The organism is Alteromonas sp. LMIT006 (assembly GCF_024300645.1).
Lineage (GTDB): Bacteria > Pseudomonadota > Gammaproteobacteria > Enterobacterales > Alteromonadaceae > Opacimonas > Opacimonas immobilis.
The window spans coordinates 115,343-230,685 of the sequence record NZ_CP101291.1; the positions used below are offsets into that span (position 1 = coordinate 115,343).

Genomic DNA, 115,343 nt, shown 5'->3' on the forward strand with positions numbered 1-115,343 from the left:
GCTGAACGCATGAAAAAAAGTCGTGAGCATTTTGTGCCTTTAACAGCACAGACAATCAGGTTATTAGAGCGTCTTAAACCCATAAGTGGCCATCGAGAATATGTTTTCCCTGCAGATCGTAACCCGAAAGAACACATGAACGCACAAACTGCAAATGCAGCATTAAAGCGAATGGGATTTCAGAAACGACTTGTAGCACATGGCATGAGAGCTTTAGCTAGCACCACATTAAATGAACAGGGATTTGATCCTGATGTCATCGAGGCAGCTTTAGCTCATGTTGATAAAAACCAGGTAAGACGAGCTTACAATCGAGCTGATTATTTAGAACGCAGAAGAGAAATGATGGAATGGTGGTCGGAACATATTTCAATTATGTCCCAAAAGTCAATGTCATAAACTTGAGGTAATAGCAATGCCAAACATAAGCGACAAAGTTTTAAATGATTTAAGAAATAATCCAGGAATGGTTTATTGTGATGAGGAATTTACCGAATACAAATTTGTAGATGGTAGTTTGATGATAAAACCCATAAATCATTTTAATACAAATACAAACTTGATAGAGTGGCAAAATAAGATAATAAACGACAAGCATAACTACGATGTTTTGAACTCTCTAGATGACTACTGGAGTGACTTAAGAATTGATCCGGAATATTTTAGTAGGCACAGCATAAAAAATAGCACCCCTCTAGAAGCATTAGATTCTGCAATAGATCATGGAGTCTACCCTCCACCAGAAGTCTTACTCGCATTAAATGAGTGCTTTCAAACCTACTATAGCTTCTGTGGTAAAGTTGAGCTTGAGGACATATTTTTTGGGAAAAGAAAAAAACGCGTAGGCAATAATTCAGGCCGCAAATACTCTAAAGAAATATACAAGCAATTTAGATTTTATGTAGTAATGGATCGAATAGAAAAATCCATGAAAAGATCACTCGAAGATATAGCCATAGATTATCTTATGGAACACAGTCCTGATACAGATTTAGACTCGTTTCTGAGGCAATATAGAAGATACAAAAAAAGCTTAAAATGAACCTCCGGACAAACAACACTTTAATTGTCCTTCCTCTACAAATTTTTATGTGAATAATTGGGTATCAGTTAGCCAATAAGGAACTGATATGCTTAATAACGACTTACAACTACTTCGCAGAAATGAAGTCATTCGACTCACTGCTCGTTCAAGATCCTCACTTTTAAACGATGAAAAAGCAGGCCTCTTTTGTCCTCCTGTATCTATTGGTGGGCGTTCTGTAGCTTATGTCAAACATGAGGTTGAGGCTCTTATTCAAGCCAGAATTCAGGGAAAAACAACGAAAGAGATAAGAGAGTTAGTATCAAATCTAATTAAAAACAGAGAAGATGGCATTTAGGGTTAACTATGTGTTTCTTTAATCCTTACCCTTCTAATTATAAATCTCATCCTTTAGAGATTAAGAGGTTATTACCTTTACTTGAGCTTATTTGGAATGGCGATAATTTTGATATTATTTATGGGATACCTTACATAAATGACCATGCAATAAAAATCAAAGAAACCAAACCAATCGTTGCAGCAATAGCACACCTATTGGAAGTTCCTATTACATTATTAGAAAGTACATCGCCTTCAATAAAAGGGGCAACTGGACGTTCATTTTCATCGCAAACCCTTCATCATACAGATTTAAACAAAAACGAACTGATCGGACAGACTTTTAATCTTAATCAGAAAACAAAATGCGGTAAGACTCCTAAGTATTTTGGGTGTCATTCAAAACGAAAAAATACTGCTCTTCAAAAGTTTTGGAGGAAATGTGGATTCCCAGAGCCTGACCGTTGGTCTAGACTCCCAGTTAGCATAATCGGAACAAAGTTTTTAACTGGTCATTTAACCACTTACAAAAATACAGGCAATCTAAAATATATCAACGACACAGTTGAAACAGTGTTTCTTACCAATGAACAGATTCTAGAAGCAGTACCTACCTCTATAAAAGTCGAAAAAGGAAACACAGACTTGAAACAAATCCTGTACAGGAATGACACAACCCCGTCACGTTTACTGCCAACTCACAACACATTTCACGTTAACAAGCAATCCCCTCAAAGAACTATTATAACTGGGCTAGAGCAAGATATAAGTGCATGCAGTAATAAGCACATATCACATTTCCAATCTCAAGGAGGAAATACTAAGTCATACTTCTATGACAAGTATGATGAATTGGACGGAAGCCCTTTTTAAATTAATTAAACTTGGAGACATTATGTCGAATTATATTGATTTCACTTTAAATATCAAATGCAGTACCAAAGAGTCATTAATGTGTATGACGTGTATTCTTTGTGGTAATCAACACATTGCACAAATCAGCGAAAATGAATTTGAACACATCCCTAAGAACCCGAATAATGATAATTCGTATAAATACCTTAACTGGGAAAACTTTGGTGTTTGTGAGATATTTAGTACAACTAGCTGTGACGACAAAATAATACTAAGCGCAGGATTCAGAAGTAATGCAAGTAGAGTTGAGAGTGAAACAATGGATGAATTTTTTAAATCAATACTAAGCGTTGATAAAAGTGCATCAATAGAACTAAATTGGTTTTATAGCTCTCAAACACCACACTATGGAAAGCAAGTTGCAAACAGGGACGATGATATTGTAGTTGTAAAAGAAATCACTATCAAGGATATCGAATATAAAGATTTTGATCACGCATATGATGATAGTTGGGTCTCTGCAAATAAGATTGAAGATATCCTTATTGAGAAAGGTATCCCAGAAGAAAAAATCAAATATGTTGATGGCAGCCTAAGTGTAAGAAAACTATTAATAAATTAATTCAAGAAGAAATATCAGATGGACTCATAAGATGAATATTGATTGGAGGAAGTTCAGTAACAGAGGTTTCCTCCTTCTTGTCCGTCCAACCTGCTTGAGTTCGTAGGTAAAACTTCAAGAGGTCTTTATCTCCGTTCAATATATGCTGATGGACAATTTCAGAATATTCTGCAATTCGTCTAGACTTACCTTGCTTATATCGTTCGAGTAGTTCAGGTTGTCTTTTGGCAACTTCGTAATAAGTAGTTTTGGATATACCGAAATACCCAGCTATCTGCTCGACGCTCATTGATGCTGATAATTGCTGTACAACATCTAAATCTTGACTTGAAAACACTACTTTATCCATCCGATTATTATAGCAAAATCAACAATATAAATCCACAACAACGCAAAGAAAGCCGATGAAGATTTATAAATATGATTGACTTTAACAACTGAATTTAATACGGTAACTTTTTAAATTTTATTGAAGTTTTATTTATGTGCCTTAATGTAAAATATACTTTCATAGTTATATGTTGCTTAACTGCGATGTTTTTTTCTACCTCTTCGTTCGCTAACAGTGATGATGAGATAACAAGATTGCTAATGAGCCTTAATAATCATATTGTAAATCTTGAGAAGCGTGTTTCTCAGCTAGAAAAACAGCTTAAAACCCCTTCACAAACAATCCCAGTAGGAAATACACAATGGCGCAAACTAAAAAGGGGGATGAGCATGGATTCTGTAAAAGCGTTACTAGGAGAACCTTTGAAAATTGATGGAGGATACAGAACTTACTATTATTACTCCAAAAATAGTATTTTGGGTCCTCACGTTTTATTTATTGATGACTCAGTATACGGTTGGGAAGAACCAGATTGAAAATATTACTTAAAAAAAAATCGACATCTGAAATTGCCTTAAGAAAAGCTTTGTATTGGCTCGATGATGATTGCATGTGGACCTTAACTGAATCAGATAATGAGTGGTTAATTGAGGTTTCCTGTGATGAAAATTTAAAAGAATTGTATATTTCAAAAATACATAAACTTGTTAATGATTACACTCTCAGGGAAAGGATAAGCAGCAAAACTGATTCATTGAAAAATGCAATTATTAAAAAAACACTTAAAGACCTAACAACTTAATAATGGCCACATACAAAATCCTTCCTACAAATTTTCGCGAACTTCAAAATGGAAAAGTTTTACTATCTAACTTAGCAAATCACTATCAAGTATTAAATAACAAAAAAGAACTCCAAGAGTGTTTCATTCATGAAAGTTCACAAGATATAGACTTACTTAACAAGCTTGAACAGAAATTATTTATTAGTAGTCCTAAAGATTTTGAAAGTAAAGTTTTACTAACTGCAAGTGCTCTTGCTAAAAATATCAACCGCGATCTTAAGTCACATAGATTAATTATGATAGTTCCAACTTTACGTTGTGACCACCATTGTAGCTACTGCCAAGTAAGTAGAGTCAATTCAGATTTGAAAGGATACGACTTAGAAATTGAATCTATTCCAAATATAATTCGCTGGATACTAAAAGTTGAGCGCGCGCCATATAAAATTGAATTTCAAGGAGGAGAACCATTACTTGCATTTGATTTTATTCGTGATTTTTATGAGAAGTTTTCTGAATCAGTTGGTATCGATAACTTTAGTATAGTAATCACTAGCAGCTTATCATTATTGAATAAAGACATAATAAACTGGTGCAAAAATAAGCCTGTAGAATTTTCTACTAGCATCGATGCAGGCATAAAAGCTCACAACAAGCACCGCAAGCTCATTACCAAAGATTCCTTTCAATTAGTTCAACGAAATATTCAGTCAATAACCCAAAACCTAGGCCCAAATAGAGTTGGTACTGTAAGTACGATAACTAGAGAAGGCTTGAATGGTTATGATGAGTTAGTTGATACTCATATTGCTCTTGGTTTAGGGGGTATGTTTGTTCGCCCTGTAAGTCCTTTCGGATTTGCAGAAGGAAAGCAAGTTAATGATATATCTGTACCTGACTTTATGAATTTTTATCGTAAGCTCATAAAACGTGTTTTATCAGAAAATGTTAATGGGTACAAACTAGTAGAGTATTTCTTATTAATTCATTACAAGAGGATTCTAAACAATCCTAACTCCGCTTATGTTGACTTGATGGCTCCAGCTGGCTACTTAAAAAATACATTACTATTTGATTACACTGGAAACATTTTCGGATCCGATGAAGCCAGAATGGTATACAGAAAATATGGAAATGATTCATTGATTCTCGGGCATGTAAATGACGAAAATCTAGATCTGACAAGCTCTATTCATTTACTCTCAGAATCATTTAATTTCGACGTCCCTGGCTGTAGTGATTGCGTATATCAAGGAAGTTGTGGCAGTGACCCCGTTTACCATTTGCAGCATTATGGAGAGCCTATTGGCCTTAAAGGTTCCTCGCGATTTTGTGAACTTCATAAGAGTATATTTGACTTTATATTTGAGCTTCTAGAATCAAAAGAGGTAAAAAAAATTCTTGATAGGTGGTTATGTGAATAACGTTGAAAGACCTGATTTATTTACTATTGATGCTTTAAAAGGGCTATCTGGTCCAGTTCAAATTTTAAAGAATAACTCAGGACATTCACTCATAAACGCACCAATTACACAAGTACTACTCTCAAATGATGAAAGTAGTCAAAGTGAACATTTTACGTTTTGGCATGCTGAACTTGATAAATGGACGACGCATGGAGACATTGGGTACATTGATCATAAAGGAAAAATTAGAATTGTATTAAGCAAATTGGCTAACGCAAATACACTATTAGTTACAGAGCGTTGCGATAATTTATGTTTATTCTGCTCGCAACCACCACGAGAAGTTGATGATACCATCCTCTATGCTTACGCAGCGTCATCTATAGTATCTTTTAATACCGAATCAGTAATAGGTATTTCTGGAGGAGAGCCATTATTAGATAGAAAAGCCATTTTCAACTTCTTTGATATCTTAAACAAATTCGAAAATAAAACACCATTGCATATTTTAACAAATGGGCGCGCCTTTAAAGACAAAACGTTCACTAAGTCAATACAGGAAAAAATTACTGGGCGGGAAGTGCAATTTGGGATCCCGTTGTACTCTACTAATAGCGTTATTCATGACCGATTAGTCAATGCAGATAACGCCTGGTCAGAAACAATTAAAGGACTTATAAACGCAGGTAATCATGGTATTCCAATAGAGCTGAGAATTATACCTACCCAACAAAACGTCCATGAGTTATCAGCTATAATTGAAATGGCTGCTACTTCCTTAAATCATATAAGTAGCATCTCAATAATGAATTTGGAACAAACTGGTTGGGCTAGAAAAAACTGGGAGCAATTGTATTTGCATCCATCCGAGTACACTGAACAATTAACTGCAGCATGCTCTCTGAAAGAACGATTTAAAATCAATATTAATCTCTTCAATTATCCTCTTTGTCACATACCTGAAGAGCTACATAAGCACTGTCATAAATCAATAAGTGACTGGAAAAACATTTACCCAAAAGAGTGTAATTATTGTATAGTTAAGAATAAATGTTGTGGATTCTTTTCATCTTGTAAAGATATGGTTACCACACCAATAGGAAGAATTTTATGAAAAATAAAAGACGCAACCTTGTTAGTTTATTCACCGGATTTACTGCATTAGCTTCACAAACAAGTGCAAGCGAGGACAATCCAATTGAAACTGTAAATGAATTTGATTTTTTAAACGAAGTTGAAACAGCTCCATTAAACGCAGGTGAAATGCCAGAATATTTGGCTGGACATCGCAGTCATTCATCACATGCGAGTCATGGGTCACACCGCTCTAGCTCAGGGGGAACACGCCCCACTCCTGTTCCATCTTACCCAGCTCCAGCTCCCTCAGAGCCACTTGCACAACCTTCAAGACCAAAGGCAAGCATTCCATCTGCTGAACAACGAAAATTTAACCAGATAATGTCCGATAAAGAAAAAAGAAAAAACATTATCTTACGAGTGCAACTCACCCTTCAAGCTATGAATATTTATAATGGTAATTTAGACGGTGTTATGGGACCTGATACTCGATTGGCAGTTAATACCTATAGACTTTCGAAAGGACTTCCAATTAAAGATACATTAGATCTTAAAGTTCTAAACTCATTAGGCATTGCTGTTCTGTAGATAAAATGAAAAATTTAAACAAGATTGCTACCGTCTGCTTGATAATTATTACTGGGACATATTTGTGGGAAACTTTTGGCTTATCAATATATACCTATCAACGCTTTAAAACTGAGTATATGGAACTGAACTTGAAATGTGCTCATGCTATGGACAGTAATTGGTATATTGAGCAAATGGATAACGAGAAAATCCAGATGTCGAGCGAAATACAATTACTAGACTGCCATGATTACGATAAACTAAGAAAAAAAATGCTTGCTCGTGGAGTAAGTGAGCATCAACTTTCATATTTAGGGCTGGTCGCCCTTGAAATTCATCAAAAACCAGCTAAAGATTTAGCTATACATCATAAGTTTAGAGAACGTTGATGAGATTTCTACTTTGCATTCTACTTTTCTTTATATCAAATAATTGCTTATCTTCTAGCATCGACTTTAAATTGGACAAAGTCATAGAGATATACAAATTAAACGGCTTTGATTGTAAAGCAACACAACCCCATAACAAAAAGTTAACAGCACTCGGTAAAGAACTTTTTGATAGTACACTTCTTAGTGGTGGAAATGATACATCTTGTTCCACTTGCCATTTAGCTCAACGACATAGAACAGATGGGTTATCACTTGCAATCGGCGTAGGAGGTAAAGGAGAAGGTACTGAGAGACTTTTGGAAGGTAACGGAATTATTGTACCAAGAAATGCTTTCACATTTTCAGGTAGAGGACACAAAGATTATGTTACTTATTTCTGGGACGGCAAAGTTGAAGTTCAGTCAAAAAAAATAGTAAATATCCTTGGAAACATGACGGATAAAGGTTTTGACTCACCTTTCGCTATGGCTACAATTTTACCAATTTTAGCTAGAGATGAGTTTTTAGGTCTTCTAGATTATTCCAAGAGTAATGAAATGGTTGCAATTGATGACTCATATTATGAGGCCAGATATGACCATGCATCACAATTTTTAAAAGATAAGATAAAAAACTCGAAAGGTAGTAAATGGGATGAGCTTAGAAACCTTTTTATAAAATCTAGTATTGACTTGGAAAAGCTTGAGCTATCTCACTTAGGTAACGCGATAAGTTCTTTTTTGATAGAAACTGAAAATTGTTTTGAATCAAAATGGTCTCATTATATCAAAGGGGATAAAACAGCGCTTAATGAACTACAAAAAAAAGGAGCTTATCTTTTTTATGGTAAAGGAAGATGTGCGTCTTGTCATAGCGGTGATTTATTGAGTGATTTTAAATTTCATTCTATTGCCGTTCCCCAGGGCAAATTTGGATTCAGCATCGATGGGCAGGATTTAGGAAGATCTGAAATTTCTCTTCGTTATGAAGATAGATTTAAATTTAAAACACCATCACTGCTTAATGTTATTAATACACCACCGTATGGTCATAATGGCATCTTTAACACTCTGGACGAAGTGATACTATTTCACCTCAACCCTGTTCCATTTTTTTCAATGTACGAATATTCTGAGGATGAAATTTATAACTACGGAAGAGTTCTATCTAGTCGCTCTCAGTTACTATCTCATATAGAGATTTTCACTGAAGAAGAGGTAAATCAATTAGTTGAGTTTGTTAAAACATTATAATCAACTTAACCAAAACCGATAAACTGAATACGTACTATTTTAATGAATAGTTAATTAAAATAATTGAATTTGGCTCCACTATTGACACTACACTTACTTTTTGCTTTATTTCTTATTCAAACAAGACTTCTTCAGCACATATTAAGCACTCAAACCAACCTCCTTAATTCATCATTTAATTTCGAGGCAAATCTCGCCATCTGATAGTCTTATTATATTTAAATTTGCCATCACCCATGTATGTGTATGATGCACCAGTAATTAACTTTGATAATTCATCAGTACAGTTTTGCTCCGAAAAACATTGCTGTTCGATTTCAATATTTTGTGATTTTTTTATCAATTCACCGTTACCATTGTACAAGTACATTTCACCAGGCGATAATTCTGTCCAATTCACATCACAATTTTCATTAATTATACAAACCTCTCCTGTAACAGCATTTAACCTTACTAACTTTTCATTTTTGTAGTTATGTAACGAAAACGTAGCCTGGCTAGAATCCTGTTCTGTTTTACAGCCCGCCAATAGTATAGCTATTATTATTAAAGATAACTTCATTACCACCCTTCCCCTACAATGCTCATAGTCTATATATCCACCCTAACATAAACATATTTCAATTATGGTATGTATTGCAATAGTTTACTTAAGTGTTCTTCCATTAAACAGCTTTTATAACCACCGTTAATTCTCTTGGCACAACCTAGTCCATTATTAAAACTCTGTGAGATTATCAATCTCAGCATTTCTAAAATAATTATATTAATTTTCGTTTATTATCTCTCATCTTAAAATCAAATAGCTTTAGTTATCCAAGTAATACTGTACATTGGTCACGACTCTCACGGTTTTAAACAATTTGCGAGTATCAGAGTAGGATTCGCCAACATCTAATATGGTGAAACGCCCTTGAGATGCATCACGTATTCCGCCAATACCCGCTCCTACATTATTTGCAAACTCTTGCGCAGCAATGCGAGCATTTTGTGTTGCCTCTTGGATCATTTCAGGTTTAATTTGATTGAGCTGTGTGAAGTGATATTCCGGCTCATGATTATCAAGCGCTATGCCTTTTGCGATAAGCTTGTTTAAGGAAGTGCGTGAGGATTTTACCAAATCAACATTTTGCGTAATGATATGAATGTCACCTTCTAATGTTCGCCTTGTTTCTACTAGATTATTATCCTCATCACGCAGTTCATAAAAAGAGATATTCGCAACATCGATTTCTATTTCATCCTCTGAAAAACCTTCTTCAATAAGCGCATCATAAATGGCTTGCGTATCCTCTTGATAACGCTCATATAAATAGGAGGTGGGTAATGAATCATCGGTGGTTTTTAAGCCTTTACTCACAGTCCAATAGGCAGTATCTGCTTTTACTTCACGCTCTGCCAAACCTTTCACTCTAATAGTATTTTGTGCAGTAGATGAATTAACCAGTGTTTGACTGATAAAAAAACCAGCTAGGGCAATGCCTGCGGCCATAAATAACATGTTGTATTGTCTTATCATCATGAATAATTCCTAAAAATGTGTTGAATAATGAAATTTGCTTCCATAAAAATGCAATCCTTTGCATTAGCTCCCTAATATTTTTCTTACTCTCTTGGAGGGATTAATTTTTTGCTACTTGCACATCCGAGATTGGACGAATATCAATTGCGACTCGGCGGTCAAACATCAGCTCTTCAACATTCACAACCTCAACACCATCTGAATGAGAACTTGTTTGGTTTGCCTCGCCTACGCCTTTCACGATGATATTTGGCTCAATCGCTTTATCGCCTAACTTGGCTAGTAAACCTTGAGTAATGTAATGCTCCACCATTTCTGCTCGTGAGCGTGATAAATCATAGTTAAATTCGTCATCTCCGCGCTTATCTGCATAACCAGTTAAGGTCACTAGCCAATTCTCGTGACTTGCTAGTAATTTGATGAGTAAGTCCAACTGAGGCTCGTAAATGGATGAAATATTACTCGCACCTGTGGCAAATTGAATGTGAGTTAGCAACTCAGGAATGACTTGTTGTGATGTGACCTGTGGTTGACTAAGACTCACTTGTTCAAATGATGAGGATGGTTTGTGTACTTGCTTTGCCAGCGCTTGTAATTCAGTTTGTTGCGAGGCAATCAATTGTTCATGCTGAGCATTCAAAGTCTCTAATGCCAACATTTGCTTATCTTTATTGATATCATCAACAATCATCCCGCCAAACGCGCTTCCTAAAATCAGTCCAATCGGCCCACCTACAAGCGTGCCAACTACTGCACCTGTGCCAACGCCATAATATGACGGCACTTGCTCAACAACTGGCGCTGTATTCTCCATGGTTTGCATATCTTTTGGCGAATCACCTAAAGACGAAGCATTAGTAGGAAGTGTGATAGTAGAGAGTGCTAATGTAGATAGTAATAATGTTGTTTTCATATCTTATGTCCTGTGAATGTACTAATTTTTAAATTAAAATATTCGCTGCGTGATGTGTTTCACTAAGTGCCATTAAACAGGACAAAAATGGCAATCCCACAGCGCAATCATGGCAATCTGATGGTCAATTGTGGCGAAAATATGGAAATGTGTGTTTGAAACTGATTTTCCTAATGAAAATCGTTATAGTGAGCATATAAATTCACTAAGCAGTTGATTTTAATATATATGGCTAAACACATTGCCTTAATTGAAGATGATCCAATCTTGCGCGAAAACTACTTAAGCGCACTTGAGAGTCAGGGATATCACGTAAGCCTATATGCCGATAGAAAAAGTGCAATAACTGCTTTTACGCAATCATTGCCAGATTTAGCCATCATTGATATTGGTTTAGGGCATGAGCATGATGGCGGTTTTATGGTGTGTCAGTATTTACGCCAATTATCACCCACTGTACCTATCATGTTTTTTACCGCACGTGATAATGATATCGATACCATTAGTGGGCTTCGCATGGGTGCTGACGATTATGTGACAAAAGATATTAGCTTAGCTCACCTGCTTGCACGAATAGCTGCCCTATTTCGCCGTACAGAGCTCGTTTCTGGAAGTAGCACTGAGGAAGATATTATTTTATTAGGTGACTTGCGGATGCATGTTCAGCGTATGCATATTACATGGCAAGGCAAAGAGCTTATTTTAACTGTGACCGAGTTTTGGTTGTTACACTCGATTGTTTCTAATCCAGGGCATGTTAAAAGTCGAGACCAGTTGATGGATGCAGCTAAAATGGTGGTAGATGACACGACAATCACTTCCCATATAAAACGCATTCGTAAAAAATTTATCGAAGTGGATAAAGATTTTTCCGCATTAGAAACTGTCTATGGCATGGGCTATCGCTGGCGGATAGGATAATTTAGTCATGTTTCGATTTGGTCTACGTGCAAAAATACTCGTATTCTCCTCCTTCTTATTTGCTATCCCTTACATGGGCTATCAATATGTCTGGGAGCTTGAGACATATTTACGGATCGGCCAAGAGCAGACACTTGTCGGCACTGCACGAGCGGTTGCAACTGCCTTACATGAACGTCCGAGTTTATTTTCTCAAGAATCGGCATTTTTAAATGAAATCGAGCCTGGCAAAGACTTATACGCCCATCAAATTTCACAACCTATTCGATTAGATGGTCAGCTACAAGATTGGTCAAGCTATCAGGCGCATATATTGCAGTATGATGAGCGCAATCTCATTTCACAAAATCAGCCATTTGTAACAGAAAGTCTTCAATTTAAGCACATCGTCGGCCAATACGGACGCTATCTATACGCCATGTTTGACGTACAAGATGATAATGTCATTAATCGAAATGAAAACATGCTTAGCATCCATAAGAATGACTTTATTCAAGTGGCATTACGGGATGAGTTTGGTCAATTTCAACGCTATTTAATTGCTCCCTATCAAAGTGGTTGGGTAAACGCCTATTTACTTTCACCATTAGAAGATGAAAATCCAAACATTGTATCCAATCTCAACTATCGCCCTGCCCAACTTGAACGACGTATACAAGGATATTGGCAAAATACGCCAACAGGTTATCAGGTAGAACTTCGTTTCCCGCTTTCGATGATGCAAGGTAATATTGCTTTTGCGATTGGCGATGTTGATGATGAAGATGAACGTAATATACGCTACACAATGGGGACAGCCGACCCTGAAAGCTTAAGTAGTTTAGGGACTGTGATAGTCCCCTCACCTGAAATCGAGCAAATCATCCAAGGCCTTGCCTATGCTGATGCCCGTGTATGGATAGTGGATAAACATCAGCGAGTTTTGGCTCGCTCTGGAGACATACAGAATAGTAGCGCATTTCAATATGAAGCTACACAACCTGAAAAAGCTTCTCAAAATTGGTATGAATCGGTTGTATCTCAAATTTACGAGTACGTGCTTAAACCTATTTACAACGAAATACTCACCACGCCCCCACAAACTTACTTAGATGAGCTTGCCAATGCCACAGCACTAGAGGGAGAAGCTGTTAATCAGGCAATACAAGGTAATGCTAATACACAGTGGCGCTTAAGTACGGACAGTAAGGCTGTCATATTATCTGCGGCGCACCCTATTTATGTGGCTGAAGATGTCATGGGTGCGGTGGTCGTAGAGCAAACAACCCATGGTATTCGTACACTTAGAAACCAGGCATTGGAACAACAGTTTAATTTTTTTATCACTGTGATAATTCTAGGTACGGTTGCCTTGTTTTTCCTTGCCTCACGTATCTCAAGTCGCATTCGCAACTTAAGAAATAACACCGATAACGCTATCGATACCCAAGGTAAAATTACAGGCTCAATTCCAGTACAATCAAGCCAAGATGAAATTGGGGATTTGTCTCGCAGTTTTGCATCAATGCTTTCAAGGCTTGGTCAGTATAATCAATATCTTGAAAAGATGGCTTCACGTTTATCCCATGAGCTAAGAACACCAGTAGCTGTGGTGAAATCATCCCTAGAAAATCTAGAGCTGATTGAAGATAAAAATAGTGTTGAAGCAGAGATTTTTGTGAAAAGAGCGCAATCTGGGCTTGCTCGATTAAGCCATATTTTAAATAGCATGAGTGAGGCTACGCGTTTAGAGCAGATGTTAGAGCAATCAGAGCATCAGCCGTTTGATGTGGTAGGATTCTTAAAAGAATATACAGAAAGTGTAGTCATCCCTGAATACTTAAAGATTACTTTTGAATCCGCACTTAATACAAGCCAAATCAAAGGCTCAACAGAACTATTTGGACAAATGCTCGATAAGATTATTTCCAATGCAATAGATTTTGCCACACCGCATACGTCAATTGATATCACACTGGATAAAGATAGCGCAATTCGCATTCAAAATACTGGCAACCCCATCCAAGAGGATATGCAAGATTCATTATTTGACTCTATGGTGTCTGTTCGAGCTGAACAAGAAGGTGATTCAGAACTGCACTTAGGCTTAGGGCTTTATATTGCAAAACTTATTGCGCAGTACCATGGGATGCAGATCTCAATTAAAAACGTCAACTTTAGTGAGCAAATGGCAACGGTTGAAGTGAGGCTTATTTACATTCAGCCGCAAAGTTAAAGCCATGTAGCATCAAGTTCCTCAATTACGCTTCTGATTTTCAATATCTCTCTTTGTTTTAAAGATAATTTTTCGAAAATCTTCTGATCAACACCGTTGAACATTGCACATTTTGAAGGTAATTCGTATGTCAAAAAGTCACCATGCATAGAAAGGAGTTTCGGAACTAATTTCCATAACGAATAACCTTTTGTTTTCGAAGATAAAAAAACCTAATCAGTTCAACTCGCTCTGACTAGTGCAATTTCAAAAACTCCTCGATGTTTTCAATTAATATTATTGACATAATGCAACCTTATTGCAGCTAACACTATCGTGAGGATTTAACACTTTAAAGCCATAAAAAATATTACAATTCAATTATGTAAATGCTAATCAAAAACTCGCTCTATAAGCTTCACTTAACTTTTTAAAACTAGTTGATGCTAGTTCCGCAGAACCACTACTAATTAACACATGCTCTCTGTCGAATAAAAACTCATAATCAATAGCTCGCCATCTATCATTAACATACATGCTAAATCTTAAATCACTCCCGCAAGAACAATATATTCTACAAACTATTTCTTTTTTATTATTTACAAAGAATGAACTATCAGACTTAATTATCACTTCATATTTTAAGCTAATTAAATCGTAAAGGCTAAAATCAAATGTAGGTAAATGTATTATTTTTCGGCCAAACTCTAAAGGAAAAGCCTGAATAGCATCATCTTTTTTATGTTGCTTACTGAAATGGCTAACAAGTACATTATGCGCATCAAAAAGTTCTGAAACAATACCTCTTACTTCACTTTTAGCAACACAGAAAAAATAAAAATTTGAAGAATATTTATTAAGTGAATTTTTAGATTCATAACCCAAGGCTTGAAGTTCGGAAGCTCCTGAAATACAGCCTAACTTATCTGTGCTAAAGAATTTATTATCTATACATGAAGATTCTAATAGCACTCCAATTTTCCAGAGTTTGGCTAATACATTAGGAAGTGATAGCCTTTCCTTTGCCTCTGTTATATTGATTCCGTTTTTTTCTTCTACAAACTCATCAAAATCTATAAAGTCACCCGCATTATACTGAGTTATATCATAAGGATATTGTCCATCAAACTGAAAAACTATGTTATCTAATTCTTCGTTAGTTGGTAGTTTTGAATCTGGGAAGTTACTTTCGATATTATCTTCAAATTGAAGAAGCATTTCATAATGTCTAATTTTCGATTGGCGAATATGAATAGCGCTAAGTAATTCAAATATACGCCTACAGCGAGAGGCTTGATACTCATAAATCGTCCGATTATAGAGATCCTCATTCCTTTGTTCATTCTGTTGAATAATTTTTTGTTTAAAACTGAGTTGTTTTACTAACCTAAAGATAAGACCGAGCAAAATAATGATTATACTTAGATAGATATACTCACCCAAAATACACCCCCTCCTGTTAGTGCCTAATAAATTAATCTAGTGGTTTATTTTACCAACCTCATGATTTAACACGTCATCCAAAATACCAACCTTATCATTTAGGGCTTGTGGATATAACCTGTAAAAAGTTTATTCTCTATAAGCTTCATTTCTTATCACATTGCCCATATAACATCGCAGAATAATGTAAGTCAGTGCCAGGCAAGCTAGAGACTCGATAATGTATTGCTTTACCATTTTCAAGTATTGTTGTCGTTGAAATTGCACCTGAATCATTTGCTTCAATATAAGTTTTTAATCGACCTTCGTTAATAGATACATTACTCATACCGTTGTTGCCAATCATTACTGCTTCGCCAGTATATACATCCTCAACAAATCGAATATCAGAATATGACTCTAATACTTCGCCTTTGTAATTAACGGTTTTATTAAAGCTGCATTGATATTCAATCGTGTTTGATAGCGCAGAAAAAGAAAGAGCTACACCTAAAGTGATAATTGTTATTTGCAATGATTTTTTAGAAAAAAAGTTTGGCACTAGTAGTTACCCCTCCATCATGTTAATTCAACATTATCAGTCGGTTACTAGTATCTCAAGGAATATTTATGCTTAGCTAAATCGCTGGCGATATCATAGGAAGTAAATACGAGTTCAGCAAAATAATTTGCTTAAACTTAAAATCTTATCCCACCATGCCTGTGTCCCAAAACGTATTTTCAGATACCCCTTCATCCAGAACAATGCTCTTACCATCCCATTGTCCAATGGCATTACCAAAACGAGTACGTAATGCCCAAAAGCCACCTGCAGCGACATCTTCAATAATGTCACCTATATACACTTTTTGACCTTGCTTAACTCCAATTGGCAATACATATGCACCCCAAGGATATTCAAATGGATGACGTCCTTGATAGTACTCATGTTGTGCGAGCAACTTATCATTTTTAAGGTATTCATCTAAAGACTTGAAGAGATTAAAACGTCGGTCTCGAATATCAATCCATTCATCTGTTTTTTTATGTTTACCAACAATAATGGATTCTACACGTCGTGTATCTTTATTCTGAAAGACCAAATGATACGTCATTAATGATTGGCATACCTCCCTTTGTACAATGCTAAATTCATGACCTGCATCGATATACTGGTTAAGAATCTTTGTATCTCTCACAGTGATTACATTTGGTAGTTTATCTTGGTAACGCTTATAGTGATCAAACGCAACGTGATTAATACTAAAATTCATATTTTCTCTACTCATAATAACGTCGTTCCTTTTTTGCGTTACTCATCATATCCATCAGTCAATATAACCCTAAATACTGGGTTTAAAGGATTGATATAGACACATGTATCATTTGAACTTGTAAGGATTGTTTCAATTTCATGCTCAGCAAGCATATCAGTATTGAGCACGGCTTTATCACAACTATCACAGTGGTATTGTCTGTATTCACTATCGCTCATTTCTAACTCAGAGTGTTTAATGCGCTTTGGGCACGAAATCGTTTTTAAATATGAGCCACTGCTTGAGTAGAGCTTATTTTTCTTCACCGTAATAGTCATAACTCTCTCTAATATTATATATTTTTAATACATTAAATCTAAATCCATACAAAACATTACTCTATGCAAAATAAAGACTGAAAACTAGATATATTTTCAGTAGTAAGATATTAACTTATAGAAAGTGTTTTTCTTCCATGATAGGTTGGCAATATAGATTTTTAAAAGTTTTATAGGTCGGAAATGTTAGGCGTCATTGCTGGAGATATCATTGGAAGTAAATACGAGTTCAGCAAAATCAAACGCTATGATTTTGAGCCGTTGTTTCATCCAAAGTCTAAGTATACTGACGATACGATTTGCACTACTGCGGTGATGAAGTCGATTCTCGACAATAGCTGTCCAATTAAGACCATGCACTCCCACTGCCGAAAATATTTCTCAACGGGCGGTTGGGGTCAGAGATTTATTCAATGGATGGCAAGTAAAGACCCACAACCTTATGAAAGTTGGGGAAATGGCAGTGCGATGCGCATTGCGCCAGTTGGTTGGGTGGTAAAAACACCTGAAGAAGTCATTGCCCTTTCAGATAAATACACACTGATTACCCATAACCACCCCGAAGCTGTTGATGCAGCAAGGGCAACTTCGCTTTCAGTGTTTTATGCCAGACAAGGTAAATCCCCTGACGAAATACGACACTTGCTCAGTGTGTATTATATTTTGGATTACTCTATTAACGACATTCGAGATGAATACCAGCGAACAGAGCGTGCCAAAGATTCGGTTCCTCAAGCCATTACTGCGGCATTAGAGGCGACGTCGTTTGAAGACGCAATCCGATTAGCTGTTTCACTTGGGGGTGATACGGATACACAAGCAGCTATTGCAGGTGGTGTAGCAGAGGCTAGGTTTGGTGTTCCTAAAGATATTAAAAACCAAGCACTATGTTATTTGGACGATGATTTAACCGACATCGTTATGGATTTTTACAAACAGTTTTAAGGACGCTTTCATGATTTTACATATCCCACACCACTCAACTTATATTCCAGATGAATATCGTGATTTATTTGTGGTTTCAGATGAAGCACTCTTAGAAGAAATCCAGCTAATGACCGATCATAATACCGACATAATGTTTGGACTTGAGCATCCTAAAATCACAAGAGTAACAGCGGAAGTATCAAGATTACTTGTAGATATGGAGCGTTTTCGTGATGACAATCAAGAAAGTATGGCAAAAAAAGGCATGGGAGCTGTCTATACGAAACGTCAGAATGGAACACCTTTAAAAGAATTCCCCCCCGAACAAAGAGAAGCATTACTTCAACGCTACTATGACCCACATCACAAGGGACTAGAGGAAGCGGTTCAAAAAGAACTAGATGAACATGGTGAGTGTTTAATTATTGATTGTCACAGTTTTCCAGATGAAGCTTTACCATATGAGGATAGGAGTGAATATTACCAACCTGTAGACTTTTGTATTGGATTTGACGCATTTCATGTACCAGAAGAGCTTGTATTAGATGTGTATCGCTTTTTCACTATGAATGATTACTCAGTGGCAATAAACGAACCTTTCTCAGGCTCTATTGTGCCAAATCAGTTTTATCAAAAAGATAACAGAGTTAAATCAATGATGATTGAGGTGAACCGCAACCTCAATGTTGATGAAGTTAAAAATTTAATGAATCGACTACTACCTTATTTATCGGGTGATAGAAACGCTCTTGGAAAAGATGATTTCGATGGTGACAGCTTGCATAAAATAGCTAAACTTGAAGATTGGACTTTTTCGGAAGGCGAAGATTACATTAATGAGAGGGATTATATATTTCCAGATGATGAGTCACTGCATAATGATGGCTGGCATAAAAGTATGGATGTTCATTTTTCTTCCCCAAGTTGCAAATGTGAAATAAGACTGTGGATGCAAGTGTTCTATTACTTCACAAAGGATAATAAATTACATACTGTTGACGTTGATATGGTCGGTCGGTTAAGAGAATTCCCTCATTCTGAAGACACTATTATCGAGGATAGAATTTACTGCCTCGATTCTAATGAGATTATTTGCATGGAAGGCGAAGATTATCTGTATGGGACTCAGGGAGATGAACTCCAAGAAAAATTGGTTGCTTTAGTTCGTGAAAGTTATCGAGAAGAACTCCATGACAAATCTTGGGTAAAACACTTAGAAGACCAGTTTAAGGATTAGCATTGATTTCTGTCGTACACAAAAACCTCTTTACCCTAGATGTAGATGCCATCGTCAATTCAGCCAACACTTCACTCTTGGCTGGTTCAGGCATCTGTGGTGTCATTCATAAAAATGCAGGTAAAGAGCTTGAGGCACATTGCAAAACATTAGGCACACAAGAATACGGAAGTGCAGTAATTACCCCTAGCTTCAAATTAAGCCCAGTATGTGAATATATCATTCATGCATGTGGACCTCGGTATCTAGACGGTAATCGTGGTGAAGCAGAACAACTCGCTCTTACTCATAAATCAATCATTGAAGTTGCCATAGAAAACAACCTTAAATCTATTGTGCTCCCACCTATTTCAACTGGAGTTTATCGTTTCCCTGTTAAGCAAGCAGCTGAAATAGCCATTGGAGCCGTTGCCAATGAATTAACCTCGAACAACTACGAAATGGATGTGTATTTTGCAATGAAAGAGGCAGATAAGTATGAAATTTATCAAGAGGCCTTGTTAAAACATCAGTTTTTTGAAAAATACAAGGGCACATTGCCTGAAGAGCTAGTTACGCCCTATTTTGAAACATCATTTATATGTGAAGAATATCCAGACAGTCCTTTACGATTTGAGCGCTTTTCAAAAGACTGGAGCGATATTTTTGATAATCAGGACATAAATAGCGTTGCTGTGATTACAGCCTATAATCCCTTTAGTCATCAAGACATTGAGGTAGATAATCTAAGTCGGCAAAAGCGACTGAATCAAATGCTGACTGATGAAGGATATACAGTGTTAAATGGTGTTGGTTTATCCAAAGACAAGCTATGGCAAGAACCAAGCTACTTTGTTATTAATATTACTGAAGCCCAATTACAAGAGTATCTAAATGAATTCGAGCAATCTGGAGGAGTATTCATGTGCAATGATGCAACCCCCATGCTAATAACAAACCCCATTCTAAAAAAAAGTGAGCTTTAAGTGATTAAAACAATTATATTTAATGAAAAAAGTTATGAGAAACTCATACTTAAAATTAATCTTTCCTCTAGAGCTGCTATCTACCAGCAAACAAATGATATTAAACATAGATATAAATCCAGAAAAAAAATTATTTGGAACCATCTGGCATGGTTCAATTATCATAAAGACAGATAGCATGAGTGAATTTGACGATGCTGTTTATGCTAACTATAAAAAAAAGGTCTTAAAGATCTAAAAATTCATGAAATAGGAAGTAAATATCGATAACGCTTACTAACAAAACTATTCCGAGATGAACTGTCGCTAATGTAGCACCATATGTAGTACAGTTTTTTTAATTTTATTATTAACTAAACAATATCAGTTACTTATAAATTTAATTCAAGTCCCGCCAACTCCACCACATACAAAAACCACGCTTTTGCGTGGTTTTTTTGTGTGGTCGAATGGGATTTTAAGCCGCGTAGCGGGTTCACAAAATGTATGGAACATTTTGTACCGCCGAAGGCGCCCGAAGGGTCAGCGCCATGGATGGCGCTGAGGACACCCCGCCAACTCCACCAAATTGTTATTTGGGCCGTCAATTTTACTTTACACCTTGTATGGTAAGGAAAAATTGGCGGTTCCAAATCCTCCCCTTGATGCATATTCAATCTGGCCTAAAAACATGAGGTTTTGGGGATATCCCAAAAATAATTAACCAAGCACAACATTATAAAATTTAGCTTGATAAAATAGAAAAATGAAATTATCAAGCAATGGTATTACATGGATTTAAAAGCTATGACTTGACCCTACAAATTTGGAGGCAAGGTTTGAAAGGTCTTACTACGCTTCTTATGTTTTCGGCACAAAGGCGACATATTTCGTCAGCTCATTGGTAGCCTAGTTGATGACGTGACCTCCCTGAGTGATAAGCTGGAGCTGATAGCAGATACACCTTTTAGCTTTCTTAGTACCTGCTCGACAAACCTGCTGTAGTCATCGAGGTCTTTCGCGACAACCTGCAACAAAAAATCAGCATCACCTGTCGTATTGTGACAAGACAGCACTTGTTCAGATTCTTTTATGACACGCTCAAAATGCTTAGTGGTATCAGTATTATGTTCCACATAGGTCAGTTGAACGAATGCGATAACGCCAAAGCCTAGTTTGCGGCGATCAAGATTGGCTTGATATCCCTGTATATAACCCTCTTGCTCCAAGCTTTTGATCCGTCTCCAGCAAGCCGCTTCGCTAATTGAAAGATCAGCTGCAATTTTCGAGTTCGACAAACGACCATCTGACTGTAGTCGCTTCATAATCGCTAAATCTGTTTTATCTAGATCTCTCATGTAAAGAATCCTTCAAATAATAGCCTTATTGAGAATGATAATTTCATTTCGGCTTGGAAATCAACAAAAAATAGAAAAGCAATTTCACGTCAAATCAGTAACCTTGGATGACTGAACAAAAGGTGCTTAGAGGTAGAAATCGATGAAAGCGGTAGTATTTGAAAGTTTCGGAAAATCACCAAAGATCATGACGGTTGACGATCCCAAGCCTAATTCCGAGGGTGTTGTCATTAAGGTTGAAGCTACAGGCGTTTGCCGCAGTGATTGGCATGGTTGGATGGGGCATGATCCAGACATCGTATTGCCGCACGTCCCTGGCCACGAATTTGCTGGCATCGTTGAAGCTGTTGGCAAAAATGTACGTAGCTTCAAGGTTGGAGATCGAGTCACTTCTCCGTTTATTAGTGCCTGCGGCAGCTGTAGCAACTGTGCATCTGGTAACCACCAGGTCTGTGCCAGTCAGACCCAGCCAGGTTTCACACACTGGGGTTCATTCGCTGAATTCGTTGCCATCGATCATGCCGATGTAAATCTGATCGCACTACCCGAGGAGATGGCTTATACAACGGCAGCAAGCCTAGGCTGTCGCTTCGCTACCTCATTCCGTGCGGTGGTTGACCAAGGGGCTGTTTCCGCTGGGCAGTGGGTTGCCGTTCACGGCTGTGGTGGTGTAGGTCTCTCGGCGATTATGATAGCCACTGCTTTAGGGGCGAACGTTGTTGCAGTTGATCTATCTGAAGAAGCGCTGAAGCTAGCGGCAAGTTTCGGAGCTGTAGCAACCATCAATGCAAACCAAGTCGAGGACGTAGTTGAGGCTATCCACGAAATTACAAAAGGTGGAGCACACGTTTCACTGGATGCGTTGGGTCACCCGATTACCGCCGTTAATTCGGTCAAATCACTTCGTCGTCTGGGTCGTCATATCCAAGTCGGACTGTTGCTGGCAGATCAATCTACTCCGCCTATTCCCATGGATAGAGTTGTTGCACATGAACTGATGATTTTGGGTAGCCATGGAATGCAGGCACATCGATACGGTGCGATGCTCAACATGATTCTCTCTGGAAAACTTGCTCCAGAAAAACTCTTGGGTCGGTGTATTTCTCTTGAGGAATCAGTCTCAGCTCTCACCTCGATGGATCAAGCAACTTCACCTGGTGTGACAGTGATCACTCAATTTTAAAGAGTGGAATCTGCCTGAACAAACCGCCATCGATGGCATATCGAAAGGCTGCTTTGGGTCGTTAGCCGAAATCGTCATAGCCAAGTCAATTCGAATCCTGTACTTCAATTCTGTAATATTAAATTTGAGCAATACAATGTAGAAGAATGAACTGTGTTCTAAACCCTTACTGTGGTTAATTCTTGATGTTTGAATCGGGATGTATCAATTTTCTTAAGAAAGATTCTTTTAAACACTCAAATTTATCTGAGCTGCAAGGGTTGCTAATGCTTTTTCCCAACAATGAAGTGATGTTATTAAGTGGTTCCAATTTTCACCCTCCAGGTCCACCAAACAAAATAATCCTACGCTCGAAGAGAGTATGATTGTTTTCAAGTCTTTAGCATTGATTCAAGTTCGCTCAGTTGACTCATTTCGTCAAACACATATACTTTCACATATATAACAGATGGAGGTTCTATGGGACAAGTCACTATTTACCTTGATGCAAAAACTGAGAAGAAAATGCTGGAATCCATTCAGGCGTCAGGGTTATCAAAAAGTAAGTGGATAGCACAGTTAATCGAAAAAAGTACTCGAACAGATTGGCCTTTAGAAGTCAGAGAAATGAGCGGTTCATGGAATGATTTTCCTATCGTTGAAGAATTCAGGGATAATCAAAGCGCTGATTTACCAAGGGAGGATTGGTAGTGTTTTCGCTTGATACCAATACATTGATTTATTTTTTCAAAGGTCAGGGAAATGTTAAACATCACTTATTAAATGTTCCTCCAAGTGAGATATACATACCGTCTGTTGTTGTTTACGAGCTTGAATATGGATTAAACCGAAGCACTTCCCCAAGCAAACGTCGAGAACAGTTAAACACATTTTTAAACCATGTTTGTGTTGGTTCATTTGACAATAACGCGGCTAGGATTGCAGGTAAGATCAAACATGAGTTGGCTATGCACGGAAATTTAATTGGACCTCATGATATTTTAATTGCTGCAGAAACACTGAGCCAAAACAAAACATTAGTTACTCGAAATATTTCGGAATTCTCTCGAGTAAACAGCTTATCACTGGTTAACTGGTATTAATTGTTCGAAACAAAATCCTTGCGCTAGCGCTTATTTTTGCTAGTATACGCGCTCGCAATCTGATGGGTTGCAACAAATTTCCGGAGAGATGGCTGAGTGGCTGAAGGCGCACGCCTGGAAAGTGTGTATACGTTAATAGCGTATCGAGGGTTCGAATCCCTCTCTCTCCGCCAGACATGAAACAACCGCCCTTGTGGCGGTTTTTTTATGTGTGAAGGAATTGAGAGAGGAGATGAGAACCTTGGTTCGACAAAAATGCAGGAAAGCATTTTTGAACAAGCACAGCTTGCCCACAGGGTGAGGTGCAAGGATGCACCGAATTAATCCCTCGATCGAAGCCAGACATGAAACAACCGCCCTTGTGGCGGTTTTTTTATTAGACGTATTGTCATCAAAATTTAACACACTTTCTGTATTTTGTGACCTTTAAATCCTAATCATATAATTTCCGATGCTCAAAGTTCTCTATATTTGCACACACAACCGCTGTCGCAGTATTTTATCCGAAGCGATTACCCAGCATTTGGCAGGTGACCTTATAGATGCGCGCAGTGCCGGAAGCCAGCCAGTCGGCGCCGTCCATCCACTGAGTATCTATTACCTCAAAGAAAAAGGCATTCAGACTAAACACCTTCGCAGTCAATCATGGGATGATTTTGCTGATTTTCACCCTGATCTGGTTATCACTGTCTGTGATTCCGCGGCTAAAGAAACCTGCCCCGTTTGGTTTGGGGACGCAGTTCAAGCACATTGGGGACTATCAGATCCGTCAAAACTGACAGGCACTGATGAAGCAAAAGCACAGGCCTTTAGGGAATGTATTGCCAACATTTCACTGCGCGTAGAAAAGCTTAAAAACATCGCTGCACATGCCCAAAGTCCAGCTGAAATCCGCACTATGCTGGAAGATTTCGGCGCAACCATCAAATCATAATCACTAAAATAACAACACGGAATCACTATGGGATTATTTGAACGCTATCTATCAATTTGGGTTGGCTTATGTATTCTAGCCGGGATTGGTCTAGGTAATCTTGCGCCATCCATTTTCACTGGCATTGCATCGCTTGAATTTGCACATGTTAATCTTGTCGTAGCAGCGCTGATTTGGCTTATGATTTATCCCATGATGGTACAGGTCGACTTTACGGCGATCAAACGCGTCGGTGAAAAACCGCAAGGCATTATCTTAACTCTAATCATCAACTGGCTTATCAAACCGTTTACGATGGCGTTTTTGGGTTGGCTGTTTTTTAAAGTGATCTTTGCTGATTTGGTCGATCCACAAACGGCCACAGAATACATTGCAGGCATGATTTTATTAGGCGTTGCGCCTTGTACCGCAATGGTGTTTGTCTGGAGCCAACTGACCAAAGGCGATGCCAACTACACCCTAGTGCAAGTCTCGATCAATGATGTGATCATGATCTTTGCCTTCGCGCCTATCGCGGGTTTATTGCTTGGTTTAACCGATATCACTGTGCCCTGGGATACATTACTACTTTCGGTGGTGCTTTATGTTGTCATTCCGCTTATCGCAGGAGCCTATACGCGCCAAAAACTCATTCAAAACAGTTCTTTAGATACGTTCTTAGCCAAAATCAAACCTTGGTCTATTATTGGCTTACTCAGCACTGTCGTCATTTTATTTGGCTTACAAGCGCCTACCATTATTGCCAATCCAACGGCGATCGTGTTGATTGCCATACCGCTTTTACTGCAAACTTATGGAATTTTTGCGGTTGCGTATTTTGCAGCCAAGAAAATGGACTTACCACATAATGTCGCAGCACCTGCTTGTATGATTGGCACATCAAATTTTTTTGAGCTAGCAGTCGCGGTCGCCATTTCGTTGTTCGGTTTGCAGTCAGGCGCAGCGCTGGCAACCGTAGTTGGTGTTTTAGTCGAAGTACCAGTTATGCTAACTTTGGTGTGGTTTGCCAATCGAACGCGCCACTGGTTTTCCAACCAATAATCGAGAAATCAATTGGGCTGGCGCAAAAACCAAGTCATTGCTTTTAGTTACCCTTGAGCACAGCTTATGGGGACTGGTAATTTTTACATTTGGGTTGGGGCGCATTTTGATACAGGAATGCTGTAAACAAAACTTCTGAACAGTTAATACAAAAATCTCTCCTTGCTATAGTTGACATATCAAACCCAGGAAACCAAAATGGAACCATGATATGTTAACCATACACAAAGACATGCCTACTTACACGCTAAAAAACCTATCACCAGAATTACATCAAGCCCTGCAAAATGCGGCAAAAACTAATAAACGCAGTATCAATAGCGAAATTCTTGAATGCCTTGAAACGACGTACATGTCTAACAAAAAAAGTAAAGTCCAAGCACTATTAGCTAGGTTAGAAAGTTTACACACAGAAAACGAGAGCACTATTTCAATTGAACAAATTGTCAATGACGTGAGAGAGGCTCGCGAGCGATGAGTGTGATTGATACAAACACACTCATTGCATTGACAATTGCAAAAGGCGCAAAACGATTGGATATAGGCCAATTTCAGGATGAAGAATGCATTGCTCCTACCCTTTGTAAAACTGAATTTGTGCATGTTTTACTTAAATATTTGAAAGCAAATTTAATCAGCTATCAACAAGCGGAAGTAGCAATTGAAACTATGCTGGCTATAATTAAATTTGATTGTTTTTCCCGACCAGAAGATATTCTTGCGCTAGCAAAGACATTTAAGATTACCGCTTACGATGCTGAATTTGTTTCGCTTGCCATCGAAAGGGATACTCAACTGGTTACCTTTGATAAAGCCTTACTAAATACCTTTCCTGATATCTGCAAAAAGCCCATTCAATAGTTAACATTAAGCAAAAAAAGCCCCCAAGCTTTCGCCTGAGGGCTAAAAGGTTCCGTTAGTTAGTAGGCCGTTGGAACCTTTCATGCTGGCAATTGCTACCAAAGCTCAGCACGGAGGGTTAAAACCTGTTTTCTTTAAAAGTTCTTAAGCAAGTAATCGAAGGCCGCCAAACTGGCTTTAGAGCCTTCGCCCATCGCAATGATGATTTGCTTATAAGGCACGGTCGTGACATCACCACAAGCAAAGATCCCCGGCGCGGAGGTTTCACCTTTTTCATTGATGACCACCTCACCGTATGGCGTCAACTCTACTACACCTTTTAACACTTGCGAGTTAGGCACCAAACCGATTTGGACAAAGATACCGTCTAACGCTTGTTGCTTAATCTCGCCAGTTTCACGCTCTTCATACTCAATTGCGCTGACCTTGCCATTAGTTGCCAATACTTGCTTGGTCGCGGCGTTCTTCACAACAGTAATGTTGTCGCGTTTGGCCATCTGGTCAACCAAAACCTGGTCAGCTTTTAGCTCAGGTAAGAACTCATAGACAGTCACTGATTTTACAATGCCGGACAAATCTAAAGCAGCTTCCACACCGCTATTACCGCCACCAATAACAGCCACATCTTTGCCTTTATAAAATGGACCATCACAATGTGGGCAATAAGCCACGCCATTACCAATGTTTTCTTTTTCGCCAGGAACATTGAGCTCTCTCCAGTTTGCGCCCGTTGCCACAATCAGGGTTTTGGTTTCAATGATTTCTCCGCTCGAAAGCGTGAGCTTTTTGATATCCCCTTGCTCAATCTGCGTCACACGTAAATGTTCTTTGAGCGTGATATCATAGTCATTCAAGTGATCCATCATCGCGCCGGTCAACTTGGGGCCTGTGGTGGATGACACTGAAATCAAGTTTTCTATGCCCATGGTTTCTTTGACCTGACCACCGAATTTCTCAGCAATCACAGTCACAGCAAGGCCTTTACGCGCGGCATAAATAGCTGCTGCCACACCCGCTGGGCCTCCACCTAGCACAGTCACATCTTGTAGGGGCAACTGCTCGGCTGGCTGAGCTTTACTTGCCAGTTCAGGTTCAAATTCCTGTAACTTACTGACTAATACCGCAGTGTCTACTTTGCCATTTGCAAATACCTGACCGTTAAGTAAAACGGTTGGCACGCCTTGAATATTGTTTTGCTCAATGAGTTCTGGATACAACCCACCGTCGATCATTTCACTGCTGATGTTTGGATTTAACAACGCAAACTGATTGAGCGCCTGTACCACATCTGGACAGTTGTGACAGCTTAAAGAGACATAGACTTCAAACTGTAATGGGCTCTCCACGGCCTTAATGATTTGTTGAATACCGCTGTCTAATTTCATGTCTGTGCCGGTTGCATGTAGCATCGCGAGCACTAGAGAGTTAAATTCATGTCCCGATGGAATGCCGGAGAAAATAATCCCAGTCGGTTCATCGTTGACGTACAACGCAAACGAAATCGGACTGCGCAGTTCTGCCACATCGCGCTCGACTAAACTTAATTTGTCATTCACAGAGGCAATGTCGCTTAAAAAAGTTTTGAGTTCATCACGCTTTTCGTGCTCGCCAACCTGTAACACAAATGATAGCGGCGCATTCATGTTTTGCGTGTATTGTGTCAATGCTTGTTTGATTTCTGGAGTAATCATTTGTTTTGGTCCTTAAATATGAGCCAGTAGGTTGAGAGATTGGGGAAGGCACATGCCCTCCCCGTTCTGTCGTAGGGTACTTGTGATTTATTTAGATTTTGCCAACTAAGTCTAAGCTTGGTGCAAGGGTTGCTTGACCTTCTTCCCATGCCGCTGGACATACTTCGCCGTCGTGGTTTGCTACATACTGAGCAGCTTTCACTTTACGCAATGTATCTTTTGCAGAACGACCAATGCCTAGGTCGTGGATTTCAGCAACCTTGATAACACCTTCAGGGTTAACTATGAAAGTACCGCGCAATGCTTGGCCAGCTTCTTCGATCATGATGTCAAAACCACGAGTGATCGCACCAGTAGTGTCACCTAACATTGGGTAAGTGACCTTGCTGATTGCTTCTGAGTTTTCATGCCACGCTTTGTGGACAAAGTGTGAGTCAGTTGATACTGCGTATACCTCAACACCCAATTCTTTTAATTCACCGTAAACATTTTGCATGTCTTCTAGTTCAGTTGGACATACAAAGGTGAAGTCTGCTGGGTAGAATAAGAATACAGACCATTTGCCTTTTACATCCGTTTCAGAATTGATGGTGACAAAATCTTTTTCGCCAGGCACAAATGCTTGCGTTTCAAATTGAGGGATAGTTTGGTTAATTTTAGCCATTTTAATAATCCTTAAAGTAAAAAAATAAAGTTTGTTATTACAAATCGTTCGTTGGAATTTTTTTAACCTCTCCGCTGAACTTGGATATAGTATGGCTCTCTTTTTTGAACATTTAAAATGAATGATTTAGATTACCAAAATCTAAAAAATTGATTAAAATAATAAGCAGGTACACCAAACCTGCTGAGCTATTTCTAGCATGATCAGGCTCTTAAACGATATGAAAGATTAGTGAAGTTCGTTCGAGTGGTCTTTAGTTTGGAAACGATGAAACACTATTAATTTAATGTGGAAAAAAAGTAGACCCCACGTTCTTCGTGTCTTGTTAATGCCCCTAAAGCCAAAAGATAATTAACATGCGCATAAGCTTCAGCGATCGCAAAAAACATCCCGTGCTCATTCAATTCCCGTGCAAACAAATGCGGCAAAATTTCCACAATGGTCTGTGGCGTTTGACATACCGTTCGCAGTGTATCCAAATGGGCATGATGATGTGCTTTTAACTCTTGAATACGCGTATGAATACCAACGAAGGGTTGCCTATGGGATGGCAACACTAAAGTCTCTGGATGACAATGTGAGAAGTTATCTAAACTGGTCAAATACCCTGCTAGAGGATTGCTATCTGGCTGGGTGGAATAACTGCCAATATTTGGCGTGATTTCAGGCAAAATCTGATCCCCGGCAATCAACACCCGACGCTCATCGCAATACAGACTGATATGCTCAGGAGAGTGCCCCTCGCCCAAGATACATTCCCAAGAAGCGCCGTTGATGTGTAAAACTTGTCCAGCCCGTAAACGCTGAAAACTCAATGGCAAAGGAGAAACGATTTGTTTGAATCCACCGTCGCCTGAGGTCAATTTTGTGACGGTGTCGGCATCCAGTCCTGCTCGTTGATAATACTGCACATCTTGCCAATTTCCCGCCCCCTGAGCGCCAGCAAATAAGGCTCTTGAGGCAAAATACTCAGTCTGCGACATATACATGGGCACACGTAGTGATTCGGTTAAAAACCCCGCACAGCCCACATGATCCGGATGCATATGAGTAACGACAATACGGGTAATGGGGCCATCGAGTTGCTCTTGTATTTGCGACCATAACGCTTTAGTTGTCCGAGAACAAATACCCGTATCAACAATCGCCCAGCCACCTGTGTCTCTAATCAAATATAAATTGATATGATCTAACGCGAAAGGCAGTGGCATACGCAACCAGTATAGGTCTTCTGCAATAAGTTGTAATTCACCTGGAGCTGGGGGAGAAACATGACTCGGAATAAGCTGCGACATAACAAATCCAACAATTGGTTTAATGTAAAGTGTACCTGAACCAATTATCACTGTGACTGATAATTTTATATATCAAACTATTCATCAAAATTATTTAAGACTGCGCTCAACCAAAATCATGTGCGGAACCGTCAATGCAAACAAACCAATAAACATCATCGCTAACACGCCTTGCTCTATGCTTTGTCCCCAAAACGCATAGAGGCCTGCTGCAAAAATCATCGTGAGTACGACCCAAGGAGTGGAAACATTCACTAACTGCACTGGAGTGAGCTGAAACTGTTCGCAATATTTGATGTAATACCACATGGAATGCAAGCTAATAAAATAGACTAAAAAATAAACCAATACACTTGTGGTCAGCAGTAGCGAAATGAGCGCAAAGATCTCTAAAAACAACATGAAGTTAGGTTTCAGTTTTTTGCGACACAAACCGATAAATAAAACCAAGCACACACATAAAAAGCCAAGTTGCATAGCCATAATGAGTACCTGTGCCCAAGACTCAGTTAGATAGAGCCATTGTAGATATTGCTGGGTTTCTACAAATGCAAATACGCCTGGCGCACATAAGATAAAAATCGCCAAACACAGAGAATAACCAGATTGGCAATACTCTTGCCAATCATTGCGAAAATGCCAAACACTAATGGCCACAAATACCAGAAAACACAGTGCAGGTAGCCACAACCAAAGCATAAACATCACTGAGGCAATAACTATATAACCTAATACAAACATTATCGCTTGACGCATATTGGGACGATTGTGACGGCGGTATAAATCAAAGTCCAAGGCACCATGTGGGATCCCCAAAAAGCAAAATGCCACCGTCAATATCCACCATCCCCAATAAGTAAAATCCAAATGAGTGTTTTGATAAAACACCAACATCGACATGAAGGATATAATAATCACGAGTCGGCTTAATGAATTGCGGGTTGGAAGTTGGCGCATACTTACCTCAGTACATTTTTGATAAAGGGGCGTTTCGGTACACTTCGTATCACTTCCCACCACAATTCTAAAGAAAGTCGATTATTCATAAAGGCGATGAAATCTCGCGGTTTCATTGTTGATACCATTTGCATGAAGATCGTCGGACATAAGCTAGGTTGCTCTTTGATGACACGTAAAAACACACCGTCCATGTAATGGGTCACCTTACCTAAATCTGATGATTTCGGACTCAAACCAAGCAATGAAAAAACTTGCCTTTGGATTTGCACAAACGCATAACCCGTTGCTGGACGCATCATCCCACTATGGGCTCCCGCTTTACCTGAAGTATCATGAACTTTGGTATCCATCGGCAAAAACGCATGCTCCATCGCAATAATCTCAAAACTTTCAAAATCCTGTTTTAAGCGATTCAATGTCCAGTGCTTTAATGTAGTCACGTTGGGTGGATTGGCACTAAAGGTGGTCACCTCAATAAGGAGTTCAGTCTCATTAAGCGGCAATATATAATCAAAAACGAAATGTTCACCCTTTGCATCTTTTACCACCCGCATGTCACCCATAATGGTTGCAGTGTTCAGAGGGTATACATGTTCAGGCACGCTAACCGTTAACCCAACAAATGCTTGGATCATGTTTTTTGTTTTGTCAGGCTGTTGCCAAGCGCCACGAGCGTCGAGTAATTTTTCAAGTGGGAACTCGTCTGGATCTGCCTGCCAACCTAAAACCAAATCAACAGAATCTGAATGGTCTATTTTTGTTAATGCATAATCATAAAATTTACTACTCGCTAAACGACAATAGGGCAATTCAAAATGGGTCAAAGTATGCTGTTGGTTACCATCGTCAAACGACGAGTATTGATAAGTTTGAGTAATTAAATCAGCGACATAATCAGGTACATCTTCATCAAACCAAAAGCACCAGTTTCTATCGTGGTAGTATTGCGTGCGCGACTCAATAATCAACACTCTTTGGGCTAAGTCATGCTCAATAATAGCTAAGGCATAACTCAAACCAAAAACACCTCCCCCGATAATGATTTTATCGTATTGAGTATATTGGGCGGGAGGGCTATTGAGTATCATTAGATTTTGGTCACTTTGCCCTCAATAGCTTGATGTAAAGAGTTATCATGCCGTGGTAGGCTCCATGCTAACTGCTCTCTAAATCGCCATGCGGCCCTTAGTGCAAGAGTACATTTCCGCCATAATGGGACATAAACACGGCCTTTTTGATAGTCGCATTGTCTTTCGTTTAGCACCATGCCGATTTCGCGATACACTAACATTGCAACACCTATCGCCCGCCGATTTCGGGCTGGGATTATCTTGATGCCATGAGACGCACTCTCATAGTAGGACTCAGCGAGCAACAAGAGACGCTCAATCGCTTTTTGAACCAATTCACGCTTCTCCCCTGTGGCACCAATAATATCATCCGGCCCCATAAAATCTATCCAATCTGCCGGTAAGTAACAACGGTGATTTTGTGCATCGGTCAGTACGTCTCGGGCAATATTGGTTAGCTGCATAGCAATGCCTAAATCGATGGCAAATGGCTCTGCTGCTTTGGGTGCTTTTAAGATGGGACGCATCAAACACCCTACCGTCCCCGCAACGCCATAACAATAATCAATCAGTTGATCCTGGCTTTGCACTCGCACGTCTGACAAATCACTGTAAATCGTATCGATCAGGTCATTGGTAACTTGAGTGGAAAGTTGATATTCATGTTTTAGGGCAAAATAATCCTGCAACCATGGCATATCTGAGTGTTGTGAAGCGATCCCCTGTTGGATCTTTGCATACGCCTCAAGCGCCTCATGCGTTTCACTCTCGTCGACCACGTCATCTAAAATTCGACAAAATTGATATAATCTAGCAGCATCACACGCGGTACGTTCATCCAAAAACCATTGTGCAAAACGAAAACTCTTACCATGATAGCTTAACGTAGCTTGAGCCTGCTCTGGAGTATTGCTGAGGGCATCAACCGACATTGGCTAACACCTCTGCCTCAGGGATCAATTTATCCAGTACTTTAGCTGAACATAAAACACCTGGCATTCCCGCTCCGGGATGCGTCCCGGCTCCGACAAGATACAAATTGTCAAAACCTTCTGCTTTGTTGTGATAGCGAAACCATGCCGACTGAGTTAATGTCGGAGCAATCGAGAAGCCGGTGCCAAGATGCGTATCATACTGCTCAACAAAATCCGCAGGGGTCATATGAAATTGTACTTTGAGATGTTGACTTAACTTTGGCATGATAGAGGCCTCTAAAGCCGCTATGATCTTATCCGCATATGCTTGTCCCTGGCGTTCCCAATCGATTTCTGCGGCCATATTGGGTACTGGAGACAATACATAAAAAGAATCACAGCCATCTGGGGCAAAAGAAGGATCCGTTGCGGTAGGTCGATGCAGATACAGCGAAAAATCATCCGCTAAAATTTGTTTGTTAAAAATATCATCCAGCAATGGCTTGTATCGCTTACCCAACCAAATTGTGTGATGCACCACATCCTCATACTGCTTATCAGTGCCAAAATACAATACAAATAAACCCATGGAATGTTTTGCCGTAGCTGTTTTGGCACGAGTCATAACATGTTGTTTCTGTTTAGGGATAACGTTACGGTACAAATGCGAAGGATCCATATTGGAAATCACTATATCCGCTGCATAATGCGCCCCATCTACAGTATCGACGCCGGTGACACGCTGACCTTGGTAAGTAAACCCAGTTACGTGTGCTTGGGTGACAATCTCAATCCCTTCTTCACGCATGAGTTTTTCTAATGAGTTAACGATGGCTCCGGTGCCCCCCATCGCAAAATGTATTCCCCATTCTCGCTCTAAAAAATGAATCAAGTTGTAAATACACGTCGTATCAAAAGGATTACCTCCGACCAATAACGGCTGAATCGAAAATGCTTGTCTAAGTTTTTCAGATTGTAGATATTTACATACAAGTTGCCATACGGTTTTATGAGAATTTAAGCGTAACAAATGGGGAATTTGTTTAACCATTTTAGACAACTTATTAAACGGCTCGTCCGCTAACTGGGTAAATCCAACATCGAATATCTCTTCAGAGGCCTTTAGCAATGACAAATACCCTTGCTCATCCTCCGGAGCAACTCGTCTTATTTCCGCTAATGTATCCTCCACTGTTCCGCCATAATCGAAATGGCTATGGTCTGGGTATACGAAGCGATACCAAGGCTCTAGTGGTACAAACTCCACATAATCTTCACGCTTTTTGCCGTATAACTCAAAGAGTTCATCAAATAAAAAAGGGGCGGTAACCACAGTGGGCCCTGCATCAAACGTAAAGCCGTCACGTTGAAAAACTTGTGCGCGACCGCCTAGTTGAGAGCCTTTATCGAGTAGAGTCACTTGATAGCCTTTTGCGCGCATTCGCAAGGCAGCTGCTATGCCACCAAAACCCGCGCCTACCACAATCGCTGATTGTTGCTGCATATTACCCTCTTATTATTATAAAATTTTATTTTATACGGGTAAATGTCAAGCGCGGTTTAACAATTTGCTAACAAACTGACAAATTATTGAAGGAAAAAATACATTGTCATGCCAATACTGAACACGAGTACAATTTTGCGCATCACCGTATCTGAACAGAATTTAGAGATACGTGCAGCCAAATAAGCTCCAGCCATATTACCAATGAGTAACACGCTACCAAGATACCACGCAATCATGTCTTGCCAGACAAATACAACCAAAGCAGACAACGACACAGTTACCGAAACAAGGAGTTTTAAGCCGTTCATTAAAGCCATATTTTGTAAGCCCATCAGGGCGCACACACTCAATAAAATAATACCAAGCCCGGCATTAAAAAAGCCACCGTAAACACTGCATAAAAGCATTAAAATTGAACCAACCACATAGGCTTTTAAGGCTGATGATGGTCGGGTTGCTCGGCGTTTTAGCCACTGTGAAAGATACGGACCGATAACAAATAGCACCGTAGCAAAAAGCAACAGCCAAGGGATCAAATCCGAAAAAGCGTCATTGGAAAACTGCAACAACAGTACTCCACCCATGGCTCCGCCCAAGATGCCCATTGCGGAATACAAGATCGTCAGGCGTTTGTTCGCCAGTAATTCCTCACGAAACGCATAGGCACCGCTCATATACCCTGCACATGAAGCAAAGGTGTTCGTTGCATTCGCAAACACCGGTGGGATCCCAACAAATACTAACGCCGGAAATGAGATAAAACTTCCACCACCTGCAATGGCATTAACAATGCCACTGAGTAATCCAGCCGCTAATAATATAAAAAACTCAGTCACGAGTAGTCCTAGACAACATAAGTGCAAAACGATATGTTACCTGTACAATAATAAAGGAATACGACAATGAAAAAACCTCTTTTTATGAGTTGTGCGCTACTGCTTGCAAGTACTGTTTTCGCTGAAACAACTTCAACATCCAATTATCTAGAATACAAAGATATCTTTAACCTAGAATATGCTGCTAAGCCAACAGTGTTAAGCGCTAACACGGTGATTTATGAACGTCATAGTATGGACATTATGGCCGATACTCGACGCACTAATCTTTGGATAGTTGATCTTGAGAATAACACACACTATCCCTTATTGTCCGACAGTAAAAATCATTTTTCACCTGTGCTTTCGTCGAATGGCAAGCATCTTGCGTACCTTTCATCAAAAGAAGACAAGGTTCAAATCTATGTGCGTCACCTCGATAACGGCGCCACCACAAAAGTCACAGATGTGGCAATGACACCGAGTCAAATGGCCTTTTCTCCAGATGATAAACACATCGCATTTGTCATGTTTACTCCAACCAAAACGAAACCTTTGTTCACTCTGGATGGTAAACCAGAAGGCGCCAAATGGGCAGCAAGCCCTCAATATATTGAACAGACGCTGTTTCAACGCGATGGTCGAGGCATGAACAAACCGGGCAATATGCAGGTGTTCATTGTACCTACTATCGGCGGTACACCTAGACAAATCTCATCTGGCAACTATGACTACAACAGTCAGATTAGCTGGTCCAAGGATGGCAAGACATTATATGTTTCTGCCAATATCCATGATGATCGTGACTTTGATGTCTTTAATTCCGATGTTTTAGCACTTGATATCACAACCGGTAAACAGAGCGTTTTGACTGATGATTCAGGTCCTGAAAACAACCCTCTACTGAGTCCTGATGGCAAACTTATTGCCTATACTGGGTTTGTTGATAATGGTCGTTCATTTCAAGTCCAACAACTTTATGTCATGAATAATGATGGCTCTAATAACCGTCTCCTCACGGCTGAGCTTGATCGTTCAGTCAGTGATTTACAATGGTCTCGCGATGGGAAAGGCTTATATTTTAGCTACGACGACCACGGCAAGAAGCACGTTGGCTTTGTCTCACTCAATGGAGAGTTAGATGTCCTGACAGATGTCTTAGGTGGACAAAGTATTGGCCGGCCCTATACTTCCGGAGACTTTACTGTGATGCCGGATGGGCAAGTCGTAGTGACTTCGTCGATTGGCACACAACCGGCTGATTTAGCTCTGGTTAAAAACGATGGCATCATTCCTTTGACTGATTTAAACAGCGATGTGTTTGCGCACAAAACACTCAATGCTCCAGAGCTTTTGACCGTCAAAAGCAGCGTGGACAACAGAGAACTACAAGCGTGGGTGGTTAAGCCTCCGGGCTTTGATCCCACAAAAAAATATCCCATGATCTTAGAGATCCACGGTGGTCCACATACCGCATACGGTCCTGAGTTTTCCGCTGAAGTGCAGCTGTTTGCTGCAGCCGGTTATGTAGTCATTTATGGCAACCCTCGTGGTTCAACCTCACAGGGGAGTGAATTTGCTAATACTATTGATAAAAACTACCCGTCTGAAGACTATAATGATTTGATGGATATGGTAGACGGTCTTATTGCCAAAGGCTACATCGATGAGAACAACCTATTTGTGACCGGAGGCTCAGGTGGCGGTGTACTCACTGCTTGGATCATCGGTAATACCGACCGCTTTGCCGGCGCCGTTGTAGCCAAACCTGTTATTAATTGGATCAGTATGATTGGTACTTCAGATATCTACACATTCATGGCACGTTACTGGTTTACCGATTTACCATGGAATGACATTGACCAGTATTGGTCTCGCTCGCCCCTGCGCCTGGTTGGCAATGTTACTACTCCGACTATGGTGCTCACCGGTGAATTAGATGTGCGAACGCCCATGGCAGAATCAGAGCAATACTATGGTGCATTGCGATTAGAGGGGGTAGATAGTGCACTTGTACGAATACAGGATGCCTACCATGGCATTGCCGCAAAACCCTCCAATCTTGCGAATAAAGTAGGATACATTTTGGCTTGGTTTGAACGGCATAGAACAAAGCCAACGACTTAAAACGTCTGGGCTAGCGTAACGCTAGCCCACTTAGCATATGATTTAAAACTGATAGGTCGCCGTCAAACCGAATGTTCGACCTGCTCCTGGTATTTTTTCACCCGCTTCTATTTCAGCTCCATTAACGCGATTTACACTTGCCAAATGATCTGCATAGTCAGTATCGAATAGATTCTGCATTGCTATGTCAACTTTCAGTTGAGGGCTCACATAATAGGTGATAGTTGTATCAGCCAGTACATAACTATTACTTTCAGTTTCATTGTGTAATGAAGCGACCTGATCTTGCGCAGCAACATATTGGGTTGTAAGACGCCATTGCCATAGGTCAGATTGATACTCTAGATTTACCCGGAGATTAAATGGTGCAATCCGGTACAAATCTTTGTCGCTTGAATCAAGTTGAATCCCACGAACGTATTCTGCCACCCCCATGAGTTGCCAGTGTTTGGATAGCTGATAGCGCCCATCTAGCTCTATGCCTTTGAGTACCGCTTGCGTATTTTGCCACTGTAACGGCAGTGCAACATTATTCATCAACGCAATGTTATTGGCGGCAGTGACTTCTGAAGGTTGTCCGGTGATGTAATCGCGGATCCGGTCGTAAAACAAATGGAACGAGAACGCACTATTTGAGTGTTGATATTCAATACCCATGTCGATCTTTTTAGCCGTTTCATGGGCTAATCCGAGATTACCGATGTAAATATTACCATCGGCTAATCCACCAGAAATACCTAGCGGGAACCAAGTGTAAAGTTCTGAATAAGTAGGTGCTCGCTGTTTTAACCCAGCAGCAAAAAGCAAAGACCATTCTTCTGTAATGGGCACTTGCCAATGGCCTGTGATATCCACCAGCGCAAAATCCCGATTGCGATCAGATTGATTAAACGCATCTTGTAAAGATACGACATGGGTATTCATCATGGCCATATTAGAACCAATTGACTCGGCATCTAATGAGACATTCGTTGCGCGCAGACCAAACTGAAGTTCACCCTCCCCAAATGCTTGCTGATGCTCAACAAACATCGATGCCCGAGTTCTCTTAACGCTATCAAAATTATTGATGTAGAATAGTGGGTTGTTGGGGTTAGATATAAACGAATCATGACTGCGCTGGCTCATATTTATACCCAATGTCGCATGGCCATCTAAGGTATTGATGCGCACTTTGCTCTCTAAACCGAGTGCTTTCGAGCCAGTTTGATTTAGACGCTGTCGAACAGGTGGTGGTGCTAAACGTAAGCTGAAGTTATCCATGTCATGCGTGTTTTGATTCCCAAACACGCGGGTCTGCCATTGCCAATCATCATCAGCGTTAAACTCATGAGACAACCGAAACCACGTTGCATCAATGAATAAAATGTCCATATTCAGTGCCGGCGTACCTGCAGCATTTGTGTCCCTATGAGAGACGAGTGCATCAAACCGATGTGTCCCCAAGTTCAGACCTGCACGCATTTGCCATGCTTGACGTTCATAAAACGTAGATGGCACTGTTCGACCATCTCCCGCCACCATATTGTCACCCGTCTGGCGATCTGCACTGATTCCAATATACGCGGATTCATTGCTTCCGTGAAACAGTCCTCCCATTGATTGCACGCCAAAGTTAGCAACATTGAGGGTCAACCCGCCTTGCATGTCCCACTGCGCCGTCGACGCAAAGTCAATGGCAAAATCATCGATTGAGACAGCGCCACCAATTACCTCAGCGCCCACTGACACGGGCGCAATCCCACGATATAAGGTCACTTGCTGATAAGGCACACCCATTATGTGTGAAATAGGCGGATCCATACCATTTGGTCCAGCACCTATCACTTCTGCACCGTTAATATTGACTCGAACGCGCTCCCCAAGCATGCCTCGATATTGCATAATCCCCGAAATCTGTCCGTTACTATTGACGTTGATCCCAGGTAATTTTGCGAGTTGTTCGCGCATATCAGGCGCAGTGGTTGCATCTACGGATAGGGTTTGTTCTATCACATGAGAAGCGTATTGACCCTTGACTTCAATGGTTTCAACTGTTGCATTTGCCTGACCAATAAGGGCACTGATTGTGCCCACTAAAAAAATGTGTTTCATAGGTTCTCCTGACACGCACATAGGCATCAATATGGGTTCAGCTTGAACACAGAGATTTATGCGTGACCCTAAAGTTGTTTTAATAAGTGAAAATTGATTTAACTTACAAAAAAGCCGGTGGGGCCCTTAGGATAGGAAGAAGGAAGCGCGACCGAACCACACTAAAAATAGGTGCTTTAATCGACTGTTGCTCGCTTGACACAGTAGAGATAAACCACTGCTGAGCCAATAAGAATAGGCTGGCTTGAATGTCTTGAGCTTGGCAGACAATGCAATTACTCGCATTTTGGTCTGTGTCATTGGGGCTATCCGTTGGATTCTGTATCTCTACAATGTTGCCCGAACCATAATATTCTATGGCATCAATATATTTTAGCTGGGTCCCCGTACAGATGACCAATACATCATCGCCAAGGGTCGCACTGATCGAATCAAGTTTTTGCGCAGCAAATAATCCACCTAGCCCAGCCTGCAAAGCCAGCGCTATGATGAGATAGATGTGAATGACTACGCGCATTTGGTCCACAATGGTCAGATTTATAATCTTTTAGAAGATATCATATATCTAGGCAAGAAAACCATTCTATTCTACAGTACGTTACTATATTGTTGATATTCATCAACAGGCTATCAGTCTTTGTTTAATTAGGCGTATTGTATGAGACGAAATTATCTAAACTTCACTATTATCTTTTTGACGGTTTTCTCCCATCAAGTAAGTGCGGGCATCGTTGGTCATTGGTTCAATCAGTGTCAGAGTCTCGGCGCCAAAAAAGTAAATATTCACACGATTCAGGGCTCTGACGATGTCTCACCGCTCGTGGGACAAGATGTCGAGGTGCAAGGCATCATTACTGCGGTTGCTCCCCAACTAAAGGGGTTTTTCATACAGGAAGAAGCTGAGGATATGGACGGTAATCCAAAGACATCAGAGGGTCTATTTGTCTTTAGCCAAATTCTGCCTGATATTGAGGTGGGTCATATCGTAAGCGTTCGCGGCGAAGTGCAGGAACATTTTGGCATGACACAGATTAAAGCGATAGGTGTGTCTAGACCCTGTGGAAAAGAAAATATCCAGTCAGTCACAATGACTTTACCATTAGCGGAGGACTTTGATTGGGAAACCATAGAAGGTATGCATGTCGAAATCAAGCAACCGACAGTCATCCTCAATACCTATAATTATACTCGATACAATGAACTCACCATTGGCAACCAATTACTGATGCAACCCACTGATGTTTTTGAACCGCGCACTCCAGAGGCATCAAAACTTAAAGCCCTAAATGCACGCAGCCAAGTGACCATTGATGACATGGCTAATGGAGCCCCATCACTAAACCAGTTGCTAATTCCCTTGAACGCAGATGACTCATTACGGAACGGTAGTACTCTTACATCGGTGCGAGGGGTAGTTGATTTTAGTTTTGAACGATATCGCATTCGCACTAGTGGAGCAATTACAGTGAGTCGTGCTTCGCGACCAGAGATACCTAAGTTACAAGGTGATTTGAGAATCGCGAGTTTCAATGTCCTTAACTTATTCAACGGAAATGGACAAAGAAATGGTTTTCCTACTCAACGAGGAGCAGATACGTTCGAAGAATATAATCTACAACTTAAAAAAATCGTCAATACCATCCTTATTATGGATGCGCATGTAGTTGGATTAAACGAACTAGAAAATGATGGTTATGATGCGAGCTCATCCATTGCACAGCTGGTTGATGCGCTCAATCAAGCTAACGGTAAACGCAAGTATGATTACATCGGTAGAAATGAATCAGCAATTGGTAATGATTCAATCTCAGTAGGCATTATTTACCAGCCTGAAGCCGTGAGTCCACAAGGTAATCTCTTAGTGCTCACTGGAGAGAACTCACCAAAAGATGAACAAGGTCCTCTTTTTGATACTCGTCGAAATCGTCCTTCTTTTACCCAAATATTCCAAGACAAAGTGTCAGGCCGATCTTTTGTCGTCAATGTTAATCACTTAAAATCCAAAGGTAGCAGCTGTGGTATAGATGATGATTCTATATTACAGGGCAATTGTAATGGTACCCGTACCCGTGCTGCTCAAGGCCTAACACGATGGTTATCTGATAATTTTTCTGATATGCCCATTTATATTGTCGGAGATCTAAATAGTTACGCCAAAGAAGACCCAATAAAAACTTTCGAATCTGCAGGTTTGGTCAATACGGTAAACGCATTTAATAACGGCAGTTATACCTATAGTTTTAGGGGTGAAGTAGGTTCACTCGACTATGTACTTGCCAATCAACAGGGCATGAGTTTTGTTGTAGATGCTAAAGTCTGGCACAGCAATGCCGCTGAGCCTATTGCGTTAGACTATAAACGTCACTTGGTTCGCAGTGACCGCAAAAAGCCTCAAAATTTTCGCAATGATAGTCCGTATAGGGCTTCAGATCACAATGCGGTGATTATCGGCGTATCGTTCGAGTAGCACATAATTAAACCCCAGAAACACAAAAGGCCCACCCTTTAGGGTGAGCCTTGTGTTTTATTAGGAGCTCCGTCCCGGTGAGGTCTACCGACGGTGGACGATATGCCACTCTCCAATGCCAGCACATCATATTGCTATGCTGCATAAACAAAAAAGCCCACACAAGGTGGGCTTTTTCGTTAATAGGAGCTTGGCGATGTGCTACATTACTCCGGGCATCCTGCCCTCCGCCCTTCGGGCCGACCTTTGGTCGTTCCAAATCGTTCCTGACGATTTGGTCACTGCGTTCGAGTAGCACTCATATACCAGACATAATAAAAAACCCCCAGCCGTAAGGCTGAGGGTTGTTTTATTGGGAGCTTGGCGATGTGCTACTCTCACATGGGGAAGCCCCACACTACCATCGCCGCTAATACGTTTCACTACTGAGTTCGGGATGGAGTCAGGTGGTTCCGTATTGCTATCGTCGCCAAGCATAAACTGGTTATGCTTTAACTATCTGGAAAAATCTGATATCGCTCTATTCTCTATTGATAAGTAACACTACTTTATCTTTGTTCTGTAATTGTGTGTATTTCTACACTTGGCTTGTCACACACCTTGCGCTTACCTTGTCGCAAGCAGCTTAGGCGTTGTATGATTAAGCCGCACGGGCAATTAGTACAGGTTAGCTTAACGCCTTGCAACGCTTCCACACCCTGCCTATCAACGTCGTCGTCTACAACAACCCTTTAGAGACCTTAAAGGTCTAGGGAAGATTCATCTTTGGGCCGGCTTCCCGCTTAGATGCTTTCAGCGGTTATCCGTTCCGAACGTAGCTACCGGGCAATGCCTTTGGCAAAACAACCCGAACACCAGCGGTTCGTCCACTCCGGTCCTCTCGTACTAGGAGCAGCTCCCATCAATCTTCCAACGCCCACACCAGATAGGGACCGAACTGTCTCACGACGTTCTAAACCCAGCTCGCGTACCACTTTAAATGGCGAACAGCCATACCCTTGGGACCGACTTCAGCCCCAGGATGTGATGAGCCGACATCGAGGTGCCAAACACCGCCGTCGATATGAACTCTTGGGCGGTATCAGCCTGTTATCCCCGGAGTACCTTTTATCCGTTGAGCGATGGCCCTTCCATTCAGAACCACCGGATCACTATGACCTACTTTCGTACCTGCTCGACGTGTCTGTCTCGCAGTTAAGCTAGCTTATGCCATTGCACTAACCTCACGATGTCCGACCGTGATTAGCTAACCTTCGTGCTCCTCCGTTACTATTTGGGAGGAGACCGCCCCAGTCAAACTACCCACCAGACACTGTCCACAACCCCGATAAGGGGCCTATGTTAGAACATCAAACATACAAGGGTGGTATTTCAAGGACGGCTCCACATCATCTAGCGACAATGATTCATAGCCTCCCACCTATCCTACACATGTAGGTTCAATGTTCAGTGCCAAGCTGTAGTAAAGGTTCACGGGGTCTTTCCGTCTAGGTGCGGGAACACTGCATCTTCACAGCAAGTTCAATTTCACTGAGTCTCGGGTGGAGACAGCGTGGCCATGGTTACACCATTCGTGCAGGTCGGAACTTACCCGACAAGGAATTTCGCTACCTTAGGACCGTTATAGTTACGGCCGCCGTTTACCGGGGCTTCGATCAAGAGCTTCGCTTACGCTAACCCCATCAATTAACCTTCCGGCACCGGGCAGGTGTCACACCGTATACGTCATCTTTCGATTTTGCACAGTGCTGTGTTTTTAATAAACAGTCCCAGCCACCTGGTCACTGCGACCCCCATCCGCTTAGGAAGCAAGTTCCATCACAGACAGGGGCGTACCTTCTCCCGAAGTTACGGTACTATTTTGCCGAGTTCCTTCACCCGAGTTCTCTCAAGCGCCTTAGTATTCTCTACCTGACCACCTGTGTCGGTTTGGGGTACGGTTCATATAATCATAAGTTTAGAAGATTTTCCTGGAAGCCGGGCATCAACCACTTCAGCTCCGTAGAGCCTCGTCTCGTGTCTCAGGCATATAGACTACCGGATTTTCCTAGTAATCAACCCTACGCACTTTCACGTGGACAACCAACGCCACGATGGCCTAGCCTTCTCCGTCCCTCCATCACTGATTATACAAGTACGGGAATATTAACCCGTTTCCCATCGACTACGCATTTCTGCCTCGCCTTAGGGGCCGACTTACCCTGCCCTGATTAGCATGGGACAGGAAACCTTGGTCTTCCGGCGTGGGGGTTTTTCACCCCCATTATCGTTACTCATGTCAGCATTCGCACTTGTGATACCTCCAGCAAGCTTCTCAACTCACCTTCAACAGCTTACACAACGCTCCCCTACCCAGCATACAAGTATGCTGCCGCAGCTTCGGTATATTGCTTAGCCCCGTTACATCTTCCGCGCAGGCCGACTCGACTAGTGAGCTATTACGCTTTCTTTAAAGGGTGGCTGCTTCTAAGCCAACCTCCTAGCTGTCTTAGCCTTCCCACATCGTTTCCCACTTAGCAATATTTTGGGACCTTAGCTGGCGGTCTGGGTTGTTTCCCTCTCCACGACGGACGTTAGCACCCGCCGTGTGTCTCCCGGATAGTTCTCATCGGTATTCGGAGTTTGCAAAGGGTTGGTAAGTCGGGATGACCCCCTAGCCTTAACAGTGCTCTACCCCCAATGGAATTCGTCCGAGGCTCTACCTAAATAGATTTCGGGGAGAACCAGCTATCTCCCGGTTTGATTGGCCTTTCACCCCCAGCCACAAGTCATCTCCTAATTTTTCAACATTAGTGAGTTCGGTCCTCCAGTTGATGTTACTCAACCTTCAACCTGCCCATGGCTAGATCACCGGGTTTCGGGTCTATACCTAGCAACTAGACGCGCAGTTAACACTCGCTTTCGCTACGGCTCCCCTAATCGGTTAACCTCGCTACTAAATATAAGTCGCTGACCCATTATACAAAAGGTACGCAGTCACACCACGAAGGTGCTCCCACTGCTTGTACGTATACGGTTTCAGGTTCTATTTCACTCCCCTCACAGGGGTTCTTTTCGCCTTTCCCTCACGGTACTGGTTCACTATCGGTCAGTTAGGAGTATTTAGCCTTGGAGGATGGTCCCCCCATCTTCAGTCAAGATAACACGTGTCCCGACCTACTTAATATGTGAACATTGCGTCTTCATGTACGGGGCTATCACCCTGTATCGCCAAGCTTTCCAACTTGTTCCACTAACACAATATCCATCGGCTGTTGCCCGTTCGCTCGCCGCTACTAAGGCAATCTCAATTGATTTCTCTTCCTACGGGTACTTAGATGTTTCAGTTCCCCGCGTTTGCCTCTTACACCTATGTATTCAGTGCAAGATACCAACAAGTGGTGGGTTTCCCCATTCGGAAATCTTTGGGTATAACGCGTTTTATCAGCTCCCCAAAGCTTATCGCAGATTAACACGTCCTTCATCGCCTCTAACTGCCAAGGCATCCACCGTATACGCTTAGTCACTTAATCATACAACCCTAAACCGCCTTTTGTATGCGCCAACACATGAGAGTTGGCATGTTTAAGCATTCGGTTTATCCATTCCACTTGCATATAAAACACAAGCTTCGTTGCATGGTGACAAGCTAATCACAGTTCGTCAGATAAAGTAGTTAAGACGTTGGATAATGTCGAAACACTATCAAACTCTCTCAGTTACTATATCGTTATAGAATATAATTAATATCAGCTTTTCCAAATTGTTAAAGAACATATAAGGTTTAAAAAACCTTAATGTTTATACATAACTTCATATATAAACACTAAGGCATTCTTCCTTCAGACAAACCACACTTGCGATAAATGGTGGAGCTAAGCAGGATCGAACTGCTGACCTCCTGAATGCAAATCAGGCGCTCTCCCAGCTGAGCTATAGCCCCAATGTATCGCTAGACTACCCCAAGTTGCTAACCACCACACCTTCCAAGCAAATCTTGGTACAGCGAAAATTTGGGTAGGCAAGGCGGACATGAGCGTCGTGTATTAATAATACACAAGCGATTGTCCAACGCAGCTTACGCAAATTTTGGTAGGCCTGGGCAGACTTGAACTGCCGACCTCACCCTTATCAGGGGTGCGCTCTAACCAGCTGAGCTACAGGCCTGCAATCTTAGGCGTCTTTGTCTTTCTTCATTAATAACAAAACAATCTGTGTGAACACTACATTAAGAAGTCTACGACTTTCTTAGTAAGGAGGTGATCCAACCCCAGGTTCCCCTAGGGTTACCTTGTTACGACTTCACCCCAGTCATGAAACACAAAGTGGTAATCGTCCTCCCGAAGGTTAGACTAACTACTTCTTTTGCATCCCACTCCCATGGTGTGACGGGCGGTGTGTACAAGGCCCGGGAACGTATTCACCGCAGTATGCTGACCTGCGATTACTAGCGATTCCGACTTCATGGAGTCGAGTTGCAGACTCCAATCCGGACTACGACGAGCTTTAAGGGGTCCGCTTACCCTCGCAGGTTCGCCTCCCTCTGTACTCGCCATTGTAGCACGTGTGTAGCCCTACACGTAAGGGCCATGATGACTTGACGTCGTCCCCACCTTCCTCCGGTTTGTCACCGGCAGTCTCCTTAGAGTGCCCAACTAAATGATGGCAACTAAGGACAAGGGTTGCGCTCGTTGCGGGACTTAACCCAACATCTCACGACACGAGCTGACGACAGCCATGCAGCACCTGTCCCAGCGTTCCCGAAGGCACCAAAGCATCTCTGCTAAGTTCGCTGAATGTCAAGTGTAGGTAAGGTTCTTCGCGTTGCATCGAATTAAACCACATGCTCCACCGCTTGTGCGGGCCCCCGTCAATTCATTTGAGTTTTAATCTTGCGACCGTACTCCCCAGGCGGTCTACTTAGCGCGTTAGCTTCGCTACACACGTATTAAATACACATACAGCTAGTAGACAGCGTTTACGGTGTGGACTACCAGGGTATCTAATCCTGTTCGCTACCCACACTTTCGCACATGAGCGTCAGTCTTTGGCCAGAGAGCTGCCTTCGCCATTGATGTTCCTTCTGATCTCTACGCATTTCACCGCTACACCAGAAATTCCACTCCCCTCTCCAAGACTCTAGTCTGCCAGTTCTAAATGACCATCCCACGTTAAGCGCGGGGCTTTCACATCTAGCTTAACAAACCGCCTGCGTGCGCTTTACGCCCAGTAATTCCGATTAACGCTCGCACCCTCCGTATTACCGCGGCTGCTGGCACGGAGTTAGCCGGTGCTTCTTCTGTGGTTAACGTCACGGCTAGCAGGTATTAACTACTAACTTTTCCTCACCACTGAAAGTGCTTTACAACCCGAAGGCCTTCTTCACACACGCGGCATGGCTGCATCAGGGTTCCCCCCATTGTGCAATATTCCCCACTGCTGCCTCCCGTAGGAGTCTGGGCCGTGTCTCAGTCCCAGTGTGGCTGATCTTCCTCTCAGAACAGCTAGAGATCGTCGCCTTGGTAAGCCTTTACCTTACCAACTAGCTAATCTCACTTGGGCCTCTCTTTGCGCGTGAGCCTAAGCCCACTTTGGTTCGAAAACATTATGCGGTATTAGCTATCGTTTCCAATAGTTATCCCCCTCGCAAAGGCAAGTTCCCAAGCATTACTCACCCGTCCGCCACTCGTCAGCAAAGTGCAAGCACTTCCTGTTACCGTTCGACTTGCATGTGTTAGGCCTGCCGCCAGCGTTCAATCTGAGCCATGATCAAACTCTTCAATTAAAATATATCGAAATATGAATTGTCGTTGTGACACTCTTAATGAGTGCCCACACAAATTGTCTTGTTATCTGATTGTTAAAGAACGTTGAAGCCGAAACTTCAGTGCTTGTTTTGGGTTACCCCCTCAAGCGAGATGCGCATTCTACAGACTTCATTTCGAACGTCAACACTTTTTATCAAAAAACATCTACTTTTTTGTGTTTCACTCAAATTTTGCTCAAAGCGTCTAAAAAGCACACAATTACCGGCATTAATCGGTCATTCATACTCATACTTTAATGCCAGTTCCCTCTAATTTGATTATTCACACAATCGGAGTAACATAGCGCACTCACCTATTATTATAACTACAGGTATTATTATGAAAGTTTCATCTATTATCTTAATCATCTTCTTTTTGCTGCTCGGTTTTTTAATCCATTTTACAACGTCTATGCTCACTCTTGAGCAACTATACGCTTTTATTTTCGGTACTGTTGGTACTTGGATAATTGTCACACTTACCACACCACATCAGTCCTCAGCATCTAGTAACAGTGGTACAACAAAGAAACCCCAACACAAAAAAATCACAGACGGTCATGACCTCACTACACTATATATAGGAAATCTTGCATATAAGGTTCCTGAAAAAGCAATCAAAACACATTTTGAACAATATGGTTACGTTGATTCTGTGCGCTTAATGAAAGATCGTCGCAGTGGAAAACGTAAAGGTTTTGGCTTTGTCGAAGTTGGCGCAAACGATGCGCAACGCATGATTGATAATTTAAATGATACTGAGTTTTCCGAAAGAACATTAAAAGTTCGTCTAGCAAAAGAAAAAGGTAATGACTGAATACACCTCTCAACTAGATGCGAAGACATCTCGTCTTCGCTCTTTATTGTCACCAATCGTTCCAGCATCGATTTTATCTAACACACACATAGTCCAGTCAACATCACAGCATTATCGGATGCGGGCAGAATTTCGTGTATGGCATGATGGGGATGATTTATATCACATCATGTTCGACCAAGATACCAAGCAAAAATATCGAGTTGACCAACTACCAGCAGCTAATAAATTAATTAACCAAGCAATGGTTGATGTCATACAAGGTTTGAAAAGCACCCCGATTTTACGCCAAAAATTATTTCAAATTGACTACTTAAGTTGCCTCAATGACCAAGTGCTCGTTTCTTTACTTTATCATCGACAATTAAATGATGAATGGGAAACGCATATTCGCGCATTAAAGGAGCAACTTAATCAAAAATACCAAATTGATTTTATTGGTCGCGCCAAAAAACAAAAACGCGTTGTTGAGCGGGATTACGTCATCGAAACCTTACCGATACACGATAATAACTATACATTTAAACACATAGAAAACAGTTTCACTCAACCCAACGCACTGGTGAATTGTAAGATGATAGAATGGGCTGCGGATATTGGAAAGCAACTCACAGGTGATCTGTTAGAACTGTATTGTGGTGCTGGAAATTTTAGTATTCCACTATCTAACTACTTTAATAAAGTGCTGGCGACTGAAATATCCAAAACATCAGTCAGTGCAGCTCAGTACAACATAGAACAAAACAATGCTGATAACTGCACTATTTTACGGATGTCTAGTGAAGAATTTGTCGAAGCCCAACGTGGCGTAAGAACCTTTCGCCGTATGGAGGGGATTGAGCTGTCCGATTATGATTTGCAAACGGTACTTGTCGATCCACCAAGAGCAGGATTGGATAAGGAAACCTGTGAAATGATCAGTGAGTACGACAATATCATTTATATATCTTGTAACCCTGATACATTAGCTGACAACCTTGTACATTTGACTAAGACCCATGATGTCGTACAAACCGCGTTGTTTGATCAGTTTCCATTTACTCACCATATTGAGGCCGGTGTATTCTTGCAACGCAAGGCTTAAATTCTTCTACTCATCAATGCAGTCGCACCAAAATGTACCATATACAATTGGCGTTTGGTGCGCTCTGTGATCCCCTCTATTTGCACATCACTTGCATCTAATAACTCACCGCCTGCACTGAATACAATTTTGACCATTGCGTCAGCCTGCATTTGAGCGACCGCTTCCGGCTTTTTTTCCTGAATAACAATATAACCTGTTAATTCATCGGTAAAATGCTGAATTTCCCTCAGCACTGCTGCTCTAAAATCAGCAGAAGTACCGGTATGTTCACGCAAGAGCAAACGAAACACATTATTGTGTGCCAATACAAATTCTACAAATGTGTCCACTGAGATACTGATCGCCCCTCGTTCAGATGAGATCCGTCGCCTTGCGCTGCGCATCAATTGACGCAAAGTCAATCCGGCTTCATCTACCAAAGTCAAACCGAGTTCATCAATATCTTTAAAATGTCGATAAAAAGATGTAGGAGCAATACCCGCTACTCTCGCCACCTCTCGCAAACTCACTGCAGATAAACTTTTGGTTGCATCAAGGCTGGCAAAAGCAGCGTTAATAATATTTTGTCTTGTTTGCTGTTTTTGTTGTTCACGGGTGACTTTTTGCGACATCAGACTTATGACTACTTGCGTTACAAAGAGATTTAACTTATGTTTAGCTTACACGTGTACGCTGAAATTTAACAGCCAGATATATAACAAAGTAGTTCGACATGCCTAAGACACCATCCAAACCACCATTTATATGGTTAAATGTTATCATTTTTTCTGTTTTAACCCTGATTACTCTAATCGGAGTTCCTTGGTGGGCTATAACACATGGAGTCGAGACCAGTACCGTCATTGTGACGATATTGTTGTTTTTTTATACTGGGATGTCGATCACTGCGGGTTACCATCGTTTGTGGTCGCATAAGACCTATGATGCTCATCCCATCGTTAAATTTGTACTCGCAGTCGGCGGTGCCATGGCATTGCAAAACAGTATTTTACACTGGTCTTCCGATCACCGGGTACATCATCGTCACGTTGACGATAATGATAAAGATCCCTACTCAGCCAAAAAAGGGTTCTGGTACTCACACATTGGCTGGATGTTAAGGGAATATCAACCGGTTCGTTACAGTGATTATTCAAACTGCAAAGATTTGCTTAAAGACAAAATCGTAATGTGGCAACACAATCACTATATTGCGATTGTCTTAATTGCCAATTTCGGCATCACTGGATTCATTGGTTGGCTCAACGGCAACATTTTTGAAATGATTTTGATTGCAGGGGTCTGTCGTCTAGTTTTAGTGCATCACGTCACTTTTTTTATCAACTCTCTGGCACACATTTGGGGCAAGCAGACTTATACAGATGTGAACACTGCACGCGATAATGGCATACTAGCTCTATTTACTTTTGGTGAAGGGTATCACAACTATCACCACATCTTTGAATACGACTATCGCAATGGCATTCGCTGGTGGCAGTATGATCCTACGAAATGGCTGATTAAATCTTTGTCGTGGATTGGCTTAACCAAAAACCTGCGTACGGTTCCGGAAGATCGAATTCAGCAAGCCAAATTCTCCATGCAGTTGCTCAAGGCAAAGCACAAAATTGCACATGTACCTAATGCAGAAGTGATCATGCAAAAACTCGAGTCTGAATATCACGAGCTAGTCGAGAGATGTAATGCGTATTATGCATCACGTAAACGTCTGATGCGCATACAACAACGCCAATTACAAAAGACAGTCGATAAAATAGATTTACAGCACACCTGCGACGAACTCAAGCAAGCGTTTATGGAACAAAAACAACGCTGGCAGTTTGTAAGATTACAATTGCTACAACCTGCGTAAATAGACAAAGCGGTGTCATTCCAGCGAGACTGCCATATGAAGTAAGTAAGACTCAATCGGTTATTCTAAAACGACAAAACCCGCACATTGTGCGGGTTTTGTGTGTTTAAGATATAAATCTTATTGAGCCGGCTTAGTCAAAAGCGCAGTTTGTCCAGCATCATGATGAGCGACAATCTCAATGTTTAGCGTCTTGGGATCAAGACTTATTGTGGCAACAGCAAAATCAGAATTAGCATCGGCCAAATTGATGATGTTTTGCTGTGCGTGTTGGAACTGACTACTTTGCTCAATGTGCTGAGCAACAAATTTTGCATCAAACGTTAAGCTTGTCTTATCCACACAATCTAGTAATTGATTATTCGTTTCAGCATGCGCAAGACCTGAGCCTAACACAAGGGCTACTAAAGTAATGAGTTTACGCATATTTATACTCCTTCGCTGCCAGTTTATTCCGACAACGAATTAAATATAGAACATATAGTTATAAAAATCAAGTTTTATGACAAGTTTGTTACACTTATATGACAACAATATGACAGACTATGATTTCGAGCTACCGAAGGTGGTCAGGCCTGGTGAGCAAGGACAGTATTTTTCGGAGATGAAGCAAATGCTCAAAAAACAATTTGAGCTCTATTAAATCCCATCTCCGAATTCATGCAGACCACATTCTCGCTTGAGACCATTAAATCGCGTATCCTCTTCGCTCATGCCATCAGTTAAAGCTCGAGTAGTATGCCAATCACCAATGGACACGTAGCCTTGTTCCCACAATGGATGATAGGGCAAGTTATGCGCTTTAAGATATTCGTGAAGTTGTTTATTGGACTGATCAATAATTGGGTAAACTTTGATTTGCTGTCCAATATTTTGCAATACCGATAACTGACTGCGCCCTTGAGATTGTGAACGACGCAAGCCTGCAAACCAAGTGCCGACACCAAGTTCTTGCAAAGCTCGCTGCATTGGCTCAACCTTGTTGATTTGATTGTATTGTTCGATGCCCTCAAGCCCTTTTTCCCATAGCTTGCCATAGCGAGCCTCTTGCCATGCCGCAGTCCAAGGTGCGCGATAAACCTTAAGGTTTAAACTAAGACGCTCACTAAGCTCATCAATAAATTGATACGTTTCAGGAAACAAATAACCTGTATCCGTCAACACAACTGGTGTGCCAGGTGCAACTGTATTAATCAAATGCAACATGACAGCAGACTGTGCACCAAAGCTTGACGAAACGATGGCTTGTTCGGGCAAATTCGCAAATGCCCATTCAACGCGAGCCAGCGGCGACATATTCTCGAGCACTTCATTGTGGCGAGTGATATCGGAGCGTTCAAACTCCGAAAATTGCTGAGTGGCAAGACTAGGCATAAAAATCCCTCGCTGAATCCACCACTGGGGCAACGATCTCAGCACGGATCACAAAATCACCAAACGCTTCGCCTGCAGTTCGTTCTTTTGCCCAACGAGCAATTAGATCGTCGAGGATACTCATAATTTCAGTATCAGTAATATTTTCTCGATACATTTTGGGGATACGCGTACCTTCACGGTTACCACCAAGATGCAAGTTGTATTTACCCGGACCTTTGCCGACTAGACCTACCTCTGCGAGCATCGCGCGGCCGCAGCCATTGGGACATCCGGTTATACGATAAATAATCGACTCATCAGCCAAATTGTGTTTTGCCAACATACTTTCAATTTGTGTCACCGCATCGGGTAAGTAACGCTCCGCTTCCGCCATCGCTAATGGACATGTCGGCAAAGAAACACACGCCATAGAATCTGTGCGTTGTTTTGAGACGTCTGGCATTAATCCGTGTTGCTTGGCCAGCGCTTCAATCTGCGCTTTATGTTCTGGTGCCACCTGAGCAATCACCAAATTTTGGTTCGCTGTCATACGGAACTCACCCGTATGGATCTTGGCGATTTCGCGACAACCGGTTTTTAACGTTTTTTCAGGATAATCAAGAATTCGACCATTTTCGATAAAGCACGTTAAGTGATAATTGCCATCCACGCCTTCAACCCAACCAAAGCGATCACCGCGGCCTGTGAATGCATACTCTGCAGATGGTGCGAAAATCACTCCAGCACGTTTTTCAACTTCCCTTTTAAAGGTTTCAACACCGACTCGCTCAAGGGTATATTTGGTTTTGGCATTTTTGCGATTCACCCGATTACCCCAATCGCGCTGCGTCGTAACAACCGCCTCAGCAACCGCCAAGGTGTGTTCTAATGGGATAAAGCCAAAGTCATCAGCTTTGCGTGGAAACGTACTGTGATCACCATGGGTCATGGCTAAGCCCCCCCCGACGAGCACATTAAAACCAACTAACTTATCACCTTGTGCAATCGCAACAAAGCTCAAATCGTTTGCATGCACGTCCACATCATTTTGCGGCGGAATGACCACGGTCGTTTTGAACTTACGGGGTAAGTAGTTATTGCCTAAAATCGGTTCTTCTGTGGTTTCCACTTTTTCTTCATCTAGCCAGACTTCGGCATATGCCTTGGTTCTTGGCAATAAGTGCTCACTAATTTTGACCGCCCACGCATAGGCTTCTTGGTGCACTTTGGACGCTTCAGGGTTTGATGTACACAGGACATTTCGGTTCACATCGCCAGCTGTAGCAATCGAATCAATACCGATTTTGTTTAGAGTTTGATGCATCAATTTAATATGTGGCTTCAGAACACCATGGAACTGGAATGTTTGACGTGTCGTCAGACGAATACTGCCATAGATGGTATGTGAATCGGCAAATTCATCAATCGCCAACCATTGCTTAGGTGTAATAACACCACCAGGCAAACGCGCACGAAGCATGACATTGTGTAATGGCTCTAGTTTTTGCTTGATGCGCTCTGGGCGAATATCTCGGTCATCTTGCTGATACATGCCGTGAAAACGAATTAATTGAAAGTTATCCGAGGTGAAGCCACCTGTCATGTCATCTTGCAAATCATCCGCTATGGTTCCGCGCAAGAAATTACTCTCGCCTTTGATACGCTCGTTATCAGCAAGTTTACCCTCAACGATTAGGTTCTTTGAATCACTCATTAGTAAACATCCTTCTGATAACGTTTGGCTTTGCGCAGAGCTAAAAGCGCTTGTTTGGCATCCGCTTCAGACAGCTTGCCATGGGTTTGATAAATAGTGAGTAATGCATTTTCTACGTCTTTCGCCATGTGTGTTGCATCACCACAAACATAAACGTGTGCCCCGCGCTCAAGCCATGCATACACTTCCGCGCCCTGTTCAAGCAGGCGATGTTGTACATAGATTTTTTCTTCTTGGTCACGTGACCACGCAAGAGACACCCGACTTAACAAGCCCGACTTTTTGTATCCTTGCCATTCTGTTTGATACAAAAAATCTTGAGTAAAATGTGGATTGCCAAAGAATAACCAATTATCACCTCCAGCACCTTGTGCATCACGCTCTTGCATGAACGCTCTGAATGGCGCTATGCCAGTGCCTGGGCCAATCATAATGATTGGAGCATTAGGATCGTCAGGTAAACGGAAGTTATTATTTGGTTCAATATAGACTTTAACCGTATCGCCTTCTGCCAAACGCTTGCCCAGAAATCCTGATGCACCACCTTGATGGGTGAAGCCAAACTCATCGTATTCGACTAAAGCAACCGTCAAATGTACTTCATCTTCTACTTCGCTTTGCGAAGAAGCAATTGAATACAAACGCGGGGTGATTGGACGCAATGCATCCACGAGTTGTTGCGCAGAACACGATACCGGATGATCAATAATAATATCAACAATTTGACGATTTGCGATGTATTCACGCAAGGCCGCTTTGTCTTCCAAAAGCGTCTTTAATGATTCTGCACCTGTACTGTCTGCTAACTTACTGATGAAGGTAGGATAAGAGAGGGTCAGTTCTAATTTATCAGCTAAAGCAGTGCTCAATGACAAGGATTCGCCTGCGACATCCACTTGCGTCTGTGCATCCAATGACAATGCTGCCAATATGCGATTCACCACATCATCTGAGTTGCTAAAATACACACCAAGGGCATCGCCTACTTGGTATTGAATGCCTGAGTCTTCTAAGCTAATTTCAATATGACGGATGTCTTTGATTGAATCTCGACCGGTAATTTTTAGACTCTCTGTCAGGGTCGCTGTGAACGGGTTTTGCTTGTTGTATTGCGACGTGGCAGCGGGTGCATTTGCTACTGAGAGAGTGGTTGCCACCGTTGCGACTGACTGCTTAAAATCGTCTTGTATTGCTGCGATAACACTGTCCATCCAAGCTGCTGAAGCTTGGGCATAATCCACATCACAATCAACTCGTTCAGCAACAGCCGTCGCACCAAGCGCGGCAAGTCTTGAGTCAAAGTCTTTCGCTGTTTGGCAGAAAAATTCATAACTTGTATCACCTAATCCAAGCACTGAATATTTGGTATTGGCTAATTTAGGGGCTTTTTTGCTGGCAACAAATTCGTGCAACTCAATCGCATCATCCGGTGCGTCACCTTCGCCATGAGTTGATACGATAACGGCAACATGCGTCTCAGCTTTTAGAGCTCTTGGCTTATAATCAGCCATCGAAACGACTTTGGCATTTACGCCAGAAGCGTTGGCTTTTTCAGCAAACGCGTGTGCAACACCTTTGGCATTGCCAGTTTGTGAACCGTATAAAACGGTAAGTTGTGCTTGATTAGCCGGTGCTTCAGTGGTTGCAACACCACCACCTTGAGCTGATGCTAGGCCAGCAATATAGCCACTCACCCAACTTAACTGTTGATTATCAAGACCTTGAATTGCTTGCGTAATGGCACTTAGTTGTGCGGAAGCAAGTACGCCTGGTACGTTTGGATTTGCCATAAAAAAATCGTTAACCCTTGTTATCTATGCCTTCACTCTAAACGACTTCATGTATAATAGAAAAGAATAATTAACGATTTTTTATTACTTTTTAGAATAAATAAATTGAAAGGATATTAGAAATGGACTTCAATTCCGGCATACACTCCGCTGAATTTTAAATCAGTGAAGGTGTTATCAAGATCGTCCAATTCGATAGTGACTGCTCGCCCGCCAATTTGCAGGGCAACATTCATGGCTAAGCTATCTATAATGCGGTATTCAAAGGCTGCATTGAGATCGCTCACGCTGTGGTCATCAATCGATAAATAACTGCCTTCAGCAAAAATCGACCAATCGGTCGCAGGGATCCCAAACTCAATTTTGGAATAGACCATTGGAATATAGCCAGTAACGTCTTGAGAACCTGTGACGCCATTTACCGTATCGTCCACACTGATTGTCGCGTCTATTTTCTTGGCGTTGATCCCCAAATCAATGCTGACCAAATCATTATCGAGGATTTCGTAATACAAAATATGATCGGTCATACTCATTTCGACATCGGTATCGAGTCGCGTATCGGATGCAAAAGTTTCGCCACCAAACGTAAAGCTAGTAGATAAATCCGTGAACCCATCAGTATCAAAACTGGTGTGAATTAATTTGGCATTTGGCACCAGCGGAATAAAATGCTCAAACGCTAAGTAATAAGAACCTTGGCGTTCATCATCAAAAGTAAAGTTCGCCAAATTCGCGTCTGAAGCAAACGCGCCTTCGCTTTCCATTGCCCACATTTGAGCACCACCGTAAAGACCTAACAAAGTGTCAGCATGAGAAGTAGTACTCAACAAGAGACCTGATAATACAACTGCGATATGTGTTTTCATTTGCGTTCCATGTGTTTGATATTAAATTGTTTTAGCCTCGATTGAGTAATTCTGCCAGTTCAATGATACCAGCATTGGCTCTAGATATATAATTAGCCATGACCAATGAATGATTTGCGAGCATACCAAAACCGCTGCCGTTCAAAATCATAGGACTCCACACCGTATCTTGGGTCGCTTCGAGTTCGCGAATAATTTGTCGCAGACTGACCAAGGCATTTTTGTTGACTAAAATATCACGAAAATCCATTTCGATGCCGCGTAAAATGTGTAATAGCGCCCAAGCCATTCCTCGTGCTTGATAAAAATTATCGTCAATCTTGAACCAGCTTGTTTTGTTGGTTATTTGCATGGGGGTTGGCGTCGACTGTGATGCTTTCGCATCTCCAGCTAAATCTGTGTTGATAACATCTGCCCCAACGCTAGCACTGAGCTTTTGTGACATGGATCCCAATCGCTTTTCGACTTCTTTAAGATAATCGCGTAGATTGTCTGCCCTAGCAAAAAACTGACTGCTCGCCTGTTGTTGGGTTAGCGCGAGACGATAAGCCTTAATCAAATCAATCGCTTCACCGTATTGAGATTCGGCAGACGGCAAAATCCATTTGGTGCTATCGATATTGAGATTAGGCTGTGCTTTGACCAAAAATTCATTTTCAACCGACTGTGATTGCGAGCGAGAAAAATCTTTACGCAACGCCAAAGTGACATCGCGTAACATCTCTAGCGCGCCAAATTCCCATGCTGGCATATTGTCCATCAATACACCCGGAGGGGCAATATCGTTACTCAGATAGCCTCCGGTTTTATGGAGCAAGACATCACCCACTTCGATAACGGCGGTAGTCGTGGCAAAACCAACAACGGGTTCGACTTGTAGCGCATTTGCTTGTTCTGCAACGACGTCTTTCACCGAAAAGGTTGCTGGCGACCAACTCCAAACCCAACCGATGATAGTTAAAATAAAAATAATAGCGAGTGTCGCAAAACCGATGTTCTTGAAATTAATGGATTCTGGCATGGCATTCCCTAGCACAAAAGTGATACTAATAGCATAGCATCATTTTGCGCGTTTTTATGTGACAAATTTTTGATTTACTTCATAGTTTTTATCTATAGTGGCATTATGCATAGCGCTTGCGCAAAAACAAAATCCCTAATACATAACCCAATGCTATGGCTGTCGGAGCAAACAGGAAGAGTGCGACAGCTGCTGCTCTGACCCAGATAGCATCGAGATTAAAGCGTTTTGCAATGCCACTACAGACACCACTAATTAGAGGATTGCTAGCATCACGGTACAATCGAGTATCGCATTTATGTACATTCATTTTTTGTCTCCTTAGTATATTGTTGATACAACTTTTCTATTTGATTATTTCAATCCTCATGCCAAGTGTTTAAATTATTGATTTTAAATGGTTTTATATAAAAAAGATAAAAGCCAAGTAATACTGAAGGGTTTGCAAGTTAGTGTTTTTGACCAATAGTTAGTAAAATATCTAAAACTAGATTTTAGACATAAAAAAGCCACCGTGATGGTGGCCAAAGGGAGTGTGGGAGAAGTACTTTGTCGCGATGATTAACACCAGCGACGTTTCAATCTACTAATATGATGTGGAACTTTTAAACTGCTCATCCATAAACCTACTGCAGCAACAAAGGCAAGGATAGGTGCACTAAACAACCACACTAAGTCTATGAAAAACATTATTATTCAGCCTCGTCTGCGGCAGCTATAAGCGCTTTAACGTCGGAGGCAATGGTGTTTTGTACAATATCAATCACATGGATGTTCGGCGCAAACTGTGGTTGGTCGTCTAACGAAAATTGGTGTGCTGTATTGGCAACAGATTGCATCGCGCCAAAATGTACGTCCTGTGAATTCAATGCTGTTGTATGTTGCATCATTGTATTCACATATGTATTTAATGAAACGGTTTGCTCGGTTTGAGCGTTCGCTGCAGCCGATGCTGTAATAAAAAAAACTGAAGCGATAATGGATTTGGCAAGTTTAGTTGTAACCGTCATGGTGATACCCTTTTTAGCAAGTTAATTACAATATTTACATCGTATTGTTTAAGTCGTATTAACTATTGCTAAGGTTGTGCCAATCCTAAAAAAAATCGTAAGCCTATATTTTAATTAGCTTTTTTATTTTAAACATCCTCTCACAAAAAACCTAGGTTAGCTTTTTTGACCATGCCAGTTAGTAAAAAGCACCACATTTTGGTTAGGTTTTCATTAAGGAAAGGAGGGAAAAAAAATAACTAACAACTGTCATTCTTTGCCGGTTCAAAAAGACTAAGACGGTGTTGTTTTTTCGGCCTGAAATGCCAAGGCACGTGCTTTAGTTGCTTCCATTTCGGCATGAGCGTCCAGCAGCACATCCGCTGACACTTCACCTTTTATCGCATTTTGGCTCAAATAACGACGCCAGACTTTGCCGCCAGGTTGACCTTGAAACAGGCCTAGCATGTGCCGGGCAACATGCCATACTCGTCCACCATCGTTGAGATATTCTTTGGTATAACGATGCATACGCTCAACCACATCAGCTCGACTAGGCGCACTATGATTGTCGCCGTAATACAGAGCATCAACCTCAGCCAAACAATAAGGGTTAGCATACACTTCACGGCCGAGCATGACTTCGTCGACGCGCTCTAGGTGGGCAAGACCATCCTCGTGATTATTGATCCCGCCATTAATGCCAATATGTAGTTCAGGGAATTCTTGTTTGAGCTGATAGACTCTATCGTACATCAAAGGTGGAATGTCGCGATTTTCTTTGGGGCTAAGGCCCTTGAGCCAAGCTTTGCGAGCATGCACAATGAACGTGTCACACCCTGCGTCAGCGACGATTTGGATAAAACGAGTCAGATCCTCATATTCATCCATATCATCGATACCAATCCTCGACTTGACCGTCACGGGAATGTCAACTTGCCCTTGCATCGCTTGAATACACTGAGCAACGGTCTCAGGCATTGCCATCAGACAGGCGCCAAACGCACCATTTTGCACTCTATCAGAGGGACAGCCAACATTGATGTTGACCTCATCATAGCCCTGTTCTTGGGCTTGGGCAGCACATTCTGCCATCGCACCAGGATCTGAACCTCCCAATTGTAAAGCGACCGGATGCTCAGCGTCATTAAATCCTAAAAAATCTCCCTTGCCGTGAATGATCGCGCCAGTGGTGACCATTTCAGTGTATAAGAGCGCATACTGGGTCATTTGTCGATAAAAGTAACGACAGTGACGGTCGGTCCAATCCAGCATTGGGGCGACACTAAATCGACGATGAAAATTGCTAGTGCTCATGAAGCTGTGTCCATTGACAAAATGGGTAGAAAATATGAGGAATTGATGTCTTCATGTTATCAAAAAAACTAAGTTCGCAAAAGTAAGCTTTTACTAACTTTACATAAAAAAAGGCAATGGATTCGCATCGTATGTAATGGCTATAAAATTCGTAAATATGCTAACATTACCTTCATTCAAACGATCTTAATTATAAAGGCCTAACATGTCCATTACTATCCGTCCCGCCACAATTGAAGATGCCGAGACTATCATGCAGTTTATCGTTGAACTCGCAATTTACGAAAAAGCCGAGCATGAGGTCTTAGCCACGCAAGCAGATATTGAGCACAGTATATTTGGTGCCAACTCTACGGTGGACGCCGTGATCTGCGAACACGGTAAAAAGCCGATTGGCTTTGCCGTGTACTTTTATAATTACTCAACTTGGCTCGGTAAAAATGGACTCTTTTTAGAAGATTTGTATGTTACTCCGGAGTCACGCGGCATTGGCGCCGGCAAAGCCTTACTGAAACACTTAAATCAACTCGCTTTAGATAAAGGATGTGGCCGCTTTGAATGGAATGTTTTAGATTGGAATACGCCATCTATCGAATTTTACGAATCGATTGGCGCCAAACCACAATCGGAATGGATCGGTTATCGACTCGATCATGATGCAATGAAAACGTTTGCCAACTCTTAACATTGATAGTTGTTTATTAACAAAGTCTTCGGGATATTCACATCACATTAATAACTCCATCAATATCTTAACCGGGATAGTCCGAAAGTACTATCCTGCCTATCCAAAAGTAGTATACCGAGTTCTCTCTCATGCATATAGGCTAAGGTCAGCGCACTTTTGCACAATTAGACTATTATAAATATTCCGTTCAATACCCTACAAAATTAGAACGATGAATATAAGGAGCTCGCTTTGAACATATTTGTGGTCAACGAAGCACAAAAGGGTCGAGAATTCAGCACTGAAAAGCGCTGTGCCTTAACGCCCACTAGTGCTAAAAAACTGATTCGATTAGGTTATACCATCACGCTAGAAACGAATGCTGGTAAAGCTTCTGGTTATAGCGACAGCGATTTTGCTGACGTGGACGTTACGATAGCCAAAGAAAGTGAGACGGCGTTGCAAAACGCGGATATCATCCTTTACGTCAATCGCCCCATGCCTGAAGAGGTCAAGCAAATCAAAGCTGGTGCTATTGTGATAGGTCACTGCGATCCTTTCTTTAACCAGACTTTAGTTGAAGATATGGCTAAAGCCAAACTCAACACCCTATCAATTGAAATGATCCCTCGTTCCACACGTGCGCAAAAAATGGATGCGTTAAGTTCACAAGCTAGCCTTGCAGGTTATGTCATGATGCTGCAAGCCGCCAATACACTACCTTCTATTTTACCCATGATGATGACGCCATCTGGCACCATTAAACCCGCTAAGGTCTTTATCATCGGTGCGGGCGTGGCCGGTTTACAAGCCATTGCTACTGCGAAACGCTTGGGTGCAAATGTGTTAGCATACGACACCCGTCCCGTAGTGGCTGAGCAAGTCCAATCTTTGGGTGGCAAATTCTTGCACATTGACATCGGTGAGACCGGTCAAACCAAAGACGGTTATGCACAAGAGCTCACTGCGGAACAAAAACAAATTCAACAAGATGCACAGCGCGATGCCATTGCCGATTCAGACATCGTCATCACCACTGCGCAGTTATTTGGCCGCAAACCCCCAGTCCTAATTAGCAAGGAAACGTTATCTTTGATGCGTCCAGGGTCGGTTGTGGTGGATATGGCGGCGCAATCAGGCGGCAATGTCGAAGGCTCTGTCGCTGGTAAAACCAAAACGATCGGCGGTGTCACCGTCATCGGTACTGGCAACTGGAGTCAAGCCGTTGCGCGTGATGCCACCGAGATGTACGCCAATAACCTCGCCAATTTAATTGATGAGTTCACAGATTCTGAAACGCAGTCGTTTAATTTGGATTTAGACGATGAAATCTTAGCACAAAGTGTGATTACGCATGATGGTGCCGTCATCAATGACATGTTAGTCAATGCGTTCAAAGGAGCAAAATAATGGAAATGATTTATCTTATTTTTATCGTCTTACTGGCCGCGTTATTAGGCTTTGAACTCATTCGTAAAGTACCAGCCACGTTGCACACGCCACTGATGTCTGGTTCAAATGCCATCTCTGGCATTACGTTAGTTGGGGCAATTGCCTCAGCAGGTGGCGATCACGAGTGGCTTACCATTTTATTAGGCACGGGCGCAGTAGCACTCGCAAGCATCAACGTGGTGGGTGGCTATCTAGTTACAGATAGGATGCTCGGCATGTTTAAGAAAAAAGACAGTAAATAAGGATTAGGCATGAACGCAGTCGATTTAACCATTAATTTGGTCTATGTATTAGCCGCCGCCTTGTTTATTGGTGGATTAAAACTTCTCTCACATCCAGATACCGCAAGGCGCGGTAATCTTGTCTCGGCGATTGGTATGCTTCTTGCCGTAGTCATTACCCTGATTGACCAAGAGGTCTTGCAATACCAGTATATTGTCTTGGGCTTCATTATCGGCGGGGCATATGGGGCGTGGAAAGCGAAATCAGTTGAAATGACCGCCATGCCCGAAATGGTCTCGTTATTCAACGGTTTTGGTGGGGCAGCGTCATTACTAGTAGGTTGGGCAACCATTGTCGCCATGTCTGATATGGCGCTGCGTTTTACCAGTGGATTTGTGTTTAGCACGGTCATTATTACTATATTGATTGGTGGCATTACGTTCTCAGGTAGTTTGGTTGCATGGGGTAAGCTTTCTGGTAAATTAGGTTCCAAAGCCGTTATTTTCAAAGGGCTTCGTGAGCTGAGTATTGCGCACCTTGTGGCCTTTGTCATTGTGGGTATTGCGTTTGTATATAACCCAGACAGTGCGTTTTTATTAGGCTTAGCCATATTACTGGCATTGAGCTTTGGTATTTTGGCGACCATTTCAATCGGTGGTGCCGACATGCCCGTAGTCATTGCTTTATTAAACAGTTATTCAGGGATTGCGGCGTGTGCTGCGGGTCTGGCGATTGATAACACGATTCTGATTGTTACGGGTCTTTTGGTGGGTGCATCAGGTCTCATTCTGACCAACATCATGTGTAAAGCGATGAACCGTTCATTGCTTAACGTATTGCTTTCAGGCTTTGCTAAACCGGTTGAAATGGGTGAGGTGATCACAGGTGAAGTCAAGGTGATGTCGGCACAAGATGCCTTTTATGTCCTCGAAGCAGCACAAGCGGTCTTGGTTGTACCAGGTTATGGTATGGCGGTGGCACAAGCGCAACACGCAGTACGTGAACTGCAAAACTTGCTTGAAGAAAACAACTGTACCTTTGATTACGCGATTCACCCAGTTGCAGGTCGAATGCCAGGGCACATGAACGTGTTATTGGCAGAAGCTGACGTACCCTATGAACAGTTATATGAAATGGATGATGTGAATCCGCGTATGGAAAACTACGATGTAGTCATCGTCATTGGAGCCAATGACGTCGTCAATCCGGCAGCGAAAGAAATGGAAGGCAGCCCTATCTACGGTATGCCAGTTATCGAAGTGTATCGCGCCAAGACCGTATTTGTCTTGAAACGCTCAGCCAACGCCGGCTTTGCCGGTGTGGATAACCCACTGTTCTTTAAAGACAATACTCGCATGGTACTCGGGGATGCGAAAGACACCATCAACAATATCATTCGTGAATTTGGTGATCAGTAACCATTACTAAACCTTCTACGCAAAGCCTGCAATCTCAATCAAAAGATCGCAGGCTTTTTTGATTAAGCGTAATTGACTTCACCTGCACTTTTGCATAGCATTGATTTTAATAATAATAACTTTTGATAAACATCGATGATGCGCCATATGAAAGCCCTTTTTGTGTTTCCATTGCACTTCGCATTGCAGATTTTTAATCTGTGCTTTTGGGGCGGTCTAATCATTGTCTTGGGCATCGTCAAACTCATCCCACTTACTTTTTTACGTCACACTATTAATCCGGTCATTGCCAACTTTGAAATAGCCTTTGGTGTATGCAGTATCAGTTTACTTAAATTCTTCAACCGCATTAATATTGATTATCGAGTCAGCTCTGAGCTGTCAAAAGACCAATGGTATCTCGTCACGGTTAATCACCGCTCCTACCTAGATGTCATCTTAGTCATGGATTTTGCGTATCAAAGGATCCCAGCGCCCAAATTTTTCCTCAAAAAAGAACTGATTTGGTTACCGGTTGTGGGTTTAGGTGCATGGGCTTTGGATATGCCTTTCATGCAGCGTTTTAGCAAAGCGCAAATCACTAAAAATCCAAATCTTGCTGGTAAAGACATCGAAACCACCCGAAAAAAATGCAAAAAATACAAATTCACACCTACTACCGTGGTCAATTTTGCAGAGGGTACTCGGTTTACCTTGGCCAAACATCAAGAAAAGCAATCTCCGTATACCCACCTCCTGAGGCCAAAAGCTGCGGGATTGGCTTTTACGCTAAACACCATGGGGGAACAGTTCACTGAATTACTCGACATTACGCTTATATATCCCGAAAATGAAGGCCACCCGATGATGGATATGTTGTGTGGACGCATGAAGCGGATTGTTGTTGATGTGACAAGCGTACCTATTTCTAACGATTTACGTGGAAATTATGATATAGATGACAATTTCAAAGCTTATTTCCAGCAATGGTTGAATACGCTTTGGGCTAACAAAGATAGGTGTATAACCTCCTATCTAAACGTTCAAGACAGCACTGCTCCCTAAGGTGAATATGGAAAGTACACAATTTATGGATATGTTCATCCATATCATCAGCCAAATAACCCAGCAAGATGACATCACTAATCAGCATCCTATATACAAGTTATCCGCTATTTTGAGTATATTATTCGGTGCATTAGTGGTGTTTTATATTATGCGCGCCATTTTGCAATCTAAGATGTTATTGCGTTTATTTGAAAACGAGTATCGTTGGGATGATGCCTTATTAGAGCATGGATTCTTTAATCGTGTTGGTCATGTAATGCCTGCGGTATTTATTCTCCTCACAACGCCCGTATTGCTTGAACAAAATACTCTTATCTCAAGCTTTACCAACAAAGCTGCTTTGGTTTACATTGTTTTTGCGAGTATTTTTGCCGTCTATGCCTTACTCAATACCATTGAGGATTTGTATAACGCCTCCAAGCTTGCCAGCAAAGCACCCATTACCGGCTTTATTCAAGTCTTCAAATTGCTGTTTGCTATTATTGCCATTGTTCTCTCCATCTCCCTTATCTTAGAAAAAAGTCCCTATTTATTACTTTCAGGCTTAACTGCCATCACAGCGGTATTGTTATTGATTTTCCGCGACACGATATTGGGGTTTGTTGCGGGTATTCAAATTGCCGCTAATCGCATGTTTAACAGCGGTGACTGGATCGAAATCCCAAAATTTGGCATCGATGGCGAAATCCAACAAATCGGGTTAAACGTGGTCAAAGTGCAAAACTGGGATAAAACCATTGCAACCATTCCGACTTACTCATTAACTAACGAATCGGTTAGAAACTGGCAAGGTATGCAGCGCTCAGGCGGCCGACGCATAAAACGCGCGTTACTGATAGACCAATCAAGCATCGGTTTTTTAAGTGACGATCAACTTGACGATCTTAAACAGTTTAAACGCATCGCACAGTATTTGGCAGATAAACTCGGGGAGATAAATACCGACAATATCAATAATGCCATCGATGCAAAAGACACCAAAAATGCCCGACGTTTAACCAACATCGGTACATTTAGAGCATACATCGAAGCTTATCTCAAATCCCACCCAAACATCGCTCAGCAGATGACCCTAATGGTCCGTCAGTTAAAACCAACAGAAACGGGACTGCCAATTGAACTGTATTGTTTTACTAATACTACTATTTGGGTAGAGTATGAGAGCATACAAGCGGATATTTTTGACCACCTGCTGGCCATCATGCCGTTGTTTGGCTTGAGGTGTTATCAGCGTGTGAGCGACAAAGGCTAAAGGCATAAAAAAACGGTTGCCAGTTTCCTGACAACCGTTTTTAGCAATATAAACTGCTAAATTAGGCTAACGCGTAAGCAAGTAGAGCGGTAAAAATAATACCAGACACGCCAAAAAAGCCATATTCCACTTTCTCTTTCATGCCTGCTTCACCTGTCTCGCTAGACAAAAAAGCCATAATCACACAAGTAACCCCTAATACCAAGGCTAATACAGCACCGCCAAACGCAAGTGCATTAATCCATTCAATCATTACTGACTCCAAAAAAACAACTGCGTGAATTATATCAAGCTTCCCAAAAAAACCCTAGTTATCAGAAGCAAAAAAGACATGATACTTTGATGTTAGTCAAAACTTACACATATTATTTGTTTTGCCTAACTTTTTGCTACTTATAAAGTATATCGTACCTGAATAGCACCTTTTAATAGGCGATTCGTCGTATTTTTTGTTGGCATGAATATTGGTTATCAATTAAGGTATTACACAATTAATTAGGAATCTTTATGACCCCATCCAACTCATCATATAGCAGAATCAAGGCTCCGTTTATTACTGCGTCCTGCGTCGGTATGTTTGCACTTTTTAGCACTTCGACTCTAGCGAGCAACATACAAATTGACATGTCACAGTGCGAAGTCAACATGCACGGCACCCTCGGCATCGAGAATGGCGTCATGACAGTGACCACGACAAAAGGTCAAACACTTACGTTAGATGAAGAACAACAGCTCTTCGTTGATGGCAAAGAAATGCTACTTACTGCGTCACAACAGAGTTTGGCTGAGCAGTATTATTACAACATCAACGCAGCGATTCCAATGGGCATCGAAATCGCTGCGCAAGGCTTAGAACTTAGCAATGTGGCCGTTAATGACATTCTATCTCCTTTACTTGGTGAAGATGATGACATGATAATCAAACTCAATGAGTTACTTACAGGCGTTGCACAAGGATTGCAAAACGATATTTATGATGCGCAAGGCAACCTTTCTATTGCACCCAATATGAGTGGTGGCAATTGGTTTTCTCCCGAGTGGGAAAAAGACTTTGAACGCGTATTAACCGACACCATAGAGCAAAATATGGGGCGGTTGATGATTGCAATTGGTACTGAGTTATTATTTGGTGAAGGTGATTTTGGCTTAGAGGCGTTTGATCCAGATGCATTAGCCCAACGTGTTGGCGACAAAATGGCGCATCATGGTACGCAAATCAGTGAAGCGATGGTGACCTTTTGTGCAATCGTTGAAGCCGCTGACCAAGCTGAGACAGACTTGGCAAACAGTATCGAAGTACTTAACTCGTTTGATGTGATTCAATATCGCAAAGGCACTCACCACAATGCTCAATAAAACATTAAGCGTGGGCATTTTTGGCTGTGGTTGGCTTGGTCAACCACTGGCCAAGAGGCTCATTCAAGCTGGACATGAGTTGATAGGCAGTACTACTCGTGCATCACAGCGAGCCGTTCTATCCGCACTCGGCGTCACGCCAATTATACTCGATCTTAGACAGCATCCTTTAGCGACCAATGACTATCCAACGGTTCGTCAGCTTGATGTTATCTTGCTCAACATTCCACCAAAACATAGAGATCTAGATGCGCCGCTATTTGTGTCTCAAGTGAAAGAATTTGTGGACACACTATTATCCCTTTCACCGAATGCCTATGTGATTTTTGTATCCACAACGTCCGTGTTTGGCAATGCGACACAAACGGTGAATGAAGATAGCCCGACTTGTCCAAATACCCCCTCAGGGCACGCGCATGTTGAACTGGAGCAATTCATCCTCAACCAACCTAAAAGCTCGGTGGTACGCTTAGCTGGCCTGATTGACGATGTACGCCACCCGATTACCAGTATTGTCAAACGCGAGACCTTTAGTAACGGACAACAAGTAGTGAATCTAGTTCATCAGGAAGATGTAGTGAACGCTTTGCAAATAATCATTGAGCGACAACTCTCGGGCGTAACCATGCATCTTTGCGCACCGGAACACCCTACTCGAGAACACTATTATCAATACGCAGCACAACAACGCTTATTAACGTTTCCTACTATTATTCCCGATCCCAACTCCACACCTCATGGCAAAGTGGTTTTGGCACAAAAAACCCAGCAACTGCTGGGCTTTGAATATCAATACAAGAGTCCATTTGATATGGTCTAGCCCAATAGAGCTAAACCAAAATACTTAGTCAATACAGTATTGAGAAAGATAAACGCCAGAACCAGCGGGATAAATGTCCCAATTGAGAAGTTTACATAACGTTCAAACCATGAGCCCTGATAAACGGTTGAGCCTTCTTCTAGAGCGGCATTAAAGTTCTGTTTGCGCCAGCGATAACTCACAAACAAACAAATCAACAAACCATTAAGAGGTAAGATCGTTTCATAAAATACATCAATCACTACATCAAAGAACGATTTATTCGCGCCAGCATAACTCACAAAATCAGTCAAAAACGGTACCATACCAAAGGATACTGCGCACATTAAAGACAGTAATACTAGCAAAGCGCCAGCAATACCGAGTGCTTTTGGTCGGGAAACCCCCTGTTCACTCATCAAAGATGAGACCGGTACTTCAAATATCGATACCAATGATGTAATCGCTGCAAAGAACACAAGTAAGAAAAAGACACTGGCCACAACTGACGCCCCCGTATAACCTATGGTGGCTTGTAGTGCTAGGAAGATTTTAGGTAAAAAGGTAAAAATCAAACCCACTGATGACTCACTCAAATCTTCAGCTTGGATCTCAGGGTTGAAGGTGAAGATTGCAGGTAAAATCATCAACCCCGCAGTAAACGCAACTGCCGTATCGGTTAATGCGACTAATTTGGAAGAATTTGGTACATCTGCGCGTCGATCGACGTAGCTGCCATATGTGATCATGATCCCCATACCCAAAGACAATGAGAAAAACGCTTGAGATAGCGCACCATTGACGACACCTGAATCTATTTTACTGATATCAGGAATAAGATAGAACTGCACCCCTAACATCGCATTGTCTTGTAACAAGACAAATATCACCATGCCAATCAGCATAAAGAACAGAGCCGGCATCAATATTTTTGCGCCTCGCTCGATCCCTTCTTTGACCCCGCCTTGCAAAATTAAGTACATAATCGCTAACACGGCGACCAAATAACCGAACACTTTGCCCGAATTGATAAACTGACCAAAATTATCCGGATTGGCTAACTGCGACAAATTACCGGTTACCGATTCAACCAAGTAACCCAATATCCATACTGTAATAACGGAGTAAAATACGGCGATCATAAACGGGGTGATAATTGACAACCAGCCCGCAATAGACCATTTTGAATTGGGTGCGAGCTTCTTATATGCACCGAGAGGATCACGCTGAGTATGACGACCAACAGACATTTCTGCCATCATCACTGGCAGGCAGATGAAAAAGACAAATACCGCATACATTAATAAAAATGCACCGCCCCCATTTTTGGCCGCGCCAACAGGAAAACCCACCAGATTGCCGATCCCCACAGCGGAACCTGCAGCTGCCAAAATAAAGCCTAAGCGAGAACCAAATTGCTCGCGAGATGCGCCCATATCACTATCCTAATTATTGTTTTTATTTCGGCAATAATAGTATCAGTGTTGCGCCAGAATGTCATTTACCAAGGAATATTTTGCGCATCCCAATCGACATAATACGGTGAATGTTCGGCCTGTGCGGATTGTAACTGTTGAACCAGACATTCTGCGGTAAATGCAGGTGTGAAGAGTTTTTTTTGGGGTACATTCGCTTGAAACGGCTTGGATAATCCAGTGTCTACTGTACCGGGATGATACGCCATCAATGTAACCTGCTTATGTCGTCTTGCGTACTCTATCGCCGCATTTTTGATCACCATATTCAAAGCGGATTTAGATGCGCGATAACCGTACCAACCCCCTAAGCGATTATCGCTAATACTACCGACACGTGCCGAGAAAAACGCCATGGTTGTCGGCGCGTTTTTTGCCACAACGGCTGGAAGATTTTTTAACCACAGTGTTGGCATAATGGTATTCACTGTAAAATAGTATTGCATCGCGTCTGCATTGATATCTTCAAGGCGTTTTTCCGGCTTAATGCCCAACTCTGGATTGTGCAATAAGCCAATCGTACACACTACATAGCGATAGGTTATACCTTCTGCTTTGCGGGCAGAAATAAACGCTTTGATCTGTGATTCACACGACGAGTCAACCTCAAAATGCTGAACACTGCCTCCAAAGTCTTTCTGTGGAAGGCTTCGAGATACCGCATCAATGTAAGTGACTGAAGCACTTAGCAGAAGTTGTTCTATCACCGCTTGAGCAATGCCACTGCTTGCACCTATTACTAGAGCACGTTCACCGTTGCTTTCAGTCATACTTTTCCTTGGGGATTAGGGCCACATGTGGAACATCGTTTTTGACCAGTTAACCAATACGAGATGGTATAACGATGTTTGGCAAATATATGATAAGCGTGGTCAGCAAACCACCTAATGACCGGCCAACGCAATGGTGCATACAACCAGCCCTTACCGACTAATGACCAAGCTAAATGTGTTACATCAAGCCCGGTAATCAACTCTCCGGTGTCAGTCATACCGTGAATCCGATTATTTAATGCATGCCAATCCATGTTTGGGTACCGCTGTACAAAATCTGGCGCCATAATGTCCTCGAAGCGCAAATGACCATCTCGATTGAGCTTGCGCAGGTGAGACATTTCTTTTTGGCAAAGTGGACATTGGCCATCATAAAATAACGTTAAGGTCATATACTTTCTCCATATAACAAAATAAATACGGACAAAATGACATTTAGTGCAATTATTTTTTTGCAATACTTGATCAATGTGCTTCCAAACACCATAACAATAGCTAATAAAATGTGTTAGAGAATAAAATGTCCAAATTAGAGCAAATCACATTGGCCGGCGGATGCTTCTGGTGCATTGAGTCTGCCTTCAACCGAGTCAAAGGTATTGAACATGCCGTATCAGGTTACAGTAACGGATCCGTCATTGATCCTACCTACGAGCAAGTATGTGCTGGTGACACCGGACACGCAGAAGTCGTACAACTGACATTTTACCCAGAGCAAATCTCGTTAGAGCAGATCTTTGAAATATTCTTTGCCCTGCACGACCCGACGCAACTTAACCGCCAGGGCAATGATATTGGCTCACAATATCGAGGCGGGATTTATTATCACAACGAAGCACAGCATCAAGCCGCAATTGCTTTCATTGCCAAGCTGAGAGCCGATAAAATCTATGACGGTGAAATTGTCACAGAAGTGTTGCCGCTAGAAAATTATTATGACGCAGAAGATTATCATCAGGACTATTTTAATAACAATCCTGGAAACACTTATTGTAACTTTGTCGTTGGTCCGAAGTTAACCAAGTTTAAACAAACCTTTGCCCAGATGCTCAAAGATTAAAGCGCAGTAGCAACGCTGTACGGACTAAATCAAAAATAGCGTTGCCGTGCCAAGAAAGGCAAAAATCCCGACGACATCGGTGATTGTAGTCAGAATAACACTCCCTGCAAGAGCCGGATCTATTTTGAGTTTCTTCATGATCAGTGGTAATGTCGCGCCTGACAAACCGGCCGCGACCATGTTCATCATCATCGCAAACGCGATGATCACACCGAGCTGAAAATCTTGTTTCCACAATGCGACAACCGTAGCAATCAACGCCGCCCAAATCATCCCATTGAGAAAACCAATCGCAAGCTCTTTGCTGATCAAAAACTTTTGGTTGGATTCATTGACGTGCCCTAGTGCCATACCCCGTATAACAAGAGTCAATGTCTGATTACCGGCCACCCCACCCATGCTCGGCACTATGGTATTGAGGATGGCAAGCACTGCTAATTGTGCCAGTGTTTGCTCAAACAAATCAGACACCATTGCCGCGAGTAAAGCGGTAACCAAATTCACTCCTAACCAGACAGAGCGGCGTTTGGTCGATTGCATGACGGGCGCAAACGTATCTTCTTCGTCATCAAGACCGGCCATACTCATCATTGAATGCTCAGCGTCTTCGCGAATGATATCAACCACGTCATCAATCGTAACCCGACCAACCAGAAGGTGATTCTCATCGACAACGGGCGCCGATAACCAGTTATAGCGCTCAAACAACATCGCTACTTGATCATCAGGGGTACTCACAGTGATTACTTCTGGCTCTTCATCCATGATCTCAGCTACCGTCATCTCAGAAGGAGAAGTCAGTAAGCGAGTCACAGGAACACTGCCGATTAACACATCTGAGCGATTGACTACATAAAAGGTATCGGTGTTTTCAGGTAGTTCTCCGCGCAATCTGAGATAACGTAATATCACATCAATCGAAACATCCGGACGTAAGGTGATGGTGTCGGTATTCATAATGAAACCGGCGGTTTCTTCACCATAACTCAAGGCTTGCTCAGCACGCTGGCGGTCTTGGGCATCCATCGAATCAAGAATATCTTGTACTACGTCCACCGGCAAGGTACTGAGCGTCTCAGCCAAGTCATCCGTATCCATGTCCTCAAGTGCTTCAACGACATTATCTGGCATCATTTTACTAATAATACCGTTACGCACGTCTTCAGACAGTTCTTCTAAGACGTCACCGTGATAATCCGCATCGAGTAATTCCCAAAGCTCATCACGGGTTTTACTTGGACTGGATTCGAGAATCAGGGCAACATCACACGCGGGAGTTTCATGCAGGATCTTGCGCACAGAAACAAACTTACCGGCGTTAAGTGCGTCGATAATCATGCTAACTTGGTTGACTGGAGTGGGCGTGGCTAAGAGTTCTGCCATAACTTAAGTTCCACACTGTGCGCGTTTGGAATATGTTAATGATAAACGAAAGATGGACAAAAAGAAATTGAGAAGTTAGTTATCCTCTTCTAAAAACTTTGTACAAAACAGGGTTTTAACTGCCTCAAATGCTTCTTCAGCATCGTCGCCTTCTACTGTTACCATAACTACTTTGCCTTGCGACCCCGCGAGTAACATTAGTCCTAAGACACTTGAAGCGTCTGCGGTTTTATCACCAATTTGCAATGTAATAGTCGAGTTGAATTCGCCAGATATTTTGGCTAACTGAGTCGCAGGTCTAGCATGCAACCCTAAGCGATTGACGATAGTGAGTGCTTCACAAATTTTTGGCATGGTTAGTTTTTCTCATTACGCTGCAATTCACGATGACGAATTTGCACATCTGGGTACATATCCATTATGTTCTGTTTGAGTTGTTCTGCAACATACACAGAACGGTGTTGCCCACCTGTACACCCAATAGCAACCGTTACATAACTCCGATTATTGCGCTCAAGATGGGGTAGCCATGTGGTGATTAAATTTTGGATCTGCCAGATAAACTTGCTCACAACGGGTTGTCCGCCAAGAAAATACTGAATGGGCTTATCCAAGCCAGTAAAGTGCTTTAATTCCGGCTCCCAGTGAGGGTTGGGCAGAAACCTGGCATCAAACACGTAGTCTGCATCTTTGGGTATGCCATACTTGAACCCGAATGATTCAAAAACCAACACTAAGCGAGTGCTTTTTTTGCCCAAAATCCGCTCTTTGACTATTTCAGCTAAGTCATGCACTGTGAGTTTGTCAGTGTGGATCACCAAATCGGCCCGTTCTTGTATCGGCTCTAATAATAATTTTTCAGATTTAATTGCTTCTTCTAAAGAACGGTTATGGCGTGATAACGGATGCAAGCGTCTGGTTTCGCTATACCTTTTCAACAAGACGTCTTTTGAGGAATCGAGGTAAACAATTGACACATCCCATGCATTCGGTAGATAGTCTAGTATTTCGGCAAGCTCGTTAGATTCTTTGGGTAAGTTACGAACGTCAACACTCACCGCGACCTCATGGTACTCGTTTGTCAAGGTTTGTGTCAGTGCTGGTAATAAGTTTACCGGAATATTATCGACACAATAATACCCTAGATCCTCAAGGGCGCGCAGTGCAATCGATTTGCCCGAGCCTGAACGTCCACTGATAATAATGAGTTTCATATAGGCTCCTAAAGCTCGGGTTATTGCAATGCGTCGATGATTTGCTGTGGAATGGTAGCTGCGCGGATCTGACTGACTATGTGCTCATCATTGAGTTTTGCAGCAATGGCTGCGAGCGTTTGCAAGTGTCCTTCTATTTGCTCTTCGGGTACCAGAAGTGCGAAAAAAATATCGACGGGTTCATTATCTACCGCATCAAAATCCACACCCGGTTGTGTCGTTAAAACGACCGCGATCACTTCTTCAATATTGGCTAGACGACCATGCGGTATGGCAATCCCTTTGCCAATACCAGTTGACCCCATCTTCTCACGACCGACAAGACTTGCCAGTACTTCAGCTTGAGGCACATCTTCTAGCTGACTGGCAACGACTTGAGAAATGGTTTCTAAAATACGTTTCTTGCTTTGACAAGAGACCGCACATAAAGTGCGGTCTATATCGAGTAAATGTTGAATGCTCATGATTAATGACGCTGAAGCTTTTCCTTGTGCTTAATCACTTGACGATCCAGTTTGTCAATTAAACTATCAATCGCCGCATACATATCTTCGTGTTCAGAGGTTGCAAACACCTCACCACCATTGAGGTTCAATTTAGCTTCGGCTTTCTGTCGAATTTTTTCGACATTCAAAATCACTTGTACATTGTTGATATGGTCAAAATGACGCTCGAGTTTCTCAAATTTCGTATCAACATAATCCCGTAGTGAATCAGTAATTTCAACGTGGTGACCAGTCAGGTTTATTTGCATAATTGACTTCCTTTTTGTTTCATTGTTTTTAAACCAAGCTTTTGCGTTGGCTCGAAGATGGGATGTTCAAAGACTCCCGGTACTTTGCAATGGTTCGCCGCGCTACTTTGATACCTTGATCGGCTAACACTTCTGCAATCTTGTTATCGCTGAGCGGTTTCACTGTGTTTTCTGCCGCTACGAGCTTTTTAATTAATGCGCGAATCGCTGTTGATGAGCATTCACCACCGGATTCTGTTGCCACATGGCTAGAAAAGAAATATTTCAATTCAAAAATACCACGAGGCGTATGCATGTACTTTTGTGTAGTGACACGAGAGATAGTGGATTCGTGCATATCTACCATTTCAGCTACATCATTAAGCACCATTGGCTTCATCATCTCTGGACCGTGCTCAAAAAAACCTATTTGCTGTTGCACAATACAGTTTGCGACCTTAAGCAATGTGTCATTGCGAGATTCCAGGCTTTTAATAAACCATTTGGCCTCTTGTATGTGCGATTTGACAAACTGGCTATCTGCGCTATTGCGTGAGTTTTTACTCAATGCTGCATATTGTTGGTTAATATTTAACTTAGGTAAGCTATCAGGGTTAAGTTCGACTAACCAACGTCCGTTCTTTTTGACCACGCTCACATCGGGAATGATGTAAGATGGGGCCTCAGTTTGTATAACACTTCCCGGTCTTGGGTTAAGTGTCTGTAATAACAGCATTACTTCGCGTAGCTCTTGTTCTTTTAGACGCGTTTTGCGCATTAAAGTTCGATAATCTTTTGCTGCAAGCAAATCGCTGTATTCGGTAATAATGTCTTTTGCTTCTGCTAGATATGGTGTGTCTTGGTCAAACTGACGAAGCTGAATCAATAAGCATTCTTGTACATTCCGAGAACCGGAACCCACGGGATCAAACATCTGGACCCGCTTAAGGACACACTCAACTTCATCGAGTTCGACATCCTCAATATCAACAGCTTCAAGAATTTCTTCGGTTGAAGTCGTCAGATAACCGCTGTCATCAATGCTATCTATGATCGCGAACGCTATGGCACGGTCGGTGTCTGAAAAAGGGGTTAAATCTACCTGCCAAAGCAAATGGTCTTGAATATTCTCAGTCGTTTCACCTTGGTAAACACTATCATCGTCACCACCAACCGTGTTTGTCATCGGTGCAGGAGCTGAAGATGCACTGTAGTACTCATCCCAGGTACTGTCTAATGGCAAATCGTCCGATACATTATCGGATTCCAGCGCCTCATGAGATGAAATAGAATCAGCACTAGCGGATTCTTTATCTTGAGATTCGTCGAGTGATTCGGTATTGCTAGAAAAGTCGTCTTCCACTTCTAGTAGTGGATTTGCATCAAGAGCTTCTTGTATTTCTTGTTGTAAATCCAGTGTAGAAAGCTGTAGCAACTTAATCGCCTGCTGCAGTTGCGGCGTCATGGTAAGTTGTTGACTGAATTTTAGTTGCAGTGAGGGTCTCATCTATATCCTTAATCTAACCTAGCAGATAACATCCAAAATACCTGCATGTATTGATTATAGCCTAAATTGTTCCCCTAGGTATACTTCCTTAACTTTTTGATTATCAAGTACTTGCGAAGCTGTACCCGAAGCAATCAATTCCCCTTGGCTGACAATGTAGGCTTTTTCACACACATCAAGTGTTTCACGCACATTGTGATCTGTAATCAGTACACCTAAGCCTTTGTTTTTAAGTTGCTGAATAATGTGTTTGATATCCCCAACAGAAATTGGATCAACACCAGCAAAAGGTTCATCCAACAAAATAAACTTCGGATTGGCCGCCAATGCTCGAGCAATTTCAACACGGCGTCGTTCTCCACCAGATAAGGCCATACCCGCTGAATTGCGAATGTGATTAATATTAAACTCGTCAATTAGTGCGTCAGCTTCTGCTTCTCGCTGCTCTTGCGAGAGTTCTTTACGGGTTTGCAAAATCGCCATGATGTTGTCATAAACGCTTAATTTACGAAATACCGACGCTTCTTGAGGTAAATAACCAATACCCTGCCTAGCGCGTTCATGCATTGGATGATAAGTTAAATCTGTTTGATCTAAGGTAATTTCGCCCTTATCTAATGGCACAATACCGACAATCATATAAAAGGTCGTAGTCTTGCCTGCACCATTAGGCCCTAACAGACCGACTATTTGTCCTGACTCAACCTCTAAAGAAACATCCCGCACCACTTGTCGAGACTTATAAGACTTTGCGAGATGAGTTGCCTTGAGAATTGCCATAGTGTTTATTGCTCTTCTTTTTGTGGTGTTTTTTCAGCTTGAAAAACCGCTTTAACTCGACCTGAATCCCCATCGGTCCCAGAGGCGATTAATTGCTCATTGAGCATGTCAAAAATAATATTTTCTCCCGAAACCGTACTGGAATCCTGAGCTAACTGAGCACTTCCTGACAAGTTGATTTTTTTATCTTTTCGAGTATATCTAATTTCATTTCCCGATGCTTTAACGAGACTGCCATCCTGAGAGCGTTGCTCAAATGAGGCTGGGGTTCCTGTTGCGATAAACAGTTCGTTACCATCTCCCGCACTGGCATCGATCCGGACTTCATCTGCAGTAATTTTCAATGAACCTTGCGTAATCACGACGTTCTCTTTGTAGACCGCTACATCATTTAAGCCATCCACAAACTGCGTGACCGATTTGATTGTGATAGGTTGAGCAAAATCGCTTTGTTCCGCGTGCAAAACGCAACTCATAAAAACGGCAAAAATTAATATTAAACGCATGTTCATCTCGTTGACTTATTGGGTTGGTTTAAACTCAGTATGAGTATGTTCAAGTAATGCAAAGCGTTTTTGTGCTAAATTAGCATCTAAACCATTGCTGTGCATGGAAAATTCTTTACCACGCAACACTATCGCCGAGTTAGAACTCAACGCTTTGGTATCTAAATTCATCTCTATATATTCTGCACTAATTTGCTGAATAAAGTCTGTCTCATTTTGACTTTGGATGACAATATTATTTTCAAGTAGCATACGATTATCATCGTACAAGGTGCCCTCTTGCGCACTGATAATGTATTGGCTGCCATCTGCCAAAAAGATCGTATATCGCGGTTGGGTGAAGACCATAAAGCCCAATTCGGCGTAATGTTCCATTCTCTTAGCATTGATTTCGTGACTTATTAGGCCTGCTTCATTAAAGCGTTGCGAAAATAATTCTTCAGCTAAGTAGGTCGGGGTCAACAGAGAAGGTTGATTTTCATTGGTCTGTTGCTTGTTTGAATTCACAGAAATGGGCAAGTTATAAACAATAATAACCAGAATGAACAGGACAAAAATTGAAAAACCAACTCGATTCATCAAACACTCGCACTGTGAATATGATTCAATTGCCCATGAGCTTGTAATAGAGTATCAGTGACCTCGCGTACTGCGCCTTGACCACCCTTAGTCATGGTTATCCATTGAGCTTGTTGTTTTACCAAAGGGTGCCCATCGGCAACACTTATGCATAAATTCGACTCAGTAAACATACCAATATCAGGCATATCATCACCCATGCTTGCTACGTTTGCGCTTGTCAAACCTAGAGTATCTTTCAACGAGGCAAGTGCTTGCGCTTTGTCTTCGCATCCTTGAATAATGTGTTTCACACCTAGAGCACTCATTCTGTTATGCACTAAAGAGGAAGCGCGTCCAGTGATGATGGCAACCTCTACCCCTATGCTTTGTAGTGATTTCACGCCATAGCCATCACGGGTATGAAAAGCTTTGAGCTCTTCCCCCTGATTACCTAAATAAATTCGACCGTCAGAAAAGATCCCATCGACGTCAAAAGCAATCAGCTTGATCTGAGTTAATTTAGTCGCGACGTCATGAGACAAGTTGGTGTAAAGAGTTTGCACGTTAAACGACCCCTGCCTTGAGAAGCATGTGCATATTAAATGCACCGACAATGTTGTGTTCCTGATCGACAACTAATAAGGCCGTTATTTGCTTTTGTTGCATGATATTTAAGGCGTCTACGGCAAGCATTTCTGGTGAAACTGTAATCGGATTAGCTGTCATTACGTTTTCGACTACGCTGCGATGTATATCGATTTTTTGATCCAAGACACGGCGCAAATCACCGTCTGTAAAAATTCCCTTTAAGCGTTCATCAGCAACCACGCCAGTCATTCCTAAGCCTTTTCTACTAATTTCTAGTAAGGCCTCAGTAATCAAAGTATCCGTGTTTACACTTGGTATTTCTTCTCCACGCAACATGATATCACTGCAGCGTAGCAATAATTTTCGACCAAGAGAACCTCCAGGATGTGACAAGGCAAAATCTTCAGAGGTAAATCCTTTAGCATCTAGCAACGCAATGGCCAATGCATCTCCAAGTACCAAGGTAACGGTTGTTGAAGTCGTTGGTGCCAGGCCAAGAGAACACGCTTCAGCTGGCACCGGAATGGTGAGTACTAACTCAGCGTGTTGAGCAAGAGTTGATTCAGCTTGCTGAGTTATAGCAATGTAGGGAATATTGAGTCTTTTGAGAACAGGTAATAATCCGAGTAACTCTTGTGTTTCGCCCGAATTAGAAATGGCGATCACCACATCGTTGGCGCTTAGCATTCCTAAATCACCATGATTCGCTTCACCAGGGTGAACAAAAAACGCTGGAGTACCAGTACTGGCAAGCGTTGCTGCGATCTTCGAACCGATGTGTCCAGACTTACCCATGCCCGAGACAACGACTTTGCCCTGACAATCTTTTAGTAACTGACAAGCCGCAACAAAGGTTTCGTCTAAGACCTTAGGTAACTCAGCAAGCCCTTTCGCTTCGGTTGCGATGACTTGCTTGGCAGATTGAATAAAGTGATGCTCAGACATAATTTTCCCTTGTTCCTAATTCGGCTTATGCTGCTTATTATGCGAACAACAGGACTTGATATGCAATAAAACAAGCAAACAAAATCGCTCCTTCAAAGCGATTGATGCGTCTAGTACCGACAAAATTAAAACTAAAAATAAGTAAAACAACGGTCAAACTCAACATGACCAACAAATCTCTACCTGCTGCATTTGGGTCAAACATACCAGGCGCAAAGACCGCCGGCATGCCCAGCACCGCGAGTAAATTGAAAATATTTGAGCCAATAATATTACCCATGGCTAAGTCATCTTCTCCTTTGAGAACTCCAGCCACACATGCAGCGAGTTCTGGCAAGCTGGTACCAATCGCGATGATCGTTAAACCAATAACCAAATCACTAATACCTAAGTATTTGGCGATGAAGACGGCAGATTCGACCAAAAAATGAGCGGATAAAGGTAACATAACCAAACCGACAATCACCCACATGACGGCTATAGACGTATTAACGTCAGAGGGTATTTCGGTTTCATTTTCGCTCACAAGTGGATCGTTTTTGTCTACTTTCATTGACAACACGCCCATACCAATAAGTACTAAGCCAAACATGACTAACAAAATGACACCTTCGTAAAAGGCAAACACACCATCATGTAAAAACCAGGCCGCCACCAAACACACAAAAAATAACACTGGAAATTCACGTTTTAAGGTGCCAGAAGAAACGAGTAAAGGCTTGATTAAAGCCGTGATCCCCAAAACTAAGGATATATTGGTGATATTTGAGCCTATCGCATTACCAATCGCGGTATTCGGGGAACCGCCTACTGAAGCGGTTGCCGACACGACAATCTCTGGTGCGGAGGACCCCATGGCCACAATAGTTAACCCAATCATCATAGGTGAAACACCCAGATTTTTGGCTAGCGCTGAGGCCCCGTGGACAAAGCGATCAGCACTCCAACTAAGCACTAGAAGACCGGCGATAAAAATCCCAATTTGTATTAACACGCGAGCAAAATCCTTGAATAAAATGTATTAATGGTGAACATTTTGTCTAAATCAACGGTCTATGAACCATATGAATGTATAATAACGTAAAATACACTCGGTTGGCGATTTATCTTAGACAAACCTTGTAACTTTTAAGATTTGCCCCATGTACCTGTCTTGTCGCATAATATAGACAAACATAACAGCAATGCACACCTCCAATTAAGGTTAAGGAACCACCTGTATTCATGAGTAACTCATCTACACTAGTGTCCGTTGAAAACTTGCGTTTTTTACGTGGTAATCGCGTTATTTACGACGGTATTAACCTCACTATTGAAAAAGGTAAAATTACCGCGATAATGGGTCCCAGCGGAATAGGCAAAACCACCTTAATGAAATTAATTGGTGGGCAACTCAAACCAGACAGTGGTGATATACGTTATGCCGGTAATTCTATTCCCCAGATGTCACGAAGGGAACTTTACAAAACCCGCAAAAAAATGAGCATGCTGTTCCAATCTGGCGCGTTGTTTACTGATATTTCGGTGTTCGATAATGTGGCATTTGCCTTGCGCGAGCACACCAAACTCGATGAGGACATCATTCGCACCTTAGTCTATCTGAAACTTGAAGCCGTTGGCCTGCGTGGAGCGGCTGATTTAATGCCCAGTGAACTTTCCGGTGGCATGGCACGGCGTGCAGCTCTAGCACGAGCCATTGCGCTCGATCCTGAGCTCATCATGTATGACGAGCCATTTGCCGGACAAGACCCGATATCTATGGGCGTATTGGTTAAGCTTATCAAAGCGCTGAGCAGTGCTTTAGATTTGACGAGTATTGTGGTAACCCATGATGTCTCTGAAGTACTCGACATTGCAGATTATGTGTATATTCTTGCCAACCAAAAAATCATCGGCGAAGGAACACCCTCACAAATTAAGGCTTCTGACTCGGCACTAGTTCAGCAATTTTTGCAGGGTGAAGCAGATGGCCCTGTGCCGTTTCATTTCCCTGCAGACAATTTATTTAATACCTTGTTAGGCACCGCTCAGCAGGGAGTGAAAAAATGAACTATTTACAATCTATTGGGTACAATACGCTGAATGCCCTAACGGGATTTGGACGTGCTTTATTGATGCTAGTGGGGGCTATTATTGCCGTCCCTCAGCGCAAAAACATTCGCCTCACCATTCACCAAATATACGTTGTGGGTGTGCAGTCTTTATTGATCATCATGGTATCTGGGTTATTTATCGGTATGGTCATGGCCTTGCAAGGTTACACTATCCTGGTGAATTACGGCGCAGAAGGCTCACTTGGGCCAATGGTCGCCTTGTCTCTGCTGCGTGAACTGGGCCCCGTCGTCACGGCTTTGCTGTTTGCTGGTCGGGCAGGTTCGGCGTTAACCGCAGAGATTGGTTTGATGAAGGCCACTGAACAACTCAGCAGTCTTGAGATGATGGCGGTTGACCCACTGCGACGGATTATTGCCCCCCGTTTTTGGGCTGGGGTCATTGCCATGCCAATGTTGGCCCTGATTTTTTCTGCAATTGGTATATTAGGCGGACATCTTGTTGGCGTCGATTGGTTAGGGGTAGATGCGGGTTCATATTGGTCTATAATGCAAGCGACCGTTGAGTGGGATAAAGATGTCGTCAACGGCATAATTAAGAGTTTTGTTTTTGCAGTTGTCGTCACTTGGATTGCGATTTTTAAAGGGTACGATGCAACTCCCACATCGGAAGGTATTTCTCAAGCCACCACTCAAACTGTTGTATACTCGTCCCTCGCCGTCCTCGGCTTGGATTTTGTGCTTACTGCACTCATGTTTGGCATAAACTAGGAGCAACTATGACCACACGTAAAACTGAACTATTGGTTGGATTTTTTGTCGTTTTAACGCTTGCAGCTGGGTTGTTATTAGCATTAAAAGTTGCCAATCAAGGGATGTCTGGTTCAGATCAAAGTTATACACTTTATGCTAAGTTTGACAATATTGGTGGTTTAAAGCCTCGTTCAGCGGTCAAAGTGGGCGGCGTTACAGTTGGTCGAGTGGAATCGATTTATCTCGACCAAGATGATTTTACACCGGTGGTGGTATTGAGCATCTCTGAACAATACAACAATTTTCCAGACACGAGTTCTGTTGCTATTTTGACCTCGGGTTTATTAGGTGAGCAGTACATTGGCTTTCAGCCAGGATTTGCCTTTGATGACCCAGTAGTATTGACCGATGGCGATTTTATTTCAGATACCAAATCAGCATTAGTTCTGGAAGATTTAATTGGACAATTTTTGTTCAGCCGTGACAGTAACTAAGAATATTTAAGGAATTGTTAATGAAGCCTTTTTTCTCACGTATGTTTTGGTCACCCGTGCTAGGCGCACTTTTTATTTTAAGCCTTGTTTTCAGTAGCGCTAAATTATTTGCTCAACCCGAAGTTCTCAATCCATACGTCATGATTCAAGATGCCGCATCGGCAACGTTCGGTAGAATGAAAAATGAAAAGGATCTGATCGCTCAAGATCCAGAACATCTTCGCACGATCATGCGTGAAAACCTGCTGCCGTTCATCGATTATCGTTTTTCTGCCTTTATGGTCTTGGGCAAAAATGCCCGTAACGTGCCTAAACCTCAACTTGCAGAATTTGTTAATGTCTTCAAAGAATATCTCGTTACCACTTACGCTAACGCAATGGGGTATTATGATGATCAAACCGTTTCATTTGAACCTGGCGGAGATTATCTGGGTCAAAAAACCATTACGGTACGCGCTGTAATTCAAGATGATGGACGTCCAGATATAAAGGTAGCTTTTAAAGTTCGGTATGACAGTCGCACTAACTCTTGGAAAGGTTATGATATGGTTGCTGAAGGGATTAGCCTCTTGTCTTCAAAACGCAGCGAATTTGAAACCATTATCCGCCAAGAAGGCGTTGAAAAAGTGATTACTTTGATGCAAGAAAAAATCAACGAACCGATTGTCTTACAAAATACTAACGCGGCACAATAATGGAACTCAGCTACAGCGAAGAACGATTGAGTATATCTGGAAAATGCTCAAACGCTCAGATAACCAGCAATATTACAAGTCAGCTTCCACAAATTCTTAACACAAAGAATCTGCAAGTTGATTTATCCGGGATTGAACTGATTGATAGTGCCGGCCTTGCTGTACTTTTCAATTTATTACGCGACTGCAAACAACGCAATATAACAGTGCGTTTTGAACGTGTTCCTGATAAATTACGTCATCTTGCAGCGCTATCGAATGCCGACGCATTGCTCAACAGCTAGTAAATAGAAAAAGGTTGCCCATGACCAACGAAGAAATCGAACAGCATCTTAAAGAGACTCTAGGATTAGAAGAAGTGCACGTTAAAAGCGATGGCTCGCACTTCCAAATCATCGCCGTCAGCGACGTATTTGACGAAATGTCACGGGTCAAACGCCAGCAGTTCGTCTACGGACCTCTGAATGACAAAATTGCCGATGGCTCAATGCATGCGGTATCAATAAAAACATTTAATAAAGCGCAATGGCAAAGGGAAAAGCTATTCAATATGCCCCAGTAAGGTAGAATCGTGGATAAACTCGTCATTCAACAAAGCCCACCTTTGCGTGGAGAAGTCGTCATTTCTGGCGCCAAAAACGCGGCATTGCCTCTTTTAATGGCATCACTATTGTGCGACTCCCCAATTACGTTTGCTAATGTACCGGTGCTAAGAGACATCAACACCAGTGTTAAGTTACTTGAAGGAATGGGCGTTAAGGTTGATTATATTGACCCGCACATGTTGCAAATTGACCCAACTGAGCTCAATAGTACGGTAGCGTCTTATGATTTGGTGCGGACTATGCGCGCTTCAATTTTGGTGTTAGGGCCATTGTTAGCGCGTTATGGTAAAGCGGATGTGTCTTTACCTGGCGGGTGTGCAATAGGTGCAAGACCTGTTGATATTCATCTGACTGGTCTTGAACAAATGGGCGCCAAGATAGATGTTGAAGATGGCTATATTAAAGCTACGGTTGATGGTCGCTTGCAAGGTTGCAAAATTGTCATGGATATCGTCAGTGTTGGTGCAACTGAAAACCTCATGATGGCGGCGGCACTTGCCCAAGGTACCACGATTCTAGAAAACGCAGCTCGTGAGCCTGAGATTGTCGATTTAGCTAATTGTCTAAACGCTATGGGTGGTAAAGTTTCGGGCGCAGGTACGTCTGAAATCGTGATTCAAGGTGTGAAATCTTTATCAGGTTGTCATTATTCTGTGTTGCCAGATCGTATCGAAACCGGCACATTTTTGGTAGCAGCAGCGGCGACAGGAGGGTCTGTGACCTGCCTCAATGCGGATCCGTCAGCCCTAGATGCCGTCTTAGCAAAATTGCGACAAGCAGGCGCAACCATTACTACTACCGAAGATACAATTCATCTGGATATGGAGGGTAAACGCCCTACTGCAGTGAACATCAAAACTGCGCCTCATCCTGCTTTTCCAACCGATATGCAAGCCCAATTTGTAGCATTGAACTGCTTGGCTGAAGGCACTGGCGTGGTGACTGAAACCATTTTTGAAAACCGGTTTATGCATGTACCCGAATTACAGCGCATGGGCGCTAAGATTAGCCTAGAAGGCAATAGCGCCGTATGCCAAGGCATATCTCAGTTACGCGGCGCTCCAGTTATGGCGACTGACCTTCGCGCATCAGCCAGTCTAGTCATTGCAGGACTCATGGCAAGTGGCGAAACGCACGTTAACCGAATCTATCATCTCGACCGAGGTTATGAAGCCATCGAAACCAAATTAGCCAAGTTAGGCGCGATTATTCGACGCGAGAAGGAATAATCGGCTGAGTATGTTCCCACGCTGTAGTCAAATCTATTTGATACAGCTGAGGAGCAAACGCTTCATATGCTTCGCGCCATGCATCACACTGAATGTTTTTGGCGTAATTACGTTTCCATGGATCATTGACCAAATAGAGTTGGTTTTCCGATACAGCTATGCCTTCTATAGACGCATTGTCTAAAAACTCATACTTGGCACACCCTGCAGGATTAGCCAGTCGATAACGTATCTCAGTGCGATAAATCGGTTGAGTAAAATCGCTCAAATCAACCCACCATAATTCATTATCATTGCGCGCAGCAGCAATTAGCCAGGTTTTACCACGCCATTGGAACAACTCAATAGCGTTTATCGGATTGGGGCGATTAAGATCATAATTTGGAAAATTTACGCGTTTATTTTTGGCCTTAGCAAACTCATCGCGCTCCCAAAAATCAGATGAATAATTAATCGTAAAAAGCTGAGCTTGATTATTGTTATCTTTCTCTAAACCCAAATACAGTGTTGATGCGGTTGCCACAAGCCCTTCAATACCATCGTTGGGCGAGTTCCCAATGTTATCTTTTGGATCAAACTGAACGGCCCTGACCCCTATAACCATCAAGTTATTAGTCAAATTATCATATTGTAATCGCACCAATACCGTGGGAAAAGCTGTGGAGCCTGTGGCTTGGTATTGTTGCGCACATTCTGGAGAATAATTGGCAAAACGTGACGCGTCTTCGGTTACTGTAATGAAGGTATTGTCTTGCAAAGGATCTTTGGCCAATGCCTCCAAATCGGGTCGCACGGTAAAATATTCTGTAAAACAGCTAGTTGCCAAATCAGGACTGATTGAGTAAGTCTCAGAAAATGTCACCCTTGCGGTTGTTGGTGCGATAAAATGCAAACGTCGACGGTTTTGCTCGGCCGCACTGGCGTCGCTGATGGAGACCAGTTGACCATTCCAGAAGGTTAATCCTGAAGGTTGCGGATCAGGAAAATAAGCTTGTTCGATTCGGCTGTCATTCAACCATTGTGCGGCCAAAACTAATGGGCCTTGATTTGGCTTTTCTGATGGAGCCGTTGATTCTGCTGAGCAACCGGAAAGTAACACTGACACAAGACATAGCTTGAAACATTTTTGCCACATATTTATCTACTTATTTTTGTTAGTCTTGACATGTTGTTTATTATTGTACATTTATTACTCAAAACATGGCAAACAAGATCCCTTTACTGATTGCTGGCCCGTTTCTAAGGCATACAAGCCTAGATGAAGTTTGTGTCACGCTTGTGACAAGTTCATTTTGTGAGCCAGAAATTTTACTCGTGCAAAACGGTCGAAAAAATGCCTTCACCTCTAAACATGTTCAACGCGACTGTTTGCCAATGGGTAAAAAAGCTTTTTTACATATTTTGCACGTACAAAAACCAAACTTGTTTTCACCAGATGCTGCATTTACTTACGACATCAAAGTAAACGGTGAAACCTTGTTTACTCAGTCTAACCAGCCACAGTGTTACGTTCCCACTCAATTGACAAAAGTTATGCACGGTTCTTGTCGCAAAATTCACAGTAAAGGCAGTGATGCATTGCCCTCTGTTGCTGCTTTATTGGATGATGATGAGCGACCCGACATACTGTTTTTGACTGGCGATCAAGTATATGTAGATGATGTTGCAGGCCCGACTTTACATGCTATTAATCAAGTTATTTCCCTGCTTGGACTTCACCAAGAAACGTTCACCGATGGGGTGATACAATGTTCCAATGATCTCGCTGAGCACACCTACGGCTATTATCTTCGCGAGTCATTGCTACCTAATACCGAAGCGAATGAAGCGCTTGATAAGGTGTTTTTTGGCGCCAAACGCAAGCCACTATTTACCTCTGTCAATGCGCAAAATCACTTAATGAGCTTTGCTGAAATATGCGCCCTCTATTTGTTGAGTTTCTCACCGGCATTATGGGCGTTTATAGAATTTGACGAGCAGGTAGTTCCAGAGGAATTTCGCGACAAATACCGCAACGAACAAGTTATCGTTGCAGCCTTTGTTGAAGGACTAGACCAGGTGCAAACCGTATTGGCTGCGATTCCAACTTATATGATTTTTGATGATCATGACGTCACGGACGATTGGAATCTCAATCGAGCATGGGAAGAGGCTGTATACGGACACGCTTTTTCTAAGCGCATCATTGGTAATGCTTTGTTAGGTTACACTTTGTTCCAAGGCATTGGCAATCAACCTGAACGCTTAAAACCACTGCGCCAGTTACTCAAAAAACACCTTCTTAAAACCAAAATTAAAGCCCATGATGAGCTACTAGAGGGCATATTTGAGTGGGAAAAATGGCATTACTCACTCAATACTGAGCCTCCCGTTCGAGTCTTAGACACACGTACAAGGCGCTGGCGTTCAGAGTCAAATCCCAAAAAACCGTCGGGACTGATGGATTGGGAAGCATTGGTCGATTTTCAACAATCCATTGTTGGGCAAGATAATGTGATTGTGGTATCCGCTGCACCTATTTATGGTATGAAATTTATTGAGATGATCCAACGTGTGTTCACTTGGTTTGGACAAGCGCTAACGGTAGATGCCGAGAACTGGATGGCCCATAAGGGGACGGCCAATGTGATGCTCAATATTTTTCGCCATGTCAAAACCCCACCACGTTTTATGATCCTAAGCGGCGATGTGCATTATTCTTTTGTGTATGATGTCAAAATGCGTTTCCGCCGCAATTCACCTCAAGTACTACAGTTCACCTGCAGTGGGATCAAAAATCAATTTCCAGAGCGATTATTAAGTGTCTTTGATCGACTCAACAGAGTGTTTTACTCATCACGCTCGCCATTGAACTTTTTGACTAAACGCCGCTTTATGAAAATCACCGAACGCAAGCCTGTAGGATATGCTGGTGCAGAACATATCAATCCTTGTGCCATGGGAGTCCTACACCTCCCCGACACCCCAAACTTTGATTTGAGTGAGGTAAAATGTACATTACTCAGTGCCGATAAGCAGAAGATAGCTTTTGAGGATGAGTGATTTTTGGTATTCTACGCGCCACTTTCACTAATCAATGTATCAGGGTAATACTTTTGCAACGAATCGGTTTATTTTATGGATCCACCACTTGTTATACCGAAATGGCTGGTGAAAAAATCAAAGCGGTCATCGAAGCTGCTGGTGATTTTAATGTCGATATGCATAACATCAAAGAGGTTGCGCTTGCGGATGTTGAGCAATATGACAACGTAATCTTAGGCATATCTACCTGGGATTTTGGTGAACTGCAAGAAGACTGGGAAAGTCATTGGGATGAAGCAGCTGACATTAATTGGTCAGGTAAAACGGTTGCCCTATATGGTTTAGGTGATATGTATGGCTACGCCGACTGGTTTCAAGATGCTCTGGGGATGTTGCATGATGTGGTTGTTGCTGCAGGTGCTCAAATATGCGGATATTGGCCGAACACGCCTGATTACGAATTTACTCAATCTAAAGCTTTGACTGAGGATGGGGAGTTTTTTGTTGGCTTAGCCCTGGACGATGAAAATCAATTTGAGCAAACCGATGCCAGAATCGCCACCTGGGTAGAAGGCGTTTTAGCTGAGTTAGCCAATTAGTGGATAAGCCTCTGAATCGTTTGCAACGGGGGTTTTATCGCGATGGTCCCTCGCATCGTGATGGAGCGGATGTGAGTTTTGCAGATATTCATAAATTCTTTGGGTTTCGGAGTATCACGATTGGCAAATGGGTCACCGTAGAGGAGCAAAAACTCGCTGCGAATCTCTTCTTTGATGCGTTGTGTGATTTGGCTGAAATATTACATGTTCCCTACATCACTCTTGGTCTGAATCAAAGCCTTGCACTGGCTTTTGGCAGTGGTGGACGCAAAGGTGTCAGCGCACATTACACGCCAGTCAAACGCGAACTCGCATTGGCCAAAAATGCCGGCGCTGGGTCACTTGCTCACGAATGGTTTCATGCTTTTGACCATTATATCGCACCCAAGATGTTTGCTGTCGAGCAAGCTGGCACATTTGCTTCAGCATTAAGTTTAACGGCCAATAAACTCAAGCAACATCCTCTCAATCAACGCCTCTTAGATACCCTTAACACGATCTTACTAAGTCCCATTGAGGGAGGGTTAAATCCATTGATGGCTCGTTCGGTTGTCTGCGACAAAGCCTGTAAAAGTATCTACTTTTCACTTCCCCAAGAAGTTTGCGCCAGGGCGTTTGAAGCCATGGTTCAAGACCAATCAATAAAGAACCATTTTTTAGTTTCAGGCACCAAGCAATCACAATGGGCTAAAAAAGGGTTATATCCATTGGGAAATCAGCGTTTGGCCATAAATCAGTCATTCTTAACCTATTTTACTCAGCTCGGGCAGGCCATAGCATACAAGCAGGATAGACCCTCATAATCAAGCAAAAAAAACTACATTCTGTTTACATTTTCGCTGTTTTTTTTGCTCAATTTTCATTATACTACGGCTAACTTCATTATAAATAAGATCAATAGTAGTATGAAAAAGAAAAAACATACCTCCAGTGACGACGAAGCACAAATCGATATGACACCGATGCTTGACATCGTATTCATCATGTTGATTTTCTTCATCGTGACGACCTCGTTTGCCAAGGAAAAAGGCCTTGATGTAAATCGCCCTAAGGACAACAACGAATCGAAACAGCCCAGCAAGGCATTATCGATTCAGATTGATGATGCAGGTGTGATAAAAATGAACGGTCGTGAAGTCGATATTCGTCGAGTTGTAGCGAACATTCAAACCTTCCTTGCTGAGAACAATACTGATGTTGCTGCTATTCAGGCTCACGAAGATGCTGAACATGGTATCGTCGTAGAAGTAATGAACCAAGCTAAGATTGCCGGTATCAACCGAGTCTCTGTATTAGTCAAAGAAGACTAACCAAACTGCCTCGCATAAACCGTCTATCTCCTGTGAGTTAGACGGTTTTTTTGTCTCATGCATGGCTAGTGTTTACGCATCTTCATAACGATATTGGTCATGTTGACTACATTAAAAATCGTACCAAATACACTGCCAACAATCACAGCATACAAACATCCAAGTGCTTCAGCAACTAAGAACCAACGCCGCATAACTTCTACTTGCGTGATGACGATTGAGCCCACGGTAAAGATAAAGCCTGAGCAATATGCGAGAAACAGCAATGCCCCATGTTGCAAAACAAAATATTCAATGAGCATGGCCGAAATATTCAAGGTAACAAATACCACTACCACCCAAGAGGCCCGAGATTTGAGTGCCACCGCATTGCGTAAAGCGGCCAGCCCACAGCCAATCGCTGCAGCAAATGCTTCCAACAAATAAAAATGTAAACTTAGACAAGCCATCGAAAAGCCTGAAAAAATAAGATAACGTGCCATTTGATTTTGCCGGTACGCCACAATATTAAACCCGAGGGCGCAGGCGCCGATAAGTTCAGCTGTGATATTGGGGTCGGTAAACATTAGTTGGTCTGTTCCGAAAGCCACTCTGCGTAACTGATGCTGTAGGTGTCTTCGATAGTGTCTGCAGGGTAAGCGTACAAACTAAACTCGTTTTGGATGTGATGGCTCATCACTACAGCAAAATTAGGCGGTGTGTCTAGCAAACCACCATAAGGCTCAAGAACCGGAATATGATACTGGTCAACGTCAATCAATGGGATGCGCTTACCGTCTTTGCTATGAAAACTAGTGAAAATAGGATTCGGGATAATAGCGTAGATTTGAAATTTAGGAATGTGCAATGGTACCCCATCCCAACTGATAGGTGTTATCTCGATAACCTGCCCCATATTGTCCAAAGAGATTGCCATCGTGTTGCCAACCACCATCAAATTTAAAAATTCAAATAATAATCCCGGCACATAGTACGATATTCTTCAGTGTACTCCCGAGCATCAGCGTAGATGACTAGCTCGTCATGTTCAACAATGCTTTTGTTCCGAGAAAAGCACAAACACGCTCGAATTTTGTCATTTTGATAATTGCTGCGTATGTCTAAGCGTTTATTTAGATGAAGGCCTTCGTTCAATGCGTATTCCAATAAACTCGAGGTGTCCCCCGTCGGGATCACACAATAAAAATACCCATCGGAACTCAATAACCTAGCCGCTTGTTCCAATAGTTGTTTATGTGACAAATGCTGTTGCGAGCGGGCATACACTCTTGCCTGATTCGGATCGATCAAGTTGTGATGCTGTTTATGCATGCCTTTGTAATAAGGCGGATTTGAGATAATCAAATCATATGGATTCGACGCATGAAATGTCTTGATATCGCATTCAATCACACGAATTTGATTGGCAAATTTGGATTTTTGAATGTTATTACGCGCTTGACGAACCGCCGCTGGCTCAATCTCGACGGCAGATATTAGACTTGTAGCAAACGTTTTTTGTGCCAACATCAAGGCAAGTAAACCCGAACCGGTACCAATGTCCAATATGTAACGAGCGTTTTTGGTATGGGCCCAAGAACCCAACACAATACTATCTGTGCCGACTTTCATGCCGCATTCATCATGTTCGATTGCAAACTGCTTAAAACGAAACCCGCTATTTGCTGAGTTAGCCAACTTGAATTGCCTCAGTCGATATCTCTAATTTGGGTTGCAAGTCTATCATTTGTCGGGCAACTTGGTTAGCATGAATTGGCTTATACTTAGCAAATTTGCCAACAAAACACCATGATAACCAGCGACTTAACCAAATTCCAAACTGCTCGTTACGCCTAAATTCAGCTCGGTCCCCCAACAATAAGGACGGCCTAACAGCTGCCGCATGTTCTAGCTGTGGCATGGTTAATATTGCATTTTCTAGCTCACCTTTTACTTTGAGGTAGAAATTCTTAGATTTGGCGTCCGCACCAACACTCGATACCCACACAAAGCCTTTTGCACGTTGTGCTCGAGCAAGCTGAGCGGCCACGTGAACTAATTGAAAATCAACATAACGAAACGCCTTGCGAGAGCCGGCTTTTTTGATCGTGGTGCCGAGGCAACAATACACATGATCGACACTAAAATATCCCTGATAGTCCTGAAAATCATCAAAGTTGATAACAAGCACTCGCAGTTTGAGTAAGGGATCGACAAACTCGCCACGCACTAATTCCCTGCGAACGATTATCGTTACTTCAGAATAGTCTGGATGCGCGAGCAATTGCTGAGTCAGCGCTTTGCCGACGAGTCCAGTCGCTCCCACAACTGTGGCAGTCAATCCTGATTTTATTGCTGTTTGCCCTGAACTTTGCATAGAACATCATTGACAGGTGTATAAAAAGATAAGGTATTATACGAAGAAATCACCTAAACGACACAAAACCAATGAAAATAAAACACGTTTTAACGACTAGCTTGCTCTTCTGTGCCTCCATTATTACCGTAGCCACCGCACAAGAACTGAGTATTGAGCGCATCATGTCTGCCCCATCTTTAAGCGGCACAGCCCCGTCACAAGTAAAATTATCGCCAAACGGTGAACGGGTTACCTTTATTCGTGCTAAAGCGACTGATAATACCCGCTTCGATTTGTGGGAGTACCATATTCCAAGTGGCCAAGAGCGTATTTTGTTTGATGCCGATGATTTACATTCTGGCCCTGAGACCCTGTCAGATGAGGAAAAAGCGCGGCGTGAGCGCTTGCGCTTATCCGGTTCAGGCATCGTATCTTATCAATGGTCAAACGATGGCAAAGCTCTGCTCTTCCCGCTTGCCGGCGATGTCTTTTATTACAAGTTGGGAGATAAAAAGGCGACTCGTTTGGTCGAAACCCCAGAATTTGAAACCGACGTCAAACTCTCCCCAAAAGGAAATTACGTTTCTTTTATTCGTGAACAAAATGTTTTTGTGCTCGACATTGCAACAGGGAAAGAAACCGCTATCACCACACAAGGTGGTGGAGACATCAAGTTTGGCATGGCAGAATTTGTTGCCCAAGAAGAAATGTATCGTATGACAGGATATTGGTGGGCACCGGATGAGACTGCCATAGCCTTCACGCGCACGGATGAGAGTGGCGTTAAAGATGCCACTCGCTCTGAGATCTATGCCGATCGCATTGATATGATTGACCAAAAATACCCGTTCGCTGGCACTGACAATGCACTGATTGAACTGTACGTGCAAACACTTGCTGATAATGAACGCATCCAAGTCCCTCTTGGCGCAGAAAAAGACATCTACTTACCCCGTGTAAACTGGATGCCCAATAGCAAAGTATTAACCTATCAATGGCAGTCACGTGATCAAAAAACACTTGAGCTACGAGCGTTTGATTTGGAACAGAAAACCACAAAGACGCTAGTGACCGAAACCAGCCCAACTTGGATCAATTTACATAAATCTTTGCGCTTTTTAAAACAAACCGAACAGTTTATTTGGGCCAGTGAACGCGATGGATTTACACATCTTTATCTCTATCACAACAATGGCGAGTTAATCAGACAGGTTACTCAAGGTGATTGGGTGGTGACCAGTATCGATGCGATTGATGAAAAAGAAGAGGTAATTTACTTTAGTGGTCGTGCGGATACTCCTCTTGAAACACATTTATACAGCATTGATTTTTCAGGTAAGAACCTAAGGCGTATCACGCCTGCCGAACAGTATAACGCAGTTAATTTCAGTTCCGATGCAACGGTCTTTGTGAATAGTTTTTCGACCATAAATACGCCTCCTCAAACAGGTCTATATCGCGCCGACGGTTCTCTGATAACCTGGCTAGATGAAAACGCTTTGGACATGAACCATCCTTTAACTAATTATTATGAGACTTGGATAGCACCTGAGTTTGGCACTATAAAGGCAGATGATGGCACCAAGCTCTATTATCGCTTATACCGACCGCGCAATGTGCAAGGCAAAGCGCCCGCCATCGTTTATCACTATGGTGGCCCCATTGCACAGGTCGTCACCAATCGCTGGGGTGGTACAAGAGGATTGATGTTTCAGTATTGGGCACAACAAGGCTATGTCGTCTTTAGCATAGATAATCGCGGTTCGAACTATCGCGGTAAAGCATTTGAAGATCACATTTATCAGCGCATGGGGGATATTGAGGTCTTGGATCAAAAACGCGGCATCGAATGGCTCAAAGCGCAACCGTTTGTTGATGGAAATCGTGTGGGCATTTACGGCCATTCGTACGGTGGTTACATGACGCTAATGACCATGTTCAAACACCCTGGTCTTGTTAAAGCTGGTGTATCGGGTGCACCAGTCACCGAATGGCGCTTGTACGATACTCACTACACCGAACGCTACATGGGCGATCCGCGTGTGGTGCCTAAAAAATACGACGCAGCGTCAGTCTTCCCGTATGCAACACAGCTCGAAGATGAGTTGTTGATTCTGCATGGAATGGCGGATGACAATGTGTTATTTACGCATGCAACCAAGTTGTATAAGCATTTGCAAGACAATGCAAAATTGTTTCATGTGATGGATTATCCAGGTAAAAAACACGGGATAAGAGGTAAAAATACTCAAATCCATATGTACAAAACCATCACAAAGCACTTTGAGACGCATCTTCAATAGATGCGCCTAAGAATGTTAACTTAGTTAAATATATTATCCGCTAGCGCCTGTTGCACGCCCATCGCGCACTCAGGCGTTAGCGTAATTTCCAGCATTTCGCCGCCAGAAATATAAATCTTAAGCTCAGATTCCATATCAAATCGACCTGCGGTTTCCACCTTGAATTGCGTCACCGATTTGTACGGAATCGAGTGATATTCAACTTTACTTCCCGTAATCCCCTGCTTGTCGACCATGATCATCCGATTGTTGGTGAATAAAATCATGTCCCGTACGAGTTTGTATGCTTTGGTAATGTTTTCGCTCTTTGCAAGCACCCCTGCCATATCTTCCTGTACTTCACTAATATCAACTTCTGACGCATTGCCCAACAGACTGTCTAATAAACCCATGTGAACCTTCCTTATTTATGTATAATCGTGATAACTGATTGTTAAGTTTAGTGAAAAGCCGTGATATTACCAACTTTTTTAGATGTTCAAGCAGCGCAACAGCGCATTGCACGAAAAGTCGATACGACGCCGATAGTGACATCTAACCTACTCAATGATTGGTTGGGGCATACTGTGTTGTTTAAAGCAGAATGCTTGCAAAAAACCGGGGCATTTAAACTGCGTGGAGCGACCAATTTTATTCAACGTGCATTGGCTGAAGAACGCTTGCCAGATTATATTGTGGCCAATAGCTCTGGCAATCATGCGCAAGCGGTTGCGTATGCCGGAGCTCAGGCTGGTCGTGATGTGACTATTTTTAGTTCTGAGCATATTTCTGCCGTAAAAGCACAAGGTACGATTGAATATGGGGCTGATTTGCGTTTGTTTCCGACTCGACTCGAGGCTGATGAAGCAGTCAAAGCGGCTGCCAGTGAAGACAATGTCATTTGGATCCCGCCGTTTAACCACGCTGATATTATTTCAGGACAAGGCACCGCAACATTAGAAGCGTTACAGCAATGTCGCACTCAAGACATGACTCCTAATGCAGTCTTTGCACCATGTGGTGGTGGCGGTTTAGTGTCTGGCGCCTTACTAGCCACACGCGAGTTAGCCCCTAAAGCCCAAGTCATTGGCGTGGAGCCACAAAACGCAAATGATGCTTCCATTTCATTGCAACAAGGGGCCATTCATACACTCACTACACCACCTGACACATTAGCAGACGGCGCTGCTACTCCTGCGGTTGGTGATTTGACATTCGCTTTGCTACAGGAGTTAGATGGCTTCTATGAGGCGAGCGAAACGCATATTGCCTATTGGACCCAATGGCTGCAACATCTGCTGAAACTACATATCGAACCAACTTGCTGTATGACCATGGCGGGCGTGGTAGGTTGGCTTGCTGAACAGACTTCCCCACAGACCGTGTTGGTGATGCTATCTGGGGGAAATATCAGTGCGCAAAGTATGCAAAAGATTTACGCGGTGGATTACCTTACACAAACACCCTGTCTATAATTTTTAAACAGTCCATCAGCCGACAATTAAAATCAAAAAAGCAGAGTGTGTTTCCACGCTCTGCTTTTTTGATATTCAGATAGGTGCTTATTACAGCTTAGGACCAGCCTCAACCAGTGCCGCACCGTTGTCTGTGTCAGTGAACTTCTCGAAGTTATCGACAAACAAGCCAGCAAGTTTGGTTGCTTTGTCTGTCCATTCAGACGCATCAGCGTAGGTACCGCGAGGATCAAGTACCTCTGGTGCAACCTCGCCCAACTCGGTTGGTACCTCTAGATTGAACAATGGCACAACTTGCGTCGGTGCTTCATCAATGGACCCATCAAGAATCGCATCAATGATCGCTCGGGTGGCTTTAATCGAAATACGTTTGCCCGTACCGTTCCAGCCTGTATTGACCAAATACGCTGTCGCGCCAACGGCTTCCATACGTGATTTTAATACATCAGCATATTGCGTAGGGTGCAAGGTTAAGAACGCTGCGCCAAAACAGCTTGAGAACGTAGGCGTTGGCTCAGTAATGCCACGCTCAGTGCCAGCAAGTTTAGCCGTAAAACCAGATAAGAAATAATACTGCGCTTGCTCAGGCGTCAATTTAGACACCGCTGGTAATACGCCAAAGGCATCAGCGGTCAAGAAAATAACTTTCTTTGCATGCCCTGCTTTCGATACCGGCTTAACAATGTTGTCAATGTGATGAATGGGATAAGAAACACGCGTGTTTTCAGTGGTTGAGTTATCATCATAATCAATCTCACCACCTTCCAGTACGGTCACATTTTCAAGTAAGGCATCGCGACGAATGGCGTTGTAGATATCCGGTTCCGCTTCTTTGCTCAGATTAATCGTTTTGGCGTAACAACCGCCTTCAAAGTTAAAGACGCCGTTGTCGTCCCAACCGTGCTCGTCATCACCAATTAACTCACGCTTAGGATCAGTTGACAGTGTGGTTTTACCTGTGCCTGACAAACCGAAGAAAATCGCCACATCACCTTCTTTACCGACGTTAGCAGAACAGTGCATAGACGCGATGTTTTGCAGTGGTAAGAAGTAATTCATCATCGAGAACATGCCTTTTTTCATCTCACCGCCGTACCAAGTACCGCCGATAAGCTGGATCTTTTCAGTTAAGTTAAAAGCAACGAAGTTCTCTGAATTTAGGCCGTGTTTTTGCCAATCAGGGTTGGTGGTTTTGGCACCATTCATCACCACAAAATCAGGCTCAAAGGTTTCTAATTCAGCTTCTGAAGGGCGAATGAACATGTTTTTAACGAAGTGTGCCTGCCATGCAACTTGTGTCACAAAACGCACTTTAAGACGGGTATCTGGATTGGCACCACAATAGGTATCAACCACAAATAAACGACTGTTGGATAATTGCTTGGTCACTAAAGCTTTTAAGTCATTCCAGACATCTTGCGAAATCGCTTTGTTGTCGTTTTTGCCTTGGTCGGCCCACCAAACGGTATCACGTGTTACATCATCGCGTACAATGTATTTGTCTTTGGGTGAGCGTCCAGTGAACTGTCCTGTGTTCACAGATACTGCACCACACTCAGTAACAACACCCTTTTCAAAACCTTCTAGTTCAGGTTTTGTGGTTTCTTCAAATAATAGTTCATAACTCGGGTTATAAACGATCTCCGTAGCATCAACGATGCCAATAGCAGCCAAATCTTGGGAGATGGACATGTAGGGTACTCCTGGGTATAGAGGTGACGTAAACGTCGACTAAATTGTAAATTTTTCGTCGTGCAGGCGGGAGTTTTTGTGCTTATTTTGCTTTTTTTTATTATTTTTGCGCCTTTGCAGTAATTGTAAACCTTCAACGCTTATTTCACAAAAGCATTGCCCCATACTAATACTAAGTTATTAGAGAAAAACGCCTAAAGTACTTAAGGTAACTCCGCATTTCTTGCGGCCTGCAGCAGTTTGTACCATTCTTCTCGTGACAATATGATATTTGCCAATTTTGAACATTCACGAATTCTATTGATATTCGTCGTTCCAATCACAGGCTGAATATTAGCAGGATGCCTCTTCAAGAACGCCAGTTGCACTGCTTCAATCGATACACCATGGTGCAGCGCACACTCAGCAAGCACTTTATGGACGCGATGCTCCACATCAGTTTGTGGGCGACTATAACGGCCTTGAGATAGAGCACCCCAAGCTTGAAGTTGCACGCCTTGCGTTTGCGAATATTCAAGCATGCCACTAAAGGTATTATAGGAAGGATATTGCGCATCGTTACCGATGACTTGTTGGTCAAGCAGGGCCAAGTGGTGTAAACCACATTCTACTTGATTCACGGTGATGGGCATACCCAGTGCACTTTGCAAAAACTCAATTTGCACCACCGACATATTAGACACCCCTATGGCTTTAAACAGGCCTTGAGCGTGCATTTGATTCAGTGCTTGTGCGGTTTCATGCAATTCCATCAGAGGGTCAGGACGATGCAACAGCAAAATATCGAGATAATCGATATTCAAGCGCTGTAAAATCCCTTGTACCGATGTGGTTAACCATTCTGCTGAAAAATCGTAGCGTTTAGGCCCGTATTCATCTGCAAAACGAATCCCACACTTAGATTGCAAAACCATTTGCTCCCGCAAACCGGGACGGCTTTTTAATATCTGACCGAATACCTTTTCGGCCTTATTAAAAGTATAAATGTCAGCGTGATCAAATACGGTAATATTATGATCCAGGCACGTGTCGATTATTTGTTCAGCTTGGTGAATGTCATCCTTCGTTAAAGCGTTGTCATTCCACCCTCCACCTAAGCCCATACAGCCATAAACGAGTTGAGAAGCCTGTCCAATCGCTCTATTAAGTGAACGGATGAGATGCATATTTCCCTCTTTTTGAATGATCCAATATGTCTATTTGGATATGTTACAATAAATCTATCTTGCATACACTGTTAGTCATTAAGAAGCTTACACCATGACCAAGTTACCGATTAGTGTTTTTATTATTTGTCAAAATGAAGAACAACATATTCGACGTCTACTCACCTCCCTTGAGATGATGGATGAAATCATTATTGTGGACTCAGGTAGTACGGATATGACACTGGAGATTGCGCGCGAATATGATGTTAAGATCACTCATCAAGAATGGTTGGGGTACACAAAACAGAAACAGTTTGCCATGAATCTATGCTCACACGACTGGGTGCTGAATTTGGATGCCGATGAAGCACTGACGCCGACCTTAGTGGCAAAAATGGAAGCGATCATTAAGTCCGATGTCGCCGACTGCGTGCGTTTACAACGAAATGACTTTTTAATTGGTCAACCCTTTTCAGCATTGACTAAAAAGCCAAACAATCTGCGTCTTTTCAAAAAATCAAAAGCCCAATTTAAACCCGATGTTTTAGTGCATGAGAGCGCACAAGTAGATGGACGAGAAATTCAGATCAAAGAAGCATTTGATCATTATGGCTACGATTCCATTCATGTATTAACCGATAAATGTAACCAATATTCGACCTTAAAAGCCGATGAAAAATTTGCAAAAGGCAAACGCCACTCTCTACTCAAATTGACGTTGGTGTTTCCAATTACTTTTTTAAAAGTGTACTTGTTGCAAAGATTTATATTTTCTGGGAGGAGAGGATTCATCCAATCGGTCATCACCGCCTATTATTCTTTTACTAAAGAAGCAAAATTATACGAAGCGTATCAAAGGGAAAAACATCACAGAGTGTGATCATCCAACGGCAATACAAGCTGTTCGATATCACTTTCATTTTTTAGCCCGACCGTCAGACCAACCAGACGTATCCCCCTTTCTTTGCGACGCAGTAAAATGGCCGTTAACAGCTCACTAAAATATTCTGCATCATAAAATGGACGCGTATGCTCGATGGTGGTGAGTTGAAAATCATCGAACTTCAACTTGATCCCCTGGCTTTTAATTCGTGACTCGGCATCATGATAAGCAATACGCTGTTCGAGCTTGGGTAAAAGGTAAGCTACGACGTCTTCTACTTCGGTGCGAGCAACAATATCAACACTTAAGGTACGCTCAACGCCAATGGATTTGCGCACGCGTTCTACATTAACAGCTCTATCATCAATCGCATGACAGCGATTCCATAAAATCGCACCAAACTTTCCTAATGTTTTGTGCAATCGAGTAAACGGAAATTGACGCACATCTGCGCAAGTAAACAATCCTAAATTATTAAGCTGCTCCAGTGTGACTTTACCTACCCCAGGGATTTTGTGCAGTGGCATTCGTGCAACGAACTCGTCTAACTCCCTTGGTGTGATAACACATATCCCGTTAGGTTTATTTTCATCACTGGCGACTTTTGCAACAAACTTGATGGGCGCGACGCCAGCAGAGGCCGTAATTCCAATCTCTCGTTCGATAGTACGCCGAATATCTTGTGCAATCAATGTAGCAGAGCCGTTACAATGAGTTACATGAGTCACATCTAGATACGCTTCATCCCATGATAGCGGCTCAATGATTTCGGTATAACGAGAAAAAATCTCACGGATTTGATCACTGACCTGCTTATACACATCCATGCGCCCTTTGATTAAAGTGAGGTCAGGACAAAGTCTTAAAGCGTGCACAGTAGACATGGCAGAGCGCACGCCAAAAGCACGCGCAGGGTAGTTGCATGTTGCAATCACACCGCGCCTATCGGAACTGCCACCAATGGCAATCGGGATACCCCTATATCTAGGGTTGTCCCGCATCTCGACCGCGGCATAAAAGCAATCCATATCGATATGTATGATCTTTCGCATTTTTTAAATACAAAGCGGTCAACCCTTTGCCTCTCTGGCGCACTAAATTATTTTATCCTTTTCCCATTCTGCAATTTTTTTCTGCCGAGCGGCTTCGCGTTCCATTCGTGCTTTTTTGCGATCACACGGTTCAGGGCAGTCGCAAGCTTTTGCAATGCCTAATGCGCCTAAGCCACCACAGCTGCCTGATATCGTCTTTTTCTGAACTAAATAACCCACAGCCATGGCAACGACCATCGCAACAAAAAATACAAACGCTAAAATAAACGTACTCATGATGTAATCCTGTGTGACTTAATGTATTGTAACAACTTGGTCAAATAGTGGCGAGCGATACTCCACAAATCCATTGTCCGATTTGGTTATCAATAAAACAGCTAAATCTTCGCTTTCTGCCAACAGTTTTGCTTCCTCAGTACCCAAGATACTCAACGCAGTTGCAAGCCCATCGGCTACCATTGATTTTTCATGTACTACGGTTACAGAGACTAATTTATGTTGAATCGGACGACCTGTAGTTGGATTGATAAGATGGGAATAGCGAATGCCATCTTCTTCATAATAATTACGATAATCACCCGAGGTCGCAATGGCATTATTTCCAATAGAAATCACCTTTTGAATCGCACGTTGCTCACTTAAGGGCTTTTCAATTGCAATACGCCAAGCTGAACCATTTTGCTTGTTACCGGAAACACGCATTTCACCACCAATTTCAACAAGATAATTGTCAATATTATGAGACTCTAATATCTCGGCTAATACATCGACACCATAGCCTTTTGCTATAGGTGACAAATCAACGTAGATACCGTCGATTTGTTTCGTAGCAATACCTTTGTTAATTTGAATATGCTCCAAGCCCATCAGCGCCTTAGCAGCATCAATTTGGCCCTGAGAGGGGATTTTTTCTGGGCGTTTTTGTGGTCCAAATCCCCACAGGTTGACTAATGGCCCTATCGTAACATCTAACGCTCCATTGGATAATTTTGCCAGTCGCTTCGCTTCTTCAATAACCAATAGTGTCTCGGCACTCAATAACATGGGTTGACCCGCTGACAATTGATTAAAACGTGACAGTTCAGAGTCTGGTATGTATGTCGACATGAGCTGATTAATACGAATGAGTGCGTCATTAATTTGTCTGTGCAACACGTCAGATGATGGGGCATCACCTCCGTGGTATTTTACGTTATATGTCGTACCCATGGTGTTACCATTTAGGAATGACTCATTTTTTTCAGGGGTTTGTTGACTGCATGACGACAGCACCATACAAACAAGCAAAACCAATACATGTTTCATCATTTTTGTTTACCCGATAAAAAAAGAGCCGACATAAGCCGGCTCCTTGGTCGTTAGTTGTTAGCCACCGAAGTCATCTAACATAATATTTTCGTCTTCAACACCCAAATCTTTCAGCATATTGATGACGGCTGCGTTCATCATGGGCGGACCGCACATATAGAACTCACAGTCTTCAGGAGCTGGATGATCTTTGAGGTAATTTTCCAATAAGACATTGTGGATAAAACCAGTATAGCCTTCCCAATTGTCCTCTGGTTGTGGATCAGATAATGCAACATACCAGTCAAAATTATCGTTCTCTTTTGCCAGCATATCAAAATCTTCAACATAGAACATTTCACGTTTGGAACGCGCACCATACCAAAACGACATCTTGCGATCCGTTTTGATGCGACGAAGTTGGTCGAAGATGTGCGAACGCATTGGTGCCATACCAGCACCACCACCAACGAATACCATTTCAGCATCAGTATCTTTGGCAAAGAACTCACCAAATGGACCTGAAATCGTTACTTTGTCGCCTTTTTTAAGGCTCCAAATAAACGAGGACATTTTACCAGCAGGTAGGCTTAGGTTATTAGGTGGCGGCGTAGCAATACGCACGTTCAACATAATAATGCCTTCTTCTTCCGGGTAGTTTGCCATCGAGTATGCACGAATGGTTTCTTCGTCTACTTTTGACTCCACGTCAAAGAAGCCAAAGTGATTCCAATCTGGGCGATATTCTTCTGGAATATCAAAGTCTTTGTACTTAACGTGGTGAGGTGGCGCCTCAATCTGAATGTAACCACCTGCACGGAATGGTACCGATTCACCATCAGGGATTGCAAGCTTAAGTTCTTTAATGAAAGTTGCCTCGTTATTGTTCGAGATAACTTCACATTCCCATTTCTTAACACCAAAGATTTCTTCTGGTAACTCAATATCCATGTCTTGCTTAACCGCAACTTGACATGATAGGCGACAACCCTCTTTCGCTTCACGCTTAGAGATATGGTCTAATTCAGTAGGAAGAATTTCGCCACCACCTTCTTTGATGGTTACATGACATTGACCACATGAGCCGCCACCACCACAAGCTGACGATACAAAGATACCTGAGTCAGCTAGTGCACCAAGTAATTTGCCGCCAGGTGCTGCAACGATGGTTTTTTCTGGATCACCGTTTACTGTAATTTTGACGTCACCAGAAGGCACAAGTTTTGACTTAGCAAACATGATGATAAATACAAGCGCAAGAACAATAACGATAAACATGCCTACGCCGAGGATAACTTCTATATTCATAATCTAGCTCCCCTATTAAATTGCGATGCCGGTGAATGACTGAAAGCCCAATGCCATTAGACCTGCAATCATAAATACCGAACCAAGACCACGAACACCGTCAGGCATATCCGCGTATTTTAGTTTTTCACGAACTGCCGCTAATAATACGATAGCAAGTGCCCAACCAATACCTGAACCAATACCATACACAAAGCTTTCGGCAACGTTATATTCACGCTGTACAGCAAATGCGACACCACCAAAAATGGCACAGTTCACGGTAATCAATGGTAAGAATATACCAAGTGCGTTGTACAACGCAGGGAAGAACTTATCTAAGCTCATTTCCAAGATCTGTACCAAAGCTGCGATAACACCGATGAACGTCAAGAAGCTTAAGAAGCTTAAATCCGCATCAGGGAAACCGGCCCAAGCAAGCGCGCCAGGTGCAAGAATATTGGTATAGATAACTTGGTTAACCGGTACAGAGATTCCCAATACCACGATTACCGCAATACCTAGACCCATTGAGGTTGCAACTTTTTTAGAAACCGCTAGAAAAGTACACATCCCTAAGAAAAGTGATAGTGCCATGTTCTCAACAAAAATTGAGCGCACTAATAATCCAACATAATGTTCCATGATTAGTCCTTAGGTTCGACCTGTTCAGGGCGAATGGTACGGATAAACCAAATCATACCGCCGATTAAGAAGAATGAGCTAAATGGTAGGATTAACAGACCATTTGCTTGATACCAGCCACCATTAGTAACCAATGGTAAAATCTCAAAGCCCAAGATAGTACCAAAACCGAATAGCTCTTTGATAGTACCGATGACGATAAGGATAAATGAATACCCTAGACCGTTACCAACCCCATCAAGCAAGCTCATCATAGGTGGTGACTTCATTGCATACGCTTCAGCACGCCCCATTACAATACAGTTGGTAATAATCAAACCAACGAATACCGAGAGTTGTTTTGAAATCTCGTATGAATACGCTTTCAAAATTTGGTCAACCACGATTACCAAAGAAGCAATAATCGTCATTTGAATGATGATACGTACGCTTGATGGAATGTAATTGCGAATGATTGAAATAAACAAGTTAGAAAAAGCCGTTACTGAGGTCAATGCCAATGACATAACCAAAGCTGTTTCTAATTTTGTTGTGATTGCCAATGCAGAACAAATACCAAGTACATGAAGTGCAATGGGGTTCGAATCAATGATTGGCCCAAACAGGGCTTTTTTCATTTCTTTTGCGTTACTCGCCATGAGATATGCCCCTTATGATTTCCAAGATTGTCTTTGTAAGTATGGACCGAAACCGTTTTCACCAGCCCAATACTGCAATGTGTTGCTGACGCCGTTCGAGGTCAATGTTGCACCCGATAAAGCATCTACTGCATAAGGGTTATCAGAACCAGCTTGTTTCTTTACTTTGATAGCAACTTCGCCATCGTCGTAAATCTTTTTGCCTTTCCATTTAGCCATCCATGCAGGGTTTTGCACTTCACCACCCAATCCAGGGGTTTCCTTATGCTGGTAGTACACCAACTCTTCAATCGTATTGCCATCAGCACTTACTGCTAAGAAGCCAAACATCAAATCCCAAAGACCAGATCCGTGAACCGGTAAGATTATACGAGAAATCGAACCATCTTCTTCTTTAATGTGGAATACATTAGCAATTGCCGAGCGACGTGAAAAGCCAACATTGCCTTCAACTTTTACACTGGTATTAGGATCCTTCGCTAACTTGCCATACATGTCAAAAGGCTTACCAGTATCCGCTACAGGATTTTCGACGTATTCGCCTGTCGCTAGATCAACGAATTTTTCTTCAACTCGCGCTTCATAGCGTTCTTTGACTGCCGCTTTTGACATGCCGGCTTCATACAAACCGGCTGCGGTTAAAATGTTCGTTTTCTTATCTACTGCTGCGTTTGACTGTTGTAGTGAGCGCAAGCCAACCGCCGCACTTGATACAACAATTGAGCACACTAGACAAACTGCTAGGACAACGCCAACCGTTCTGCCCAAAGTTTCTTTATTAGCTGACACGTGCAACCCTCCGTTTGATGTTGCTCTGTGCAACGAAATAATCGAATAATGGTGCCCACAAGTTTGCGAATAGAATTGCAAGCATAATACCTTCAGGGAATGCAGGATTTAAAACACGAACGATGACTGTCATCATACCGATGAAGAAACCGTACGCCCATTTCCCTGTGTCTGTGAACGAGGCAGAAACTGGGTCCGTTGCCATAAAGAACATACCAAACGCCATACCACCAATGACCATATGCCAGTACCAAGGCATAGCCAGGTAATGAGATGGGTTATCTGCAGGAGCAACCATATTTAAGATTGTGGATAAGAAAATCACACCAAAAAGAACACCTGCAACAATGCGCCAGCTTGCAATACGTAAATAGATAATAAATAAGCCACCGAGCATAATCGCCAACGTTGAGACTTCACCAGCAGAACCTTGGATATTACCTAGGAAAGCTTGAGTCCATGCAGCCATGTCAGAGAAGTCCATGGTGCCTGAAGCCGCTTGGCTTAACCATGTTGCACCAGAGTAACCGTCAGCAGCCACCCAAATTGAGTCACCTGACATCTGCGCTGGATAGGCAAAATACAAGAAAGCACGACCAGACAACGCTGGATTAAGGAAGTTACGTCCGGTACCACCAAATACTTCTTTGGCGATAACCACACCGAAGGTAATACCCAATGCTACTTGCCATAAAGGTACTGTAGCCGGTAACGTCAGTGCAAATAGTACGGATGTAACGAAGAAGCCTTCATTCACTTCGTGCTTACGCACTGAGGCAAATAAAACCTCCCAGAAACCACCTACAGCAAATGTCACCGCATAAATCGGTAACCACCAACATGCACCGTAGAAAAACAGTGTTAATGCAGACGCATCGGCAACGCCTAATTGACCGCCTAACGCAGTAAATAATGCTGCTTGCCATGCATCTGGTAAGGTAGCACCGGCCAAAATAGCAATGTTTGCTTGATTACCGATGTTGTACATGCCGTAAAACATCGCAGGGAAAGTCGCCATCCACACCATGATCATGATGCGTTTTAAATCGATGCTATCACGTACGTGAGTTGAGGATTTATTGACTTTACCAGGAGTGTAAAAAATGGTCGCAACAGCTTCATAGAGTGCGTACCATTTTTCGTGTTTGCCACCCGGCTCAAAATCCGGTTCAATTTTTTCTAAATATGCTTTTAAACCCATTGGTTAACCCTCTAATTCAATTTTGGTTAAACAATCACGCAAGATTGGGCCATAATTATATTTGCCAGGACAAACATAAGAACACAATGCCAAATCTTCTTCATCTAATTCCAAACAACCCATTTGTTGAGCTGTATCAGTATCACCTGCGATGATGTCACGCAATAACAAAGTTGGTAAGATATCCAACGGCATCACACGCTCGTAGTTACCGATTGGCACCATAGAGCGATCAGAACCGTTTGTTGTAGAAGTCATATTAAACAGGCGTTTGCCTGCAAGATGACCGAGGTAAGCACGCGTTACTGAATGTTTATCGCCGCCTGGTGTAATCCAACCAAACAAGCGCTTTTCTTTATCTTCTTCAATCAGAGATACTTGCAAATGATAACGACCTAAATACGCGTGGGGACCTGCTGCCGTTGTACCGTGTAGTACTGAGCCAGAGATGACACGAGTATTGTCTAGTGTGGTTTCGTTTGCAATAAGTTGGTCTAGTGACGCACCAATTACAGTGCGAACCAAACGTGGGTTCTTTGCTGCTGGGCCGGCCAAAGCGACAACGCGAGAAGTATCAAGCTGGCCAGTCGTAAATAGTGCGCCAACCGCAATAACGTCTTGGTAGTTGATGTGCCAGTTAAACTTGGTCGCACCTACTGCATCAATCATATGCATGTGCGTGCCAACCAAACCCGCAGGATGTGGTCCGGCAAACTCATGCACCTCAACCTTGGCGTTGCCAGTATCTACTGACGCATTTGCTGCTTTAGAAACATACAATTTGCCTTCAGTAAGGTTTGATAACACATTCAAACCGTTGACGAAATCATCATTGCGCTCAGCGATAATTACCGTTGGATCAGCGGCCAATGGATTGGTATCCATGGCATTGACAAAAATCGCATTTGGTTGACTGCCAAGGGTCGGAGCTTTGCTGTATGGACGTGTACGCAACGCTGTCCATAAGCCTGATTCAACCAATTGCTGCTCGACTTTATCACGCGTTAAGCCCGCCAGTTTATCCGCTGCGAACGCGTCAAAAGCCACAGCGTCTTCACCTGCCATATCGATTACAACAGATTGCAACACGCGCTTTGCACCACGGTTTACTGCAGACACTGTACCGCTTGCTGGAGCCGTGTATTTGACGCCTGGGTTTTTCTTGTCTTCAAACAAAACTTGGCCTTTTTTGACCGAGTCACCTACTTGGACATGCATGGTTGGACGCATACCCACGTATTCCTCACCCAAAATCGCGACCTGCGTCACGGCAACCCCATCGTGGATTTGCTGTGCCGGAGACCCCGAAATAGGAAGGTCTAGTCCTTTCTTTATTTTATGTAACATAAGCAATTGCACTACTCTGTTTGGATACTAATTAGCCAAAGCATCACACACAAACCTGGAATGACTTGGCTAATCAGTATAATTTTATTGTCACGGTGTTGTTAAACAAATCAATTTGTTGTTATTGAAGGTTTATTCTAATGCCCACTTTCTCTGTTCAGACCATCACCCACATCGCGAGGCTGAATGACTGCTTAGAATATTATTGTTTTTTTCACACGCTTGATAACGGTTATCTCGGTGCTTTCAGCAGAATCTTTCATGAGCATTTGTCAAACCCACACTTATACAAACAACAAATGCTTTAATTAAAACCCGCGGATTATAAAGGAAAAATCATCCTTAATCCATTATCTATCGTCAGAATATCTAAGGGAATGAAAGATTACTATACGACTTGTGTTCAACAAAACTGCCAGATCCCATATAAGCCTATCTTTATACAGCAATAAACCGCCATTTCGGCGGTTTATACAAGGTATTTCAGTCATTGCGACTTTGGTATAACCAATATTCCTCACGACCAATTGACAACTGGATCCACATCCGCTTCGTAATCAACTTCGTCAAAGGCAAAACCAAACAGGTGCAAAAACTCCTGGTGGTACCCTGCATAATCGCTCAATTGATGGAAGGTTTCTTGCGTGACTTGATCCCACAAAGTTGCTATTTTGGCTTGAGTCGCATCATTGGTTTCTTTGCCATCCATGCGGTAGCGATTTACTTCATCCGTTAGGGCGTTATCATTTAGCAAACAATCTCTGTACAAACCCACAATCTGTTCAATACAGCCTTCATGTGTCCCTTCTTCTTTCATTACTCTATAAATCAGCGATATGTATAACGGCATAACTGGAATGGCTGAGGATGCTTGGGTGACCAACGCTTTAAGAGACGAAACGTGAGCCTCTAAACCAAGCCCTGCAAATTTAGTGTTAAGTACACTTGCCGCACGATCTAAATCTTCTTTAGCTTTACCTATGGTCGCAGAACCATAAATTGGCCAAGTTAATTCTTTACCAATATAAGTGTAAGCAGTAGTTTTACAGCCCTCTGCAAGCAAATCAGCATCGGCTAGGGCATTGATCCATAATTCCCAATCTTCCCCGCCCATAACCTTGATGGTATGAGCAATTTCTTCCTCTGATGCTGGCTCTAACGACACATCATGCACTAAATCTTTGTCGGTATCATAAGTCTTAGTGGTGTAGGCTTGGCCAACTGGTTTTAGGGTCGATTTGAACGTTTCACCGGTCACAGGATCGGTACGACGTGGTGAGGCAAGAGAATAAATCACCATGTCGACTTTGCCCATTTCTCTAAGCTTTTCGATCACTTGATCTTTTAACTCATTAGAAAATGCATCACCATTAATCGTGTGTGCCTCAATTCCAGCCTGCTTTGCTTGGGCATGAAATGCCGCAGTATTATACCAACCAGCTGTACCAGTTTTGCGTTCAGTAGGCGCTTTTTCAAAACATACACCTAAAGTTTTCGCTCCGTATCCAAATGAAGAAGTAATGCGCGAAGCCAAGCCATAACCGGTAGAACATCCGATAACCAAGACGTTTTTAGGTGCATCAGCACTTTCTAGTTGTTGTGATTGGACGTATTCAATTTGTTTTGCCACATTATGTGCACACCCAACTGGATGGGCGTTTGTGCAAATAAACCCACGAACTTTTGGCTTGATAACCATGTATTTCTCCTAAAAGCAATGTAGCCGTTATGTGTGTATTGTAAACTGACCAACCTGTAAAACTGGTCGGGCAAGTCAGTCTATTTTGTTTGTTACTCAATGAAAAATGCCCTCAAAAGAGGGCATTTAAAATAGCGTTTAGTTATCTATGTTTAGCTGATAATCTCGTGCAACTCAACCTCAAATACCAAGGTGCTGTACGGTGCAATCGCTCCCCCTGCGCCTTGTTCGCCGTATGCTAATTCACTTGGAATGGTTAAACGCCATTTATCGCCAACTGACATGAGTTGCAATGCCTCGGTCCAGCCTTTAATAACGCCATTAACCGGGAACTCTGCAGGTTGGCCACGATCGTAAGATGAATCAAACACTTGCCCATTGATTAAGGTACCGTGATAATCAACACGCACGACAGATTCGGCACTCGGTGATACACCACTGCCTGAATGAATGATCTCATACTGCAAACCAGATTCGGTGGTGGTAACGCTCTCTTTAGCGCCATTTTCTGCTAAATAAGCATTACCCGCCGCAATATTCTCTTCAAACGCCTTGGATTTTTCTGCTTGCATGCGTTTGTGGATTTCGCTAAATGCGGCGCCTAAAGTATCGTTATCTACCGCACTGCTATTGCCCAAAAAGCCATCTTGCACACCGGCGACAATCGCTTCTAATGACAAACCCTCAAAAGGGTTCGAGGCGATTTGCTTGCCCATCTGATAACCAATTCCATAACTCGCTTGGCTCTCAATAGTTTCGTATTTATCTGACATATTTACTCCCTCGTAGGATATTACTTAACGTCCTATGAGCGATAATACCAATAGAACTTGCTTCAATTGCTTACTATACCACACCGAACTGTCTGTTTTATGAATAATTTATAGCCGAAAGGTTTAGACAAACGTCTCATTGTTTTTTATTGTATATATCAGTTAAGAGATTTTAGGATAAATAATGCAATATGATGCAGAACTCAAATCCACTGTCCGTGGATTAGGTGAGTTATTAGGACAAACTATTCAAAAGGATTTAGGTCAAGAGTGGCTCGACAAAATTGAGCACGTCCGCAAACTCGGACGCAAAGGCCATAAAGGTGATGTGAACGCCAACACCGATCTCGCTGCTATTTTTGCCAGCATGAGTGATGATGACCTAATGGTTATTGCCCGTTCATTTTCCCAATTTTTGAACCTGGCTAATATCGCTGAGCAAGAGTTTAACGCATCGCAACAGATTGATGATTCGGTAGATACATTATTTGAACATCTCAAAAAGTCTCAAAAATCACCCGAAGATATCTATCAAGCTGTTAATGAGCTGCATATTGATCTGGTGTTAACCGCACACCCGACGGAAGTTACTCGCCGTACTCTAATCCATAAGCACGCCATGTTGGCTGAGTGTATTCGACGCCAAAACCGCGAGCAACTCAATGAACAAGAGAAGCGCCAACTCGCTCACAGGGTAGCCGATTTGGTCGCACAGGCGTGGCACACTGAAGAAATTCGCAATCAGCGTCCGACCCCAGTGGATGAAGCCACCTGGGGCTTTTCAGTGATCGAAAACTCATTATGGGATGCCATTCCTAACTTCATGCGCGACTTAGACCTAAGGCTGCAACACGAATACCAAATCAAATTGCCAATTGATGCTAAACCAGTGCAAATTAGTTCTTGGATGGGCGGTGACCGCGACGGCAATCCCTTTGTGACACACCAAGTCACACAAACAGTCTTGCACCTAGCTCGCAGAAGAGCCGCCAAATTGTTTGCTCAAGATATCAGCACATTGCAAGTTGAATTGTCTATGTCACGATGCTCAGATGAAATCCGTCACAAAGTAGGTGATGTGATGGAACCTTATCGGGCGATATTACGCCCTCTGGTGAAACGCTTACGCGCCACCAAAGATGGTATTGACGATATTTTGAATGACCGTCCCACTAATCCAGAAAAATGGATCCAAAATCAAGCCGAACTGATTGAACCCTTAATGTTGTGTTATCGTTCGTTGGTGCAAAGCGGTATGTCACAGATTGCGAATGGTGCTTTATTAGATACCATCAGACGGGCACATTGTTTTGGTATGCATTTGATCAAATTAGACATTCGGCAAGACTCTGAGCGGCATGCCAATGCCATCGCCGAGGTATGTCAATATCTTGGTTATGGCGATTATGCACAATGGACAGAAGATGAGAAAGTCAGCTTTTTACTCAAAGAGTTGCAATCCAAACGCCCACTGTTTCCCAATGCCTGGCAAACTGATTGGCAGCCTTCCGCTGAGGTAAAAGAAGTATTAGACACTTGTCATACCATTGCTAAAAATGATGCGAATGCTTTTGGCATTTATATCATTTCGATGGCTTCTTACGCATCCGATGTATTGGCAGTACAGTTATTGTTACAACAATGTCGCGTCAATTGGCAGATGCCCGTCGCGCCTTTATTTGAGACGTTGGACGATTTAAATCGTTCAGCACAAGTCATTGAGCAACTACTCAAAATAGATGGCTATCGCAAACGTTTAACCTCCAATCAATATATTATGATTGGTTATTCAGACTCAGCGAAAGACGCAGGTGCCCTCGCGGCCGGTTGGGCTCAATACCAAGCTCAAGAAGCGTTAGTCAATGTCACACGTGAAGCCAATGTTGGTCTAACGTTATTCCACGGGCGTGGCGGAACTATTGGACGTGGTGGCCTGCCCTCGCATACCGCTATATTATCCCAACCCCCAGGATCATTAGATGGTGGCTTCCGTATTACCGAGCAAGGTGAAACCATTCGCTACAAATTCGGAATGTCAGCTATAGCCAAGCGCAGCTTAGGTATTTATGCCAGTGCAATTATAGAAGCCAAGTTATTCCCACCGCCACAGCCAAAATCTGAATGGCGTGCGGTCATGACCCAAATGGCGGATTATGGACGAGATAACTATCGCGATATCGTTAGAAACGACCCTGAATTTGTGCCGTATTTCCGCCAAGCCACTCCTGAACAAGAGCTTGGCAAATTGCCACTTGGTTCTCGCCCAGCGAAACGCAACCCTCACGGTGGCGTAGAAAGTCTGCGGGCAATCCCTTGGATTTTTGCTTGGGCGCAAACTCGTTTAGTTCTGCCAGCGTGGTTAGGAGTCATGCCAGCGATTATGCAAACCTATGAAGAGCACGCTGAAACAATTAATGAAATGTTGGCGACTTGGCCATTTTTTGCATCTCGACTCTCAATGCTGGATATGGTGTTTGCTAAAGCAGATATGCACATAGCGAAAGCTTATGACGAACGCTTAGTAGAAGATAAACTGCGTCATTTTGGTGACAAGTTACGTGCAGAGCTCACTTTTAGCCGAGAAAAGCTCCTAGAACTGACCCAAAAAGCGGATGTGTTGCAAGACGATCCGGTTGGTGCAAATTCATTGCATATTCGCGCAGATTATCTACAGCCTTTGCATTACTTGCAGATTGAACTGCTCGACCGCATTCGTAAAAATGAAGCCATTGATGGTATGAGTCCTGCTGAGCGGGCCATGATGGTGACGATTGCTGGTATTGCTATTGGTATTCGCAACACAGGTTAGGCGAATATATTGCCAAAAAAAAGGGTAGCTACTCATAGCTACCCTTTTCAGTATTCTGCAACAGGTTAACCGTTTACGAAATCAACACCTAGTTGAATATCGCCACGTAAGCCATCTAACATGTCCGCTTTTGCTTGTTGTTCAAATGCACTTAATTCGCCGTAGGATAAAATTTCTTCTACGCCGTTTTTACCTAAACGTACTGGGTGCGCAAAGAATGCTGCGTCATCAGAGCCATCAACTTGTACGTAAGTGTACTCAGTAACCTCTTCACCTTGCATTGCTGCAACTAGAGATAAACAGAAACGCGCAGCCGCTTGACCCATTGATAATGTAGCAGAACCGCCACCCGCTTTCGCTTCAACAACCTCAGTACCGGCATTTTGGATACGAGTAGTAAGCGCCGCAACTTCTTCATCAGAGAAAGATGCGCCTTCAACTTGAGAAAGTAAAGGAAGAATAGTCGTACCTGAGTGACCACCGATCACTGGTACGTGAACATCAGCGACATTTAGACCTTTTGCTTCAGCAACA

General features: G+C 42.4%; 119 protein-coding genes, 3 tRNA genes and 3 rRNA genes (2 of these 125 running past the window's edge). 55 read left to right on the top strand and 70 right to left on the bottom strand.

Translation table 11 applies throughout. The features are described from left to right. From NLG07_RS00470 to NLG07_RS00490, 5 genes are all read left to right on the top strand, one after another. A protein-coding gene (locus tag NLG07_RS00470; RefSeq protein WP_254855737.1) for an integrase domain-containing protein crosses the window boundary here: on the top strand, positions 1–399 show its 3' end. Its footprint begins 807 nt before the window's first position; 399 of the gene's 1,206 nt are visible here — the last part of the coding sequence; the start codon falls outside the window, past its left edge; it ends in the stop codon at positions 397–399. Positions 400–415: 16 nt separating this feature from the next. Next, the gene (locus tag NLG07_RS00475; RefSeq protein WP_254855738.1) at positions 416–1,042 is read left to right on the top strand and encodes a hypothetical protein; all 627 of its coding nucleotides are present in this window, start codon (positions 416–418) and stop codon (positions 1,040–1,042) included. Positions 1,043–1,130: 88 nt separating this feature from the next. After that, positions 1,131–1,382: an AlpA family transcriptional regulator gene (locus NLG07_RS00480; RefSeq protein ID WP_254855739.1), complete on the top strand. Its 252-nt coding sequence runs from the start codon at positions 1,131–1,133 to the stop codon at positions 1,380–1,382. A gap of 8 nt (positions 1,383–1,390) precedes the next feature. Beyond that, a complete protein-coding gene (locus tag NLG07_RS00485) occupies positions 1,391–2,236 on the top strand; it encodes a hypothetical protein (RefSeq protein ID WP_254855740.1) in 846 nt (281 codons plus the stop codon). A 22-nt stretch (positions 2,237–2,258) separates the two neighbouring features. Then, positions 2,259–2,840: a hypothetical protein gene (locus NLG07_RS00490; RefSeq protein ID WP_254855741.1), complete on the top strand. Its 582-nt coding sequence runs from the start codon at positions 2,259–2,261 to the stop codon at positions 2,838–2,840. A 1-nt stretch (position 2,841) separates the two neighbouring features. On the opposite strand, the gene NLG07_RS00495 is transcribed toward NLG07_RS00490, so the two are convergent. Then, the gene (locus NLG07_RS00495) at positions 2,842–3,189 is read right to left on the bottom strand and encodes a hypothetical protein (RefSeq protein ID WP_254855742.1); all 348 of its coding nucleotides are present in this window, start codon (positions 3,187–3,189) and stop codon (positions 2,842–2,844) included. 242 nt (positions 3,190–3,431) lie between these two features. On the opposite strand from NLG07_RS00495, the gene NLG07_RS00500 reads away from it, so the two are divergent. The 7 genes from NLG07_RS00500 to NLG07_RS00530 are packed head-to-tail and all read left to right on the top strand — an operon-like array spanning position 3,432 to position 8,632. Next, on the top strand, positions 3,432–3,707 hold the full coding sequence (locus tag NLG07_RS00500; RefSeq protein WP_254855743.1) for an outer membrane protein assembly factor BamE: 276 nt from the start codon (positions 3,432–3,434) through the stop codon (positions 3,705–3,707). Further along, complete coding sequence (gene hxsD / locus NLG07_RS00505; RefSeq protein WP_254855744.1) at positions 3,704–3,973, top strand: His-Xaa-Ser system protein HxsD; 270 nt, start codon at positions 3,704–3,706, stop codon at positions 3,971–3,973. The genes NLG07_RS00500 and hxsD overlap by 4 nt, the downstream gene beginning before the upstream one ends. 2 nt (positions 3,974–3,975) lie before the next feature. Then, a complete protein-coding gene (hxsB, locus tag NLG07_RS00510; RefSeq protein ID WP_254855745.1) occupies positions 3,976–5,379 on the top strand; it encodes a His-Xaa-Ser system radical SAM maturase HxsB in 1,404 nt (467 codons plus the stop codon). Continuing rightward, a complete protein-coding gene (gene hxsC, locus NLG07_RS00515; RefSeq protein ID WP_254855746.1) occupies positions 5,372–6,475 on the top strand; it encodes a His-Xaa-Ser system radical SAM maturase HxsC in 1,104 nt (367 codons plus the stop codon). Before hxsB ends, hxsC begins: the two co-directional genes overlap by 8 nt. Next, positions 6,472–7,026, top strand: a complete 555-nt coding sequence (gene hxsA, locus NLG07_RS00520) for a His-Xaa-Ser repeat protein HxsA (protein ID WP_254855747.1) — start codon at positions 6,472–6,474, stop codon at positions 7,024–7,026. The genes hxsC and hxsA overlap by 4 nt, the downstream gene beginning before the upstream one ends. 5 nt (positions 7,027–7,031) lie before the next feature. Beyond that, positions 7,032–7,397, top strand: coding sequence for a TIGR03982 family His-Xaa-Ser system protein (locus NLG07_RS00525; protein ID WP_254855748.1), 366 nt, complete (start codon positions 7,032–7,034; stop codon positions 7,395–7,397). Next, a complete protein-coding gene (locus NLG07_RS00530; protein ID WP_303049214.1) occupies positions 7,397–8,632 on the top strand; it encodes a His-Xaa-Ser system-associated MauG-like protein in 1,236 nt (411 codons plus the stop codon). Before NLG07_RS00525 ends, NLG07_RS00530 begins: the two co-directional genes overlap by 1 nt. A 175-nt stretch (positions 8,633–8,807) precedes the next feature. Here NLG07_RS00530 and NLG07_RS00535 read toward each other — a convergent pair whose 3' ends face one another. The 3 genes from NLG07_RS00535 to NLG07_RS00545 form a co-directional block, all read right to left on the bottom strand. Beyond that, positions 8,808–9,194: a hypothetical protein gene (locus NLG07_RS00535; protein ID WP_254855750.1), complete on the bottom strand. Its 387-nt coding sequence runs from the start codon at positions 9,192–9,194 to the stop codon at positions 8,808–8,810. Positions 9,195–9,440: 246 nt separating this feature from the next. Beyond that, on the bottom strand, positions 9,441–10,154 hold the full coding sequence (locus NLG07_RS00540; protein WP_254855751.1) for an SIMPL domain-containing protein: 714 nt from the start codon (positions 10,152–10,154) through the stop codon (positions 9,441–9,443). A gap of 100 nt (positions 10,155–10,254) precedes the next feature. Then, entirely contained in the window at positions 10,255–11,067 is an 813-nt protein-coding gene (locus tag NLG07_RS00545; RefSeq protein WP_254855752.1) for an OmpA family protein, read from the bottom strand. 228 nt (positions 11,068–11,295) lie between these two features. Here NLG07_RS00545 and pdsR point away from each other — a divergent pair, with 228 nt between their 5' ends. Next, positions 11,296–11,988 (top strand): proteobacterial dedicated sortase system response regulator, encoded by a 693-nt coding sequence (gene pdsR, locus NLG07_RS00550; RefSeq protein ID WP_254855753.1) that lies wholly within the window; start codon positions 11,296–11,298, stop codon positions 11,986–11,988. Between the two features lie 7 nt (positions 11,989–11,995). Beyond that, positions 11,996–14,203: a proteobacterial dedicated sortase system histidine kinase gene (pdsS, locus tag NLG07_RS00555; protein WP_254855754.1), complete on the top strand. Its 2,208-nt coding sequence runs from the start codon at positions 11,996–11,998 to the stop codon at positions 14,201–14,203. A 375-nt stretch (positions 14,204–14,578) separates the two neighbouring features. On the opposite strand, the gene NLG07_RS00560 is transcribed toward pdsS, so the two are convergent. The 4 genes from NLG07_RS00560 to NLG07_RS00575 all read right to left on the bottom strand — a co-directional run bounded on the left by NLG07_RS00560 (position 14,579) and on the right by NLG07_RS00575 (position 17,198). Beyond that, positions 14,579–15,625 carry a hypothetical protein gene (locus NLG07_RS00560; protein WP_254855755.1) on the bottom strand — a complete coding sequence of 349 codons (1,047 nt, stop codon included), beginning with the start codon at positions 15,623–15,625 and terminating at the stop codon, positions 14,579–14,581. A gap of 145 nt (positions 15,626–15,770) precedes the next feature. After that, entirely contained in the window at positions 15,771–16,166 is a 396-nt protein-coding gene (locus tag NLG07_RS00565) for a hypothetical protein (RefSeq protein ID WP_254855756.1), read from the bottom strand. Between the two features lie 145 nt (positions 16,167–16,311). After that, positions 16,312–16,893, bottom strand: a complete 582-nt coding sequence (locus NLG07_RS00570) for a hypothetical protein (RefSeq protein ID WP_254855757.1) — start codon at positions 16,891–16,893, stop codon at positions 16,312–16,314. Between the two features lie 23 nt (positions 16,894–16,916). Continuing rightward, positions 16,917–17,198 carry a hypothetical protein gene (locus tag NLG07_RS00575; protein ID WP_254855758.1) on the bottom strand — a complete coding sequence of 94 codons (282 nt, stop codon included), beginning with the start codon at positions 17,196–17,198 and terminating at the stop codon, positions 16,917–16,919. Between the two features lie 183 nt (positions 17,199–17,381). Here NLG07_RS00575 and NLG07_RS00580 point away from each other — a divergent pair, with 183 nt between their 5' ends. Genes NLG07_RS00580 through NLG07_RS00590 form a run of 3 tightly spaced genes read left to right on the top strand, consistent with a single transcriptional unit; the run spans position 17,382 to position 20,327 of the window. Continuing rightward, positions 17,382–18,143 carry an ADP-ribosylglycohydrolase family protein gene (locus NLG07_RS00580; RefSeq protein WP_254855759.1) on the top strand — a complete coding sequence of 254 codons (762 nt, stop codon included), beginning with the start codon at positions 17,382–17,384 and terminating at the stop codon, positions 18,141–18,143. A gap of 10 nt (positions 18,144–18,153) precedes the next feature. Then, a complete protein-coding gene (locus NLG07_RS00585) occupies positions 18,154–19,362 on the top strand; it encodes an N-formylglutamate amidohydrolase (protein WP_254855760.1) in 1,209 nt (402 codons plus the stop codon). A 2-nt stretch (positions 19,363–19,364) separates the two neighbouring features. Continuing rightward, positions 19,365–20,327: a DUF3293 domain-containing protein gene (locus NLG07_RS00590; RefSeq protein WP_254855761.1), complete on the top strand. Its 963-nt coding sequence runs from the start codon at positions 19,365–19,367 to the stop codon at positions 20,325–20,327. Between the two features lie 872 nt (positions 20,328–21,199). Here the strand turns inward: NLG07_RS00590 and NLG07_RS00595 are convergent. Further along, a complete protein-coding gene (locus NLG07_RS00595; RefSeq protein ID WP_254855762.1) occupies positions 21,200–21,664 on the bottom strand; it encodes an Lrp/AsnC family transcriptional regulator in 465 nt (154 codons plus the stop codon). A 142-nt stretch (positions 21,665–21,806) separates the two neighbouring features. On the opposite strand from NLG07_RS00595, the gene NLG07_RS00600 reads away from it, so the two are divergent. The 8 genes from NLG07_RS00600 to NLG07_RS00635 all read left to right on the top strand — a co-directional run bounded on the left by NLG07_RS00600 (position 21,807) and on the right by NLG07_RS00635 (position 26,765). Then, a complete protein-coding gene (locus tag NLG07_RS00600; RefSeq protein WP_254855763.1) occupies positions 21,807–22,847 on the top strand; it encodes a zinc-dependent alcohol dehydrogenase family protein in 1,041 nt (346 codons plus the stop codon). Between the two features lie 459 nt (positions 22,848–23,306). Beyond that, positions 23,307–23,537 carry a hypothetical protein gene (locus NLG07_RS00605; protein ID WP_254855764.1) on the top strand — a complete coding sequence of 77 codons (231 nt, stop codon included), beginning with the start codon at positions 23,307–23,309 and terminating at the stop codon, positions 23,535–23,537. Continuing rightward, positions 23,537–23,929: a type II toxin-antitoxin system VapC family toxin gene (locus NLG07_RS00610; protein WP_254855765.1), complete on the top strand. Its 393-nt coding sequence runs from the start codon at positions 23,537–23,539 to the stop codon at positions 23,927–23,929. The genes NLG07_RS00605 and NLG07_RS00610 overlap by 1 nt, the downstream gene beginning before the upstream one ends. A gap of 82 nt (positions 23,930–24,011) precedes the next feature. Further along, a tRNA-Ser gene (locus tag NLG07_RS00615) sits at positions 24,012–24,102 on the top strand. Positions 24,103–24,380: 278 nt separating this feature from the next. Beyond that, positions 24,381–24,863: an arsenate reductase ArsC gene (locus NLG07_RS00620; protein WP_254855766.1), complete on the top strand. Its 483-nt coding sequence runs from the start codon at positions 24,381–24,383 to the stop codon at positions 24,861–24,863. Between the two features lie 27 nt (positions 24,864–24,890). Then, positions 24,891–25,904: an ACR3 family arsenite efflux transporter gene (gene arsB / locus NLG07_RS00625; RefSeq protein ID WP_254855767.1), complete on the top strand. Its 1,014-nt coding sequence runs from the start codon at positions 24,891–24,893 to the stop codon at positions 25,902–25,904. Positions 25,905–26,115: 211 nt separating this feature from the next. Then, positions 26,116–26,382: an Arc family DNA-binding protein gene (locus NLG07_RS00630; protein ID WP_254855768.1), complete on the top strand. Its 267-nt coding sequence runs from the start codon at positions 26,116–26,118 to the stop codon at positions 26,380–26,382. Continuing rightward, complete coding sequence (locus NLG07_RS00635) at positions 26,379–26,765, top strand: type II toxin-antitoxin system VapC family toxin (RefSeq protein ID WP_254855769.1); 387 nt, start codon at positions 26,379–26,381, stop codon at positions 26,763–26,765. Before NLG07_RS00630 ends, NLG07_RS00635 begins: the two co-directional genes overlap by 4 nt. A gap of 134 nt (positions 26,766–26,899) precedes the next feature. Here the strand turns inward: NLG07_RS00635 and ahpF are convergent, their stop codons facing one another. The 8 genes from ahpF to NLG07_RS00675 all read right to left on the bottom strand — a co-directional run bounded on the left by ahpF (position 26,900) and on the right by NLG07_RS00675 (position 35,702). Further along, positions 26,900–28,456: an alkyl hydroperoxide reductase subunit F gene (ahpF, locus tag NLG07_RS00640; RefSeq protein ID WP_254855770.1), complete on the bottom strand. Its 1,557-nt coding sequence runs from the start codon at positions 28,454–28,456 to the stop codon at positions 26,900–26,902. A gap of 91 nt (positions 28,457–28,547) precedes the next feature. Continuing rightward, positions 28,548–29,120 carry an alkyl hydroperoxide reductase subunit C gene (ahpC, locus tag NLG07_RS00645; RefSeq protein ID WP_254855771.1) on the bottom strand — a complete coding sequence of 191 codons (573 nt, stop codon included), beginning with the start codon at positions 29,118–29,120 and terminating at the stop codon, positions 28,548–28,550. Positions 29,121–29,398: 278 nt separating this feature from the next. Then, the gene (locus tag NLG07_RS00650; RefSeq protein WP_254855772.1) at positions 29,399–30,415 is read right to left on the bottom strand and encodes an MBL fold metallo-hydrolase; all 1,017 of its coding nucleotides are present in this window, start codon (positions 30,413–30,415) and stop codon (positions 29,399–29,401) included. A gap of 90 nt (positions 30,416–30,505) precedes the next feature. Then, positions 30,506–31,372, bottom strand: a complete 867-nt coding sequence (locus NLG07_RS00655) for a Brp/Blh family beta-carotene 15,15'-dioxygenase (RefSeq protein ID WP_254855773.1) — start codon at positions 31,370–31,372, stop codon at positions 30,506–30,508. A gap of 2 nt (positions 31,373–31,374) precedes the next feature. After that, positions 31,375–32,463 (bottom strand): lycopene cyclase family protein, encoded by a 1,089-nt coding sequence (locus NLG07_RS00660; RefSeq protein ID WP_254855774.1) that lies wholly within the window; start codon positions 32,461–32,463, stop codon positions 31,375–31,377. Then, positions 32,463–33,377 carry a phytoene/squalene synthase family protein gene (locus NLG07_RS00665; RefSeq protein ID WP_254855775.1) on the bottom strand — a complete coding sequence of 305 codons (915 nt, stop codon included), beginning with the start codon at positions 33,375–33,377 and terminating at the stop codon, positions 32,463–32,465. Before NLG07_RS00665 ends, NLG07_RS00660 begins: the two co-directional genes overlap by 1 nt. After that, positions 33,367–34,863: a phytoene desaturase family protein gene (crtI, locus tag NLG07_RS00670; RefSeq protein ID WP_254855776.1), complete on the bottom strand. Its 1,497-nt coding sequence runs from the start codon at positions 34,861–34,863 to the stop codon at positions 33,367–33,369. The genes NLG07_RS00665 and crtI overlap by 11 nt, the downstream gene beginning before the upstream one ends. An 83-nt stretch (positions 34,864–34,946) precedes the next feature. After that, a complete protein-coding gene (locus NLG07_RS00675; protein WP_254855777.1) occupies positions 34,947–35,702 on the bottom strand; it encodes a sulfite exporter TauE/SafE family protein in 756 nt (251 codons plus the stop codon). A gap of 66 nt (positions 35,703–35,768) precedes the next feature. On the opposite strand from NLG07_RS00675, the gene NLG07_RS00680 reads away from it, so the two are divergent. Next, the gene (locus NLG07_RS00680) at positions 35,769–37,808 is read left to right on the top strand and encodes a S9 family peptidase (protein ID WP_254855778.1); all 2,040 of its coding nucleotides are present in this window, start codon (positions 35,769–35,771) and stop codon (positions 37,806–37,808) included. Positions 37,809–37,850: 42 nt separating this feature from the next. On the opposite strand, the gene NLG07_RS00685 is transcribed toward NLG07_RS00680, so the two are convergent. Then, positions 37,851–39,902, bottom strand: coding sequence for a TonB-dependent receptor (locus NLG07_RS00685; RefSeq protein ID WP_254855779.1), 2,052 nt, complete (start codon positions 39,900–39,902; stop codon positions 37,851–37,853). Positions 39,903–40,005: 103 nt separating this feature from the next. After that, the gene (locus tag NLG07_RS00690) at positions 40,006–40,419 is read right to left on the bottom strand and encodes a hypothetical protein (protein WP_254855780.1); all 414 of its coding nucleotides are present in this window, start codon (positions 40,417–40,419) and stop codon (positions 40,006–40,008) included. Positions 40,420–40,560: 141 nt separating this feature from the next. Here NLG07_RS00690 and NLG07_RS00695 point away from each other — a divergent pair, with 141 nt between their 5' ends. Beyond that, positions 40,561–42,369 carry an ExeM/NucH family extracellular endonuclease gene (locus tag NLG07_RS00695; protein WP_254855781.1) on the top strand — a complete coding sequence of 603 codons (1,809 nt, stop codon included), beginning with the start codon at positions 40,561–40,563 and terminating at the stop codon, positions 42,367–42,369. Between the two features lie 358 nt (positions 42,370–42,727). Here NLG07_RS00695 and rrf read toward each other — a convergent pair. The 5 genes from rrf to NLG07_RS00720 form a co-directional block, all read right to left on the bottom strand. Then, positions 42,728–42,843 (bottom strand): 5S ribosomal RNA (gene rrf, locus NLG07_RS00700). 162 nt (positions 42,844–43,005) lie between these two features. Beyond that, positions 43,006–45,881: ribosomal RNA gene (locus NLG07_RS00705) — 23S ribosomal RNA — on the bottom strand. A gap of 334 nt (positions 45,882–46,215) precedes the next feature. Further along, a tRNA-Ala gene (locus NLG07_RS00710) sits at positions 46,216–46,291 on the bottom strand. Between the two features lie 147 nt (positions 46,292–46,438). Further along, a tRNA-Ile gene (locus NLG07_RS00715) sits at positions 46,439–46,515 on the bottom strand. 85 nt (positions 46,516–46,600) lie between these two features. After that, positions 46,601–48,133: ribosomal RNA gene (locus tag NLG07_RS00720) — 16S ribosomal RNA — on the bottom strand. Together the 16S, 23S and 5S rRNA genes with 2 tRNA genes alongside form the textbook arrangement of a ribosomal RNA operon. A gap of 361 nt (positions 48,134–48,494) precedes the next feature. Here NLG07_RS00720 and NLG07_RS00725 point away from each other — a divergent pair. Further along, positions 48,495–48,971, top strand: a complete 477-nt coding sequence (locus NLG07_RS00725; protein ID WP_254855782.1) for an RNA-binding protein — start codon at positions 48,495–48,497, stop codon at positions 48,969–48,971. Beyond that, complete coding sequence (trmA, locus tag NLG07_RS00730; protein ID WP_254855783.1) at positions 48,964–50,055, top strand: tRNA (uridine(54)-C5)-methyltransferase TrmA; 1,092 nt, start codon at positions 48,964–48,966, stop codon at positions 50,053–50,055. Before NLG07_RS00725 ends, trmA begins: the two co-directional genes overlap by 8 nt. Here trmA and fabR read toward each other — a convergent pair. Beyond that, positions 50,052–50,669, bottom strand: a complete 618-nt coding sequence (fabR, locus tag NLG07_RS00735; RefSeq protein ID WP_254855784.1) for an HTH-type transcriptional repressor FabR — start codon at positions 50,667–50,669, stop codon at positions 50,052–50,054. The genes trmA and fabR overlap by 4 nt on opposite strands. Positions 50,670–50,770: 101 nt before the next feature. Between fabR and NLG07_RS00740 the strand changes: the two genes are divergently transcribed. Next, positions 50,771–51,910, top strand: a complete 1,140-nt coding sequence (locus tag NLG07_RS00740) for a fatty acid desaturase (RefSeq protein WP_254855785.1) — start codon at positions 50,771–50,773, stop codon at positions 51,908–51,910. A gap of 120 nt (positions 51,911–52,030) precedes the next feature. On the opposite strand, the gene NLG07_RS00745 is transcribed toward NLG07_RS00740, so the two are convergent. Beyond that, positions 52,031–52,336, bottom strand: a complete 306-nt coding sequence (locus tag NLG07_RS00745) for a pyridine nucleotide transhydrogenase (protein ID WP_254855786.1) — start codon at positions 52,334–52,336, stop codon at positions 52,031–52,033. Between the two features lie 76 nt (positions 52,337–52,412). Here NLG07_RS00745 and NLG07_RS00750 point away from each other — a divergent pair, with 76 nt between their 5' ends. Then, positions 52,413–52,553, top strand: a complete 141-nt coding sequence (locus NLG07_RS00750; RefSeq protein ID WP_254855787.1) for a hypothetical protein — start codon at positions 52,413–52,415, stop codon at positions 52,551–52,553. Here NLG07_RS00750 and NLG07_RS00755 read toward each other — a convergent pair. From NLG07_RS00755 to dusA, 8 genes are all read right to left on the bottom strand, one after another. Beyond that, complete coding sequence (locus NLG07_RS00755; protein ID WP_254855788.1) at positions 52,550–53,284, bottom strand: phosphoadenylyl-sulfate reductase; 735 nt, start codon at positions 53,282–53,284, stop codon at positions 52,550–52,552. The two genes, NLG07_RS00750 and NLG07_RS00755, sit on opposite strands and share 4 nt — an antisense overlap. Continuing rightward, positions 53,277–54,980, bottom strand: a complete 1,704-nt coding sequence (gene cysI, locus NLG07_RS00760) for an assimilatory sulfite reductase (NADPH) hemoprotein subunit (RefSeq protein WP_254855789.1) — start codon at positions 54,978–54,980, stop codon at positions 53,277–53,279. The genes NLG07_RS00755 and cysI overlap by 8 nt, the downstream gene beginning before the upstream one ends. Then, on the bottom strand, positions 54,980–56,770 hold the full coding sequence (locus NLG07_RS00765) for an assimilatory sulfite reductase (NADPH) flavoprotein subunit (RefSeq protein ID WP_254855790.1): 1,791 nt from the start codon (positions 56,768–56,770) through the stop codon (positions 54,980–54,982). Before NLG07_RS00765 ends, cysI begins: the two co-directional genes overlap by 1 nt. Positions 56,771–56,886: 116 nt before the next feature. Next, the gene (locus NLG07_RS00770) at positions 56,887–57,639 is read right to left on the bottom strand and encodes a TIGR04219 family outer membrane beta-barrel protein (RefSeq protein ID WP_254855791.1); all 753 of its coding nucleotides are present in this window, start codon (positions 57,637–57,639) and stop codon (positions 56,887–56,889) included. A gap of 31 nt (positions 57,640–57,670) precedes the next feature. Continuing rightward, complete coding sequence (locus NLG07_RS00775) at positions 57,671–58,660, bottom strand: DUF2333 family protein (RefSeq protein WP_254855792.1); 990 nt, start codon at positions 58,658–58,660, stop codon at positions 57,671–57,673. Between the two features lie 103 nt (positions 58,661–58,763). Further along, positions 58,764–58,970, bottom strand: coding sequence for a PspC domain-containing protein (locus NLG07_RS00780; RefSeq protein WP_254855793.1), 207 nt, complete (start codon positions 58,968–58,970; stop codon positions 58,764–58,766). 382 nt (positions 58,971–59,352) lie between these two features. Then, on the bottom strand, positions 59,353–59,670 hold the full coding sequence (locus NLG07_RS00785; RefSeq protein ID WP_254855794.1) for a hypothetical protein: 318 nt from the start codon (positions 59,668–59,670) through the stop codon (positions 59,353–59,355). A 273-nt stretch (positions 59,671–59,943) separates the two neighbouring features. Then, positions 59,944–60,966 (bottom strand): tRNA dihydrouridine(20/20a) synthase DusA, encoded by a 1,023-nt coding sequence (dusA, locus tag NLG07_RS00790; protein ID WP_254855795.1) that lies wholly within the window; start codon positions 60,964–60,966, stop codon positions 59,944–59,946. A gap of 205 nt (positions 60,967–61,171) precedes the next feature. Here dusA and NLG07_RS00795 point away from each other — a divergent pair, with 205 nt between their 5' ends. The 6 genes from NLG07_RS00795 to NLG07_RS00820 all read left to right on the top strand — a co-directional run bounded on the left by NLG07_RS00795 (position 61,172) and on the right by NLG07_RS00820 (position 67,024). Then, complete coding sequence (locus tag NLG07_RS00795) at positions 61,172–61,651, top strand: GNAT family N-acetyltransferase (protein WP_254855796.1); 480 nt, start codon at positions 61,172–61,174, stop codon at positions 61,649–61,651. Between the two features lie 234 nt (positions 61,652–61,885). Continuing rightward, positions 61,886–63,043, top strand: coding sequence for an NAD(P) transhydrogenase subunit alpha (locus tag NLG07_RS00800; RefSeq protein WP_254855797.1), 1,158 nt, complete (start codon positions 61,886–61,888; stop codon positions 63,041–63,043). Further along, entirely contained in the window at positions 63,043–63,327 is a 285-nt protein-coding gene (locus tag NLG07_RS00805; RefSeq protein ID WP_254855798.1) for an NAD(P) transhydrogenase subunit alpha, read from the top strand. Before NLG07_RS00800 ends, NLG07_RS00805 begins: the two co-directional genes overlap by 1 nt. Before the next feature lie 9 nt (positions 63,328–63,336). After that, entirely contained in the window at positions 63,337–64,725 is a 1,389-nt protein-coding gene (locus NLG07_RS00810; RefSeq protein ID WP_254855799.1) for an NAD(P)(+) transhydrogenase (Re/Si-specific) subunit beta, read from the top strand. Between the two features lie 147 nt (positions 64,726–64,872). Further along, positions 64,873–65,769, top strand: coding sequence for an acyltransferase (locus tag NLG07_RS00815; protein ID WP_368501259.1), 897 nt, complete (start codon positions 64,873–64,875; stop codon positions 65,767–65,769). A gap of 7 nt (positions 65,770–65,776) precedes the next feature. Further along, on the top strand, positions 65,777–67,024 hold the full coding sequence (locus tag NLG07_RS00820; RefSeq protein ID WP_254855801.1) for a mechanosensitive ion channel family protein: 1,248 nt from the start codon (positions 65,777–65,779) through the stop codon (positions 67,022–67,024). 61 nt (positions 67,025–67,085) lie between these two features. Here the strand turns inward: NLG07_RS00820 and NLG07_RS00825 are convergent, their stop codons facing one another. Beyond that, a complete protein-coding gene (locus NLG07_RS00825; protein WP_254855802.1) occupies positions 67,086–67,277 on the bottom strand; it encodes a hypothetical protein in 192 nt (63 codons plus the stop codon). Positions 67,278–67,669: 392 nt separating this feature from the next. On the opposite strand from NLG07_RS00825, the gene NLG07_RS00830 reads away from it, so the two are divergent. Then, a complete protein-coding gene (locus NLG07_RS00830) occupies positions 67,670–68,380 on the top strand; it encodes a DUF2884 family protein (RefSeq protein WP_254855803.1) in 711 nt (236 codons plus the stop codon). Continuing rightward, positions 68,370–69,200, top strand: a complete 831-nt coding sequence (locus tag NLG07_RS00835; RefSeq protein WP_254855804.1) for an NAD-dependent epimerase/dehydratase family protein — start codon at positions 68,370–68,372, stop codon at positions 69,198–69,200. The genes NLG07_RS00830 and NLG07_RS00835 overlap by 11 nt, the downstream gene beginning before the upstream one ends. Here the strand turns inward: NLG07_RS00835 and NLG07_RS00840 are convergent. The 3 genes from NLG07_RS00840 to NLG07_RS00850 all read right to left on the bottom strand — a co-directional run bounded on the left by NLG07_RS00840 (position 69,197) and on the right by NLG07_RS00850 (position 71,819). After that, on the bottom strand, positions 69,197–70,615 hold the full coding sequence (locus tag NLG07_RS00840; RefSeq protein WP_254855805.1) for a sodium-dependent transporter: 1,419 nt from the start codon (positions 70,613–70,615) through the stop codon (positions 69,197–69,199). The two genes, NLG07_RS00835 and NLG07_RS00840, sit on opposite strands and share 4 nt — an antisense overlap. 65 nt (positions 70,616–70,680) lie before the next feature. Further along, on the bottom strand, positions 70,681–71,424 hold the full coding sequence (locus NLG07_RS00845) for an SDR family NAD(P)-dependent oxidoreductase (protein WP_254855806.1): 744 nt from the start codon (positions 71,422–71,424) through the stop codon (positions 70,681–70,683). Continuing rightward, positions 71,421–71,819: a thiol-disulfide oxidoreductase DCC family protein gene (locus NLG07_RS00850; RefSeq protein WP_254855807.1), complete on the bottom strand. Its 399-nt coding sequence runs from the start codon at positions 71,817–71,819 to the stop codon at positions 71,421–71,423. The genes NLG07_RS00845 and NLG07_RS00850 overlap by 4 nt, the downstream gene beginning before the upstream one ends. A gap of 128 nt (positions 71,820–71,947) precedes the next feature. Here NLG07_RS00850 and msrA point away from each other — a divergent pair, with 128 nt between their 5' ends. After that, a complete protein-coding gene (msrA, locus tag NLG07_RS00855; protein ID WP_254855808.1) occupies positions 71,948–72,487 on the top strand; it encodes a peptide-methionine (S)-S-oxide reductase MsrA in 540 nt (179 codons plus the stop codon). A gap of 24 nt (positions 72,488–72,511) precedes the next feature. Here msrA and mgtE read toward each other — a convergent pair whose 3' ends face one another. From mgtE to NLG07_RS00915, 12 genes are all read right to left on the bottom strand, one after another. Further along, positions 72,512–73,870 carry a magnesium transporter gene (gene mgtE, locus NLG07_RS00860; RefSeq protein WP_254855809.1) on the bottom strand — a complete coding sequence of 453 codons (1,359 nt, stop codon included), beginning with the start codon at positions 73,868–73,870 and terminating at the stop codon, positions 72,512–72,514. 75 nt (positions 73,871–73,945) lie between these two features. Further along, a complete protein-coding gene (locus NLG07_RS00865; protein ID WP_254855810.1) occupies positions 73,946–74,224 on the bottom strand; it encodes an HPr family phosphocarrier protein in 279 nt (92 codons plus the stop codon). 2 nt (positions 74,225–74,226) lie between these two features. Further along, positions 74,227–75,084 carry an RNase adapter RapZ gene (rapZ, locus tag NLG07_RS00870; RefSeq protein WP_254855811.1) on the bottom strand — a complete coding sequence of 286 codons (858 nt, stop codon included), beginning with the start codon at positions 75,082–75,084 and terminating at the stop codon, positions 74,227–74,229. Between the two features lie 20 nt (positions 75,085–75,104). Continuing rightward, the gene (gene ptsN, locus NLG07_RS00875) at positions 75,105–75,548 is read right to left on the bottom strand and encodes a PTS IIA-like nitrogen regulatory protein PtsN (protein ID WP_254855812.1); all 444 of its coding nucleotides are present in this window, start codon (positions 75,546–75,548) and stop codon (positions 75,105–75,107) included. Between the two features lie 2 nt (positions 75,549–75,550). Next, a complete protein-coding gene (gene hpf / locus NLG07_RS00880; protein ID WP_254855813.1) occupies positions 75,551–75,838 on the bottom strand; it encodes a ribosome hibernation promoting factor in 288 nt (95 codons plus the stop codon). Positions 75,839–75,866: 28 nt separating this feature from the next. Further along, positions 75,867–77,324, bottom strand: coding sequence for an RNA polymerase factor sigma-54 (locus NLG07_RS00885; RefSeq protein WP_254855814.1), 1,458 nt, complete (start codon positions 77,322–77,324; stop codon positions 75,867–75,869). A gap of 54 nt (positions 77,325–77,378) precedes the next feature. Further along, on the bottom strand, positions 77,379–78,104 hold the full coding sequence (lptB, locus tag NLG07_RS00890; RefSeq protein WP_254855815.1) for an LPS export ABC transporter ATP-binding protein: 726 nt from the start codon (positions 78,102–78,104) through the stop codon (positions 77,379–77,381). 5 nt (positions 78,105–78,109) lie between these two features. Further along, on the bottom strand, positions 78,110–78,610 hold the full coding sequence (lptA, locus tag NLG07_RS00895) for a lipopolysaccharide transport periplasmic protein LptA (RefSeq protein ID WP_254855816.1): 501 nt from the start codon (positions 78,608–78,610) through the stop codon (positions 78,110–78,112). Positions 78,611–78,625: 15 nt separating this feature from the next. Further along, complete coding sequence (gene lptC / locus NLG07_RS00900; protein ID WP_254855817.1) at positions 78,626–79,189, bottom strand: LPS export ABC transporter periplasmic protein LptC; 564 nt, start codon at positions 79,187–79,189, stop codon at positions 78,626–78,628. Continuing rightward, positions 79,189–79,734, bottom strand: a complete 546-nt coding sequence (gene kdsC / locus NLG07_RS00905; protein ID WP_254855818.1) for a 3-deoxy-manno-octulosonate-8-phosphatase KdsC — start codon at positions 79,732–79,734, stop codon at positions 79,189–79,191. The genes lptC and kdsC overlap by 1 nt, the downstream gene beginning before the upstream one ends. A gap of 1 nt (position 79,735) precedes the next feature. Continuing rightward, positions 79,736–80,704 (bottom strand): KpsF/GutQ family sugar-phosphate isomerase, encoded by a 969-nt coding sequence (locus tag NLG07_RS00910; RefSeq protein WP_254855819.1) that lies wholly within the window; start codon positions 80,702–80,704, stop codon positions 79,736–79,738. Positions 80,705–80,741: 37 nt separating this feature from the next. After that, on the bottom strand, positions 80,742–81,698 hold the full coding sequence (locus NLG07_RS00915) for a calcium/sodium antiporter (RefSeq protein ID WP_254855820.1): 957 nt from the start codon (positions 81,696–81,698) through the stop codon (positions 80,742–80,744). Between the two features lie 230 nt (positions 81,699–81,928). Here NLG07_RS00915 and NLG07_RS00920 point away from each other — a divergent pair, with 230 nt between their 5' ends. The 7 genes from NLG07_RS00920 to murA are packed head-to-tail and all read left to right on the top strand — an operon-like array spanning position 81,929 to position 86,531. Further along, on the top strand, positions 81,929–82,753 hold the full coding sequence (locus tag NLG07_RS00920; RefSeq protein WP_254855821.1) for an ATP-binding cassette domain-containing protein: 825 nt from the start codon (positions 81,929–81,931) through the stop codon (positions 82,751–82,753). Next, positions 82,750–83,526: a lipid asymmetry maintenance ABC transporter permease subunit MlaE gene (gene mlaE, locus NLG07_RS00925; protein WP_254855822.1), complete on the top strand. Its 777-nt coding sequence runs from the start codon at positions 82,750–82,752 to the stop codon at positions 83,524–83,526. The genes NLG07_RS00920 and mlaE overlap by 4 nt, the downstream gene beginning before the upstream one ends. An 8-nt stretch (positions 83,527–83,534) precedes the next feature. Further along, positions 83,535–84,002 carry an outer membrane lipid asymmetry maintenance protein MlaD gene (gene mlaD / locus NLG07_RS00930; protein ID WP_254855823.1) on the top strand — a complete coding sequence of 156 codons (468 nt, stop codon included), beginning with the start codon at positions 83,535–83,537 and terminating at the stop codon, positions 84,000–84,002. Between the two features lie 20 nt (positions 84,003–84,022). Further along, a complete protein-coding gene (locus NLG07_RS00935) occupies positions 84,023–84,697 on the top strand; it encodes a phospholipid-binding protein MlaC (protein WP_254855824.1) in 675 nt (224 codons plus the stop codon). After that, positions 84,697–84,981 carry a lipid asymmetry maintenance protein MlaB gene (locus tag NLG07_RS00940; RefSeq protein ID WP_254855825.1) on the top strand — a complete coding sequence of 95 codons (285 nt, stop codon included), beginning with the start codon at positions 84,697–84,699 and terminating at the stop codon, positions 84,979–84,981. The genes NLG07_RS00935 and NLG07_RS00940 overlap by 1 nt, the downstream gene beginning before the upstream one ends. A 20-nt stretch (positions 84,982–85,001) precedes the next feature. Beyond that, positions 85,002–85,259 carry a BolA family protein gene (locus NLG07_RS00945; RefSeq protein WP_254855826.1) on the top strand — a complete coding sequence of 86 codons (258 nt, stop codon included), beginning with the start codon at positions 85,002–85,004 and terminating at the stop codon, positions 85,257–85,259. 9 nt (positions 85,260–85,268) lie between these two features. Next, a complete protein-coding gene (murA, locus tag NLG07_RS00950; RefSeq protein WP_254855827.1) occupies positions 85,269–86,531 on the top strand; it encodes a UDP-N-acetylglucosamine 1-carboxyvinyltransferase in 1,263 nt (420 codons plus the stop codon). Here the strand turns inward: murA and NLG07_RS00955 are convergent. Continuing rightward, positions 86,509–87,636, bottom strand: coding sequence for a hypothetical protein (locus tag NLG07_RS00955; protein WP_254855828.1), 1,128 nt, complete (start codon positions 87,634–87,636; stop codon positions 86,509–86,511). The genes murA and NLG07_RS00955 overlap by 23 nt on opposite strands. A gap of 95 nt (positions 87,637–87,731) precedes the next feature. Between NLG07_RS00955 and NLG07_RS00960 the strand changes: the two genes are divergently transcribed. The 4 genes from NLG07_RS00960 to NLG07_RS00975 all read left to right on the top strand — a co-directional run bounded on the left by NLG07_RS00960 (position 87,732) and on the right by NLG07_RS00975 (position 91,464). Then, positions 87,732–89,573 (top strand): alkaline phosphatase family protein, encoded by a 1,842-nt coding sequence (locus NLG07_RS00960; protein ID WP_254855829.1) that lies wholly within the window; start codon positions 87,732–87,734, stop codon positions 89,571–89,573. A gap of 53 nt (positions 89,574–89,626) precedes the next feature. Then, a complete protein-coding gene (fldB, locus tag NLG07_RS00965; RefSeq protein ID WP_303049215.1) occupies positions 89,627–90,154 on the top strand; it encodes a flavodoxin FldB in 528 nt (175 codons plus the stop codon). After that, positions 90,154–90,957 carry a CLCA_X family protein gene (locus NLG07_RS00970; RefSeq protein WP_254855830.1) on the top strand — a complete coding sequence of 268 codons (804 nt, stop codon included), beginning with the start codon at positions 90,154–90,156 and terminating at the stop codon, positions 90,955–90,957. The genes fldB and NLG07_RS00970 overlap by 1 nt, the downstream gene beginning before the upstream one ends. A 102-nt stretch (positions 90,958–91,059) precedes the next feature. Next, positions 91,060–91,464, top strand: coding sequence for a biopolymer transporter ExbD (locus NLG07_RS00975; protein ID WP_254855831.1), 405 nt, complete (start codon positions 91,060–91,062; stop codon positions 91,462–91,464). Positions 91,465–91,529: 65 nt separating this feature from the next. Here NLG07_RS00975 and NLG07_RS00980 read toward each other — a convergent pair whose 3' ends face one another. Genes NLG07_RS00980 through NLG07_RS00995 form a run of 4 tightly spaced genes read right to left on the bottom strand, consistent with a single transcriptional unit; the run spans position 91,530 to position 93,820 of the window. After that, entirely contained in the window at positions 91,530–92,030 is a 501-nt protein-coding gene (locus NLG07_RS00980; protein ID WP_254855832.1) for a YgjV family protein, read from the bottom strand. Beyond that, positions 92,030–92,380, bottom strand: coding sequence for a hypothetical protein (locus NLG07_RS00985; RefSeq protein ID WP_254855833.1), 351 nt, complete (start codon positions 92,378–92,380; stop codon positions 92,030–92,032). The genes NLG07_RS00980 and NLG07_RS00985 overlap by 1 nt, the downstream gene beginning before the upstream one ends. Positions 92,381–92,403: 23 nt before the next feature. After that, the gene (locus tag NLG07_RS00990; protein WP_254855834.1) at positions 92,404–93,141 is read right to left on the bottom strand and encodes a tRNA1(Val) (adenine(37)-N6)-methyltransferase; all 738 of its coding nucleotides are present in this window, start codon (positions 93,139–93,141) and stop codon (positions 92,404–92,406) included. After that, entirely contained in the window at positions 93,134–93,820 is a 687-nt protein-coding gene (locus NLG07_RS00995) for an NAD(P)H-binding protein (RefSeq protein WP_254855835.1), read from the bottom strand. Before NLG07_RS00995 ends, NLG07_RS00990 begins: the two co-directional genes overlap by 8 nt. Positions 93,821–93,891: 71 nt before the next feature. Between NLG07_RS00995 and NLG07_RS01000 the strand changes: the two genes are divergently transcribed. Then, positions 93,892–96,105 (top strand): S9 family peptidase, encoded by a 2,214-nt coding sequence (locus NLG07_RS01000; protein WP_254855836.1) that lies wholly within the window; start codon positions 93,892–93,894, stop codon positions 96,103–96,105. 20 nt (positions 96,106–96,125) lie between these two features. On the opposite strand, the gene NLG07_RS01005 is transcribed toward NLG07_RS01000, so the two are convergent. Next, on the bottom strand, positions 96,126–96,497 hold the full coding sequence (locus NLG07_RS01005; RefSeq protein WP_254855837.1) for a PH domain-containing protein: 372 nt from the start codon (positions 96,495–96,497) through the stop codon (positions 96,126–96,128). 60 nt (positions 96,498–96,557) lie between these two features. Here NLG07_RS01005 and NLG07_RS01010 point away from each other — a divergent pair, with 60 nt between their 5' ends. Beyond that, positions 96,558–97,559 (top strand): serine/threonine dehydratase, encoded by a 1,002-nt coding sequence (locus NLG07_RS01010; protein WP_254855838.1) that lies wholly within the window; start codon positions 96,558–96,560, stop codon positions 97,557–97,559. Between the two features lie 90 nt (positions 97,560–97,649). Here NLG07_RS01010 and pckA read toward each other — a convergent pair whose 3' ends face one another. Together pckA and NLG07_RS01020 are read right to left on the bottom strand one after the other, a co-directional pair. Beyond that, positions 97,650–99,251, bottom strand: a complete 1,602-nt coding sequence (gene pckA / locus NLG07_RS01015; RefSeq protein ID WP_254855839.1) for a phosphoenolpyruvate carboxykinase (ATP) — start codon at positions 99,249–99,251, stop codon at positions 97,650–97,652. A gap of 203 nt (positions 99,252–99,454) precedes the next feature. After that, a complete protein-coding gene (locus NLG07_RS01020) occupies positions 99,455–100,417 on the bottom strand; it encodes an aldo/keto reductase family oxidoreductase (protein ID WP_254855840.1) in 963 nt (320 codons plus the stop codon). Positions 100,418–100,511: 94 nt separating this feature from the next. Here NLG07_RS01020 and NLG07_RS01025 point away from each other — a divergent pair, with 94 nt between their 5' ends. Further along, positions 100,512–101,279: a glycosyltransferase family 2 protein gene (locus NLG07_RS01025; RefSeq protein WP_254855841.1), complete on the top strand. Its 768-nt coding sequence runs from the start codon at positions 100,512–100,514 to the stop codon at positions 101,277–101,279. On the opposite strand, the gene dinB is transcribed toward NLG07_RS01025, so the two are convergent. The 11 genes from dinB to NLG07_RS01080 form a co-directional block, all read right to left on the bottom strand. Beyond that, positions 101,267–102,334 (bottom strand): DNA polymerase IV, encoded by a 1,068-nt coding sequence (dinB, locus tag NLG07_RS01030; protein WP_254855842.1) that lies wholly within the window; start codon positions 102,332–102,334, stop codon positions 101,267–101,269. The genes NLG07_RS01025 and dinB overlap by 13 nt on opposite strands. A gap of 42 nt (positions 102,335–102,376) precedes the next feature. Beyond that, a complete protein-coding gene (gene nqrM / locus NLG07_RS01035; RefSeq protein WP_254855843.1) occupies positions 102,377–102,610 on the bottom strand; it encodes a (Na+)-NQR maturation NqrM in 234 nt (77 codons plus the stop codon). 18 nt (positions 102,611–102,628) lie between these two features. Beyond that, positions 102,629–103,642, bottom strand: coding sequence for an FAD:protein FMN transferase (locus NLG07_RS01040; RefSeq protein ID WP_254855844.1), 1,014 nt, complete (start codon positions 103,640–103,642; stop codon positions 102,629–102,631). Between the two features lie 57 nt (positions 103,643–103,699). Continuing rightward, on the bottom strand, positions 103,700–104,929 hold the full coding sequence (gene nqrF / locus NLG07_RS01045; RefSeq protein ID WP_254855845.1) for an NADH:ubiquinone reductase (Na(+)-transporting) subunit F: 1,230 nt from the start codon (positions 104,927–104,929) through the stop codon (positions 103,700–103,702). A gap of 15 nt (positions 104,930–104,944) precedes the next feature. Beyond that, positions 104,945–105,553, bottom strand: a complete 609-nt coding sequence (nqrE, locus tag NLG07_RS01050) for an NADH:ubiquinone reductase (Na(+)-transporting) subunit E (protein ID WP_254855846.1) — start codon at positions 105,551–105,553, stop codon at positions 104,945–104,947. 2 nt (positions 105,554–105,555) lie between these two features. Further along, positions 105,556–106,191: an NADH:ubiquinone reductase (Na(+)-transporting) subunit D gene (locus NLG07_RS01055; protein WP_254855847.1), complete on the bottom strand. Its 636-nt coding sequence runs from the start codon at positions 106,189–106,191 to the stop codon at positions 105,556–105,558. 12 nt (positions 106,192–106,203) lie between these two features. Beyond that, on the bottom strand, positions 106,204–106,980 hold the full coding sequence (locus NLG07_RS01060; RefSeq protein WP_254855848.1) for a Na(+)-translocating NADH-quinone reductase subunit C: 777 nt from the start codon (positions 106,978–106,980) through the stop codon (positions 106,204–106,206). Next, entirely contained in the window at positions 106,970–108,181 is a 1,212-nt protein-coding gene (locus NLG07_RS01065; protein ID WP_254855849.1) for an NADH:ubiquinone reductase (Na(+)-transporting) subunit B, read from the bottom strand. Before NLG07_RS01065 ends, NLG07_RS01060 begins: the two co-directional genes overlap by 11 nt. 3 nt (positions 108,182–108,184) lie before the next feature. Continuing rightward, a complete protein-coding gene (locus NLG07_RS01070; RefSeq protein WP_254855850.1) occupies positions 108,185–109,528 on the bottom strand; it encodes a Na(+)-translocating NADH-quinone reductase subunit A in 1,344 nt (447 codons plus the stop codon). Positions 109,529–110,045: 517 nt separating this feature from the next. Continuing rightward, positions 110,046–111,227, bottom strand: a complete 1,182-nt coding sequence (fabV, locus tag NLG07_RS01075; RefSeq protein WP_254855851.1) for an enoyl-ACP reductase FabV — start codon at positions 111,225–111,227, stop codon at positions 110,046–110,048. Positions 111,228–111,379: 152 nt separating this feature from the next. Further along, positions 111,380–112,000 (bottom strand): FKBP-type peptidyl-prolyl cis-trans isomerase, encoded by a 621-nt coding sequence (locus NLG07_RS01080; RefSeq protein ID WP_254855852.1) that lies wholly within the window; start codon positions 111,998–112,000, stop codon positions 111,380–111,382. A 184-nt stretch (positions 112,001–112,184) separates the two neighbouring features. On the opposite strand from NLG07_RS01080, the gene ppc reads away from it, so the two are divergent. Next, positions 112,185–114,809: a phosphoenolpyruvate carboxylase gene (gene ppc, locus NLG07_RS01085; RefSeq protein ID WP_254855853.1), complete on the top strand. Its 2,625-nt coding sequence runs from the start codon at positions 112,185–112,187 to the stop codon at positions 114,807–114,809. Between the two features lie 65 nt (positions 114,810–114,874). Here ppc and mdh read toward each other — a convergent pair whose 3' ends face one another. Further along, on the bottom strand, positions 114,875–115,343 hold the 3' portion of the coding sequence (gene mdh / locus NLG07_RS01090) for a malate dehydrogenase (RefSeq protein WP_254855854.1). The gene runs 470 nt beyond the window's last position; only the last 469 of its 939 coding nucleotides appear in the window; the start codon falls outside the window, past its right edge — the gene reads right to left on this strand; its stop codon occupies positions 114,875–114,877.

Excerpts from the sequence above, each read along its gene's own strand:
- NLG07_RS00475 (WP_254855738.1), top strand. The coding sequence starts at position 416 with ATGCCAAACATAAGCGACAAAGTTTTAAATGATTTAAGAAATAATCCA.
- NLG07_RS00480 (WP_254855739.1), top strand. The coding sequence starts at position 1,131 with ATGCTTAATAACGACTTACAACTACTTCGCAGAAATGAAGTCATTCGA.
- NLG07_RS00485 (WP_254855740.1), top strand. The coding sequence starts at position 1,391 with ATGTGTTTCTTTAATCCTTACCCTTCTAATTATAAATCTCATCCTTTA.
- NLG07_RS00490 (WP_254855741.1), top strand. The coding sequence starts at position 2,259 with ATGTCGAATTATATTGATTTCACTTTAAATATCAAATGCAGTACCAAA.
- NLG07_RS00495 (WP_254855742.1), bottom strand. The coding sequence starts at position 3,189 with ATGGATAAAGTAGTGTTTTCAAGTCAAGATTTAGATGTTGTACAGCAA.
- NLG07_RS00500 (WP_254855743.1), top strand. The coding sequence starts at position 3,432 with ATGAGCCTTAATAATCATATTGTAAATCTTGAGAAGCGTGTTTCTCAG.
- hxsB (WP_254855745.1), top strand. The coding sequence starts at position 3,976 with ATGGCCACATACAAAATCCTTCCTACAAATTTTCGCGAACTTCAAAAT.
- hxsA (WP_254855747.1), top strand. The coding sequence starts at position 6,472 with ATGAAAAATAAAAGACGCAACCTTGTTAGTTTATTCACCGGATTTACT.
- NLG07_RS00525 (WP_254855748.1), top strand. The coding sequence starts at position 7,032 with ATGAAAAATTTAAACAAGATTGCTACCGTCTGCTTGATAATTATTACT.
- NLG07_RS00530 (WP_303049214.1), top strand. The coding sequence starts at position 7,397 with ATGAGATTTCTACTTTGCATTCTACTTTTCTTTATATCAAATAATTGC.
- NLG07_RS00535 (WP_254855750.1), bottom strand. The coding sequence starts at position 9,194 with ATGAAGTTATCTTTAATAATAATAGCTATACTATTGGCGGGCTGTAAA.
- NLG07_RS00540 (WP_254855751.1), bottom strand. The coding sequence starts at position 10,154 with ATGATGATAAGACAATACAACATGTTATTTATGGCCGCAGGCATTGCC.
- NLG07_RS00545 (WP_254855752.1), bottom strand. The coding sequence starts at position 11,067 with ATGAAAACAACATTATTACTATCTACATTAGCACTCTCTACTATCACA.
- pdsR (WP_254855753.1), top strand. The coding sequence starts at position 11,296 with ATGGCTAAACACATTGCCTTAATTGAAGATGATCCAATCTTGCGCGAA.
- pdsS (WP_254855754.1), top strand. The coding sequence starts at position 11,996 with ATGTTTCGATTTGGTCTACGTGCAAAAATACTCGTATTCTCCTCCTTC.
- NLG07_RS00570 (WP_254855757.1), bottom strand. The coding sequence starts at position 16,893 with ATGAGTAGAGAAAATATGAATTTTAGTATTAATCACGTTGCGTTTGAT.
- NLG07_RS00575 (WP_254855758.1), bottom strand. The coding sequence starts at position 17,198 with ATGACTATTACGGTGAAGAAAAATAAGCTCTACTCAAGCAGTGGCTCA.
- NLG07_RS00580 (WP_254855759.1), top strand. The coding sequence starts at position 17,382 with ATGTTAGGCGTCATTGCTGGAGATATCATTGGAAGTAAATACGAGTTC.
- NLG07_RS00585 (WP_254855760.1), top strand. The coding sequence starts at position 18,154 with ATGATTTTACATATCCCACACCACTCAACTTATATTCCAGATGAATAT.
- NLG07_RS00595 (WP_254855762.1), bottom strand. The coding sequence starts at position 21,664 with ATGAGAGATCTAGATAAAACAGATTTAGCGATTATGAAGCGACTACAG.
- NLG07_RS00600 (WP_254855763.1), top strand. The coding sequence starts at position 21,807 with ATGAAAGCGGTAGTATTTGAAAGTTTCGGAAAATCACCAAAGATCATG.
- NLG07_RS00605 (WP_254855764.1), top strand. The coding sequence starts at position 23,307 with ATGGGACAAGTCACTATTTACCTTGATGCAAAAACTGAGAAGAAAATG.
- NLG07_RS00620 (WP_254855766.1), top strand. The coding sequence starts at position 24,381 with ATGCTCAAAGTTCTCTATATTTGCACACACAACCGCTGTCGCAGTATT.
- arsB (WP_254855767.1), top strand. The coding sequence starts at position 24,891 with ATGGGATTATTTGAACGCTATCTATCAATTTGGGTTGGCTTATGTATT.
- NLG07_RS00630 (WP_254855768.1), top strand. The coding sequence starts at position 26,116 with ATGTTAACCATACACAAAGACATGCCTACTTACACGCTAAAAAACCTA.
- NLG07_RS00635 (WP_254855769.1), top strand. The coding sequence starts at position 26,379 with ATGAGTGTGATTGATACAAACACACTCATTGCATTGACAATTGCAAAA.
- ahpF (WP_254855770.1), bottom strand. The coding sequence starts at position 28,456 with ATGATTACTCCAGAAATCAAACAAGCATTGACACAATACACGCAAAAC.
- ahpC (WP_254855771.1), bottom strand. The coding sequence starts at position 29,120 with ATGGCTAAAATTAACCAAACTATCCCTCAATTTGAAACGCAAGCATTT.
- NLG07_RS00650 (WP_254855772.1), bottom strand. The coding sequence starts at position 30,415 with ATGTCGCAGCTTATTCCGAGTCATGTTTCTCCCCCAGCTCCAGGTGAA.
- NLG07_RS00655 (WP_254855773.1), bottom strand. The coding sequence starts at position 31,372 with ATGCGCCAACTTCCAACCCGCAATTCATTAAGCCGACTCGTGATTATT.
- NLG07_RS00660 (WP_254855774.1), bottom strand. The coding sequence starts at position 32,463 with ATGATACTCAATAGCCCTCCCGCCCAATATACTCAATACGATAAAATC.
- NLG07_RS00665 (WP_254855775.1), bottom strand. The coding sequence starts at position 33,377 with ATGTCGGTTGATGCCCTCAGCAATACTCCAGAGCAGGCTCAAGCTACG.
- crtI (WP_254855776.1), bottom strand. The coding sequence starts at position 34,863 with ATGCAGCAACAATCAGCGATTGTGGTAGGCGCGGGTTTTGGTGGCATA.
- NLG07_RS00680 (WP_254855778.1), top strand. The coding sequence starts at position 35,769 with ATGAAAAAACCTCTTTTTATGAGTTGTGCGCTACTGCTTGCAAGTACT.
- NLG07_RS00685 (WP_254855779.1), bottom strand. The coding sequence starts at position 39,902 with ATGAAACACATTTTTTTAGTGGGCACAATCAGTGCCCTTATTGGTCAG.
- NLG07_RS00690 (WP_254855780.1), bottom strand. The coding sequence starts at position 40,419 with ATGCGCGTAGTCATTCACATCTATCTCATCATAGCGCTGGCTTTGCAG.
- NLG07_RS00695 (WP_254855781.1), top strand. The coding sequence starts at position 40,561 with ATGAGACGAAATTATCTAAACTTCACTATTATCTTTTTGACGGTTTTC.
- NLG07_RS00725 (WP_254855782.1), top strand. The coding sequence starts at position 48,495 with ATGAAAGTTTCATCTATTATCTTAATCATCTTCTTTTTGCTGCTCGGT.
- trmA (WP_254855783.1), top strand. The coding sequence starts at position 48,964 with ATGACTGAATACACCTCTCAACTAGATGCGAAGACATCTCGTCTTCGC.
- fabR (WP_254855784.1), bottom strand. The coding sequence starts at position 50,669 with ATGTCGCAAAAAGTCACCCGTGAACAACAAAAACAGCAAACAAGACAA.
- NLG07_RS00740 (WP_254855785.1), top strand. The coding sequence starts at position 50,771 with ATGCCTAAGACACCATCCAAACCACCATTTATATGGTTAAATGTTATC.
- NLG07_RS00745 (WP_254855786.1), bottom strand. The coding sequence starts at position 52,336 with ATGCGTAAACTCATTACTTTAGTAGCCCTTGTGTTAGGCTCAGGTCTT.
- NLG07_RS00750 (WP_254855787.1), top strand. The coding sequence starts at position 52,413 with ATGACAAGTTTGTTACACTTATATGACAACAATATGACAGACTATGAT.
- NLG07_RS00755 (WP_254855788.1), bottom strand. The coding sequence starts at position 53,284 with ATGCCTAGTCTTGCCACTCAGCAATTTTCGGAGTTTGAACGCTCCGAT.
- cysI (WP_254855789.1), bottom strand. The coding sequence starts at position 54,980 with ATGAGTGATTCAAAGAACCTAATCGTTGAGGGTAAACTTGCTGATAAC.
- NLG07_RS00765 (WP_254855790.1), bottom strand. The coding sequence starts at position 56,770 with ATGGCAAATCCAAACGTACCAGGCGTACTTGCTTCCGCACAACTAAGT.
- NLG07_RS00770 (WP_254855791.1), bottom strand. The coding sequence starts at position 57,639 with ATGAAAACACATATCGCAGTTGTATTATCAGGTCTCTTGTTGAGTACT.
- NLG07_RS00775 (WP_254855792.1), bottom strand. The coding sequence starts at position 58,660 with ATGCCAGAATCCATTAATTTCAAGAACATCGGTTTTGCGACACTCGCT.
- NLG07_RS00780 (WP_254855793.1), bottom strand. The coding sequence starts at position 58,970 with ATGAATGTACATAAATGCGATACTCGATTGTACCGTGATGCTAGCAAT.
- NLG07_RS00785 (WP_254855794.1), bottom strand. The coding sequence starts at position 59,670 with ATGACGGTTACAACTAAACTTGCCAAATCCATTATCGCTTCAGTTTTT.
- dusA (WP_254855795.1), bottom strand. The coding sequence starts at position 60,966 with ATGAGCACTAGCAATTTTCATCGTCGATTTAGTGTCGCCCCAATGCTG.
- NLG07_RS00795 (WP_254855796.1), top strand. The coding sequence starts at position 61,172 with ATGTCCATTACTATCCGTCCCGCCACAATTGAAGATGCCGAGACTATC.
- NLG07_RS00805 (WP_254855798.1), top strand. The coding sequence starts at position 63,043 with ATGGAAATGATTTATCTTATTTTTATCGTCTTACTGGCCGCGTTATTA.
- NLG07_RS00810 (WP_254855799.1), top strand. The coding sequence starts at position 63,337 with ATGAACGCAGTCGATTTAACCATTAATTTGGTCTATGTATTAGCCGCC.
- NLG07_RS00815 (WP_368501259.1), top strand. The coding sequence starts at position 64,873 with ATGAAAGCCCTTTTTGTGTTTCCATTGCACTTCGCATTGCAGATTTTT.
- NLG07_RS00820 (WP_254855801.1), top strand. The coding sequence starts at position 65,777 with ATGGAAAGTACACAATTTATGGATATGTTCATCCATATCATCAGCCAA.
- NLG07_RS00825 (WP_254855802.1), bottom strand. The coding sequence starts at position 67,277 with ATGATTGAATGGATTAATGCACTTGCGTTTGGCGGTGCTGTATTAGCC.
- NLG07_RS00830 (WP_254855803.1), top strand. The coding sequence starts at position 67,670 with ATGCACGGCACCCTCGGCATCGAGAATGGCGTCATGACAGTGACCACG.
- NLG07_RS00835 (WP_254855804.1), top strand. The coding sequence starts at position 68,370 with ATGCTCAATAAAACATTAAGCGTGGGCATTTTTGGCTGTGGTTGGCTT.
- NLG07_RS00840 (WP_254855805.1), bottom strand. The coding sequence starts at position 70,615 with ATGGGCGCATCTCGCGAGCAATTTGGTTCTCGCTTAGGCTTTATTTTG.
- NLG07_RS00845 (WP_254855806.1), bottom strand. The coding sequence starts at position 71,424 with ATGACTGAAAGCAACGGTGAACGTGCTCTAGTAATAGGTGCAAGCAGT.
- NLG07_RS00850 (WP_254855807.1), bottom strand. The coding sequence starts at position 71,819 with ATGACCTTAACGTTATTTTATGATGGCCAATGTCCACTTTGCCAAAAA.
- msrA (WP_254855808.1), top strand. The coding sequence starts at position 71,948 with ATGTCCAAATTAGAGCAAATCACATTGGCCGGCGGATGCTTCTGGTGC.
- mgtE (WP_254855809.1), bottom strand. The coding sequence starts at position 73,870 with ATGGCAGAACTCTTAGCCACGCCCACTCCAGTCAACCAAGTTAGCATG.
- NLG07_RS00865 (WP_254855810.1), bottom strand. The coding sequence starts at position 74,224 with ATGCCAAAAATTTGTGAAGCACTCACTATCGTCAATCGCTTAGGGTTG.
- rapZ (WP_254855811.1), bottom strand. The coding sequence starts at position 75,084 with ATGAAACTCATTATTATCAGTGGACGTTCAGGCTCGGGCAAATCGATT.
- ptsN (WP_254855812.1), bottom strand. The coding sequence starts at position 75,548 with ATGAGCATTCAACATTTACTCGATATAGACCGCACTTTATGTGCGGTC.
- hpf (WP_254855813.1), bottom strand. The coding sequence starts at position 75,838 with ATGCAAATAAACCTGACTGGTCACCACGTTGAAATTACTGATTCACTA.
- NLG07_RS00885 (WP_254855814.1), bottom strand. The coding sequence starts at position 77,324 with ATGAGACCCTCACTGCAACTAAAATTCAGTCAACAACTTACCATGACG.
- lptB (WP_254855815.1), bottom strand. The coding sequence starts at position 78,104 with ATGGCAATTCTCAAGGCAACTCATCTCGCAAAGTCTTATAAGTCTCGA.
- lptA (WP_254855816.1), bottom strand. The coding sequence starts at position 78,610 with ATGCGTTTAATATTAATTTTTGCCGTTTTTATGAGTTGCGTTTTGCAC.
- lptC (WP_254855817.1), bottom strand. The coding sequence starts at position 79,189 with ATGAATCGAGTTGGTTTTTCAATTTTTGTCCTGTTCATTCTGGTTATT.
- NLG07_RS00910 (WP_254855819.1), bottom strand. The coding sequence starts at position 80,704 with ATGTCTGAGCATCACTTTATTCAATCTGCCAAGCAAGTCATCGCAACC.
- NLG07_RS00920 (WP_254855821.1), top strand. The coding sequence starts at position 81,929 with ATGAGTAACTCATCTACACTAGTGTCCGTTGAAAACTTGCGTTTTTTA.
- mlaE (WP_254855822.1), top strand. The coding sequence starts at position 82,750 with ATGAACTATTTACAATCTATTGGGTACAATACGCTGAATGCCCTAACG.
- mlaD (WP_254855823.1), top strand. The coding sequence starts at position 83,535 with ATGACCACACGTAAAACTGAACTATTGGTTGGATTTTTTGTCGTTTTA.
- NLG07_RS00935 (WP_254855824.1), top strand. The coding sequence starts at position 84,023 with ATGAAGCCTTTTTTCTCACGTATGTTTTGGTCACCCGTGCTAGGCGCA.
- NLG07_RS00940 (WP_254855825.1), top strand. The coding sequence starts at position 84,697 with ATGGAACTCAGCTACAGCGAAGAACGATTGAGTATATCTGGAAAATGC.
- NLG07_RS00945 (WP_254855826.1), top strand. The coding sequence starts at position 85,002 with ATGACCAACGAAGAAATCGAACAGCATCTTAAAGAGACTCTAGGATTA.
- NLG07_RS00960 (WP_254855829.1), top strand. The coding sequence starts at position 87,732 with ATGGCAAACAAGATCCCTTTACTGATTGCTGGCCCGTTTCTAAGGCAT.
- NLG07_RS00975 (WP_254855831.1), top strand. The coding sequence starts at position 91,060 with ATGAAAAAGAAAAAACATACCTCCAGTGACGACGAAGCACAAATCGAT.
- NLG07_RS00980 (WP_254855832.1), bottom strand. The coding sequence starts at position 92,030 with ATGTTTACCGACCCCAATATCACAGCTGAACTTATCGGCGCCTGCGCC.
- NLG07_RS00985 (WP_254855833.1), bottom strand. The coding sequence starts at position 92,380 with ATGGCAATCTCTTTGGACAATATGGGGCAGGTTATCGAGATAACACCT.
- NLG07_RS00995 (WP_254855835.1), bottom strand. The coding sequence starts at position 93,820 with ATGCAAAGTTCAGGGCAAACAGCAATAAAATCAGGATTGACTGCCACA.
- NLG07_RS01000 (WP_254855836.1), top strand. The coding sequence starts at position 93,892 with ATGAAAATAAAACACGTTTTAACGACTAGCTTGCTCTTCTGTGCCTCC.
- NLG07_RS01005 (WP_254855837.1), bottom strand. The coding sequence starts at position 96,497 with ATGGGTTTATTAGACAGTCTGTTGGGCAATGCGTCAGAAGTTGATATT.
- pckA (WP_254855839.1), bottom strand. The coding sequence starts at position 99,251 with ATGTCCATCTCCCAAGATTTGGCTGCTATTGGCATCGTTGATGCTACG.
- NLG07_RS01020 (WP_254855840.1), bottom strand. The coding sequence starts at position 100,417 with ATGCATCTCATCCGTTCACTTAATAGAGCGATTGGACAGGCTTCTCAA.
- NLG07_RS01025 (WP_254855841.1), top strand. The coding sequence starts at position 100,512 with ATGACCAAGTTACCGATTAGTGTTTTTATTATTTGTCAAAATGAAGAA.
- dinB (WP_254855842.1), bottom strand. The coding sequence starts at position 102,334 with ATGCGAAAGATCATACATATCGATATGGATTGCTTTTATGCCGCGGTC.
- nqrM (WP_254855843.1), bottom strand. The coding sequence starts at position 102,610 with ATGAGTACGTTTATTTTAGCGTTTGTATTTTTTGTTGCGATGGTCGTT.
- NLG07_RS01040 (WP_254855844.1), bottom strand. The coding sequence starts at position 103,642 with ATGATGAAACATGTATTGGTTTTGCTTGTTTGTATGGTGCTGTCGTCA.
- nqrF (WP_254855845.1), bottom strand. The coding sequence starts at position 104,929 with ATGAATATAGAAGTTATCCTCGGCGTAGGCATGTTTATCGTTATTGTT.
- nqrE (WP_254855846.1), bottom strand. The coding sequence starts at position 105,553 with ATGGAACATTATGTTGGATTATTAGTGCGCTCAATTTTTGTTGAGAAC.
- NLG07_RS01055 (WP_254855847.1), bottom strand. The coding sequence starts at position 106,191 with ATGGCGAGTAACGCAAAAGAAATGAAAAAAGCCCTGTTTGGGCCAATC.
- NLG07_RS01065 (WP_254855849.1), bottom strand. The coding sequence starts at position 108,181 with ATGGGTTTAAAAGCATATTTAGAAAAAATTGAACCGGATTTTGAGCCG.
- NLG07_RS01070 (WP_254855850.1), bottom strand. The coding sequence starts at position 109,528 with ATGTTACATAAAATAAAGAAAGGACTAGACCTTCCTATTTCGGGGTCT.
- fabV (WP_254855851.1), bottom strand. The coding sequence starts at position 111,227 with ATGGTTATCAAGCCAAAAGTTCGTGGGTTTATTTGCACAAACGCCCAT.
- NLG07_RS01080 (WP_254855852.1), bottom strand. The coding sequence starts at position 112,000 with ATGTCAGATAAATACGAAACTATTGAGAGCCAAGCGAGTTATGGAATT.
- ppc (WP_254855853.1), top strand. The coding sequence starts at position 112,185 with ATGCAATATGATGCAGAACTCAAATCCACTGTCCGTGGATTAGGTGAG.